We start from the raw sequence: 115,343 nt of genomic DNA on the forward strand, positions 1-115,343 counted from the left end.
TAACTTGAGCTAACCATAGCACTGGCTGTTAGCATCGTTGGTTCGGTAACCGTTACAGAAGTATTCGCTGTACATCCATTGGCATCTGTGACAACTACATTATATGTACCTGAAAAAAGTCCCGCCATATCTTCTGTTGTTGCTGAATTACTCCAAATATAATTATAAGGTGCTATTCCTCCGCTTACCGTTAAATCTATTGATCCATCAGAACCTCCATTACATAATACATTAGATTGTACTATTGCACTTAGTGTAATGTTACAATTAATCACAATATCATGATTTGCACCTAATGAACCAGGCGTACCTGTTACAGGTAATGAAAGAACAGCATCATTATTTTCTATATCTTTTATAGAAGCACCATTTAAATTTAAAGCAAAATTTGAAGCGTAGTCTAAATCTGTAGTACTATCACCATTCTGAACATTATATCTAAATGTTAATTGATTAGTTCCTGTACCAGAAATATAACTAGCACTTTGGTCAATAATTCCTGTTTCTAATAATAATTCTGGTAAACCACCCGATGTATTTACATTAACTACTTCATTAAAAGTTACTATTACATCTACAACATCTCCTAAAGTATATGTACCATCAGTATTAGTACTGGTAACATTAGTTATTACTGGATCTGAATTTGTTTCCATTAGATAAACAATATCTGAAAAATCAAAAGAACCAACATAACCTGGAATATCGTAATAAAAAATTCCATCAGTAGTTGAAGCTGGATTATGATGAGTAGTACCTACACCACCAATATCTGTCTCAATCAAAAAAGTATAGGTTTGACCTTCAATAAGAGGAATACTATTTGAGGTCAAATCATTAGAAATAAAATCAGAAAAATTATACCAATCTCCCGTTCCATTAACCTGAAGTCCTGTTAATGTACTTCCAACTTGTGGTCCATTTAATCCCTCTCCTTTAAGTACTCTTATAGAATAATTAATAGTATTAGGATTGAACCATTTAATATCTAAATTAGTTAGTCTTCCTGAACAATTAGCAACAAAAGATTGTCCCGCAATTCCTTCATTTGAAAGGTATTCTGGTATTACATCATTTTCATTATTACATTGGGTAAATGCAATATTGTAACATAATAATAAATAAATAAATAGGTAAATGTGTTTCATAAAATAATAAGATTTAAGGTTTAATAACTCAAACAAAAACACATATTATTTTACATAATTCAAAAAAAATGTTCTGAAATACTATTTTTTTGTTCTGAAATAATAGAAAGCTGTATATTACTATTAGTTAATACTGTAAAAAAAAACCTTGAGACATGGTCTCAAGGTTTTTTAAGTATATTATTAATAGCGTGATTTTACTATTTTATTAATTTTCTTGTAAAACTACCTTTATCCGTTATAATTCTTACCAAGTACATACCAGATACTAAATGACTTGTTGCAATATGAGTACTTGTAGATTTTAAAATTAATTTTCCTGAAATATTGTATATACTTACGTCGTTTAGAACATCAGTATTATTAAGTTTAATTTGTAATTGATCTTTTATTGGATTTGGTCCAACAAATACTTTAGTAGCATCAAATTCTATATCACTTAATGGAGCACTACAGTTTTCTCTATAACTACAAATTGCATCTTTTTGCCAATTAACATAAATACCAGAAACTGAAGTTGCATCTGCTTCATTTGCTACAGTAATACAATCTAAATTTGGAGTATTTAAGGCATTTAAAATATTTAAATTTGTATTTAAACTTACATTTAAATCACTAATTAAAGTGTTATTAACAAATAAGTCAGTTAATGCTATATTATTACTTACGTTTACATTAGTTACCGAAGTAAAAGAAACATCTAAAACAGTTAGTTCTACAAAATCTTCAATACCTGTTAAATCAGCTACACCAGTATTATTTAAATCTACTGAATTTACATGCTTTATATTAGCTGTAGGTACATAATTATCTATTGGTGCTACGTCATAACCTTGATCAATTAAATACTGTTCAAAAACATTATCTGGTACATAAGTAAGACTACAGCTTTCACTATAATTACAAGCTTCATCTTTTTCCCATTGTAAATAAATTCCTGTACCTGCATTTGCTGCTGCTTCATCTGCTACAGTAATACAATATAAGTTATCAGTGCTTGTAGTTTTTAAAGTTGTTAAAACACTATTATTACTAACATCTAAACTACTTATTAATGTATTGTAAATAGATAAATAAGTTAAAGACGTATTATGACTTAAATCTAAACTAATTATTGGAGTATCAGAAACACCTAAAACCTCTAAAGACGTATTATTACTTACATCTAAACTATTAATTTCTGTATTAGTAATAAACAAAGTAGTTAATGCTGTATTTGCACTTACATCTAAACTATTTAAAAGTGTATTATCTGCATATAAATTAATTAATGCAGAATTATTACTAACATCTAAATTACTTATTGAAGTATCATAGATATTTAAAGTAGTTAATGCTGTATTTGCACTTACATCTATATTAAGTACTAAAGTACTAGAAATGTTTAAATTAGTTAACGCTGCAAAATCTTCTATACCTGTTAAGTCTGTAACGTTTTTATCATATAAGTTTACTGTATCTATGTTAGCAATATTAGCTGTTAAAACATAATTATCTAATACGGTATCATAACCTTCATCGATTAAATATTGTTCAAAAACATCATCTGGAAGATATGTTTGTTGAGCATTAGAAAAGTTAAAAAATAATACGCTAAATAAAAACGATAAATAAAATAATTTTAGTTTCATAATTGTAGGTTTTATAAATTAATAAATTTGGAATTTGGTACAATGATATATCAAGTTTTTCTATTTTGTATCAAATTAGTTTTTCATCGATTTTTTAAGCAAAAAAAAACATCAAATCGATAATTTTTGTATTTTATAGCTAGTAAACTACTAGCGTATAGTATGTTAAAGAGATTTAAAATTTTAAAGAATAATTAAATTTTTATTGGATTTTTACTAATTATCTTCTAGAAATTCCTTTTTTAGCAATACTATTTAGTAGCTATAAATCTTACTTTTTATAGCTTGTAGAAATAATGGTATTTGAAGTTATTAGAACTCATTTTCACGAAACATATAAAGTGATTAATTCTGTTAAATTTTAAAGAATAATTTAATTACTAGCATCTAAATTACTTGGATCTATTAATAATGCTACTCATTATATAAGTATATAAAGTTCTATTCTAAACTTAATCTATTAAATACCACTTAAAAACATTATCTAGTATTTAGGTTTGTTAATAGTTATGATAACATATCTTATAACTTGTTAATAAGTGTTCACAAGTCTTTAAAACTAAAATTAGGTTTATTCATTAATTTTTTCAAACAAAAATAGAGATGAGATAACCAAATAAGTTAGTTGTTTTTTTCGCCGAAGTTATTAAACATCATTTGTAGTGAAATGAACAAGATTTTAAAATAAATATATCAGTCATTTCTATTAACATTCGTTATTAACAGTTGTTAATAGCTTTTTAATTTAGCTTAAAAATGAAGCGTTTAGATGTAAACTTAGTGTTAACTAAAATGTTGTAAAATGTAAATTACGATTAATCAAAATAAAACTTCAAAAAGTTATACTAGCTATTAACAGACTATAATAACCATTATTTTATTTTTTAAATTTTAAAAAAAAAATGATAATATGTATATATATGTTGATAACATCGTTTTTTAGCAATAATGACTAATTATTAGAATTAAACATCTAATAGATTTATACTTCTTAGATTTTCTTGTTTTGAAAAATAAATTTCAAACGTTTAAATTATCGCTATTTAAAAGTGTTTACTAAATACGTTAAAAATAAACTTCTGGTTTATATGCAGTAGAAATAGAAACTACCTAAAGAAAAAGGCGATAAAAAGTTGATTATAGACTAGTTTTAATACTATGCTTTTAAAACAAAACTCTGTGAAATTTACAGTGCTTTTCCATTAATTTAACGTTCTATAAACATCATTAAAAAATTAAAACGTAACTTTGTAGCAAACTTAATAACCTCTCTTCGCCTTAATTAAGTTTTAAATTAGAATTCCTATCACTTATAGGAAATGAATATGATTACAAATTAAATGACAAAAAAGAAACACAGGAAATCTTCACATAATAAGATTTCCAACCTTACAAATACAATTCTTAGTATTTTAAAAAAAGAAAGAAACTCAACTTTTAACTATAAACAAATTGCAGCTAAACTAGGCGTTAATGATGCTAGTAGTCGCAACCAAATTATAAAGAAACTTCAACAACTTAAAGCAAAACAAGAGATTGAAGAAGTAGAACGTGGCAAATTTAAAGCCATAGTAAATACAGAATATCATACAGGTATTTTAGATTTAGCAGCTAAAGGAAACGGTTATATTATTTGCGATGATTTTGAAGAAGATATCTTTATTGCTTCAAACAATATTAACAAAGCTTTAAATGGAGATGAAGTAGAATTTTACGCCTACAAAAGAAAGCATAGAGGAAAACAAGAAGGAGAAATTACCAATATTATAAAGCGTGCAAAAACAGAATATGTTGGTACCATTCAAATTCATGATAAAAAGAATTTTGCCTTTGTTGTAGCAGATAGCAATAAAATGTACACCGATATTTTTGTACCTATTAATAAAATAAATAAAGCCGAAGATGGTGATAAAGTCTTAGTATCATTAGAAGATTGGCCAGAAAAAGCAGATTCACCAAACGGTAAAGTAATTGAAGTACTTGGTAAACCAGGTGAACATGGTACTGAGATTAATTCTATTATGGCAGAATATGGTTTACCATTAGAATTCCCTCATGAAGTGGAAGCTTACGCTAACAATATTGATTTAGAAATTAAACCAGAAGAAATTGCCAAACGTCGAGACATGCGTAAAGATTTAACCTTTACCATAGATCCTAAGGACGCTAAAGATTTTGATGATGCCTTATCCTTTAAAGTTTTAGATAATGGCTTATATGAGATAGGAATACATATTGCAGACGTTTCACACTATTTACAACCAGGAACGGTTTTAGATGATGAAGCTTACGAGCGTGCAACCTCTATTTATTTAGTAGATCGCGTAGTGCCTATGTTGCCAGAAGTTTTATCTAATGGCGCTTGTTCATTACGTCCACATGAAGAAAAATATACCTTTTCTGCAGTGTTTCAAATGAATGATAAATGCGAAATTAAAAACGAATGGTTTGGTAGAACCGTAACTTACTCTGATGCACGTTTTGCATACGAAGAGGCACAAGCTATTATTGAAAATAATGCAACAATTAATGAAGTTGATGTATTAAAACACAAAGAAAAAATTGATACAACTATTCCGGCAGAAGTATCGTTAACTGGAGAAGAATACCAAACTTCTGTAGAAGTAGCTCAAGCTACAATTAAAATGAATCAACTGGCACGTAAAATGCGAAATGCACGTATGCGAGATGGTGCTATTTCTTTTGATAAGGTCGAAGTAAAATTCGATTTAGATGAAGAAGCAAATCCAGTAGGAGTATTTTTTAAGACCAGTAAGGATGCTAATAAAATGATTGAAGAGTTCATGTTATTAGCGAACAGAAAGGTGTCAGAATTTGTTGGAAAACAAAAGAAAACCTTTGTGTATCGTGTGCATGATGAGCCAGATGAATCAAAATTAGCTCAGCTTCAAACAGTTGTAGCACGTTTTGGACATAAATTAAATTTTAAAGATAAAGGAAGTATTGCATCATCTTTAAATAACTTACTAAAAGATGTTGTTGGTAAAAAAGAACAAAATTTAGTCGATACACTTACTATAAGAACCATGTCTAAAGCCGAATATACCACACATAACATTGGTCATTACGGTTTGGCATTCGATTATTACAGTCATTTTACATCGCCAATTCGTCGTTATCCAGATGTCATGGCACATCGTTTATTACAACAGTATTTGGATGGCGAAAAATCTGCTAACGAAGAAATTTACGAAGAACGTTGTAAACATTCTAGTAATATGGAATATTTAGCTACAAAAGCAGAACGCGATTCTATAAAATACATGCAAATTCGTTTTATGCAAGATCATGAAAACGAAGAGTTTTTAGGTGTAATTTCTGGGGTAACAGATTGGGGAATTTATATTGAAATTATTTCTAATAAATGTGAAGGTATGGTGAGTGTAAGAGATATGAAAGATGATCACTACCAATTTGACCAAGACCAATATGCTATGATTGGTAATAAATCAAAAACCATGTATCAACTCGGAGATGAAGTAATTGTAAAAGTTAAAAATGCAGATTTAACTAAAAAGCATCTCGATTTTTATATGGTTGGAAAACCTGAAACTAGTGAAGAATAAGGTTATTTCAAGGTATGAAGCAATCTGTAACATTTTTACTAAAAGCAATACTTATAATAAAAACTTTATACTATGATTCTTACAACCACTAATTCCATAGAAAACCATAACATTATAGATTATTTAGGTATAGTTACTGGTATTTCTTTTAATTCTACACATTCCTATAAAGGAAAAAATATGTCTTTTAAGGATATGTTTAGTTCCCAAAAATACTATGAAGCCTATGCTAAAGGATTAGAACATGTTAAGGAAGAAGCATTTCAAAAACTTCAAGATAATGCTAAAGCTTTAGGTGCTAATGCTGTTGTAGGTGTTCAAATTGATATTGAAACACTCGCAACTACAAATACATTAATTGTTTCAATTACAGGAACAGCAGTAAAAGTTGCCATATAATGAAAACATCTACAAAAGCAGGTCTATACGTTTTTTTAATATTTGCCGTTATTTATGTTATTGTAAGATTTAGCATTCAAGCAATTTTTCCAGATATTAATCAAATGGTTTTAGCAGTGGCATCTGCTGTGATTACTGTAATATTAACACCTCAAAGACGGGTGATAAAAAAGCAATCTGGAGACCAGATTCAACTCAAATGGTTATTTAGTAAAAAGATCATTGTCTTAAAATAAAATTAAATATGAAATACATCATCTTATCCATAGCATTGGTATTAACCATGCATAGTAATGCCCAAGAATCTATAGAAAAACAAATAGGAGAATTTTCAACCGTTAAAGTATTTGATTTAATTCATCTTAAAATGATTGAATCTGATGAAAATAAAGTGGTGATTTCTGGTAAAAATAGAAAAGATGTTGAGATTATTAACAATAATGGTAAACTTAAGATAAGAATGAATCTAAGAGAAAGTTACGACGGTAATGATACCGTTGTATTACTTTATTTTACTGAAGTAGATGAAATTGATGCTAATGAAGGTGCAAAAGTCACTGTAAAAGCACCAATTAAGCAATACGAACTCGATTTAAGAGTACAAGAAGGAGCAGAGATTACAGCCGAATTAAAAACTACATATACCAATTTAAGAGCGGTTACAGGTGGAGTTATTAATGTTTCTGGATATTCAAAACATCAAGATATTTCAATTTATACTGGTGGAGTGTTTAATGGCGAAGATTTAATTACCGAAAATACAGAAGTCAGTATTAATGCTGCTGGTGAAGCTTATGTGCATGCTACAGAATTTGTAAATGCTAGAATTAAAGCAGGTGGAAATATATATATTTATGGTAAACCCAAACAAGTTGATGAAAGCACTATACTTGGAGGTCGAATAAAACGTATGTAATATCAGTTGAGTTTCTTACATTTGTGTAAACCGTAAGTTTTACATGTTAGACGATATCTTAACAGCCATTCCCTTCGGAATAATCTTAGCCTTTACCATTGGTCCTGTGTTTTTTGTTTTATTAGAAACCAGTGTTACTAAGGGGTTTAGAAGCGCTATTGTATTTGATCTTGGTGTTATTTTTGCAGATATTGTTTTTATCCTCGTTATTTTTAAAAGTACAGATACCCTTTTAGATAAAATAAAAGACGATCCAAAATTATTGGTTTTTGGAGGAACTTTATTAGTTATTTACGGACTCATTAGTTTTGTAAAAACTTCAAAATCATTCCGATCTATAGTTAGAGAACATCACAAAATTGTACTTCCCAAGAAAGATTATGGTAAGCTCTTTATTAAAGGTTTTCTGCTCAATTTTATTAATATTGGTGTACTGTTAGGTTGGTTAGGTTTTATTGTTATTGGGACATCTATTACAACTTCAGATAATGGAGTTACCATATTTATTGTAACTATGTTAGTGTCTTATTTTTTAGCAGATCTTTTTAAGATTGCAGCTGCAAAACGTTTAAAAAGTAAATTAACACCTAGACGTATTTTTAAGACTAAAAAAATTGTATCTCTAATTATTTTAATTTTTGGTATTATACTTCTAAGTCAAGGCTTATTTCCAGAGCTTTATGAAAAAAGTATGGAACAAATTGAAAAGGTTAATCCTATAGATTAAGCATTTCTATAAATTTTATTGAGGTATAAAATAAGTACTAAAGTTATTTTATAATATTATTAGTAAATTCAACACCATTGTATTTATATTTAAAATAAGTTATAGAATGACATATAGACTACTGCTGGTATTTTTCTTACTTTCCTTTTTTAGTATTAGCGCTCAAACTACTAATAGTACTAGTGAATTAAAAGAATTAGCCTTTTCAGAACTCATTAGTGAATTAACCAACGGTAAAGATTCTATATTTTCTCTTAAAAATGCCATCGTTAAATTTGATAAAGCAAAGAGTGAAAGGTATAGTCTTATTGAATATAGATTTGGAGACAAAAAATATCCAACAGATACCATTCATATTCATAAAACTATCAATTTTGATAATGTTCATTTTGATAAAAATCAAACTGTTTATAATTACGCTTTTATTAATTTTCACTTTTATAAACCTATAAGTTTCAAATCTTGTAACCATTAATCTAAAATTTCTTAAAGTTTGAAAATAAAAAAGCCTCAATGTAAATAGAATATTTTTTGAGATTACTAAAGCGTTAGGATTCGAGCCGTGTAACTATTAATCTAAATTTTCTTAAAATTTGAAAGATAAAAAAGCCTTAACAAAAATAGAAAGCTTTTTGAGGTCATTAAAACGTTAGGATTCGAACCGCATATCTATTAATCTAAATTTTCTTAAAATTTAAAAAATAAAAAAAGCCTCTAAGATAACTTAGAAGCTTTTTGAGGTGTCGAGCGGATTCGAACCGCTGTAGATGGTGTTGCAGACCACTGCCTAGCCACTCGGCCACGACACCCTTTTTTCCTTTGAAAAAGGAATCTCGTCAATTTAAATTTGATTTAACGAGAGCGCAAATATAAAAATTATATATGTTTTAGCCTAAATAGGTTTGCTTTTTTCGCTTTTGACTCATTTTTATGGTAACCATCTCAACGTCACCACCTATCGGAGGATTTATTTTACTAACGGCAATTGTAGCTTTGGTAATTAATGCTTCTTCATTAAAAACACGATTCAAAATACGCTTGGCAACCGTTTCTAAAAGCTTAGATGGTTTAGCCATTTCTTCCCTCACAATTTTATTCAGTAATACATAATCTACAGTATCATTCAATTCATCAGATGCTGCGGAGGTTTGTAAATTAGCCTTTACTTCAATATCTACTCTGTAATCACTACCAATAGCGGTTTCTTCTTTTAAACAGCCATGATTAGCAAATACTCTTATATTTTCAACTTTTATAATTCCCATAAAGCAAAAATAATATAAAAGATAATAGAGCGAAGCAGTCTTTACGCTTTTCTAATTCGTAAACAAATCAAAAATGTTACTCAATGCACCAGTTTTAGCTTTATAGAATTCAGTATACGTGCACTTTTTACAAGTAACAGATGTAAATTTTTTGTTTTGAATATCAAAGATTTTAGAAAACATACCACCAGTAGCTCTCATCTGATCAACTGTACAAGTGTTATTATTGCATTTTGGACATTTATAATTCATTTTAATATTCAATTATTGATTCATAGTATCAGTCTAAAAAAGTAAATAAATGTTACAATTTGTTTAATTTTACCACCTGGAATAATGATGTTGAGAATTGTAGCTGTATAAGGATTTTACCTAACAGCTAATACCTAACAGCTAACACCTAAAATAATGTCAGAAGAAACAAAGTCACTCAATTTTATTGAGCATATTATAGAAGAAGATTTAGCCAACGGTTTGTCAAAAGATAAATTGCGCTTTCGTTTTCCACCAGAGCCAAATGGGTATTTACACATTGGTCATACCAAAGCTATTGGTATTAGTTTTGGGTTAGGAGAGAAGTACAACGCACCTGTAAATTTAAGGTTCGATGATACCAATCCTGCCAAAGAAGAACAAGAATATGTAGATGCTATTAAAAAGGATGTCGCTTGGTTAGGTTATCAATGGGAAAATGAATTGTATTCTTCAGATTATTTTCAACAATTATACGATTGGGCTGTACAATTAATTAAAGATGGAAAGGCCTATGTAGATAGCCAGTCGTCTGAAGCTATGGCAGAACAAAAAGGGACACCAACACAACCTGGTGTAGATGGTCCATACAGAAATCGTTCTGTTGAAGAAAATTTAGACCTTTTTGAACGCATGAAAAATGGTGAGTTTGAAGAAGGTGCACATATCCTACGTGCAAAAATAGACATGCAACATCCTAACATGTTAATGCGTGATCCTATTATGTATCGTGTTTTAAAGAAACATCATCACCGTACAGGTAATGATTGGTGTATTTATCCTATGTACGATTGGACACATGGAGAAAGCGATTATATAGAGCAAGTATCTCACAGTTTGTGTTCTTTAGAATTTAAGCCACATAGAGAACTTTATAACTGGTTTAAAGAGCATATCTATAACTATGCTTCAGATATGCTTCCAATGTTACCTAAACAACGCGAATTTGCACGTCTTAATCTTAGTTATACTATAATGAGTAAGCGTAAATTACTTAAATTAGTAGAAGAAGGTATTGTGTCTGGTTGGGATGATCCGCGAATGCCTACGATTTCAGGTTTACGTCGCAGAGGTTATACACCAAATTCTATTAGAAAATTTATAGAAAAAGTTGGTGTAGCTAAACGCGAAAATGTCATTGATGTCTCGCTTTTAGAATTCTGTATTCGCGAAGATTTAAATAAAACAGCCAATCGTGTAATGGCGGTTTTAGATCCTATAAAAGTAGTGATCACTAATTATCCTGAAGATAAAGAGGAATGGTTAGAAGCTGAAAATAATCAAGAAGATGATTCAGCAGGCTATAGAAAAGTACCATTTTCTAGAGAAGTTTATATAGAACGAGACGATTTTAAAGAAGAAGCCGGAAACAAGTATTTTAGGTTAAAACTTGGAGGAGAAGTCCGATTAAAAAATGCTTATATCATTAAAGCGAATGATGTGGTAAAAGATCAAAATGGAGCTATTCTTGAAGTGCATTGTACCTATGATGAAGATACATCTAAAAAGGTTAAAGGAACCTTACATTGGGTGTCTATAAAGCATGCTATTATAGCCGAAATTAGAGAGTATGATCGTTTGTTTAGTCATGAATCTCCTGATAGTGATAAAGACAAAGATTTTATGGAATTTATAAATCCGAAATCTTTAACCATTAAAACAGGTTATTTAGAACCAAGTTTAGCAACAGTTGAAGTAGGAGAACAGTTTCAGTTTCAGCGTTTAGGTTATTTTAATGTGGATGATGATTCTACACCTGAAAAATTGGTATTCAATAAAACTGTAGGATTAAGAGATAGTTGGGCAAAGCAAAAACCAAAACCTCAGAATAATCAAAATCAGAATAAAGCAAAACCGCAACAACAAAAACGTTCAGCAATTAGTGTTATTCAACAGTTTGGAAAAAAATATACCAATTTATCTGAAGAAAAGCAGTTAAAAGTTAAATCTGAAATACAAGAGCTAGCTAAAGATGTTTCTTACGATGATTTAGAGCCTTTATTTGGCACTGCAGTAAAAAAAGCAGGTACTCGTATAGCAGTTTTAATTGCGTTAAAAGAGTTGCTTAAAAATGGCTTAGAGCGAAATGATGCAATTAACGAGTTTATTGAGAAGGCTAAAGCGGATAAAAATGAGGTGTTAGTTGCTGAAGCTTCTGAAATTTAACAATTTTTTGAGAGATATTTTGTCTTAATGTTCATAAATTTAGGGATATACCATATAATTATGAATATATCACAAAAATTACTTACAGAACTTTCAACAGTTACAAGAGACATTGAAGACAATTATCCTGAACTTCAAAAACATTTAGATGAAACTAGAAGTACATTGCCTCAAGGGGCTAATGGTACAGCAAGTATCAATGAAGAAGATTTGAAAAATTATTTAAATGAATTAAAAGAAATTCGAGATAAATATAAAGAAGAAGGGCATTAGCACTTTATATTATTTTAACTTAATTAGAAACCTCATAAGTCAAACTTATGAGGTTTTTTGTACATTTAAATTCTAACTAACACACTAAAATTCATGGAATTACCAATTAACCCAATCGCTATTCCAATTGCAGCAGTAGCTGCTTTATTTGTAGGTGCTTTATGGTATAACCCAAAATTTGGATTCGGAATCGCTTGGATGCGAGAATCTGGAATGACAGAAGAGCGTATAAAAAGTGGAAATATTGCAATTATTTTTGGCTTAACACTAGTTTTTGCTACTATGTTGAGTTTTTTATTAATGCAATTTACTAATCATCAATGGGGAGCTTTAAGTATGGTAGGAGCAGAGCCAGAATTAGCAAAACCATCTTTTGAAGCGTTTATGGCCGATTATGGAGACACATTTAGAACGTTTAAGCATGGTGCATTACATGGAGCTATGTTTGGAATACTAGGTGCACTTCCAATTATAGGAACTATCGCTTTATTTGAGCGTAAAAGCGCAAAATATATTTTTATAAATTCTGGTTACTGGATTGTAACGTTAGCAGTTATGGGAAGTATTATTTGCGGTATGTAATATGTGAATATAAAAAAACCTCTAAATATAATTTTAGAGGTTTTTTTATGCTATAATATTCTATTTAGAGTTTTTCAACTTTTACATCATCTTCTGGGATGTCTAGTGCTGTTTCAAAATTTGGTAATATATTATCTGCTAAAGCCTTATTTTTAAGTTGCTTTGCTTCAATAAACCACCAATGTTTATCAGCATCATTATAAATTCCTAAAAGATAGCTTTTAGAAGAAATACGTTGTTCAGACATTTTCATCTGATTATAACCTTCAACGACACAACGAAATTGATCTTGTTCTTTTACAATTTCAGAAACACTAATGATATCAGCTTTTTCAAACACAAAACCTTGTGCTTTCATACCATCAAAAGTTGTTTTTAAAACTTGTAAAGCAGCATCTTTTCCTCCCATCATATCTAACACAGAAGGAAGTGTATAATTGAGAAGCGTTTCAAAATCCATCTCTAATGTGGCTTTTGAAGTTGTTTTAGCATCCTTTAGAGCATCTGCTTTTGTTTGTGAAAACACATTTACACTTGTTGCTATTACAACCAATAGCATTAATTTTTTTAATTTATTCATTATCATTTTTTTTGTTTAATTTTTTAGCTTTCATAGCTTCACCAATCTGATTACTTGCGGTAAAACTAGCCACCATATCGTTTAGCATCTGACTTCCTGCTTGTGGTGAATTAGGTAATAATATTAAATTACTATTGGTTTCTTGTCCAATAGCTTGTAATGTATCGTAATGTTGGGTAACAACAATTAGTGCAGAAGCTTCTTGTGAGTTAATACCAACTCTATTTAAAACATCTACAGATTCTTCTAATCCTCGAGCAATTTCACGACGCTGGTCTGCAATACCTTGACCTTGTAATCGCTTGCTTTCAGCTTCTGCTTTTGCTTTTTCTACAATTAAAATACGTTGCGCATCACCTTCATATTGTGCAGCAGTTTTTTCTCTATCGGCAGCATTAATACGATTCATTGCTATTTTTACTTGTGGATCAGGATCAATATCGGTAACTAAAGTTCTAATAATGTCAAACCCATAGTCCATCATTGCATCATTTAATTCTGCTTTTACCGCTAATGCAATATCATCTTTTTTAACAAAGACATCATCTAATTTCATTTTTGGTACTTCAGCACGTACCACATCAAAGACATAACTCGTAATCTGTTCATGTGGATAATCGAGTTTATAAAAAGCATCATAAACACTTTCCGTTACAACTTTGTATTGCACAGAAACTTTTAGTTTTACAAATACATCATCCAAAGTTTTAGTCTCAATAATAACATCTAATTGTTGAATCTTTAAACTTAATTTTCCAGCAATTTTATCTACTAACGGAATTTTAAGTTTTAATCCAGAATGTCTAATACTGTGAAATTTACCAAAACGCTCTATAATGGCTGCTGTTTGTTGTTTCACCACAAAAAATGATGAAACTAAAATGATAAGTCCAAAGAATATAATTGGAACGAAAATAAATTGACCCATAGCACGTTTTTTTAAGGTTAAACAATACGAGACTCTAAAAGTAAATTATTTTACTTAGGTTTGCCTCTATCAGCTTTAAAAATAGCATGAAAAACATACAATCTCTCTTATTAGTACTTATTTGTTTAACATTTGTTACAAATAGTTTTGCTCAGCGCAAAAATTATAAAATTCAAAATGGCATTGGTTTACAAGGTGGAATTACCCAATTTGATATTCAAACTGATAATTTTGAAACTAAAAAAAATTCAGGTTATATAGGTGGAATGTCAGCATCTGTAGATATTCCGCATCGATGGTATAATGTGAGCTATAACATTCAATTATCTGAAAATTATGTAGATATTAAAGCGTCAGCATTAGGAAACTTAACTGAAGAATTTGTTGAGTACAAACTATTTGTTGCTAACATTTCGTTTTTATTTCATATAAAACTTATAAGTAATAATTTAACCTTAGATGTTGGTCCTATGTTACAATACAATAGTGAGTTAGAGCTTAAAGATGAAGCTAAAGAAGGATATTTTATTAAAGGCTATAACAATTTATTAACTGAAGATATAAGAGATATTTCAAACTTTAATGTTAATGGAGCTGTTGGTTTATCTTTAGGAGTAAGACGTTTATTGATTAGAGCGCAGTATATGTATGGTTTTACCAATATGTTAGGTAATTTAAACAAGCAAGATCTTGATATTGGAACGAACAAAAAATTTAAAGGTAACCAGTCGCTATTAGCTTTAACAGCTATGATTACCTTTTAAACTTTTTTAAAATGTGTTATAACAAAACGACGTATCGAAGTTGTTTTTAGATGCTTTTTACCAAAGCTTCAATACGCTTAACCGTTTCAGCTTTACCAATCAGATACATAATATCAAAAACATCTGGTCCTTGTAATGCACCAACAAGAGCAAGTCTTAAGGGCATCATTACTTTACCAAAACCTATGTCGTTGTCTGTAATCCAACCTTTAATGTTCGTTTGAAGGTTTTCAACAGTAAAATCTTCAGTGACATTAACAAGCTCAATAACTTTAGTCATAATGTCAGCGGTTCCTTCTTTAAGTGCTTTTTTAGAGGCTTTCTCGTCGTAAGCTGTTGGAGCGGTAAAAAAGAAGTGACTTAAGTCCCAAAAATCACTAACAAACGTTGCTCGTTCTTTTATTAATCCTACAGTCAATGCAATGTAATTCACATCAATGTCAGCTAATTCAGGTTGTCTAGCTTTAAACGTTTTAGCCAAATCTAAATCGAGCTGTTGTTGCATATACTGATGATTAAACCATTTGGTTTTATCTGGATCAAAACGTGCACCAGCTTTATTTACTCTCGCTAAATCAAAATCAGCAACCAATTGCTCTAGACTAAAAATTTCCTGTTCTGTTCCTGGATTCCATCCTAAAAAGGCTAAGAAATTAATCACAGCTTCTGGAAAATAACCATCTTCTTTGTAACCTCTAGAAACCGTTCCGTCTGTTGCTGTATATTCTAATGGAAATACTGGAAAGCCCATCTTATCACCATCTCGTTTGCTTAATTTTCCTTTTCCTGTTGGTTTTAAAATCAATGGCAAATGTGCAAATTCAGGAGCATCCCAACCAAAGGCATTATATAATAATTGATGTAATGCTAATGAAGGTAACCATTCTTCACCACGAATCACATGCGTAATTTCCATTAAATGGTCATCTACAATATTCGCTAGGTGATAAGTTGGCATACCATCACTTTTAAACAACACTTTATCATCTAAAACATTGGTATCAATTTTCATGTTTCCACGAATAATATCTGTAAGCTGTAAGGTTTCATCTTGAGGCGATTTAAAACGAATCACATAATCATCACCAGCTTCAATTTTCGCTTTAGTTTCTGCTTCCGTTAAGACTAAAGAATTTACTAAGCGTCCTTTTTCACGGTTATGCCAGTTGTAGATAAACGTTTTACCTTCGGCTTCATGACCTTTGCGTTCTGCATCTAATTGTTCTGCGGTGTCAAAAGCATAATAAGCGTTTCCGCTTGCGATTAAATCGTCAGCATATTGTTTGTACAAATGCTTGCGTTCACTTTGTCTGTAAGGACCAAATTTTTCGTTTTTTCCTGGACCTTCGTCAAAAGGCATTCCACACCAATCTAAAGATTTAATGATATAATCTTCAGCGCCTTCAACATAACGGTTTTGGTCTGTATCTTCAATTCTAAGAACAAAATCACCACCATATTTTTTGGCAAATAAATAGTTGAATAAAGCGGTTCTTACACCACCAATATGTAATGGTCCTGTTGGACTTGGTGCAAAACGCACACGTACTTTTTTAGACATAATTGTATATTAAAGCGCAAAGATAGTTTGATAGAATTTTAGAACAAAGAAAATAAGCAGTTGTTAAGTTTTACCGTATTTAAGCGTTAATTCTTCTATATTAACAGAATCTTATCACTTTTCAACTAATTTCGATTAAAATAAATTTGTAGTTTAGTCAGTTAAAGATAGTAATGAGTTTTAAGCCAACAGTTAATAGCTAAAACCCAATAGCCAAAATCTAAATGAGCAATTTCGAAACCATAAAACAAAAACTAGAGCAATTCATTAAAAGGTACTACACCAATGAATTATTAAAAGGCGCTATCTTATTTTTCGCCATTGGTTTGTTATACCTCATAATTACGCTTTTTGTAGAATACGTACTTTGGCTAAATCCAACTGCAAGAACCGTATTATTCTGGACATTCATCGCAGTAGAATTAGCACTCTTCGTAAAATTCATAGCTATTCCGCTGTCACATTTATTTAAGTTAAGACAAGGCATTAATTTTGAAACGGCTTCGAAACTCATAGGAAATCATTTTCCTGAAGTGAATGATAAATTACTAAACGTACTTCAACTTAATCAAAGCCCACAACAATCCGATTTACTATTAGCAAGCATAGAACAGAAGTCTCAAGAGTTACAACCCATTCCTTTTAAATCTGCGATTAACTTTAAATCGAATACAAAATATTTAAAATACGCAGCCATACCTATTGCAATTCTATTATTATCCTTTGTAACAGGAAAAATCAATTGGTTTAGTGATAGTTATGAGCGGGTTGTGAATTACCAAACGGCTTATGAGCCACCAGCACCTTTTCAGTTTTTTGTATTGAACGAATCCTTACAAGCCATTGAAAATAAAGATTTTAAGCTGAATATTTCAACCGTAGGAAATGTAATTCCTGAGAATGCACAAATCCAATTCAACGGTCAATCGTACTTTTTACAGCAAGTTGGAGCTGGCGAATTTCAATACACATTCAATTTACCTAAAGAAGCTGTTGAGTTTACCTTATCAGCAAATGAAGTAACATCAAAGCCTTATAAGCTAAATGTAGTTAAAACACCAAATCTGGTCAATTTTGAAATGGTTTTAGATTATCCTGCACATACTAAAAAACAAGATGAGGTTTTAAAAAGTACAGGTTCTGCTGTAATTCCAGAAGGTACAAATGTGATTTGGAGAGCAAAAACAAAATCAACCACAGGAGTTCAAATTTATGCAGAAGATACTCTGAGTTTTAAACCAAGCGAAAAAGGAAATTTTGAAGCCTCAAAACTCCTTTATAAAAACTATAATTACAGCATCACAACTAGTAACGATGATTTAAAAGATTACGAGAATTTAGCTTATAATATTAATGTTATCAAGGATGTTTATCCAGAGATGAAAATTAAGGTTCAAAAAGACTCAATAGACCAACAAAGTTTGTATTTCTACGGACAAGCAAGCGATGATTACGGTTTAACCAAACTACAATTGGTGTATTATCCTTCTGAGGATGAATCTAAAAAAGTAGTAGAACCAATTAACATTTCAAAATCTAATTATAGTGAATTTGTCAGTGCATTTCCAAACCAATTCAATCTAGAAGATGGTGTAAGTTACCAATTGTATTTTGAAGTCTTTGATAACGATGCTCTTCATAATTATAAACGTACAAAAAGTTCGGTGTTTAGTTATAGAAAATTGACCAAAGACGAAGAAGAAGAGAAACAACTCAATGAGCAAAATGAAACCATAAAAGATATTAGTAAAACCTTTGATAAACTTAAAGAACAAGATAAAAAGCTCGAAGAATTATCTAAAACGCAAAAGGAAAAAGAAAGCCTCAATTTTAATGACAAAAAGAAATTTGAAGAGTTTCTTAAACGTCAGAAAAATCAGGAACAGTTGATGAAAAATTTCAACAAAAAACTACAAGATAATTTAGAAGAATTTCAAAAGGACGAAAAGAAAGACGACCAGTTTAAAGAAGATTTAAAGGAACGTTTAAAAGAGAATGAAGAACAATTAAAGAAAGACGAAGAATTACTTAAAGAGCTTGAAAAATTAAAGGATAAAATTAATAAAGAAGAATTTACACAAAAGCTTGAAGAATTAGCAAAGCAAAACAAAAATAAGAAGCGTAGCATGAAACAGCTATTGGAATTAACCAAGCGTTTTTATGTGATGAAGAAAGCTGAAAAGGTTTCTAGTGCGTTAGAAAAACTATCTGAAAAGCAAGAAAAATTATCTGAAAAGGATAAAGAAAACACAAAAGAAGCTCAAGAAAAATTGAATGAGGAGTTTGATAAACTTCAAAAAGATTTAGAAGATTTAAAGCGTGAAGATAGACAACTTCAAAAACCAATGAAGATTGCTAGAGATGAGTTTTTAGAAGATGAAATTAAATTTGACCAAAAAGAAGCCAAAGAAGCATTAAATAAGAAAGAAGAAAGCGAATCTAAAGCGCAAGAAAAAGAAGCTCAAGAGCAGCAAAACAAAGCTAAAGACAAGCAAAAGAAAGCTGCTAAGAAGATGAAAGAAATGAGCGAAATGCTAAAAATGGCAGCTGCTGGAGGTGGAGGAGGTGGTGATCAAGCGTCTGAAGATGCAGATGCATTACGTCAAATATTAGAGAATCTTTTACTTTATTCGTTTGATCAAGAGGCTCTTATGGAAACTTTTGAGAGTATTGGTATTAATAATAATAACTACGGAAAGTACATTATTGAGCAAAGTAATTTAAGAGAGCATTTTGAACATATAGACGATAGTTTATTTGCTTTATCATTAAGACAGCCTAAAATATCTGAAAAAGTCAATTCACAAATTACTGAGGTTTATTTTAATATTGATAAAGCCTTAGATCAACTTTCAGAAAATAGATTATACTCAGGTGTTGGTGCACAGCAATACGCAGTAACTTCTACCAATGAATTAGCGAGCTTTTTGAGTGATGTTTTAGATGATATGGAAATGGAAATGAATCCGTCAGCTGGACAAGGAGAAGGGGATTCACAATTACCAGATATCATTAAATCTCAGGAAGAGATTAATAAAGAAATGGAAGAAGGCGTAAAGAAAGGTGAAGAAGGTAAAGAGGGAGAGGAAGGAAAAGAAGGAGAAAAACCTGGTAAAGATGGTAAAGAAGGAAAAGAGGGAGAAGGAGAAAAACCAGGGGAACAAGGTAAAGCTGGAAAAGAAGGACAAGATGGAAAGAGTGGAGAGAATGGACAAAGCGGCCAAGAGCAAGGAAAAGGTGGTAAAGGTGGTAAAGCCGGAGAAAATGGTCAGCAAAAAGGAGAAGGTAACCAAAGTGGACAAAAAGAAGGTGGCGAGAATGGTAAAGATGGAAAAGGTGGAAAAGGTGGAAAAAACGGTAAAAATGGAGGTGATGGTACAGATGGTGATGGAGAAGGGGAGAAAAACGACGGTTATGGTGAAGGAGGAAGTGAAGAACAAAATGGCGAACTATTTAAAATTTATCAAAAACAACAGTTATTACGACAGGCTTTAGAAGATAAATTAGCCAAGGAAGGAAAAATTGAATCTGCAGGACAATTAATCAAGCAAATGGAAGATATTGAACTCGATTTATTGAATACAGGGTTTACAAGACAGACGCTTCAAAAAATGATGGATGTACAACACCAATTATTAAAAATGGAGAATGCAACGTTTATGCAAGGTCAAGATACCAAACGTAAATCTGAAACAAATAAAGAAGAATTCAATCAAAATAATCCAAGTCAAATTCCAACGGCAAAACAATATTTTAATACTACTGAAATGTTAAATCGTCAAGCATTACCTTTGCAAAATCATTTTAAGAAAAAAATCAGAGAGTATTTTAAGAAGGATACTGAATAATATGATTTAATGCTTTCCTGTAATTTTCAATACAAAGTAATAATTCTAACATCGTTTAGACATGAAAATATTAATGGCGTTTTTTATTTCGGTTTGTTCTTTTGCTAATCATCCCAGCTATGATCCTGTAAATAAAATTGAAATTGATGAAAAGTATAAAGTAGAAAGTACGTTTTCAGGTAATACAGTTGGTAATGATAGTTTTCATTTAATTATAGCTAAAAATGGAGATACCAAAGACTATGATGTTATTCCTTATCTGTTTAAAGACAATCATATTGTTAAACTAAAAACCTTTTCATTTGATAAACAGCCTGTAATCCTATCTTTTCACAATGCCAAAGATAAATTGTCATTACTCACGCAATCTAAAGTAGGTAGTTCTGAATTTATAAATATTATTGATGTCGATTTAATTTTAGGTAATTATGTTAAATCTGATAATATAGCAACGGAAGATTTTAAAGCATTAATTAGAAAAAAGGATAAAAACTTAATTGTATTTTCTGATAAGAAAAGTGTAAGAATTATAGAGGCTAAAGATGCAAATACATTACAGACTATTACAGTGAGTTCTGACGCTTCTTCTGCTGAATTCTTAGCGTCGCTTTCAGAAAATAGTGTTGAGGCTATAAATAACGATGAATTTGTTTCTAACGGCTCTATAAGTGCTTTTAGAGCTTATAGCGATGGTGATAAAGTTATTATTACTGAAGAAAATATTAAAGAAGCAATAACTAATGCTCTTCAGATTCCCCTTAATCAAGGCAATGAAGTTAGTGCTCAATTTAAAACCTTTGGTGGTAAAACCAAGGATAGTAAAATAAAGAAAAGTACATCTTATATAAATAACGATAAATTATACCAACTTAAAATCGGTAAAGAAGAAGGTCAATTAAATGTTTTTGGTCTTAATGATGTTTATAATTCATCTGTAAATATTTTAGAAGTTAAACCGACAAGACACGGACAAGGATTTAAAGGTATTAAAGACTTTGTTAAAAATGCTTCTAAGAAGTTTAATGAACCTACAGTTACTATAAATAGCACTAAGAATGGTAAATTAAAGGTAAGGTTCGATTTTGTAAATAAAAACCTATACAATTACCACTATAATTGGTGGTGGCATCACCAATGGCACATGCAACAGATGCAGCATTTTCAAATGATTAATCAACAACAAATGCGGAACTCTATTCCTAGTTTTGGACCTTCTGAACCATTGGATTATTTTTTTGTAGCACAAGAGAATTCTTTTTTTGAAATTACTTTAGATCTTGCAGGTAAGATTGTAGAAGATGAAAATGATGAAAGTGTATACCCTAATTTAAACAAAAAGACCTACATCAAACCTTTAAATGATAACAAAAAGTTGAAGCATACTTCTACTGTATTTACACAAGATAATTTTCGATATATCGCTTATGATAAGCGTAACAAATCGTTTAATATAATTAATAAAGCATTATAAATGATTAGTTTTAATTACGAAACCGAGTTTCTCATAAACGATGAAGCCAGTTATTCTAAATGGATTTCAGACACCATTTTAGAAGAAAATTGTAGAGAAGGAGATATTAATTATATTTTTTGTTCTGATGATTATTTGCATAAATTGAATGTAGATTTTCTAAATCACGACACTTTAACTGACGTTATTAGTTTTGATTATTCCGTGGGAAAAGAACTACATGGCGAAATTTATATATCAGTAGACAGAGTCAAGGAAAATGCTTTAGATTTTAAAGTTTCTCTTAAAGAAGAAATGGCTCGTGTTATGATTCATGGCGTTTTGCATTATTGTGGTTATAAGGATAAATCTGAAGCTGATGAAAAGCTTATGCGTTCAAAAGAAGATTACTACTTAGCCAAACGAAAGTAGACTTGTGTTTTCATTGTATATTTGCAGCCGCAAAAAATTTAATAGTATAATGTTCCACGTGGAACAAAAATAGATTTCAATATGTTTAATGAAGAGTATGATGTTATAGTTGTTGGTGCAGGTCACGCAGGAAGTGAAGCTGCAGCAGCTGCTGCAAATATGGGAAGCAAAACATTATTGATTACCATGAACCTTCAAAATATTGCACAGATGTCTTGCAATCCTGCAATGGGAGGTATTGCAAAAGGACAAATTGTAAGAGAAATTGATGCACTTGGAGGTTATAGCGGAATTGTATCAGATACATCTGCAATTCAATTTAAGATGCTTAATAAATCTAAAGGACCTGCAATGTGGAGTCCAAGAGTGCAATCCGATAGAATGCGTTTTGCTGAAGATTGGAGAATGCTCTTAGAGGGAACTGAAAACCTCGATTTTTATCAAGAAATGGTTTCTGGCTTATTAGTAGAAAACCATAAAGTTGTAGGTGTAAAAACATCGCTTGGTGTCGAAGTAAAAGCGAAATCCGTAGTGCTTACTAATGGGACATTTTTAAATGGACTAATTCATATTGGAGATAAAAACTTTGGTGGAGGTAGAGCAGGTGAAAGAGCAGCAACCGGAATTACAGAACAACTCGTTAATTTAGGTTTTGAATCTGGCCGAATGAAAACAGGAACACCTCCAAGAGTCGATGGACGTTCTTTAGATTTTTCTAAAATGATAGAACAACCTGGAGATGAAGATCCGCAAAAGTTTTCATATTTAGATGTTACAAAACCACTAACTCATCAGCGTTCTTGTCATATGTCTTATACCAGTGAATTGGTTCATGATTTATTACGCGAAGGGTTTGATCGCTCACCAATGTTTAATGGACGAATTAAAAGTGTTGGACCAAGATATTGTCCATCTATTGAAGATAAGATTAATCGATTTGCAGATAAAGATAGGCATCAATTATTTGTAGAACCTGAAGGTTGGAATACTTGTGAATATTATATTAATGGTTTCTCAACGTCCTTGCCAGAAGATGTACAATTTAAAGCTTTGCGTTCTGTGGTTGGTTTTGAAAATGTAAAGTTCTTTAGACCAGGTTATGCTATAGAATACGATTATTTTCCACCAACACAATTAAAACATACTTTAGAAACTAAGTTAGTAGAGGGCTTGTATTTTGCTGGACAAATTAATGGTACTACAGGTTATGAAGAAGCAGCGTCTCAAGGTTTGATGGCTGGTATTAATGCAAGTTTAAAAGTACAAGAAAAGGAAGCGTTTACATTGCAACGTGACGAAGCTTATATAGGTGTTTTAATAGATGATTTAATCACTAAAGGTACAGAAGAGCCTTATAGGATGTTTACGTCACGTGCAGAGTATAGAACATTATTAAGGCAAGATAATGCAGATTTTAGATTAACACCTAAAGGTTATGCTTTAGGTTTAGCTTCAGAAAAACGTTTAAAACGTATGGAAGAAAAGCAATCTAAATCTGAAGCCTTTGTTCAGTTTTTTAGAGATACTAGTGTTACTCCAGAAGAGGCAAATCCTGTTTTAGAATCTAAAAATTCAGCAGCTGTTAAACAACAAGATAAGATGTTTAAGTTGTATGCTAGACCAAATATTACTATAGATGATGTTCGTAAATTTGAGTCTGTAGAAAACTATATTCAGAATAATGATTTAGATACAGAGATTATTGAGCAGACTGAAATTCAAGTTAAATATGCGGGCTATATTGAAAAGGAAAAGAATAACGCCGATAAATTAAATAGACTAGAGAACTTAAAAATTCCTGTAGGTTTTGATTATTCAAAACTAAAATCAATGAGCATAGAAGCGCGACAAAAATTAGAGAAAATACAACCTGTAACTATTTCTCAAGCGTCTCGAATTAGTGGAGTAAATCCAAATGATATTTCTGTTTTGTTGGTTTATTTAGGACGTTAATTCGTAAGAAAATTGAAATCTCACAATGAATATTGTAATGTTCCACGTGAAACAATTGTATAAAACGCCCACTTGGTGCTTCGCTCGTTAGTTGCGAAACATGAATTATTTTGTTTCGAGACTAATCTTTGAGGGGTAATTTAAATATTCAAAATTGAACTAACTGAATATAAAAAATGGATTTATGACAAATTGTTTGTTATTAGAAATCCGAAAAATAGTGATAAAACCATTGTTCTCTTGAAGGGGTTTTAAGGGTGTAAAATTAGATAAGGTTAATGGCAGATCTTAATACTGAAAACATTGTTGATATAGAACCCTATAGTTTTACTAATTATTTGGTGAATTCCTTTCTTAGTATTTTTGGTTGGATGTTTGTTGCTTTTGTTCTTTCAATTTTTATTTCAGGTAATGCATCAAATCAAGTAACTATATTGTTGTTTTATATTGGTGTCGTTTTTGTATTACTAGCTTTAAATTTAATAGCTGGTTTTAGGCGACCTTATATTTACATATATAGTATGGTAATTGATAATGACATTGTCACAATAAAATATCTAAGACTTTTTAAAAGGCAATTAATGACTGTTAATATTAATGACCTAGAAGTAAGGTTAGAAAAACAAGGACAGAAAAATTTCGCTTTAATTATAGTTGGTTTAATAGGTGAACATACCTTTCATATCAAACAAACTGAAGTACATCAATGGAAAAAAAAGTTATTAAGTACTACTTTTGAAAAATTATCTGACATAATTACACCAAGAACAATACACTAATTATTATATCATATTCTTAAATTCGTGCCCAAAACAACAAGAACATATCTTACTCTAAAAGACCATTCTGTTTCCCAACAAGAGTTCCAATTATTATATAATAAGGAGCTCGATATGCTAGAAACATATCCACAGCCAGAAGGTGAAAAATTATCCGAATATTATAAAAGTGAAGACTATATTTCGCATACAGATACGAAGCGAAATCTATTAGAATTTGCTTATCATAAAGTGAGAGAAATTTCTTTAAAACGAAAATTGAAATTAATCAATTCGTTTCAATCCGAAACTAAAGTACTTTTAGATATTGGATGCGGAACAGGAGATTTTTTGCAAACGGCTTTAAATAATAATTGGAAGGTTACGGGAATTGAACCCAACGATAGTGCGCGGCAAATTGCAAATTCTAAAACCAACAATTCTGTTTTTAGTACAGAAGAATTATTAAAATTGAAACCTCAGAGTTTTGATGTTATTACACTTTGGCATGTTTTAGAACATTTGCCAAATTTAGAAATGCATACGGCATTGTTAAAATCACTTTTAAAACCAAATGGTACTTTGGTCATTGCTGTTCCTAATTATAAAAGTTACGATGCGGAGTATTATAAAAACTTTTGGGCAGCATATGATGTGCCAAGACACCTTTGGCATTTTTCTAAAAATTCGATTTCAAAATTATTTAGTAAAGAACATATGGAATTGGTGAATCTGTTGCCAATGAAATTTGATGCCTATTATGTATGTCTACTTTCAGAAAAATATAAATCTGGTGTTATGAACCCAATCAAAGCATTTTGGATTGGATGGCAATCAAATCGTAAAGCAAATCGATCAAAAGAGTATTCTTCGCACATTTATGTCTTAAAGAACGCTAATTCTTAATATAAGCAACGCTGTTTTTGTATCGTAGCTATAAATGTGTAATTATATTGTAAAATTTTAAAGTGTGCTTAAAACGCTTTATTTAGCTTCGTTTTTAATTGATTTTTAAAATAACAAGAAGAAATTTCTATAGAAAACATCAATACATAAAAAATAGAGGAAATCACTAACTAACTTTTATACATTTGCAAAAATTAAATTAAAGTAGAAAAATGAAAGTTTGATGCTTTCACAAACAATTAAACAATAAAATAAAATGAAGAAGTTAATTTTAGGCTTAACAGTTTTAGTTGCATTTGCATCTTGTCAAGAACAACAAAAAATTGCATTCATAGATAACGGTAAAGTTATTAATGAATATCAAATGAAAATTGATATTGAAGATAAATTCAAACTTAAAGACGAAGCTTTTAAAGCGAGAATGGATAGTATTGGTAAAGCATTTCAGGCCGAAGCTCAAGCGTTTCAAGCAAAAGAGCAAACCTTATCTGCAAAAGCAAGACAAGAGATGTACCAAAGTCTAACTCAAAAACAACAAGGTTTACAACAACAATTTCAATACGAGCAGCAACAAATGCAACAAATGTTTAGTGTAGAAATGGATTCTGTAATTTCTAAAGTAAATACGTTTGTTAGTGATTATGGTAAAAAGAATGGTTATACATACATTTTAGGTAAAAATGAAGCTGGAAGCGTTATGTACGGAAGTGCGTCTAATGATATTTCTGAAGCGGTAACTACAGCAATTAATGCTGCCTATAATACTAAAGATTCTAAAAAAGAAGCAACAGAAACAGCTGAAGAGGTTAAATAAAAATAAAAAAAGTATTTTTTTTAAAAGCCAAGCCTAAGACGCTTGGCTTTTTTTATGTAGCAAACGTGTTAATTTAATAGATAAATCGGTAAGCACAATTTTAGAGTTTCCGTTACGCTCAATATGGTAAATGGCATCTTGTAATTCGTCTGAAATTTCTAAAATATTTGAATCGTGAACAAAAGGAGCAAAATTTTCAAGTTTAAAGTTGTCTGATTTTGGCTCTAAATACACTAATTCGTTAGCTTTATAATTTAGTAATAAAGCTTGTCTAAAATAGTTTAAGCAAAAGCTTAAAAACTTCTTTTGCGTTTCGCGTCCTGTTTTGGCAATTTCTTCGGACCATGAAATTAAATCGTGAATAGCTGCCTTATTTCCTCTAGCTTTAAAAGCAGAACGTACCCAGAGTACAAACCATTTTTCAAACTGAATATCTTCACTATCTTGATATATTAAATCACAAGCCTTGTTATAGTTACCATTGGCTTGATGTGCAATTTTAGTTGCAACTGACTGTTCAATATGATAGTTTTTAATTAAAGCTTCAGAAATAGCTTCTTCTGCTAAAGGAGGAAAATGTAAAATCTGACAACGCGATCTAATGGTGTTAATGATCTGTTCTTCGTCTTCAGCAATGAGAATAAAGATTGTTTTTTCTGGTGGCTCTTCAATTAATTTTAATAATTTATTAGCACTAGATGTGTGCATTCTTTCAGCCATCCAAATCACCATAACCTTGTATCCACCTTCATAAGACTTTAGTTTTAAGGATTTTACAATCTCTAAAGCTTCGTCAACACCAATTTGTCCTTGTTTATTGTCTACGCCTAAAAGTTTGTACCAATCAAAGAGGTTTCCATAAGGTTGCTGTTCTAAAAGTTGTCTCCATTCTTCGAGATAATATTTAGAAACCGGTTTGCTTTTTACTTTATCACTAGTTGTTACAGGAAAAGCAAAATGTAAATCGGGATGCGAATAATTCTTAAATTTTAAATTACAAGAGTCGTTTCCTCCTGTATTTTCACCGTTCTTGTTACTACATAGTATATACTGTGCATAAGCTAAAGCCATTGGTAACGTGCCAGAACCCTCTGGACCAACAAATAATTGCGCGTGTGCAATCCTACCAGCATCAACACTTGTAGTAAGGTGATTTTTTATGTGTTTTTGACCTAAAACTTCTGAAAATAACATAAAGCAAAACTATATAAAAAAATTATGTTTCTAATCTTTATATTTGTGTTTCAAAATTTATAAAATGAAGACACTAAACGATTTTAATTTTCAAAATAAAAAAGCATTAATCAGAGTAGATTTTAATGTGCCATTAAATGATGATTTCGAAGTAACAGATGCTACTAGAATTGTATCTGCAAAGCCTACAATTATTAAAATTTTAGAAGATGGCGGAAGTTGTGTTTTAATGTCGCATTTAGGGCGTCCAAAAGGTGTTCAAGAAGAGTTTTCTCTAAAGCACATTATTCCAAAAATTGAAGATGTATTAGGGGTTGAAGTAAAATTTGCTAGCAACTGTGTTGGCGCAGAAGCAGAAGAAAAAGCAAAAGCTTTAGAACCAGGTGAAATATTATTACTTGAAAATTTACGTTTTCACGAAGAAGAGAAAGAAGGTAATAGAGATTTTGCAGAACAATTATCTAGATTAGGTGATATTTATGTAAATGATGCGTTTGGTACAGCACACAGAGCACATGCTTCTACAACAATTGTCGCTGAGTTTTTTCCAGAAAATAAATGTTTTGGAAGTCTTTTGGCTCAAGAAATAGAGAGTATTAAAAAAGTTTTAGAAGATGGTGAAAAACCTGTTTTAGCAGTTCTTGGAGGTGCAAAAGTATCTTCAAAAATTACAGTTATAGAGAACATCTTAGATAAAGTAGATCATTTAATCATTGGTGGTGGAATGACGTTTACTTTTATTAAAGCACAAGGTGGAAAAATTGGAGATTCCATTTGTGAAGATGATAAAATGGAATTAGCCTTAGATATTTTAAAGCAAGCCGAAGCTAAAGGTGTAAAAATTCACTTACCAGTAGACGTCGTTGCTGCAGATGCATTTAGTGATACTGCAAACACACAAATTTGTGATGTAAAAGCTATTCCTGATGGATGGCAAGGTTTAGATGCTGGTCCAAAATCTATAGAAAATTTTGATGCCGTTGTAAACCAATGTAAAACGATTCTTTGGAATGGTCCTTTAGGTGTTTTTGAATTACAAAGTTTTGCTAATGGTACAATAGAACTTGGAAACTCCATAGCAAATGCAACTAAAAATGGAGCGTTTTCTTTAGTTGGAGGAGGTGATTCTGTAGCTGCTGTAAAACAGTTTGGTTTCGAAAATAAAGTTAGCTATGTTAGTACAGGTGGAGGAGCAATGCTAGAAAGCCTTGAAGGTAAAACCTTACCTGGAATAGCTGCTATATTAGATTAGTAGTAAAAAAACACTATTTTTAGCAGTTCCAGCGTTTATAATACGCTGAGCTTTTACGAATTAATTTTCAATGTATATTGAAACGAGCTTGTTCAAAATTTTATCAGTTAGAACACAGATAGAATATGAACAGTGTCTAACCATTCAAAAACATAAGATATAAACACATGACATTCAAAACGTTTTTATTAGCTTGTTTATGCTTGTCTGTTTGTAGTGGATATTCCCAAACTAAAACTGATAGTATTTCAAAAAAGTCGTCTGACATTGTTTCAAATAAAGATTCGGTTATAGATGGTAAGCTTTTCGCTTCTAAAAAAAAGATTGACGTAGAAGTTGATACATTAGGAGTTAAAAATCTTAAAGATTTACCTCAGGTTGCAGAACTCGATAAAAAATGGTTAGATGAACTGTATAATAACTCTCTTTTTGATACCATATATAAATCGGTTACAGAGTTAGAGTATGAGCCTGTTTATTATCCTGAACTTTCTACAGATACTTTAAAAGCAAGATTAGAGCGGCTTAATGCGCGAACACCTTTTAATGTAGAATACAATCCATCATTAGAAAGTGTGATTAAAAGTTATCTTAAGCATAGACGTAATTCTTTGGAACGTTTAATGGGTTTAAGTCATTTTTATTTTCCAATGTTTGAGCAAGAATTTGACAATCAAAATATACCTTTAGAGATGAAGTATTTGGCGATTGTAGAATCAGCTTTAAAACCAAGAGCACGTTCACGAGTTGGAGCAACAGGTATTTGGCAGTTTATGTATGGTACCGGAAAGGAGCATGATTTAAATGTAAGCAGTTATGTAGATGATCGTAGTGATCCTATAAAATCTACAAAAGCAGCTGCAGAATATTTAAATAGAGTGTATCGTATTTTTAACGATTGGGATTTGGCTTTAGCCGCATATAATTCGGGACCCGGAAATGTAAATAAAGCCATTAGACGTTCTGGAGGATCTAAAAATTATTGGAATATCCGTCAGAATTTACCAAGAGAAACGGCAGGTTATGTACCAGCGTTTTTAGCAACAATGTATATTTTTGAATATGCAAAAGAACATGGTTTTAAGCCTGAACGTCCTGCATTTCAGTTAATTCAAACCGATACAGTACACGTGAAACAAATGATTTCTTTAAATCATGTTTCTGAAGCTACAGGAATTAAAATTGAAGAATTACAGTTTTTAAACCCAGCTTATAAATTAGATATAATCCCTAAAGTTAAAGGGAAGACATATGCTTTAAGATTGCCTAGAGAAGCAATAGGGACTTTTGTCACTAATGAAGATAAAATCTACGCTTTTGCTAATGCCGAATTTAATCAGCGTGAAAAACCATTACCAAAAATTGTTAGTGATGACACTAAAATTAGATATCGTGTTCAAAATGGAGATTATCTAGGTAAAATTGCAAGAAAATATGGCGTTAGAGTTAGCCAATTAAAACAATGGAATGGTCTAAGAAGTAATAACCTTAAAATAGGGCAACGATTAACTATTTATCCTAGAAATCATGGTGCTTCAAGCAGTTCAAAGCCTGTAAAAAAAGTTGTTAATACAGCAGGAAAACAAACTTACAAAGTAAAGTCTGGAGATTCACTTTGGACCATTGCACAAAAATTTTCAGGAGTTTCTGTTCAAAATATTAAAGATTGGAACGATATTAGTGGTAATAAACTCAAGATAGGAATGACACTCGTTGTGTCTAAATAAAAACCAACAAAAACTTAAGCTTATGAGAGCGTTTTATACCGTGTTCTTTTGTGCGTTGCTATTAGCGTGTGGAGATTCAAAAAAAGATGATAAACAATTGTACTTACCCGCTTCTAATGGGAATTTAAACACAATTTCGGTTGTTGTAGATAATATCTTATGGGAAGATAAAGTAGGGGAAAGCATAAGACATATTTTTGCTGCACCCTTAAATGGTTTGCCTACAGAGGAACCAATGTTTAACATGAAACAAATTCCAACTCAGGTATTTGATGGTTTCGCAGCACGAAGTAGAATTGTACTTAAAATTGAAAAAGGCGATGTTGAAGCAACAACTAAAATTGTGAATAATGCCTATGCTAAATCACAAACTGTTGCTGTTGTTGCAGGTAGAACAGATAATGATATTATTGCGCAATTAAAGGAAAATAAAGCTAAAATAATTGATGCATTTAATAAAGAAGAAGTAAAAGAGAAGCTAAGGAGAATTAACTTGTCATTATTGGAAGATAAAGACATGGAAAATAAGTTTGGAATAACTATAGATATGCCTTCAGCATATAAAATTGGTAAAGCAGACGATGATTTCTTTTGGATTAGAAAAAGTCTTAGTAATACCAAAACTATAGATTTAATGGTTTATGAAGTGCCTATGGAAACGATTTCTAAAGGAGATAGCACAATTATAGATATTATAAAAATGCGTGATAACATTACAAAAACTAAAATACCAGGAGAAGATGGTATTTATATGGCTGTAGAAGATGCTTACGCTCCTTCAATGTTCAAAACTATTATTGATAATAAACCCGCTTACGAAGTAAGAGGTATGTGGGAAATGAAAGGTTTTACAATGGCAGGACCTTTTATTACCTATGCTATTGAAGATAAAATAAACAATCGTTATTTAGTTGCAGATGGCTATGTATATGCACCGTCATTACCAAAACGAGACTATATTTTTGAGCTAGAAGCTATGATTAAATCAATCACTATTAAGTAACAAAAAAGCCAACTTTTTAAAGTTGGCTTTTTTTTATGTTTCTTGTTTTGAGGTCTCTATTCTTTATCGTCAGCAGACTCGTCTTTGTTTGCTTTTTTAAATTCTTTTAAACCACTACCTAAACCTTTCATTAGTTCAGGAATCTTTTTACCACCAAATAGTAATAAAACAACTACAGCAATTAGAATTACTTGAGGCCATCCAATCATTAAAGGTATAATGCTTAAACTCATAACTTATAATTTAGACCGCAAAGTTAGTAATTATAGTTTAATTATAGCGTTGTTCATTCTATTTTAACTTTGAGCTTGTAATAAAGGCAAATGAGTGTTTTATTATTGTTATTATTATGTTATAATAAGCTCAGCTAACTTTAATATTTTATCATGGCGCTATTTAAGTATTTTAACTAATTTTGTTTTAATGGCAAAGAATAAAAAAAAGGAAAAGAAATTCACTAAAAAGTTACTTCACAAGTATCGTTTGGTCATACTAAATGAAGATACTTTTGAGGAGCGTTTTGCTATAAAGCTAACACGTCTCAACGTTTTTATTTTAACATCGCTTTCTGCTATATCACTCGTATTTTTTACGGTTTTATTAATTGCATTCACACCTTTAAGAGAATATATTCCAGGATATTCCTCAGCTAAGCTAAAAAAGAAAGCAACCATGTTAAATTATAAAACCGATTCTTTGGTACAAGAATTAGAGTTAAACAAACGCTATTATGCCTCTATAAGAAAAGTACTCACAGGAGATGTTGCTACTTTAGAATTTAATAGAGATTCAGTTATAGAAGCAGCTAAAAATGATCTTGATATTTTACAAGTACCTACAAATAGGGAAGATTCGTTGTTAAGAGAAAAAGTTGCTAAAGAAGATAAGTATAATTTGTTTGAAGTTTCTGGAGATCAGTCTAATTATGTGTTGTTTCCACCAGTAAACGGTACCATTTCAGAAGGCTATAATTTAGAAGAAAAACATTATGCGGTAGATGTTGTTGTTGCAGTTAATACTCCAGTAAAAGCAACAGCAGATGGTACTGTTATTTTTGCAGAATGGACGGTAGAAACGGGCTATGTGGTCATTATAGAACATAATAGAGAGTTAATCTCTGTTTATAAGCACAACTCAGCAATTACAAAAGCTCAAGGAGATATTGTAAAATCTGGAGAAGTTATTGCCATGTCTGGTAATGCAGGTGAATTAACCACAGGACCACACCTTCATTTTGAACTTTGGAGTAAAGGTTACCCCGTAAACCCAACTAACTTTATTAATTTCGAATAATGGCATCATTAAAAGCTGCGCTTTCAAAACCCTTTGCTAAATACGTCGCAAAGCGAATTAAAAAATGGTCTTCTAAGCCTATTGAAACGCAACAAAACGTTTTTCAAAACTTAATTGCTCAAGCCAAGCAAACGGCTTTTGGAAAAGACCATAATTTTAGTGCTATAGCTACTTATGAAGATTTTCAAGCTAATGTTCCTATTAGAGATTATGAAGAATTAAAGCCTTATGTAGAACGTGTTGTTGGTGGTGAAGAAGATGTTCTGTGGAAGGGTAAACCTATTTACTTTGCTAAAACCTCAGGAACAACCTCTGGAGCTAAATATATTCCAATTACAAAAGATAGTATGCCAACGCATGTTGAAGCCGCTAGAAATGCGATTTTAATGTATATCTATGAAACAGGACATTCTAAATTTGTAGATGGCAAAATGATTTTTCTTCAAGGCAGTCCTATTTTAGAAGAAAAGAATGGTATAAAACTGGGGAGATTATCAGGGATTGTAGCGCATTATGTACCTAAATATCTTCAAAAAAATAGAATGCCAAGTTTAGAAACGAATTGTATTGATGATTGGGAAACTAAAGTTGAAGCTATTGTAGATGAGACCATAAATGAAGATATGAGTATCATTTCGGGAATTCCGTCTTGGGTACAAATGTATTTTGAAAAACTGATTGAAAAGTCAGGTAAAAATGTTGGAGATCTCTTTAAAAACTTTAATCTTTTCATTTTTGGAGGTGTCAATTATGAGCCTTATCGCGCAAAATTTGAAAACTTAATAGGAAGAAAAGTAGATAGTATAGAATTGTATCCCGCAAGTGAAGGTTTTTTCGCTTTTCAAGATAAACAAAATGAACGAGGTATGTTACTTCAGTTAAATTCAGGTATATTTTATGAGTTTGTTGAAGCAGAACATTTTTTTGAAGATAATCCTAAACGGATCACCATTGGAGAAGTAAAGTTAAATGTAAATTATGTAATGATTATTTCTACTACAGCAGGACTTTGGGCATACAATATTGGAGACACTGTAGAGTTTACATCATTAAAACCCTATCGCGTGATTGTAAGTGGACGCATAAAACATTTTATTTCAGCATTTGGAGAGCATGTTATTGGTAAGGAAGTAGAGCAAGCTTTAAAAGAAGCTACAGCAAATACATCAATATCTGTAAATGAGTTTACGGTTGCACCTCAAATAAATCCAGAGGAAGGCTTACCATATCACGAATGGTTAATTGAGTTTGAAAATGAACCAGAAAATTTACAAGATTTTATTATAGCTTTAGAGCAGTCTTTACAACAACAAAACAGTTATTATTTAGATTTAATTGAAGGAAAGGTACTTAGACCCTTAAAAATCACTAAAATTGTGACTAACGGATTTCAGACGTATATGAAATCCATTGGGAAATTAGGAGGGCAAAATAAAATCCCTAGACTTTCTAACGATAGAAAGATAGCAGACATGATGTATCAACTAAATTTAGCGAAATAACGCTATATTTGCAGGTTAAAATAGAGTATGAGTACAACTAAGAAAAAACACGAAAGAACTAGAGCACAAGAAAGTTCTAGCGCTATAGAACGCATGTATATTACAATGCGTCACCTTTTTAATAGAGGATTTTATAAACCTATGGGTGTTTCTGGAGAAACATTACGAGAAGCGTTATTGCTTTTGCGTCCAGAAATATATGGTTCTATTGGAGATGAAAAAGCAGAATTAGAGGGGTTGCTTTATGTTGTAGACCGCTTACCACAAGGTATTGAAGAGTGTACGTTTATCAATCTTACTAGTGATGAAGGTTATGCTAATTCGCATTTTAAAGCTATAATTCCACCTAAAAGAAGGCGTAATTGCTATCGTATAGACAATGAGCAAATGAATATCGAAATCACGAGAGGTCGCTCTGAGATTTATGATATTTTAACGCATCTTACGTTTTTATTTGTAGAGTCTCATAAAATCAGTAAACGCGTTATTATCGATGAAGATGGTTCTACAGTTAGAGACTGGCAAAAACTAGAAAATGCTGTTAACTCTACTAAGAAACTAACCCAAAAAGAACGCGAAATTGCCATTACACATACCGCTAATATATTAGGTAGAACGTTTAATGAATTAACAGAAGCGTATCCAAAATTTGCTACTGAAAATCAACCAGAACGTTTATTACAAATTGTATATTGGTTGGGTAAATTGGCAATAGAAGAAACCATTAATAACAATAAGCGTACAATAACCTTTAGTCCTGTTTTAAGAGAGCGTTTAGGGCACCATATTCATGGAGAAATTTGGGCAGATACGATTAAAGCTACGTTACATAAAAACGGTTTGTTAGAGCGCCCAATTCATATCATTAGTGCTAATATGCACAGTGTAATGAATTCCTTATTTGCTAAAGGAGCACTTAAGGGAGCTGATGCTAAAAAAGACATTTTTCAAACTTATGAAGCTTTAAGTGATTCTAAAAATTCTGCATTACGCAATAAAGTAGAAAAATCTGCGTTGCAGAACGGCATGATCTATATAAAAGACACGTCTGGAACCAACATAGATGTTCAAATTTTTGATACGGATAAAATTGATTTTTCTAAATCAGAATTTAAATACTTAGAAGAGGTAAAGGATAATAAAGCTGTAATATTTGTAATGGATTATGCTTTTGGAGAGCAAGCTTACGAAACTTTAGATGAGTTTTTAAAGCCTATAAAAGTTGATGATAAAAATGTACATTTAGATGTGAAGTCTATTTCTATAATGGGAAAAGCGGGCATTTTAGAAGGAGGTAAAGGTGATGTTATGATTCCTAATGCACATATTTTTGAAGGTACAGCAGATAATTATCCCTTTAAAAATGAGTTGAGTAAGGATGATTTATCAGATTGTGGCGTTTCTGTTTATGAAGGCACAATGGTTACAGTTTTGGGAACTTCACTTCAGAATAAAGAGATTTTAAAATTCTTTAAAAAATCAACATGGAATGTTATTGGTTTAGAGATGGAAGGCGCACATTACCAAAAAGCAATACAAGCAGCTTCTAGAGTAAGAGGAAGCATTAATGAAGATGTAAAGGTAAGATACGCTTATTACGCTAGTGATAATCCATTAGAAACTGGTGGCACTTTAGCCTCTGGAGGGTTAGGAACTTCTGGTGTAAAACCAACTTACGTGATTACAAAAAAAATACTAGAACAAATATTTAATTCATAACCAATGAGTGAAAAATTACCACAACAAAACAATAATGAAGAGATAGATTTAGGGCAATTGTTTAGCGCTATAGGAGGTTTGTTTCAAAAATTATTTAATTTTATTGGTAGCATATTTAAGGGTATTCTTTCTGCTATTATCTATACAATAAAGCCTCTTATAGTACATTTTAAAGTGGTTGTAGTTGTATTGATAATATCGGTAACATTAGGTTACATTTATGAAAAGTCTAATGATCCTATTTATTATTCAGAGATGTTGGTAAAACCATACTTTGAATCTAAATATCAATTATCTAATAATATCAATTATTTTAATGCATTAATTAGTTCTAAAAACGTAAAAGAATTGTCTAGGATTTTTGAAATAGACACTTTAAGCGCTAAAGAATTAATAGGTTTTGATTTAGAAGCTGGTCCTGAGTCACAAAATGATTTATTTATTGAATATGATGAGTATATTAAGTCTATTGATACTTCTCTTGTAGATGAACTTACTTATCAAGATTACATAGATAAAAGAGATTTTATGTCAGGAAGAGTGTTTGCTATAAAAGCAAAATCGAATGATATCTCTATTTTTCCAAGGCTACAAGAAGGGTTTAGAAAGACTTTTGAGAATGAATTTTCAAAGTATCAAAAGCATGTAAGAGACACAATGGCCTATATAGACCGTTTGTCTTTAACAACAGAATTATCACGTTTAGATAGCATTCAAAAAACATATTTGGCAGCGATAAGAGAGGAGTCTAAAAATAGAAATCTAGTTTTTGGAACAAGTAGTATGCTTCCGCTTCAAGAAGAGAAAAGAGCGACTAAAGAATATGAGCTATTTTTAAGAGAGCAAGGGATACGACATAAATTAAATGAATTAAACCGAACAATAGCAGAGGAAAATACATTTTTTGATATCCTAGCACCTTTTGATAAATTAGGAAAAAAAGATAAGAGTTTTGAGTACAGTTATCGTCTTTTATTTCCTGCGATAGCTTTAGTTCTTTTTATCCTATGGTTTTTAGTATTAAAAGCATTCAAATATATTAAAGACTATGAATAAAACAGTTTTAATAACAGGTGGAGCGGGCTTTATAGGATCTAATTTTATAGTCTATTTTTTAGAACGTTATAAAAACATTAAAGTTGTTAATTTAGATAAGCTCACTTATGCAGGTGAGCTTTCTAATTTAGAAAAACTAGAAGGAAATAGTAATTACGAGTTTATTAAAGGAGATATTTGCGATACAACGCTTGTAAACGATCTTTTTATTAAACACCAATTTACTGATGTTATTCATTTTGCAGCAGAATCTCATGTAGATAATTCTATAAAACATCCAGATGCCTTTATTAATACTAATGTTTATGGCACTTTTAATTTATTAAATATAGCCAAAAACCATTGGATGGATGCTCCTTTTTCATTTAAAAAGGCATGCGAAACTAACAGATTTCATCATATTTCTACAGATGAGGTTTATGGTACTTTAGGTGAAACAGGTTTGTTTACAGAGGATACTCCTTATGCGCCTAATAGTCCGTATAGCGCCTCAAAAGCATCGTCTGATTTTATTGTAAGAAGCTATTTTCATACTTATGGAATGAATGTTGTAACCACCAACTGCAGTAATAATTATGGTCCAAAACAACACGATGAAAAGCTTATACCAACTATTATTAGAAAAGCCTTGAATAGCGAACCTATTCCAATCTATGGTGATGGAAAGAATATTAGAGATTGGTTGTATGTAGAAGATCATTGTAAAGGAATAGATATGGCGTTTCAGAATGGTAAAGCTGGAGAAACCTATAATATTGGTGGGAAAAATGAACGTGATAACTTATATATAGCACATAAAATTTGTGATATTTTAGACGATTTAAAACCCAAAAACAAAGCCTATTCGGAACAAATTACCTTTGTAAAGGACAGGCCAGGACATGATTTTAGGTATGCTATTGATGCCTCTAAAATTGAAACAGAATTAGGTTGGCAAGCTGATGAAAATTTTGAAACAGGAATCGTTAAAACCATTGAGTGGTACTTAAATAAATATAAAAACGAATAGAATTAGTACTCAGTTTTTAAACTGAATGGTAATTTTTCAAAAATACACTGAGGATGAAAGGAATAATTTTAGCAGGAGGATCTGGTACAAGATTGCATCCATTAACTTTGGCGGTAAGTAAGCAGTTAATGCCTATTTATGATAAACCCATGATTTATTATCCTATTTCTACTTTGATGTGGTCTGGTATAAAGGATATTTTAATTATTTCTACACCTCAAGATTTACCTTTATTTAAAAAGCTGTTAGGAGATGGAAAGTCCTATGGTTGTAATTTTGAGTATGCCGTTCAAGAGTCACCAAACGGATTAGCAGAAGCCTTTATTATTGGAGAAGAATTTATTGGAGACGATAAGGTGGCATTAATTCTTGGTGATAATATTTTTTATGGTACGGGTTTAGCAGATTTATTGCAACAAAATAATAATCCAGATGGAGGTATTATTTACGCTTATCATGTGCACGATCCCGAACGATACGGAGTTGTAGAGTTTGATGAAAATGACATAGCTGTTTCTATTGAAGAGAAGCCTAAAAAACCAAAATCAAATTATGCGGTTCCAGGTATTTATTTTTATGATAACTCAGTTGTAGATATCGCTAAAAATATAAAGCCTAGTAAACGTGGAGAATTAGAGATAACAGACGTTAATAAAACCTATTTAACCCAAGGAAAATTAAAAGTTAGTGTATTAGATAAAGGTACAGCGTGGCTAGATACAGGTACCTTTAAATCTTTAATGCAAGCATCTCAATTTGTACAAGTTATAGAAGAACGTCAAGGCTTAAAGATAGGGTCGATAGAAGAAGCTGCATATAGCATGGGTTATATTGATAAAAACCAATTTATAAAAGTGGTGAAACCATTAACAAAAAGCGGTTATGGAAAACACTTATTAAGTTTAGTCTCAGAATAAAATGATTGTAAAAGAAACCAAATTAAAAGGGTGTTTTATAATAGAACCTCAAGTGTTTTCCGATAAACGTGGTTATTTTGTTGAAAATTACAACCAAAAAGCCTTTAATAAGGCGCTAGGTTTAGATATTAATTTTGTTCAAGATAATGAGTCAAAATCTTCAAAAGGAGTGCTTAGAGGCCTGCATTATCAATTAGGCGAGTATGCGCAAGCCAAGTTAGTAAGAGTTGTTAAAGGTGCTGTATTAGATATTGCGGTAGATCTCAGAGAAGGTTCTAAAACGTTTGGGGAACATATTTCTATAGAGCTTTCAGAAAACAATAAAACCCAATTATTTGTACCAAGAGGTTTTGGACATGGTTTTATTGTTTTAGAAGATGAAACCATTTTTAGCTACAAATGTGATAATTACTATCATAAAGCATCAGAAGCTGGCATCATATATAATGATAAAGATTTAAACATCAATTGGCAACTGCCGAGTTCAGATTTTATACTTTCAGAAAAAGACCTCATATTACCGACTTTAAAAGACGCTAAATTATGATAGATGTACTTGTGACTGCGAAAGACGGTCAATTAGGACAATGCTTTCAAAGTTTGGCTGTTAAACATCCCAATATTCAATTTGTTTTTAAATCGTCATCTGATTTAGATATTACAAGCACAGCCAATATCGAAGAAGCACTTAAAGACCATACGTTTGACTATTGTATTAATTGTGCCGCTTATACAGCTGTAGATAAGGCCGAAGAAGCAATAGAGTTAGCAGATAAGGTAAATCATATAGGAGCAAAGCTATTAGCAGAATCGTGTAAGAAATTTAATGTCACTTTAATTCATGTCTCTACAGATTTTGTGTTTGATGGTAAAGCAACAGTACCGTATTTAGAAGATGATATTACGAATCCCTTAGGTGTGTATGGTAAAACGAAATTAGCAGGAGAACAAGCCATTTCTAATGTATTGGAAAACTATTTTATAATTAGAACATCGTGGTTGTACTCAGAATATGGTAATAATTTTTTAAAAACCATGTTGAGGTTATCTAAAGAGCGTAATGAAATAGGTGTTGTAGGTGACCAAGTAGGAAGTCCAACTTACGCAAGAGATTTAGCAGATATAATTCTAAGACTTATTGAGTCTAAAAATACAAGCTATGGTGTCTATCATTACAGTAATAAAGGTGTGGTAAGTTGGTATGATTTTGCTAAAGAAATTTTTAAACTAAGTGATAGCTCTATTACACTCAATAAAATTGAAACGAAAGATTACCCAACTCCCGCTGTACGACCTAAGTATAGTGTATTACATACTGAAAGTATAAGTAAACTATTAGATCTTAAAATTCCGAATTGGAAGGAGAGTTTAAAAAAAGCAATTATATACCTAAAGGACAATAAATAATGTTTTTTTAAATCTAAAAACAAAATTTATAGGTTCTCAAAGTAATTTTAACCTTTAAAAAATCGTATAAATATTTTTTTGTTAATATGAATATTAGGTGTAAGTATGGGGTTAAATTTTAATTCTATATTAGAATTTAGGATAAAATCAAATCATAAAATATTATAAGCTTACAAAAGCATTGAACAATTGAAAAACAATCTAATTATATGAGAAAGTTATTTATGAAAATAACTAATAAAATTGATAATTTACTTGATGCGAATTTAAAAGATGTAATTAAGAAGTCGGGAATATCTCTTATTCTTAAAATTTTTGGTGTTGGTTTTTTATTTTTTAATAGTGCTTTTTTAGGGAGATTTCTTGGTCCTGAGGGATTGGGTATAATTAATATTTCTCTTAAGATTATAGCTGTTTTATTAATGCTTTCTTTATTAGGTATTCCACACTTATTAATTAAAGAGATATCGATAGCTAATTATAATAAAAATTGGAATAGAATTAGTGAGTTATCATATACTTCATTTTTACTGAACTTCATAAGTTCTACTGTCATTGCTTTGATAATAATATATTATGCAGCTGATATATCACGTGTTGTATTTAATGAATCAGAGCTTAGTGAGCCTTTACAAATAATGCTTGTAGGAATGTTACCTCAGTCGTTTACAAGGCTTATTTCTTCATTAATTTTAGGTTTTAATAAGGTATGGCAAAGTAATTTGTTAAATGAAACGTTAAGTGCTTTTTTAGTCAGTTTACTATTGATTTTTTCTTATTTGTTAAATATTGAAATTACTTTAATTAAAGTGACTTATATGTATGCAGGATCTTATTTTTTTGTAAGTATTTGCTCTTTTGTGTATTGGAAAAGTATTTTTAAATTCAAAGGGGATAAAGGAAATAAAATTTTAAAACTAATTATTGCAGCTGTACCATTTTTATTAGTGAATGGCTCTGGGATTATTGCTGCTAATACAGATATATTAATGGTTGGTTGGTTAACGGATTCTTACCAAGCAGGTTTGTATTCGGTAGCTACACAGATTGCTTTAGTTACAAGTTTTTTTTTATTGGTTACTAATTCTGCATTATCACCAAAATTAGCTTCAATGTTTGCTAATGGTGAGATTTCAGAAATGAACAAAATGGTTCAAAAAATTACATTAGGACTTTTAGTTATTGGTACTGTATTCTTTCTCTTTTTTGTTATTTTTGGCAAGAGTATATTGTCGATATGGGGAGAGCCTTTTGTAGAAGCTTATCCTCTTCTTGTAGTTTTAAGTATTGGTCAATTTTTTAATATAGGCACAGGTTGTGCTGGGTTTATATTAATTATGTGTGGATATGAAAAAATACATGCTAAATTATCACTGTCATTTGTTTTTATAAATATTATCTTAAACTATGTGTTAATAATTAATTACGGAATTATTGGCGCAGCAGTTGCCACTGCAATAACGGTTGGATCTGAAAATATTATTAAGGTTGTGTTAGCTTACAAAACCACAGGAATTTCTACAATAAAAATTTTAGGAAGAAAAAATGAAAAATAACATATTACCAGAATTTTTAATTGTGGGTGCGGCAAAGTCTGGTACAACAGCCATCGCCAAATACTTGTCAGAACATGAACAAATATTTATTCCAGAACGGAAAGAATGTCGTTTTTTTTCTGAGATGAACGCTGATTTCAAAGGCCCTAAGGATAATCATGTTAATAAGACAATAGTTAAAGACGTAAATCAATATATATCATTATTTAATAAAGCAAAAAAAAATCAGATTAAGGGAGACGCTTCACCTGATTATTTATTTCACTATGACAAAACAATAGCAAACATTAAGAAATATTATGGTGAAGCAGGGCAGAATTATCCAAGGATAATAATAATTCTTAGAAACCCTATTTTGAGAGCTTTTTCTAACTATATGCATTTGTTGAGGGACGATAGAGAAAAAGAAACTTTTCTAAAAGGAATAGCCTTAGAGAAAGAGAGAACCAATGAAAATTGGGAATGGTTTTGGCGTTACAAAGAACAAGGGTTCTATGCCAAACAAATAAAACCGTTTATTGATGCTTTTCCAGATACAAAGGTTATTATATACGATGATTTTAGAAAGGATAATCAGAAAGTTTTAAATGAGTTAACAGATTATTTAGAGGTTGATAGAAAACAATTTGACTTAGCTAAAAAACACAATGAATCAGGTAAACCAAAAAATAGAGTTTTCCATAAAGTTTCTTCAAAATTAGTTATACCACCTTCAGTTAGAAATATTATTCCTGAGAAAAAATTAAATCAACTAAAAGAATTAAAACAGGTCATTGTTAAAAGAAATTTAGAAAAGATTAATATTTCTGAGGATGAAAAAAAATATTTAAAAGAGGTGTACAAGGAAGAGATAATACAGCTGGGAGAATTATTAAATAAAGATCTTTCTCACTGGTTAAAATAAGAAATTGAATACATGAAAAAATATGATTATTTGATTGTAGGATCTGGGCTTTTCGGTTCAGTATTCGCTCATGAAGCAACAAAAAGAGGCAAGACGTGCTTTATTATTGAAAAAAGAGATCACCTTGGTGGTAACTTATACTGTGAAAATATTGATGGTATTAACGTCCATAAATACGGAGCTCATATTTTTCATACTAATGATAAGAAAATATGGGACTATGTCAATTCTTTTGTAGAATTTAATCGTTATACTAATTCTCCAATCGCCAATTATAAAGGAGAACTCTATAATCTTCCATTCAATATGAATACTTTCTATCAATTATGGAAGGTAAAAACACCAGAAGAAGCAAAAGAGAAGATTAAAAGTCAAATAGAAGCTTTAGGCATAAAAAAACCTAAAAACTTAGAAGAGCAAGCCTTATCTCTTGTTGGAACAGATATTTATGAGAAGTTAATAAAGGGCTATACAGAGAAGCAATGGGGACGAAAAGCAACAGAACTTCCTGCGTTTATTATAAAAAGATTGCCAGTAAGATTTACATATGATAATAATTACTTTAACGACAAATATCAAGGTATACCTAACGGAGGTTATAATGTATTAATAAATAAAATGCTTGCAGGTGTTGGTACAGAAGTAAATGTAGATTTCTTCTCTGAAAAAGAAAAATGGATGCAGTTAGCAGATAAAGTTGTTTTTACTGGCAAAATAGATGAGTTCTATGATTATCAATATGGAAAACTAAATTATAGAAGTTTACATTTTGAAAATACGAGATTAGAAAAGGAAAATTACCAAGGAAATGCAGTAATCAATTATACAGAAAAAGATATCCCTTATACAAGAATAATAGAACATAAACATTTTGAGTTTGGAAAACAAGCTCATACAGTGATAACAAAAGAGTATCCTAAAGAGTGGGAAGAAGGCATGGAGCCCTATTATCCTGTAAATGACGATAAAAACGTATCTGTTTACGAGAAATATAAAAAAATGTCAAAAAATGAGAGTAACATTATATTTGGAGGAAGGCTCGCTGAATATAAATATTATGACATGCACCAGGTCATTGGTAGTGCTTTAACATCTATAAAAAAAGAATTTAATGAGTAAAACTTGTGCCGTTGTTGTAACATACAATAGATTACCGCTTTTAAAAGAAACTATAGAAGCATTAATAAATGTAGGTGAGGGATTAGATAAGGTATTTGTTATTAATAATGCAAGTACAGATAATACTCATGAATTTCTATCGAAGCTAACAAAAGAAAATGCTTTAATAGAAGAATACTTAATGGAAGAAAATCTAGGAGGTTCTGGAGGCTTTTATATGGGTATAAAACATGCGTATGATAAAGGATACGATTATATATGGATAATGGATGATGATTCTATTGTTACACCAGATAGTCTTCTTCCATTGAAAACAGCATTTAAAGAGGTCGAAAACGTAGGTTTTTGTTGTAGTAAAGTGGTTTGGACTGATGGTGATGCTCATAAAATGAATATACCAGAAGTGTCTAGAATGAATGACAACAAGATCTCATTTTTTGCAGATCCAGGTTATGTAAATGTAAATTCTTGTTCATTCGTATCTGTGCTAATTCATCGTGATATTGTTAAAGAAGTAGGGTATCCATACAAAGACTTTTTTATATGGTTTGATGATGTAGAGTATACTAAACGTATTATTAAAAAAGGGTATAAAGGGTTATTTTCAGAAAAAAGTATCGTAATACATAAAACCTTAACAAATTATGCTGTGGATTTGTATAATTGCGAAAAAAAGGATTTTTGGAAAATGAAATACGGTATTAGAAATAGAACCTTTATGCTAAAAAAACATAAAGATTATGCTATGCTATTGTTATACACTCTAAGAAGTTTTTATAGAGCTTTAACGAGAAAAAACAATAAATTAGAAGCATTTAGTATTGCTGTTGTTCAGGTCTTCAAAGGCTTAAGGTTTAACCCGAAAAACGAGAGTTAAATACAATCTTTTAATTTAAGGTGACAATTAAAAAGTATGAAAGTTAGTTTAACCAAAATAGTATCCTTCCTCTTCCTAATCACACTATTTTTTATACCATTTGATGGTGTAGGGATGATTTCTTTTGGTGAATTTTCGAAAGAAGCTTATATCGTTTTTTTATTGCTTTTTATTTTTATATATGGTCTTAGTAGGTACGTCAGACCAATAAGTATACCAAAATTTACTGTAGAGCTACAGTTGTTTGTTTTATTTTTTATACTCGTAATATTTAGCTCTATTATAAATTTACCTGAGATATTTTCTAATGAGCATTTTTCACGTACTGGACCTGAAAAACTAATAAGTCAACTTTTTGTTTTATTCTTTTTTTTTCCAATTGTTTTATTTCTCTTTTATGATTTATTAAAGAATAATAGCACAATAATCGCTAAGATAAGAAGGGTGTTTGTGGTAGCTCTTTATATTGTTTTTGTAGTTGGGCTTTTAGAAACAATTTACATCTATTACAGAATACCCCGTGTAGAACAGTTTTTAGATTTTATAGATGAAATACCGCAAGTTAGTATCTTTAAAAATCACTGGGATAAAAGGTTGTCTTCTATAACAAAAGAACCACCTTCTTTAGGTATGTTTTTAATTATGGTATTGCCTTGGATAATTGCATTAAAACCAATTAAAAAGTCTTTTTGGAATTATAGATTTCCTCTAATAATGATTTTATTTTTAGCAATATTCTCAAATTCTCGTTCTGGATTAGTTATTATATTGCTTCAATTTATTGCTTACGGATTTCTAAAATATACCCATAGTCTGAGCTATAGAAAGCTCATGAATATTTTTAAATTATTTATTGGTTTATTTATTTCATTTATAATAGTTTTTATTGCTGTTAAGGATACAGAATTCGTTCAAAAGAAAATAGAAACGTATGATTTTATTGGTAAATACAATAAGAGTCAATCTAATAAAACACGTTTAGGGACTTACATAGCTTCTTTTGAGCAAATTAAAAATCACCCATTTTTTGGAAGTGGGTATGGCCAAGGAGGATTTCATGTATTAGATAAATACCCTGATTGGGCCGTAAAAGATAATGTGGAAATACATAGATACAGAACCGGAGAACGGTTTCCACCATTATTTAATATCTATATAAGGATTTTATTAGAGGTAGGTATCGCAGGACTTATAGTTTTTCTACTTTTCCTATTTATGCTTTTTATGAAAAGTGTAAAACTCTACTACCGAAATAAAAACTATTTTAAAAATTATGCTATAATAATGATTTTATCATTGATTGGGTACGCATTAACATGGATACAATTTGATACATTTAGAGTTTTAGGGTTTTGGTTGTTTTTTAGCTTTTATTTATATACTATAAATACGGAAAGAAAATATGAAATTGAATAAACAAAGCTTATTTAGTATAGCTAACCTAAGAGGATTATTTTCTTTTGTGTTTTTAATTAGCTTCCCTTTTTCTACGGCCATAAATAATATTGCTTTTGGATTATTAATGGCAATATCAACATATTTATTAATCAGGAAGAAAAGTAAACTTCAATTTACAAGCTTGGGCTACATTTCTATTGGTGTCGTCGTTTTTTTGATTTCAGATATTGTGTTTTTTGGAAGTATCTCACAGGATATAGACAATATTTTGAGGTATTTTGTTTTATTGATTTCTCCAATGCTTTTTCTGGGAGACAAAGAATTTGCGGTACAGTTTAAAAAGATTTATCTATTTGTTTACGGCATTTTTTTTTGTATAATCCTATATAATTTATTTCAGCATTATTTAGAGTTTAATCAATTTGTCTTGCATAAAAGCTCTGTAAATGTTGGCAAATCTTTATTTTTTGAGAGACTTTATTTTGGACTATTTGGCACTATTGCAGCAATTATTACTTGTAGTCTCTTTAAGAAGGCGTACATGATCAAGTATATCATTCTTATATCTATTTTGTTGATTGATTTTATGATTGCAACTAGATTGGCTTTTTTTATGTTAATCTTAATTATTGTATCCCAAGTAATTATTGATAGTAAATTTATTTTTTCAAAAAAAATATTATTACCAGCAGTTTTACTGATTATAGTATTCGTTAGTTTAGCATCTGTTAATAATGGTTTTAAAAAGCGTTTTTTCTTTCAGTCAACATCGTTTGATGACTTTGTAGAGAATTTTAAAATTAACGAGCCTCGATATGCGATATGGAAATGTGCAAGACTGATTAGTTTTGAAAATTCCGATTTTGATAAAACTTTGGGATTTTCTGGTAACCCTGAGCTGTTTAGTAATCTATTTCAATGTTATGAAGAGCACGTTTACATAAAAGAAAAAAGAGCATGGTTTCTTAGGGATAAGTTAAATACTCACAACCAATTTATCCATATATTCCTTTTGCATGGACTGATAGGTCTAACTTTAATTATTTTCATGTTTACTACGTTTTTTGTGTATAAAAAGGATTTAATTAGCATTTATTTATTATTAACAATTATCATGTTTGGTATGATTGAGATTTTTATTTTTAGACAGATAGGGATGTATCTAATATTTATTTGCTTTTCTCTTTTATCAAATAATGGAACAAGTATTTTACATCAATCAAATAATAACTTAAAAGAGATTTAAAAGAATGATTAAAATTATTCATATACTACATTCAATAGGCGGAGTAGATACCTCCTTGAGAGTGCTAATAAAATCTATTGACTCTTCAAAATTCGAGAATATTGTAATTCATGGTACAAAAGATAATTCTAACTTTTTAGATGATTCTAATAATTATGTAAAGGAATATAAAATACCTATAGAGCGAGAGATAAACGTATTAAAAGATTTTAAGTCAATTATTAAGGCTTACAAAATAATTAGAAAAGAAAAACCAGATTTAATTCACGCTCATAGTGCCAAAGGCGGACTCGTTGGAAACACCATAGGCTTTTTATTAAACGCTATTAATGTTTTGCACACTCCACAGGCTTATTCTTTTTTAAGTGCCAGTAATAGTCTTAAACGCCGTTTTCTAGTGTTAATAGAAAGGATTCTTAAAAACAAAAAGTCAATTTTGTTGGCTTCATCTCATTCTGAATTAGAAAGAGGTATTAAGGAAATAAAATATAAGAAATCTGAAACGGCACTTTTTAATAATTGTATTTCTCCAATCACGCTAGATCCTGAGTTTAGTGATATATCAAGTTATAATCTTCCTGATGAATATATCTGTACTGTTGGAAGACCATCATATCAAAAAAATATTGAGTTGATGATTGAGGTATTAAGGGAGGTTAAAAAAGAGATTCCTAAGATCCATTTGGTAATTATGGGAATAGGTGTTGTAAGCCCCAATACAGAAAATGTAAAACGTTTAATAAAAGCATACGATTTAGAAGCCAATACTACGTTGATTGAGTGGACAGAACGCGAGCGAATTTTTCATATCGTTTCCAAATCTAAATTATATATTACCACGGCCAGATACGAAGGCTTGCCATATGCGGTTATTGAGAGTCTAGCCTTATCTAAATCAATTATCGCAACAGATTGTGACGGCAATAGAGATTTGGTTTTTGATGGTGAAAATGGATTTTTAGTTGATGCAGATGATATTAGTTTAATGAGCAAGAGAACGATAGAATTATTTCAAAATGAGTCTAAAAGATTAGAATTTCAAAAGAAGTCGCTAGAGATTTTTAATCAAAACTTTAATTTAGAAACTAATATTAAAAATTTAGAAGCACTGTATTCTAAATATTGTATTAAATAACTAAGCGTTTTTATTAATGGTAATAACGTAAACGGACGATGTAAAGAATCAGTTTTTTTTATAAGGAAGTTTTGTTGAGTTATTGATTTGTACATTTTTTTAAGCATTTGAAATATACACTCAAATTTATTTATATTACGTAGATTCAATTATATTTGCCGCATAAATATCAGTTGCTACACAGATTAGAGGATTATTATGAATGATAGATTTTATACACAATTATTAAGACCTGTCCTGTATATTATCGATTTGCTATTTGTATGTTTTTTGTTAGTTACGTTTTTAACATCAGACATTAACATTATAATTATACCTATTCTTTTTTGGATTGTACTTTCTTTGTTTTCACCTTTTAAAAATGGAAACAAAATCTTAAGAATTATCAGAATTATATCTGTAACTTTAATCGTTAGGATTTCTTTGTTCATATTGTTAATTCTTTCATATTTCTATATTATTGAATATAAGATAGATATTGTGACAATAATTAAGTTTTACTTTTTATTGTTTTTTGTTCTTTGTTTTTGGCGAATATTCACGTTTGTTTTAATTAAGCGGTATTTACATTACAAAGGCATTTACTATAATAATGTTGTTATTATTGGTTACAACGATTCAACTAAAAAGTTAGAAGATTTTTTTGAGAATAATAAAGATCATAATTATAAATACAAAGGGTTCTTTACAAATAAAGAGACAAACAAAAAATTAGGAGATATAGCAAAATCGTTTAATTATATAATTGAGAATAATATAGACGAAATATACTGTTCTGTAAAAGAATTGTCTGATGAGCAAATGAGTGAATTGGTCTATTTTGCCGACAATAACTTAAAAACATTAAAACTTATTCCCAACAATAAATACGTTTTTTCAAAAAAGTTAAAGTTTGAAAATCACGACCTTATTCCAATATTCTCATTAAGCAATATACCACTTAAGGACAACTTAAATATAGTTATTAAAAGAACTTTTGATATTGTATTTTCACTCATAGTTATAGTCGGTTTTCTTTCATGGTTTACGCCTCTTATTGCATTAATGATTTTATTAGAATCAAGAGGAGATGTTTTCTTTAGGCAATTGAGATACGGAGCCGATTTTAAACTTTTTGCTTGTTATAAATTTCGTTCAATGAGCGCCAATAGAGAATCTGACAGTCTTCAGGCATCAAAAAATGACATGAGAATAACAAGGGTTGGAAGATTTATAAGAAAAACAAGTATTGATGAGTTGCCTCAATTTTATAATGTATTGTTTGGAAGCATGTCTGTTGTTGGACCAAGACCACTCTTATTAAGTCATACAAACGATTATAAAAATAAAATAAATAAATTCATGGTTAGGCATACTGTTAAACCAGGTATAACAGGCTTAGCTCAAGTTAGTGGCTATAGAGGAAATATTGAAAAGGATTCTGATATGCAAAATAGAGTGAAATACGATATTTTTTACATAGAAAACTGGTCCATGTTTTTAGATATTAAAATTATTATTAAAACGGTTATAAATGTAATTAAAGGTGAAGAAAAAGCCTATTAAATAAGGCACATCATTAACATTGTAGATATACTACCAAGATTAACTTCAATAACAAATCCTAAGAGACTTATTAATACAATGAAAAAATATGGAGTTTAAACGCGGAAGATATTCATGGGTATTGAGGCCAATATTAATAGTATACGACCTTATAATTATAAATACATTTGCTTTTATCTTTTTGGATTTTAATAGTGAAAAATTATACTTTTTCTCTTATGAATTGCTCAATGATAAGAACATACTCTATCTTTTATACTCTGTAGTATTTTGGCTTTTATCTACCTATTTACTTAAATTTTATAAAGTGTATAGGTACACTTCTGTAATAAATATTCTGTCGCTTATTATAAAGCAATTCTTTGCTTATACGCTTCTTGTTTATGCCTTTGAAGGTTTTTTTAGAAGTATTAATATTGAGATAACCTTAACGTTAAAATATTTAGCCTATGCCTTTATTGCAATAAGTTTTGTTAAGCTGTTAAGCTATTATATTTTAAAGTCATTTAGGATATATTTAAAAGGTAATTTAAGAAATATTATCCTAATAGGTAGTGGTGATAATGTACACGAGTTAAAGAAAATATTTAAAGAAAAGAAAGAGTTAGGCTATAACATAAATGCAATTTTTAGCGATTCTGAAGATGATGATACGTCTGGCTCTATTGCAGATAGTTTTGACTATTTAGAAAACAATAATGATCATATAGATGAGATTTATTGCTCAATTTATGATTTATCAGAAAAAGAGATAAACGAATACGTTAGGTATGCAAATTTGAACCATTGTAATATTAAGTTCATACCTAATACCAAAAAATTATTCACCAAACGATTTAAAACAGACTATTATAACTACATACCAGTTTTATCTATTCAAGAAGTAGCACTTAACAATGAAATAAATAAATTTTTAAAACGAACGTTTGATGTTGTGTTTTCGTTGTTAATCATAGTTTTTATACTGTCTTGGCTTTCTGTTATTTTATTTATTTTAATTAAGTTAGAGTCTAAAGGGCCATTATTTTATAAACATAAAAGAACCGGAATAAACTATAAAGCCTTCTACTGTTACAAGTATAGATCGCTTACCGTAACAAAGGAGTCCAGAGGAACTTATGTAAGTCCAGATGATAAGCGCCTAACAGTTATAGGAAAGTTTATTAGGAGAACAAGTATAGACGAATTACCTCAGTTTATAAATGTTTTAAAGGGAGACATGTCTGTTGTAGGACCAAGACCACATATGCTATCATATACCGATGATTATTCAAAGAAGATTAATAAATATAATTTTATTTATAGACACAATGTGAAGCCAGGCGTAACCGGTTTAGCACAAATTAAAGGGTATAGAGGCGAAATTAAACACGATAAGGATATCATAAACAGAGTGAAGTACGATATTTTTTATATAGAAAACTGGTCACTTCTACTAGATTTAAAAATCATTGCCCAAACGATTATTAACGTTATTAAAGGTGATGAAAAAGCGTATTAAATGACGTTTTTAAGCGCCATAAGCTGTTTTTTAAAATCAAATTGAAGTCGAGCTGTTTCTTGAATAGATACGCTTAGCGCATAGTTGAGCTCTTCAGAGGTGATAGAGGCCAATATTTTATTTAAATGACTGTAATCGCCTTCATTTGCAATCCAACCAAGCTTATGTTTTGTAATCACATCCTCTCCTTCACCACCTCCAAAATATAACATTGGCAAGCCTAATTTAGCGTATTCAAAAATCTTAGAGGGTACAGATCCGTAAATTCTATTTAACAACGGAATAATGGTAATATCATATTTTAAAAGGACTTGGTGTAACTCCGCTCGGTTTACTCTACCATGAAAATAAAGAGGTAAGTCTTTATTAGAGTCAATTAAGTTTTTAATAGCTTCCTCTTCTGCACCAGACCCGTAAATATGAAATTCAATAGTCTCATAATTAATTTCTTTACAGAGCTTATGGATACCTTGAGCCACACCTAAAAGGCCTGCATAAACCATTTTTATTTTACCCTTAGATGAGGTGTTTTCTATAAGTTTAGGGTATTCAATTTCTGGGAAATTTCGGTATAGAAATAGCTCTGGCTTTGTGGTTATAGTTTTAATATGGGTTAGTATTTCATTACTTTGTCCTAAGATGAGGTCTGCTTTTTTGTAGTTAAAGGCTTCAAGTTTTTTTAGAAGCCTATATGCAAAACCTTCTTTTAAAGCTCCTAATTCTAATCCTGCGCTTGGCCATAAATCACTTACATTTAAAATTAGTTTTCTTTTCTTAGATCTTAAAAAGAACATACAAGTAAAGGACACTAAAAGCGGTGGAGACTGTACTATAACTTTATTCGGAATCTTATGCCACATAAAAAACCAAATCAAACTAAAGCTATAAGATAACATGGCTATTAAACGCAGAAATTTATTTTTAGAAACTGAAGCATAAATCCATAAACGATTAATTGTAATGCCATTTTCTTCAGTTTTTAAACTGAATTTTCCCTTGTAAGCTGCAAAAATTTTTCCGGTTGGGTAATTAGGTAACGGAGTAACAATATTGACATCATAATCATTTTTTAAGCCTTCTGCCAAATGATAAATACGATTAGAAGCTGCACCAATCTCTGGCGGAAAGTAACTCGTTATAATCATTAATTTTTTCACTAATACTCTATTTTAAATGTGATGTGAATTGTTTTAACTTACCAGACTTTGAGCGCTTTAGTTTTTTAACACGTTCAAAATTAATAGTTATATTAGGCTCTAAATAACGAATCACTTCATTCTTAATCGTTGTTTTTTTAGCTTCAGAAAGTTCAATTTTACTAACGTAACTAATTTTAAAGTTATCTAAAAGCGTCTGCTCTACAACAAATTCTGAAACATTACCATCGTTTTCAATGACGCTTTTGGTAATGTAATAAAACGTGAGACCTGCTGCTTTTTTGCCACTAGGCAAAACAATAATGTCATTGGTTCTTCCAATAAGCTTCTTTAAAATGGGTTTCTTAATGGTACTTTTTTCAGATAACATACCTATATCACCAATATCGTAGCGTATAAAGGGATGTGCTTTGTTGTAAAGCGATGTAATTACAATTCTCCCTTCTTCTCCGTACGGTAAAACAACATCATTCTCATCTAAAATTTCTACATAAAGCGTTTCGCTATTAAGTTGCCATTCATCAGTCGTATTCTGAAATGCAATAAGGTCTAATTCAGAAGCTCCATATTCATTTATAACTGGCAGTCCAAATTGTGTTTCAAGTAGCAATTTATCATCATCAAATAACATTTCGGAAGTTACAATACAAGCTTGTAAAGTGGGACATACAGATTTTAACAGAATGTTTTTACGCTTTAAATACTTTGCAAATTGTACAATTGAGCTCGTATAACCATTAATATAATCGAATTGGGTAGTTTTAAATTTTGCTAAAGTGTTTTCAAATGCAGTATCACTTAAATCAAATACCGAAAACCGAAATCGGTTACTGAAAAAATCCTTTAAACGTTCTTTATAATAGCCTTTCTTATCTAATGGAATCCCATAAAAGCGTGCTTGTTTAGAAGTATTAAAATCAATACCATACCAACCAAACCGATTCATAATTTGTACCCAAGTCATGGCATGGCACCATTTGTCTTTCGCAAAAATAAAAGGGTCACCAGAGCTACCAGACGTTTTATTTATATAGACGTTTTTAGTCGTAAACCCATCACTTAAACGCTGCTCTAAAGGCCGTTGCAAATGCTTCTTTGTAATAATTGGTACAGAATTCCAAACGTTAAGATCAATTGTTTTTCCAAGTGTTTTATAAAAAGAGTTATGTTTTAAATGGTAAGAAGTAATGGCTCTTTTCTGTTCTTCAACATAAGTTTCAAATTCAGAATTAGTTTTAGCCTGAATTTCAGACAAAGTCAATTTTGCCTTGTCAATTTTAAAGCCATTTATTTTTAAAGAAAAATCAAATAATCGCAAGATGTTTTTTTGCATTTAAGGTTTTGAATTCATCAAAGTGAGTTCTTTGGTAAAATAATTGTTTTTTAAACTTAAAACCAATTATTTTTGTCTAAACAATTTTAAGCATGAATATTTTAGTACTTGGCTCTGGAGGAAGAGAACACGCATTTGCATGGAAATTAGCAAAAAGTAATCGTTGTAAGGCGCTTTTTGTAGCACCAGGAAACTCAGGAACCAACGCCATTGCAACAAATTTAAATATTGGTGTTACTGATTTTGAGGCCATTAAAGCAGCCGTTTTAGAACATCAAGTTGATTTAGTTGTAGTCGGACCAGAAGATCCATTAGTACAGGGTATTCATGATTTCTTTTTAGAAGATGAGGCCTTAAAAAATGTAGCAGTTATTGGGCCCCAACAGGCAGCCGCTGAACTAGAAGGAAGTAAAGAGTTTGCTAAAGAATTTATGGTACGTCATAATATTCCAACGGCAGCATATGAAAGTTTTACTAAGGATAATGTTGACGATGGTTACAAATTTTTAGAAACCTTAAAGCCACCTTATGTTTTAAAAGCAGATGGTTTAGCAGCAGGAAAAGGTGTTTTAATCTTAAATGATTTAAAGGAGGCTAAAGACGAACTAAAAAGTATGCTTGTTGATGCTAAATTTGGAGAGGCTAGTACTAAAGTGGTTATCGAAGAATTTTTAGATGGTATTGAGTTGAGTTGTTTTGTCTTAACAGACGGAAAAGATTATAAAATTCTACCAACAGCAAAAGATTACAAACGTATTGGAGAGGGTGATACCGGTTTAAATACAGGAGGTATGGGTGCCGTTTCTCCTGTGCCATTTGCAACGCAAGAATTTTTAGATAAAATAGAAAATCAAGTTGTAAAACCTACAGTTGAAGGGTTAAAGAAAGATAAATTACCTTATGTTGGCTTTATTTTTATTGGTTTAATTAAAGTTGGAGATAATCCTAAAGTAATAGAGTATAACGTTAGAATGGGAGATCCTGAAACTGAAGTAGTCTTACCAAGATTAAAAACAGATTTAGTTGATATTTTTGAAGCTATGGCTAATCAAACCTTATCTAAAGTGAATATTGAAATTGATGAGCGTGCAGCAACAACTGTAATGTTGGTTTCTGGTGGCTATCCTGAAGCTTATGAGAAAGGTAAAGAAATTTCAGGATTAGAAAATGTTACAGATTCTATAGCATTTCATGCAGGAGCAATAGAAAAAGACGGTAAAGTGGTGACTTCAGGAGGTCGTGTTATGGCAATTACATCGTATGGAAATACGTACAATGAAGCCATAAAAAAATCTTATCAAAGTATAGATAAACTACATTTTGATAAGATGAATTATCGTAAAGATATTGGTTTCGATTTATAGATAAGAGTGAGAAGAAATACTTTTATCTTCTTCGTTGTTATCATTGTACTTTTTGAGTTCTAGCATCCAATAAACAAAAGCAACAAAGCCAATAGCTATAAAAATCCATGAGAATATATTAGCAGAAAACCAGCTTTCTAACTCTAATGCTCTTAAGGCATCAAAAGGTGCAAATAACACATTAACAAATAAATCAGCTATTCCGTTAAAGAAATCATTCATAACTTTATAAATTTACACCAATTCTAATTTTGAATTGGTTTCTAAATAACAAAAATACAAAAAGAGTTAATGATTACAAGCATTTTTAGTAAATCTAAGCCGATAAATTTCGTAATAATTGCGCTTTATATCATTTTGCTTTTTGTAATTACAAATTATACCTTTCTGTTTTCAGACTTAAATAGTTCTCTTACAGCATTTTTTAAATTAGGAATTACTCTGTTTTTAGTCTTTTTACTCGATTTTATTGTAGCAAAAAACAACCTAACTCAGGGTAATAGCTATGCTATAATGACTTTTGGTTTGCTTTTTGGAATGTTACCACAAACGATGACAAATTTAGATTTACTATTGTCTAATTTGTTTGTGCTTTTGGCTTTAAGGCGCTTAATAAGTTTGCATTCTAAATTAAGTGTTAAAAAGAAATTGTTTGATGCCGCGTTTTGGATTGCTGTTGCTGCTTTGTTTTACTTTTGGGCAATACTCTTTTTTGCGCTAGTGATTGTCGCTCTGATTTACCATTCTCAAAATGACTTTAAAAATGTAATCATTCCATTTGTTGGTATTGCAACTGTTTTTGTTTTACTCTTGGTGTATAATATTGTAATCTATGATGAATTTATAAGGTCTTCAGACTTTATAAGATATGCAAGTTTAGATTTTACAGCTTATAACAGTAAGGAAAGTATACTTAAATTTACGGTGTTATTTTCCTCTTTTATTTGGACGCTTATTTATTATTTTAGAACCTTACCAGACAAAAATAAAAAGTTAAAACCGTCTTATTTTATCATAGCTTATGCTTCAATAATAGCTGTTTTAGTGGCTATTGTTGCGCCATTAAAAGACGGAAGTGAATATCTGTTTTTGTTTATGCCATTTTCTATCATCATGGCAAAATACATTGAAATTATTACAGAGCGTTGGTTTAAGGAAGTATTTGTGGCGCTTTTAATACTAACTCCAATTATCAGTCTATTGCTGTAGCTTATTGCCAAAAGCTAAATCGCCAGCATCACCCAATCCCGGAATAATATATCCTTTATCATTAAGCTTCTCATCAATAGTTGCAATCCAAAGGTTAACGTTATCATCAAAAGCTTCATTAACAAAATCAATACCTGGTTGTGCACCAATAACACTTACCAAATGAATTTCCTTTGGAGTGCCAAATGGCTTTAAGGCTTCAAAAGTAGCCACCATAGATTGTCCCGTGGCTAGCATAGGATCTGCTAAAATTAAAGTTTTACCTTCCAGACTTGGGCAAGCTAAATACTCAACAACGATCTCAAAACTTTCAGGATGGTGTTTATGTTGTCTATAAGCCGAAATAAAAGCATTCTCAGCAGCATCAAAATAATTGAGTAAGCCATTATGAAGCGGTACACCTGCTCTTAAAATAGAACATAATACAATATCATTGTGATGTAAAACTGTTTCAGAAGTGCCAAGAGGAGTTTCTATAGTGCACGTCTCAAATTGAAGAGATTTGCTTAATTCATAGCCAATAATCTCACCAATACGTTCAATATTTCTTCGGAAACGCATACTGTCTTTCTGGATGGTTTTATCTCTTAATTCAGACATAAACGTGTTTAAAATTGAAGGCGTATCAGAAAGGTTGTGAATTTGCATATTATGAGAATTAGTTCAGTCGTTAAAGTTAATAATTCCTACTATATTTGTAAACATTAAATCAATTTCATTATGTTTTCACAAAAAGCAAACGCTATATTTCAAGAGGTTATTAAAACGTATAAAGTTTTAAATACAGTAGATCAACCTTTTACAAATAAGTACGATAAAAATGACGATCTCATAGCGCATTTATTATATAGAAAATCTTGGATAGATACTGTTCAATGGGCATACGAGGATATTATTAGAGACCCAAATATAGATCCAGTGGCAGCTTTAAAGTTGAAACGAATGATTGATGCTTCTAACCAAGATAGAACAGATACGGTTGAATATATCGATAGTTATTTTCTAGATAAATATAAAGATGTAACTGTAAAACCAAACGCCAAAATTAACTCTGAAAGTCCAGCTTGGGCCATAGATCGTTTGTCTATTTTAGCATTAAAAATTTACCATATGCATCTTGAAACGGTTAGAGATGATGCCAGTGATGCGCATAAAGCAGCCTGCCAAAAGAAACTAGACGTGTTACTAGACCAACGTGTAGATTTAAGCACAGCAATTGATGATTTGCTTAATGATATTTCAAATGGAGACAAATACATGAAAGTGTACAAGCAAATGAAAATGTACAACGACGATGAACTAAACCCTGTTTTGCGAGGACAGAAATAAATCGTACCTAAGACCTTGCAGATTTCTATTTCTAAAATCTTGTAGGTCTATTAGCAATGCCAAAACCAAAACACATACTCGTCCTTAGGTTTTCTGCCATGGGAGACGTAGCCATGACAGTACCTGTGTTGCGAGCTTTGACGGCACAACATCCCGAATTAAAGATAACAGTAGTTACCAGAGCCTTTTTTAAACCGTTTTTTCAAGATTTAGAAAATGTAAGGTTTTATGAAGCGGATTTAAAAGGGAGACACAAAGGGGTTTTGGGACTCCATAAACTGTCTAAAGAATTAAAAAAACTTCATTTTGATGCGGTTGCAGACCTACACAACGTACTGCGCAGTAAAATCTTAAAATTATTTTTCTTCGGAAAAAAAGTAGTCCAATTAAATAAAGGTAGAGCCGAAAAGAAAGCACTGACTTCAGGTGTGTCTTTTAAGCAATTAAAAACCACACATCAACGTTATGCTGATGTTTTTGAAGATCTAGGTTTCACAATAGATTTATCTAATCCAGTATTCCCAAAACCAAAAGTCTTAACGGAACAACTAAGTGCTTTTATTTCAAACAAAAGTTTCAAAACTATTGGTATTGCTCCTTTTGCGGCATACCGCAGTAAAATGTATCCTTTAGAACAAATGGAAAGCACCATTGAGACACTTTCTAAAGACTATAATATAGTTTTATTTGGAGGTGGTGCTAAAGAAATAGCGCTTTTAAATCAGCTTGAGGCTAAATACTCTAACGTAAAATCTGTTGCAGGACAATTGAATTTAGAGGAAGAATTAATGCTTATTTCAAATTTAGACCTCATGCTAGCTATGGATTCTGGTAATGCACATTTAGCGGCAATGTTGGGTAAAAAAGTGATTACAATCTGGGGAGTAACACATCCTTTTGCTGGATTTGCACCATTTAATCAACCTTTAGATTTTGCACTTACTGCAGACAGAACACAGTTTCCATTACTACCAACGTCTATTTACGGTAATAAATTCCCAGAAGGTTATGAAAAGGCGGCAAGTAGTGTTTCTGAAGCGGTAATCATTTCTAAGGTAAAAGAAGTTATTTAAAGTTAAAACTTCTCAATACTATGTCTTTGTACCAAAAAAATCACTCGAAGAGATAAAACGATATAGAACTAAGTTTACGTCAATTCAAGTCAAATTCATTTCTAAAATTTCGTATTAAGAACGTCTTGAAAACCAAAAGACCTTTCGTGTTATTAAAACATGAAAGGTCTGTATATCTAATGATCCAAAAATCTAACGAATCTAATAATCTAGATTAAACATCATCATAATCTACAGCAATAGTAGCAGACGTTGGATGTGCTTGGCAAGTTAATATCAATCCTTCTGCAACTTCGCTATCCGTCAAAATATTATTCTGACGCATTTCTGCTGTACCTTCAGTTACTTTAGCAATACAACTACTGCAAATGCCACCTTGACAAGAATAAGGCGCATCAATATCTTGTTTTAAAGCGGCTTCAAGAATGGTTTGTTTTTGTGACATGTTAAATTCAAATTCCTCTTCATCTACCACAACTTTAATTTTGGTTTCGCCAGATGGTAAATCAGTAGTAGCATCAGAACTAGCTTCAACAGGAGCTGTAAACAATTCAAACTTAATGGCTTTTTCTTTTACACCATTTTCAATTAATACATCTTTTACCGTATGTATCATTTGTTCTGGTCCACAGAGGTAGAAATTTTCAATGGTAACACTTTTGTACTTATTCTTTACGATGAGGTTTACCGTGCTTTTTTCAATACGTCCAAATAAGGCATCGGTTTCTTGAGACTGACTGTATATAAAATGCGCATGAAAACGGTTATCGTATTGTTTTTTTAGTTGCAATAATTCATCAACAAACATCGCGTCAGTTAAGGTTTTATTACCATAAACCAATATAAAATTGCTAAATGGTTCTTCTTCTAAAAGTGTTTTAGCAATACTAAGCACTGGAGTAATTCCACTTCCTGCAGCAAAGGCAGCAATAGTTCTAGTTTTGGCAGCATTAGCTTCAAATATAAAACGACCATTTGGTTCTGAAACCTCTAATACGTCACCTGTTTTTAAGGTGTTGTTGGCATAAACAGAAAATGTTCCGTTTTCAACTGCTTTTACAGCTACAGTAACGTTTCCGCTATTTTGAGACGCACAAATAGAATAATCTCTACGGATGTCTTCGCCATTAATAGTGGTTTTTAAGGTAATGTATTGTCCGGCTTTAAAGCTGAACTTTTCTTTAAGATTTTCCGGGATATCAAAGGTTATAGCAACAGAATGGTCTGTTACTTTATCAACTGATTTTATAGTGAGTGAATGAAAATGTGCCATTAAAAATAATTTTTTGCAAAGATAAACAAACTCTTACAGACCTAGCAGGTCTAAAATTTTAATAAAACATAAAAACATAAAACAGAATGCATAAGTTTCTTATACATAAGAAAATTATGTATATATTTGTACTACGATGAGCAATTCAAAATTATATAAAGGGAGTTTAACCACTATCATTTTAAAGTTATTAAATGAGCACGATAAAATGTATGGTTACGAAATTACCCAAAAGGTAAAGGAATTAACTAAAGGAGAGTTGAAAATCACAGAAGGTGCATTATATCCTGCGTTACACAAATTAGAGGCTGAAGGTTTGTTAGATGTTGAAGTGGCAAAAGTAGACAACCGACTGCGTAAATATTATAAACTCACCGAAACCGGAACCAAAGAAACCGTTAATAAACTAGAAGAATTAGCCGAGTATATTAAAACGATGCAAGCCTTAGTGAATCCAAAGCTAGCTTAAACCTGACCTAGCAGGTTTTAAAAACCTAACGGGTCTTCATTTAAAATGACAATGAAACTAACCAAAGAACAAATACAATTTATAGATACGTATTTAGAGAATTCTGATGTGGTTTTTGCTGACATTAGAATGGAAATGGTAGATCATGTCGCCTCAGATATTGAAGATAGAATGCGGGCGAGTACGACTAACGATTTCTATAATGTGTTTAAAGCGTATATGGTTGAGAACAAGGCACAGCTGTTAAACGACAATAAACAATTTTTAAAAGCTGCCGATAGAAAAATTTGGAAGGCATTTTTAAAAGAATTATTAAATCCATTAACACTATTGATATTTTTGATGTCTTTTGGTGGGTTTTACTTTTTGTATTCAAATTTCAATATAGAAACGTTTAGAATAGTGGTTTCTTATGTTCCGCTGATTGGGTTGTCAGGCTTTATTTTAACCTATGTCGTTTATCATAAAAGGAAAAATCTAAAACGATTTTCAGTGGTTGAACGTTTAGCGATGCCATTTTTGGTGTTTTATCAAATACCCAATATTATTTTTAATTTTAGCTACCAAGCTAAAGATTTAGCGACTGTACTTTGGATTCTCGGAATTGTAAGTATAGTTTTAACTTTAATGTTGGTCTTGGTTCGTGTTAGCATAAAATTATTTAAGAGTTACGAAAAGCAATATAAAACTCTAGCATAACCTAAATAGAAGGAGACCTAGCGGGTTTTTAAAACCTAGCAGGTCTAAAAGTGAATTAACAATGAAACTAACCAAAGAAGAAATACAATTCGTAGACAACTACCTCATTAAAAACGAGGTAAAATACTGGGATGTGCGTTTAGAATTGTTAGATCATATTGTTTCTGCCGTTGAAGATAAAATGACTAACGATGGTATTTCTTTTAATGAAGCTTTACTTGACGTTCATAGAGGTTTTGGAAACCAGTGTATAGAATTTGGAGTTCCTAAGGGTAAAATATTTGAAAGTGGCTTATACCAAAGTAATATTGGGTTTAAGAAGTTTACAAAAAACAAGCAAAAGGAAATCAGTAGAAAAAACAGAAAACGGTATTGGGTGCTTTTAAAACAAACGCTGTTGTCTTATAGCTTTATGTTAGAGTATCTTCTATTTGTTATGATGATATTTGTCACTTATCAATACAAACCAAAAACAGCATTATTGGTGGCATTAATTACGCTGGCAATTCCAGAATTACTAAAATTTAAATATGTGTTTAGAAAAGGGGTTAGGCACTCATTAAACGCTAATATGGTGGGTTTGCTTAATTCTTCTTTTTTGTGCTTTCAAGGTGCTATTCTAAATTTTTATAAAGATGAGTTTACTTATAATGGCATCGTGGATTATAGATATATTATAGGCTTTTATGTCCTTATTTATCCTTTAACTAGAGTCAGTTTTATGCTTTATAAAGAAGTATTAAATACCACCAAAGAACGTTATCAGCTTTTAACATCATGAAACTTACCGAACCTCAAATACAAGACCTCTACGCTTTTACAAGACAACATTTTGTAGAGCACTACGACTTACAAACCGAACTCGTAGATCATTTAGCCAACGATATTGAAGAGCAATGGCAAAATCAACCCAAACTCAGTTTTGAAGATGCTAAAAATAAAGCCTTTAAAAAGTTCGGGATTTTTGGTTTTATGGATGCCATTGAGCAGAAACAAAAGGCTATGAACAAACGCTATAGAGGTTATTTGTGGAACGAACTTAAAAAATGGTTTGAGCTACCGCAAATTATTGGAACTATAGCTTTGTTTTTAATGTTTTATGTCGCTTTTTCTTCAAAATATACAGCCATTCTTACGATGGTTTTTTACGTTATAATTTCAGGTTGGTGTATCTATAAAGGTACACAACTCAATAGGCAGTTTAGACGTAGAAAAGAAATTTCTAACAAAAAATGGTTATTAGAAGAACTAATTTTTAAGCAAGCAAGTGGAACATCTTTAATATTTATTTCACAAATGTATAATGTATTTACAATTCCAGATAAGTTTGAAATAAACACCTTGTTTTTACTGCTCTTTTCTTTAGCTTTTACGGTATTAACTTTAGTTAATTATATCAGCTTAAAAGTGATTCCAAGTAAGGCCGAAAAACTACTAAACGAAACCTACCCAGAATTTAGTTTGTAACAAATTTCTGTTTTTTAATACTTACTACATAAACCAACCCATCATTACACTATGATAAAACATTTTCTCAATCTCGAATGGAAACAATATTTCCGTTCGTCTTATTGGCAGAAAAATATAGCGATTAATATCTTAATGGTATTTTTTGCACTTTATTTTGTTGCCATGTTTTTAGGCTTAGGATTCGGCCTTCTTTTTATCCTTAAAGAAATGTATCCTGAGCAGGACCCATTTGTAGTAGCCAATGGATTTTTGTTTTACTGGATTATTGGCGATTTATTAATGCGTTTCTTTTTGCAAAAACTACCAGTAATGAGTGTAAAACCTTTGCTAACACTTCCTATTAAACGATCTACTGTTGTTAATTATGTGTTAGGAAAATCAGCATTGTCATTTTTTAATTTTTTACCATTATTTGCTATCATACCCTTTAGTATAATGCTAATAGGAGATGGTTATGCTGTTTCTGAAATTATAACCTGGCTGTTTGCGTTAATTATAACAGTGCTCATTATTAATTTCTTGAATTTTATAATCGAAGCGTTTTCGGCAGAATCAGAATTGTCATTTCTACCTATAATCGTTGTAGTAAGTGTTTTATTTGGTTTAAATTATTTTGAAATTGTACCAATGACGTCGTTAATAGGAAGCGGGTTTTTAGCCATTGCGAATCATCCCATTTTTATTCTAATTCCTATTGCAGTTTTAATTGGTTGTTATGTTTTTAACTATAAGACGTTAATAAAGAAACTGTATTTAGATAGCTCATTAAAATCTAAAGTCGCTGAGGTTAATGCTTCAGATTTATCATGGACAGAGCGTTTTGGAGACATTGCACCATTTATGAAACTCGATTTAAAACTGATTTGGAGAAACAAACGCACCAAGTCTATGACATTTTTGTTACTCATTGGTGTGCTTTACGGTTTGTTTTTCTATCCACAACCTATGTATAGAGAAATGACCTTTATGTCAGCATTTATTGGGATTTTCTCAACCGGATTTTTCCTTATCAACTTCGGACAATTTATTCCGGCTTGGGATAGTGGTTATTATAAACTTTTAATGAGCCAGAATATTAAATACGAACAGTATCTACGTTCAAAATTTATCCTTATGGTGATTAGTGTTGTACTTCTTTTTGTGTTGGGTATTCCTTATGTGTATTTCGGATACAAGATTTTAATCGCGCATTTTGCGGCTGCCATTTATAACATTGGTGTTAATACGCACGTCATACTTTGGGGAGGTTCTTTTAATAGAAAAAAGATAGAATTAGATAAAAAAGCAGCCTTTAATTATCAAGGTACAGGTGCTGTACAATGGCTCATAGGTATTCCGCTTATGTTAGTGCCAATGGGATTATTTGGATTAGTGAACTGGCTTGCTGGTTTTGCTGCAGCAATAGCTTTATTAATTGTTCTCGGAGTTTTAGGAATAGTGTTTCATAAAAAATTAATGAAAGGCATTACTAAAAAATATGGCGATTCAAAATACAAAATGATTGACGCTTTTAGTCAAGATAATTAATTAACACTTAAGATTATACATCATGATATATACTAAAGACCTTTCAAAAACATATAACGGAACAACTGTTCTTAATATTGAAGAATTAACCATTCCTAAAGGCCAAAGTTTTGGTTTAGTCGGTAATAATGGAGCTGGAAAAACAACATATTTCAGTTTATTACTCGATTTAATAAAACCAACCACTGGAAACATTACCAGCAATAACGTTGTTGTAGATGAAAGTGAAGATTGGAAACCATTTACGTCATCGTTTATAGATGAAAGTTTTTTAATAGGCTATTTAACACCTGAAGAGTATTTCTATTTTATTGGAGAATTGCGAGGGCAAAACAAAGCAGATGTTGATACTTTAACAGCTAAGTTTGAAGACTTCTTTAACGGAGAGATCATAGGAAAGAAAAAATACCTCAGAGATTTAAGTAAAGGAAATCAAAAGAAAGCCGGTATTGTAGCAGCACTTATTGGTCAGCCTGAAGTTATTATTTTAGATGAACCTTTTGCTAATTTAGATCCTACAACTCAAATTCGTTTAAAGCAAATTATTAAAGATTTAGCCGAAAAACAAGGGGTTACCGTTTTAGTGTCTAGTCACGATTTAACACATGTTACAGACGTTTGTGAGCGTATTGTTGTGTTAGAAAAAGGAAACGTTATTAAGGATCTAGAAACCAATCCTGCGACATTAAAAGAATTGGAAGCGCATTTTGCAGGTAGAGCAGTAGTTTCGCAAGAAGAAGAATAACAATTCATTTTATATAATTTAGAGCTCGTGATTATTAAATTAATGACGGGCTTTTTTTGTGCTTTTACATAGTGTACTACCTCGAAAAACCATGAAATAACATCAAAAATTCAAAAAGATGCTTATTTTTACCACAGAACACACTAAACAGGGTGTTTTTAAGTTATCTATTAACCAAATAGAACCAACGTTTGAAAACCTATTATAAAAATATACTATTACTTTTTTGTGCACTGATGCTTGCTCAAAGCTGTTCGACCAAAAAAGATAAATTCATTAACAGGCAATTTCATGCCTTGGGCACTAAGTACAATGTGCTCTATAATGGTAATATTGCTTTAGAGCGTGGCAAAGACGGAGTAAATAATGAATTTACAGAGAATTTCTGGGAGCTTTTACCTGTAGAGCGTATGAAGGTTGATGAAGATGATATTTTTTTACCAGGGCAAACCAAAAATGCAGACTTTGAGCGTGCTGAAGAAAAAGCCATTAAAGCCATACAAGTACATGGAATGAATTTTAATGGAAAAGAAAAAAATCCTCAGATAGACGAAGCGTATTTGCTTTTAGGGCAAGCGCGATATTTTGATAAACGTTTTGTTCCAGCTATGGCAGCGTTCAACAATATTTTAAATAAATATCCTACAAGCGATAAAATTAACCAAGTTAAAATCTGGCGCGAAAAAACAAGCATGCGTTTAGATAATAACGAAGGTGCTATTGAGAAACTAAAACGTTTACTTAATGAAGAAGAAATAGAGGGGCAAGATTTGGCAGACGCATCAGCAGCTTTAGCTCAGGCTTATCTTAATATAAAATCTAAAGATAGTGCTATTGCGCAACTTACTATTGCTGCAGAAAACACAGAGATAAAAAGAGAAAAAGCACGATACCATTATATTAAAGGGCAACTCTATAATGAGTTTGGAAAAAAGGATAGTGCAAACATGGAATTTGATGCTATAATTGATATGCATCGTAAAATTCCAAGATCTTTCTACATTAATGCACACATTGAAAAATCAAATAATTTTGATATTGCCAATGGAAACGATATTGAATTTCAAGAATATCTTACAGAGCTTGAAGAAAATAGAGAAAATAGACCGTTTCTAGATAAAATCTATTATCGCATTGCAGAATATCATCGTGCTAAGGCTTCAGATAGTCTTTCAGAAGTATATTATAATAAGTCCTTAAGAAAAATAAGTTCAGATCAATACCTAAGATCCTTAAACTATGAAACTTTAGGGAATATGTATTTCGACAAAAACAGTTATAAAACTGCTGGAGCATATTACGATTCAACACTTACAGCTATGGTGAAAAACACCAAGCCGTACAGAATTATAAAAAAGAAGCGCGAAAACCTTGATGATGTAATTTACTATGAAGGTATTGCGCAAACTAACGATAGTATTCTTAGAATAATTGGGCTTTCAAAAGCGGAGCAGTTAGCTATTTATACAAAATTTGCTGAAGACCAACGCTTAAAAGCTTTAGAAGAAAAAGAACTACAAGAAAAAGCCGTGCAGCAGCAGAAAAATCAAACGGTAGCAGCTAATAATTTCGATAAAAGAAATCCAAAAAGCCTAGGTAATCCACCAGGTTTGTCTCGAGATCTTAAAACGCTAAGTGGAAACAAGAATAATAGTAGTTTTTATTTTTACAATACAACAACGGTTGCTTACGGTAAAAACGAATTTCTAAAACTATGGGGAAATCGTAAACTTCAGGATAATTGGAGGCATTCAAGTCAGGGTGCTAATATTGCAAATACAATACAAGGGGATAGTTTGACAGATGCCACTATTGAAGATAAGCTATTTAACCCTGAGACCTATTTAGCATCATTGCCAACAGAACAAGTAGAAATAGATAGCATTGCTAAAGAACGCAATTTTGCGTATTACCAATTGGGAATTATATATAAAGAGAAATTTAAAGAGCTTGAATTGGCAAAATCAAGATTTGAAGATCTTTTAGAAAACAATCCAGAAGACCGATTAATATTGCCTTCAAAATATAATTTATATCGTATTTATTTAGAATTAGGTTTAAATCTAAAGGCCGAAACGATGAAATTGGCAATTATTAATGAATATCCAGATTCTCGTTATGCCGAAATTCTATTAAATCCACAATCAGAATTGTCTAAAGACGAAAACAGTCCAGAGTATATTTATACCAATCTCTATAAGCAATTTGCTAACGAAGAATATGCGGCTGTAATTGCAGAGGCCGAAACCCAAATTAAACGACTAGAAGGTGATGATTTTGTTCCTAAGTTTGAAATTTTAAAAGCATCAGCTAAAGGGAGACTTTATGGTTTTGAAGCTTATAAAGCGGGTATTAATTATATCGCCTTAACTTATGTTAATACAGAAGAAGGTAAAAAAGCCCAAGACATTATTACAAATGCGTTTCCAGTTTTAGCAAAAAAGGAATTTATACCAGATGATAATGCTGAAAAATTTAATGTTATTTTTCAATTCGAAAATAATGCAGGAGAAGATATAGATGCATTTATAAAGATTTTAGATGAGGAAGTGGCTAAAATAGACTACTTTGACCTTAAGACGTCAAAGGATGTTTACGATGAAAACACTACCTTTGTTGTTGTTCATGGATTAAAAAGTATAGGAGGAGCAAAAGGATTTGCCGAATTGCTTAAATCTGAAGAAAAAGATAAAAGAGGTCGCGTGGTGAAACCAAAAATAACACGACCTTATTTTGCTATTTCTTCCCCAAACTATGCAATTATTCAAAGACATAAAAATTTAAATGCTTATTTAGAGTTACAGTAATTTAAAACCAAATCAACATGTTTTCTTCAGATAGAAAAAAACCAAAACACAAATCAATCATGGAAACAAGTACTCAGCAAAACATAATAGCGCAAGGCACTAAAATTGTAGGTGACATTGCAAGTCAAGGACCATTTAGAATTGACGGAACCGTTGAGGGTAATGTAAAAACATCGGGAAAGGTCGTTGTTGGTAAATCAGGCTTTATTAAAGGTACCTTACAAGGTGAAAATGCCGATTTTGAAGGTAAATTTTCAGGAAAACTTATTTTGTCAGGTACGTTGTCATTAAAATCTACGGCACATATAGAAGGCGAAGTTCATATTACCAAATTAGCGGTTGAGCCAGGAGCAACATTTAATGCTACATGTAGTATGAAAGGTACTGTTAAATCAATTTCTAATGAGCCAAGCCGACCGCAGCAAGCCGCAGCAGCCCAAAGCAAATAAAAAAGGACCCAATAAATTTATACGGTTTACATCTGTCGCATTTCAAATGGGAGGCACTATTTTTCTTGGAAATTATTTAGGACAATGGTTAGATGTAACATACGATAAAGATTATTTAGAGACCACAATAACACTTGTCTCTATCTTTATTTCAATGTATTTGGTGATTTCTCAAGTTATAAAAGTATCTAAAGAAGATGATTAAATCACTTATAATATATGTAATATCCTTTGCGGTATTATTTCTAATGGTTCATTTTTCGCAAGAATTTATTCTTAACCAATTACATAGTACTGTTAGATTTAGTCTTTGGGATACTAACTTGTTTTTTGCGGTAGCTTCTTTGCTAATCTGTGTTCATTTTCAATTTTTCTCTCTTATTAAAGGCCTAGAGACCCAACTAGGATTTATCTATTTGCCTACGCTTTTTATAAAAGGCATACTGTTTTATGTCGCGTTTAAGGATACCATTTTCAATATTGAAATTTTAAATACAACCGAACAATTAAACATTCTAATTCCAATACTCTTATTTCTAGGATTGGAGGTGTTTTTTATCGTTAAAATAATATCAAAAATGGGGTTTAAATATTAGATACAAAAAACACATTGTTATTTTAATAAATTGCGTACTTTTGCACGGAATTTGAGAAGAGGTTTTTTTTATTTTATTAGAATGAAGATAGTTAAACAAAGTTTTAAGTTTTTAGTATTAGCAGTTTTGATGTTTTTACCAACATCTATTTTAGCGATTAATGCTGGAGGAGATGGTGGTCAAATTTCTGGTAAACAAGAGGTAGAAGAGTATATAGTTCACCACCTTAAAGACTCTCATGATTTTAATCTGTTTTCGTATACCGATGATGCAGGAGAACGTCAGCATTTTGGTGTAGCATTACCTGTAATACTTTGGTCTTCTGAAGGATTGGTAACTTTTATGTCTTCAGAATTTCACCATGATGATAACGGACAAGTTATTGTAGAAAAAGACGGTCTTAAGTTTACAAAGATTCACTCTAAAATTTACGAATTAGAAAAAGGAGCTACTGCTGTTGAGTTTGATGCAGATCATCATGCGACTAATGCTTCAAAGGTTTTAGATTTTTCAATTACTAAAAGTGTTATCGGTATCTTATTAATAGGACTTTTAATGCTATTCTGGTTCTCTAGATTAGCAAAACAATACAAGAAAAAACAAATTCCTACAGGTTTCGGTCGAATTTTAGAGCCGTTAGTGCTTTACGTAAGAGACGAAATTGCAAGACCAAATATTGGTGAAAAGCACTACCGCAAATTTACAGGGTACCTTTTAACGGTATTCTTCTTTATATGGATTTTAAACTTAGCAGGTTTAACTCCATTAGGTTTTAACGTTACAGGTCAGTTAGCTGTTACAGCATGTTTAGCAATATTTACTTTAATTATTTATACTATAAGTGGTAATAAAGATTACTGGATGCACATATTATGGATGCCAGGTGTACCAATCTTTGTAAAACCAATATTAGCTGTAATTGAATTGGTAGGTGCATTTATTATTAAGCCTTTCTCATTACTAGTACGTTTGTTTGCAAACATTTCTGCAGGACATATTGTATTAATGAGTTTAATTGCAATTATGTTTACACTTAAAGAGTCTTTAGGTGTGGTTGGTGCAACAAGCTTATCGTTTGTATTATCATTTTTCCTTTTATTAATCGAATTATTAGTAGCGTTTTTACAAGCGTATATTTTTACAATGCTTTCCGCTTTATTTATTGGTATGGCTGTAGCAGAACACAATCATGAACATGATCACGAAGTTTCTTCTGACGTAGAGGACGTGAGAGGAGATTTCATTTAAGACGAATTTTTTTAATTTAATTTTATATATCAATTTTTATGGAACCAGTAACTTACAATTTAATTGGAGCAGGATTAATCGTAATCGGAGCAGGTATTGGACTTGGTCAAATCGGTGGAAAAGCAATGGAAGGTATTGCTCGTCAACCAGAAGCAGCAGGTAAGATCCAAACAGCAATGATTATTGTTGCCGCACTTTTAGAAGGTTTAGCATTTGGTGCTTTATTCTTAGGAAAATAAGAACCAAATCAAATGTACAAGAACACAAAGCCTGCAACGGTTGGTTGCAGGATGTGTTTTTAAATTAAAAAAAGACAAAACATTTAATTATTTAATAGTATGGAAACATTATTAAACGATTTTTCACCAGGATTATTTGTAGTATCAACAATATTAATGTTGGCACTAATAGCCCTTATGGTGAAGTTTGCGTGGAAACCAATTCTTAGTTCTTTAAATGAGAGAGAAGAAGGAATTCAAAGCGCTTTAGATGCTGCAGAAAAGGCAAAGCGTGAGATGGCAAACCTTCAGGCAGATAACGAAAGGTTATTGCAAGAAGCACGTTTAGAAAGAGAAACGATGCTTAAAGAAGCACGTGAGCTTAAAACTAAAATGATTGCTGACGCAGAAGAAGAGGCGAAAACGCAAGCCAATAAAATGATAACACAAGCGCAAGAAGCAATTGTAAGTGAAAAGAAAGCAGCTATGGCAGAATTAAAAAGTCATGTTGCCGGATTATCATTAGATATCGCAGAAAAAGTAGTGCGTAATGAATTATCTAACAAAGACAAGCAACTAGAATTAGTAGAGTCTATGTTAGGTGAAGCAACTTTAAACTAGTAAGAGATGTCAGGATCAAGAGCGGCAATACGATATGCTAAAGCGGTTTTAAGCTTAGCTACAGATCAAAAATCTACTGAGGTAGTAAATAGTGATATGAAATCAATTACTAATGCTATCGCTGGGAATGAAGATTTAAATCAGATGCTTCAAAGTCCTGTTGTAAGGTCTTCAGATAAAAAAGCGGTTTTATTAGCTATCTTTAAAGATGCTAATGTAGCAACCACTAATTTAATTGATATCTTAATTGCTAATAAGAGATTACCTTTATTAAATGATGTAGCTTCAAGTTATGTTCATTTATATGATCAATTAAAAGGTCGCCAAATAGCATCTGTTACAACAGCAATTCCTTTAACAGAAGAGTTAAAAACGAAAGTATTAACTAAGGTTAAGGAACTTACAGGAAAAGACGCAGAAGTAAAAAGTATTATAGATGAAAGCATCATAGGTGGTTTCATATTACGAGTAGGTGATATTCAGTACAATGCTAGTATTGCTAATAAGCTCGATAAATTAAAAAGAGAATTTACATTAAATTAATATAGTTTTAGGTTAGTTCTAAAAAAACTAAAAGCTAAAAGCTAAAGACTAAAAGAGATGGCAGAAGTAAAACCAGCTGAAATATCAGCAATCTTAAAACAACAACTTTCAGGTTTTGAAGCAGGTGCTTCATTAGACGAAGTAGGAACGGTATTAACTGTAGGTGATGGTATTGTACGTGCTTACGGATTAGCTAATACACAATATGGTGAATTAGTTGAATTTGAAGGTGGTGCAGAAGGTATCGTACTTAACCTTGAAGAAGATAATGTAGGTATAGTACTTTTAGGAACTTCAATAGGAATTAAAGAAGGTTCTACAGTAAAACGTACAGGACGTATCGCATCTGTAAAAGTAGGTGAAGGTATTGTTGGACGTGTTGTAGATACTTTAGGTAACCCAATTGATGGTAAAGGACCAATTGTTGGTGATACTTATGAAATGCCTCTAGAGCGTAAAGCACCAGGTGTTATTTACAGAGAGCCAGTAACTGAGCCATTACAAACAGGTATTAAGGCTATTGATGCTATGATCCCTGTAGGTAGAGGTCAACGTGAGTTGGTTATTGGTGACCGTCAAACTGGTAAAACTGCCGTTTGTATTGATGCTATCTTAAATCAAAAAGAATTTTACGATGCAGGTGAGCCTGTATATTGTATATATGTTGCTGTAGGTCAAAAGGCTTCAACAGTAGCTTTAATCGCTAAAACTTTAGAAGAAAAAGGAGCTTTAGCATACACCACTATAGTAGCTGCAAATGCATCAGATCCTGCTGCAATGCAAGTATGGGCACCTATGACAGGAGCATCTATTGGTGAATATTTTAGAGATACTGGTCGTCCAGCTTTAATTGTATTTGATGATTTATCAAAACAAGCTGTTGCTTACCGTGAAGTATCTTTATTATTAAGACGTCCTCCAGGACGTGAGGCATATCCTGGTGATGTATTTTATTTACACTCAAGATTATTAGAGCGTTCTGCTAAGATTATCAATAACGATGAGATTGCTAAAGAAATGAATGACCTTCCAGATGTTTTAAAACCAATGGTAAAAGGTGGTGGTTCATTAACAGCATTACCAATTATTGAAACGCAAGCAGGTGACGTTTCTGCTTATATCCCAACCAACGTAATTTCTATTACAGATGGTCAGATTTTCTTAGATGGTGATTTATTTAACTCTGGTGTTCGTCCAGCAATTAACGTAGGTATTTCTGTATCTCGTGTGGGTGGTAATGCACAGATTAAGTCTATGAAAAAAGTATCTGGTACATTAAAATTAGATCAAGCTCAGTACCGTGAATTAGAAGCGTTTGCTAAGTTTGGTTCAGATTTAGATGCTGTGACTTTAAATGTGATTAATAAAGGAAAGCGTAACGTTGAGATTTTAAAACAAGCGCAAAATGATCCTTTTAAAGTAGAAGATCAGGTAGCAATTATTTATGCAGGTTCTAAGAACTTATTAAAAGATGTTCCTGTAGAGAAAGTAAAAGAGTTTGAAAGAGATTATATCGAATTCTTAAATGCAAAGCATAGAGATACTTTAGATTTACTAAAAGCAGGTAAATTAACTGATGAGGTTATTGATACGCTAACAAGTGTAGCAAAAGACCTTTCAGGAAAGTACAGATCATAAAGTTATAAGTTTAGAGTTATGAGACAACCAACTCATAACTCTAAATTTTAAGTATTAAACTAATGTCACTCTGAGCTTAGGCAAAGAGTCTTTATCATATAAAGAATGGCGAATTTAAAGGAAATTAGAAACAGAATATCATCGGTGTCATCAACGATGCAGATTACCAGTGCCATGAAAATGGTATCTGCTGCTAAGTTAAAGAAAGCCCAAGATGCTATTACAGCGATGCGTCCTTATTCTAATAAGTTAACGGAATTGCTTCAGAGTTTAAGTGCAACTTTAGATGCAGATTCTGGAAGTAAGTATGCAGAACAACGTGAGATAAAAAACGTACTTATTGTAGCTGTTACATCTAACAGAGGGCTATGTGGTGCCTTTAATTCTAATATTATTAAGCAAACTAATATTTTGATTAATGATGTTTATGCAACTAAAAATGTTTCAGTATTAGCTATTGGTAAAAAAGCTAATGATGCATTTGCAAAACAAAATAGAGTTATTGGAAATAAAAGTGAAATTTTTGACGATTTAACCTTTGATAATGTTTCTGTTATAGCAGAAATGCTGATGGATAAATTTGTATCAGGTGAGTTTGATAAAATTGAAGTTGTTTACAACCACTTTAAGAACGCTGCAACACAAATTATAATGACAGAGCAGTTCTTACCTATAGTGCCTGTAGAAAGTGACGATAACATTAATTTAGACTACGTATTTGAACCATCTAAATTAGAAATTGTTGAAGAGTTAATTCCTAAGTCCTTAAAAACGCAATTATACAAAGGTATTAGAGATTCTTTTGCCTCAGAACATGGTGCACGTATGACAGCAATGCATAAGGCAACAGATAATGCTACAGAATTAAGAGATCAGCTTAAATTAACATATAATAAAGCACGTCAGGCAGCAATTACTAACGAAATCTTAGAGATTGTTGGTGGAGCAGAAGCTTTGAATAATTAATACATGTGTCATTAAATAGTAATTAGTAGCTATAAATTATATAAACCTAACTTTAACGAGTTAGGTTTTTTTATGGAAATACATTTCCAAAATCTTATATTTATAATATGAAAATATTCAGAAGCATATTGGTTTTAAGTCTAGTACTGACTTGCGTTGTTACTTTAGTTCAATGTTCAAGTATACCAAAAATCGAAAAAAACATGCCCTTAACTTTTGAAACAGTTTATTATCAAAAATGGAATGCTGGAACACAAGAAGGTGGCTCTGGAATTAACGTTTATTTACAGTCAAAAAAATCATCCGTACAGTTAGATAGCATTTATTTTCGTGGTCATAAAACTAAATTACTGCCCGATGCGAATAACAGTTTGTTATATGTTGGACGATTCAAATCTAATGATAACACATCTAATTTGCCATTTAAATTAGAGGACGACGAGTGTGTTGTTAGTTATGTAAAAGCTAATAAAATGCGTTATTTTAAAATTTCAAATCTAAATGAGCGTAAGTTCTTAAATTATCCTAGTGCATCTCCAAAGCCTTTCCCTTAAGATCATATAGTGTTAAAATTATCTTTTGTTTCTGACTAAAAAATACCGTTTATCGAATAAATAGCACACTTTATAGTTGAAATTGGTTTTTTATCGTATATTGCGATTCCAAATCTTAACCTACAATAAAATGAAACTATTAAAGAAGGTAACTTATACCATTGTTTTAGCTGTTCTTTTTTCTTTGACTTTTCAATGTGCAGGATTAAAAGTAAATACGGCATCAGAGGCCACTACATCTTTTAAAGTTAAAACAATAGCTTATCAAGAGTGGCATGCTGGTGGTGATGAAGGAGGTACAGGAATTAATCTTTATGTACCAATCGTAAATAAAGATGATAACATATTAATAGATAGCATCTATTTTAGAAGTTCTAAGGGCCAGCTGGTTCGAAACTATAGTAGATATACTTCAGTTATAAAAAATAATTCACCAGAATACACTTTTGAAAATTCAGATAAATCTAATGACTATCCATTTTCTTTGGCTAATAATGAATGTGCTATTAGGTATGTAGAAAAAGGTGAAGTGAAATACATAAAAGTAACTGATGTTGTTAAAAGAGAAAAAATTTATTATGAAGAAGGTCCACCTTTAACTTATCAAAGGAGACGAGAAGCAATGATAATATCTGAAGAAAGTCCAAGTATAAAACCTATACCAACGTTTCAAATACCTTCTACGTTTAAAGTTAAAACCATAGCTTTTCAAGAATGGTATGCAGGTATAAAAGTTGGTGGTACTGGTATGAATGTTTTTGTACCGATAGTAAATAAAGATGATGATATCAAAATAGATAGTGTTTATTTTAGAAATCTTAAAGGTAAACTTGTCGAAAATTATGGTAGATATCAAGCCGTTCTAAAAAATAAATCTCCTTACTACACCTTTAAAAAGGCTGAAAAAGATAAAGATTTTCCGTTTACTTTAGCTGACAACGAATGTGCTATTAGTTATGTTGAAAATGGTGAAATTAAATATCTAAAAGTGACGGACATTAGTGAAAAAGCAGGTGTATATTATGAAAATGGCCCACCTTCAATTTATGAAAATAGCGCAACAACTTTAGTCGCATCTAATGATGAAGAAACATAATAGGGCTTTGTTTTAATTTTGGTGTAGTGTGTAGTTAGTCGATAAAATAGGTTTTTTACGGAGGTAATTGAATTTTTTATTTATATTGGCTTTTCCAAATCTTAACCTACACTACAATGAAACTACTAAAAAAGGCAACTTTAGCCATAGTTTTTGCTTTCATTTACGCCTTTTCTTTTCAGTGCGTAGCCCAAGAAGGCAAATTTAGACCCGTTTTCGAAGAGCAATTACCATTTAAAGTCAAACCAGCTGCTTTCCAAGAATGGTATGCGGGAATTAAAGTTGGAGGAACAGGAATAAATATATTCATTCCTATTACCGACTTGGATGAAAACATTAAAATAGATCGTATTTATTTCAGAAATCTTACATCAGAGTTAAGTAAGAAAGATGATAAATATTTTGCTGTACTTGAGAACAAATCTCGTGATTACACATTTAAGAAGCCTGAAGCAGATAAGGATTACCCATTTAAACTAAAGGATAGTGAATGTGTTGTTAGTTATATTGAAAATGGTACAACTAAGTATTTAAAAATAGGAACGGTGAATGAATTCGCTGGCGTTTATTATGAAAACGGTCATCCTTCAATTTACACAAATGAGTCGGCTACTGCTATTGCTACAGTAGATGACGATGATGAGTAAAGTTTTTAATTGAAAAATTTAGAAGAACCTTGTTTATTAACAAGGTTTTTTGCTTTGAATTTATTTTGACTTGTACTGTTTTGTGAAATATGAGTAAATGCTAGCCGTTTCTAAGGAAATAGAAAAAGTTAAGAAGAGTTCTTTATAATTAATTGTTTTAACTAGTTAAGTATGGCAAGTATTAATTTAATACTTTTGAAGTTTACTGTAAACAATACTTTTGAGCGGATTTAAATCACTTTTTAAACAAACATTCATTTATGGTTTAGCAACTGTATTACCAAGAATGTTGAGTTTTATTTTGGTACCACTTTACACAGACCCATCAGTACTCTCTATTGAAGAATATGGTCGTGTGTCCTTTATATTTGCTTACTTTGTGCTTTTTAATGTTGTTTTGGCTTACGGAATGGAAACCGCATTTTTTAGGTTTTTTAACAAAGAAGAAAATCAAGAAAAAGTAACAAGTACATCTGCAATCTCATTAATCATAAGTTCTTTTGCATTATTGGGCATTGCTTTTCTCTTTAGACATCAGATTTCAAATCTTATAAATATAGAGCTTAAGTATCTCAATTTAGTCTTTGTCATTTTGTTATTAGATGCCTTGGTCATTATACCATTTGCTTGGCTAAGAGCCACGGCAAAGCCTATGCGCTACGCGGTTATTAAAATATGTAATGTAGCCATTAACTTAGGACTCAATGTTTTCTTATTACTGTATTTAAAAGATTTGGCTCAAGGGAATTCGCTTTTTGAGAGCATTTATAAACCCGATTTTGAAATCAGTTATATTTTTATTTCTAACGTAATAGCAAGCGGACTAACATTGCTGCTGTTAATTCCTTTTTACACTAAAATCAGGTTTAAATTCGATACCGTTTTATGGAAAAAAATGATGCGTTATGCTATGCCAGTTCTTGTTGCAGGAATTGCGTATTCCGTTAATGAAACTTTTGACCGCATTTTATTAGAATATTTGTTGCCACCAGATGTTGCAGACGAAAAAATAGGGATGTATTCAGCCTGCTACAAACTCGCTTTATTTATGACTCTATTTGCAACAGCCTTTCGTTTAGGTATAGAACCTTACTTTTTTAGCCATTCTAAAGCAGATAATCCGCAAAAAAATTATGCTAAAATTTTAGAATATTTTGTGGCTTTTGGATCTGTGATTTTATTAAGTGTTGTGGTTTTTGCAGATGTTTTAAAGCCTTTTATTATACGAAGTGAAGCCTACTATGAAGCCATGTGGATTGTGCCATTTATTCTGTTAGCTAATTTTTGTTTAGGTATTTATCACAACCTTTCTGTTTGGTATAAAATAACAGATCGCACTAGGTTTGGAGCCTATATTTCAATATTTGGAGCTGTGGTTACTTTGGTCTTAAATTATGTTTTAATTCCTGTTATAGGTTTTAAAGGCTCAGCAATAGCAACTCTTTCAGCATATACTCTTATGATGCTATTGTCGTTTTATTTTGGAAAAAAATACTATCCAATTCCTTATAATTTGAAGAAAATAAGTTTATATCTTGTGGTATCAATCCTGTTTTCATTTATATTTTTCTATAACTATCGTGAGAATTATATTATTGGAATTGCAATGTTAATTGTATTTTTGGGACTGGTTATTCTACTTGAAAAGAAGGAATTAAAACAACTTTTAAAACAAAATTAATGTGTCATTCAGAGCCGTAGCAAAGCATCACATTAGATAAAATTTAACATGAAAATTAAAATAATAAATAAATCAAATCATCAATTACCACATTACGAAACTATTGCTTCCGCAGGTATGGATTTGCGTGCTAACTTATCGGAGTCTAGAATTTTAAAGCCTTTAGAGCGCAGTATTGTTGGTACAGGTTTATATATAGAATTGCCTGTTGGTATTGAAGCACAAGTAAGACCAAGAAGCGGATTGGCTGCAAAAAAAGGGATTACAGTATTAAATGCACCTGGAACTATAGATGCAGATTATAGAGGAGAAATAGGTGTCATTTTAGTAAATCTTTCTAATGAGGATTTTGAAATTCAGAATGGTGAACGTATCGCACAACTAGTCATAGCAAAACACGAACGTGCCGAATGGGTAGACTCCATAGAATTGTCTGAAACCGATAGAGGTGAAGGTGGTTTTGGGAGTACTGGAACAAAATAGACAAAGCATATCCTGCAAGGTTTCAAAAACCTTGTAGGTATTATTCGATTTTAGATGAGGTCATTTAATCGTAACCAAAAACGTAAATAAAGTTTAACAGTAAAAGATTTCCACTATTGTGGAAACGAAAAATAAATTTTCCGATGAAAATAATAGTACCAATGGCAGGCCGAGGATCTCGCCTAAGACCACATAGTTTAACCGTACCAAAACCATTAATACCTGTTGCAGGTCAGCCGATAGTACATCGCTTGGTTAAAGATATTGCTAAAGTTTTAAAGCAACCTATTGAAGAAATAGCTTTTGTTCTTGGTGACCCAGCATTTTTTGGTGAAGAGGTCGTAGAAAGTTTAAAAGAATTGGCAGAAGGTTTGGGAGCAAAAGCATCTATTTACAGACAAGATCAGCCGTTAGGAACAGGTCATGCTATTATGAGTGCAAAACCTTCACTTTCTGGTCCTGCTGTAATAGCTTATGCAGATACATTAATTAGAGCAGAATTTGATTTAGATCCTACAGCAGATAGTGTTATCTGGACAAAATGCGTTGCAAATCCTGAAGCTTATGGTGTTGTAAAGCTTAATGATGATAAAAATATCGTTGAATTAGTTGAAAAGCCAGAAACTTTTGTAAGTGACCAAGCCGTTATAGGTATCTATTACTTTAAAGATGTGGCTGTTTTAAAGGAGAAGTTACAAGAGATTTTAGATGAAAACATAATGAATGGAGGAGAATACCAAATTAATGATGGTATTAAACGCATGATGGCAGATGGAAGAATCTTCAAAACAGGAACTGTTGATGAGTGGATGGATTGTGGAAACAAAGCTGTTACTTTAGAGACCAACGCTAAAATGTTAGGCTTCTTAACGTCTGACAATGAAGAGCAATTAATCGATGATGCTGTTGTTTTAGAAAATTCAAAAGTGATAGAGCCTTGTTACATTGGAAAAGGAACGGTTTTAAAAAATACAACTGTAGGACCTTATGTTTCTATTGGTAAAGATTGTATCATAGAAAATTCAACCGTTAAAAATAGCTTAATACAAAACCAAACGACTATTAAAAACGCTAATTTAGACGAAGCAATGATTGGTAACCACGTTAAATATAATGGTGAGTTTACAAAGATTAGTATTGGTGATTATACCATTATGGAATAATTATTGAAATAGAATAATCGTGCTATTTAAATTTAGCAACTATGTATATCGTATTGTACACAATTAAAATAAAACCTAATCAAGAAGATAAATTCATTGAATCTTGGAAAGGATTAACAACGTTGATTTACAAATACGAAGGAAGTTTGGGCTCTCGATTACATAAAAAAGATGCACTAAACTTTTTTGCATATGCACAGTGGCCAGATAAAAATACATTTGATAACGCTGGAGGAAACTTGCCAGAAGAAGCCAATTATTTTAGAAATACAATGAAGGCATCTTGTGAAAAATTTGAAGTGTTAGAAAAATTTGAAATGATTGAAGACTTGCTAAAGCAACAACAAAGTGAATAGGACATTTATCTTAATATTCGTTTTTCTTTTCGGAATGGTAATCGTTCCGCAGACGACTTATGCTCAAGTTGATTTTAACAAGCGTCCAGATGACGATTTAGGAAATGTTGAAGACGAATTTCAAGAACACTTTTTTGAAGCTTTAAAGCAAAAAGGTATTGAGAATTATGATAGAGCCGTAGACGCACTTCATAAATGCTTAAATCTTAATAGTAAACTTCCTGTAATCTATTTTGAGCTTGGTAAAAACTACAATAAGCTAAAAAACTTTGGAGCTGCAGAAGAGAATCTAAAGAAAGCCATTAGTATGCAGCCAGACAATGTTTGGTTTTTAGATGAGCTTTACGATGTGTATTTTCAGAAAGATGATATTAAAAATGCTTTAAAAACCATTAGGCAATTGGTAAAATATCATCCAGATTATAAAGAGGATTTGGCGGCACTTTACGTTAGAGAAGAAAAGTATAAACAAGCATTAGATTTATTAGATGAATTAGATGCCGAATATGGTTTAAGCGATTCTAGAGACGCCATGCGTAACGATATTTATAGCATTACAGGCAATGCAGACGATCGTATTGAAAATTTAGAACAACGTATTGCAAATAATCCTAATAACGAAGATAACCACTTAAAACTCATCTACAGGTATAGTCAAACAGGCGATCAGAAAAACGCTTACAAGGCTGCCAAAAATTTACTAGAAGTAAAGCCAGATTCAAAATTTGCGCATTTGGCATTGTATAAGTTTTATCTTCAATATAATAAGATAGATGAAGCCATCAACTCTGTAAGAACTGTTTTAACAAGTCCAGAGATAAATGCAGATGCCAAAGCTAAAGTGCTTAAAGATTTTGTGGCTTTTGTGGCTAGAAATCCCGACTACGAATCAGATTTAATAGATATAACAGCACTTATAGACGATGACAAAGACGCACAAACCCATAGCGATTTAGGACATTATTACTTAAAAGCAGGCGATAAGGTTAAAGCGCTTACAAATTTTAAAGAAGCTTTAAAACAGAGCCCTAACGACTTTAAATTAATAAAAGACGTATTACTACTTCAATTAGATATTAAGGACTATAATGCGGTTAAAATAGATAGTGAGCGTGCTCTAGAATTATATCCTGCACAACCAATTTTGTATTTGGTAAACGGTGTCGCAAATAATAATTTGGGAGCATATAAAAAAGCTATCGATAATTTAGAAATGGGACTAGACTTCTTAATCGATAATCCAAGTATGGAAGCCGATTTTTATTCGGAATTAAGTTTAGCCTACAAAGCCTTAAATAATATTAGTAAATCTGAAACGTTTGCTAAAAAGGCAAAAGCCTTAAAAGCCCAATAATTAATGAAGTTACCTCAAGTATATAATAATTTGAAACTTATACTAAGTGTCATTTTAATAGCATTTGCATTCAGCTGTGGTTCCACCAAAAGCGTTATAGCTTCTGGAGTAGCTAGTGATAAACTCTCGGCTAAGCAAGTGATAAAACAGCACAAAAAGAACGATGCTGATTTTAAAACAATGAATGCTAGAGTTAAGATTGAATTAATCCAAGGAGATAGCGAGCAAGGATTTACCTTTAGCTTTAGAATGGAAAAGGATAAAGTGATTTGGTTAAGTGCGCCAATTGGTATGGCGCGTATGATGATTACTCCAGATAAAGTAAAGTTTTATAACAAGTTAGATAACGAATATTTTGATGGTGATTATAAACTATTAAGTGATGTTGTAGGTATAGATCTCGATTTTATGAAAGTACAAAACATCCTTTTAGGTCAGACGATCTATGACCTTAATGATGAGCCTCACCAGGTTTTTGTTAATAATAATTCTTATGCTTTAAGTCCAAAAGACCAGCATGCATTGATAGAGTTATTTTATCTTATAAATCCATCACATTTTAAAATGGATAGCTTGCAGTTACAGCAACAGTTTGAAAAAAGAATGCTTCAGGTAGATTATTCATCTTATCAAGAAGTGAAAAAACAAATACTACCACAGCATATAAGAATAGTAGCAGTTGACGATTCTGACCAAGTTACTATTACCATGGAATTTAAATCGGTATCTTTGAATGAAGAGGTTCGTTTTCCTTTTAATATTCCTTCAGGCTATAAAGAAATTGAAATTAAATAATGACTAAATATCGTTTCTATACTACACTAATAATAGGACTTTTACTGTCCTGTTCGTCGTTATTCGCGCAAAGCGATAAGCAAAAAAAATTAGAGCTTCAACGTCAACAAGTTTTAAGAGAAATGAAGCAAATAAATGCTTTATTATTTACTAAAAAGAAGGAAGAAAAATCAGCAATTACACTTATTGAGGATATTAACTACAAAGTAAACGTTAGAAAAAATTTAATTAGAATTACTAACGAGCAAGCCAATCTACTTACTAGAGAAATTAACACCAATCAAAAAGAAATTACAAGTCTTAGAACGCAGTTGCAAGAGTTAAAAGACGATTATGCTGCTATGGTTGTAAAATCATATAAAAGCAAATCAGAACAAAGTAAAGTGATGTTTTTATTGTCGTCAAGCAATTTTCAACAAGCTTATAAACGACTTCAATATATAAGACAGTATAGAGATTATCAGAAAGAGCAAGGAGAAGCTATAAAAATAAAAACAAAGGAACTTCAAGATTTAAATATTCAATTATCTAAACAAAAAGAAGATAAGAAAAAACTTATTGAAGAAAACCGAATTGCTAAACGCGAATTAGAAAGCGAATTAAAACAACGTGAAACCTTGATGGCTTCTATTAAATCTGACATGAGCAAATTTGCTGCTCAGATAAAAGCTAAAAAACAAGAAGCAGATCGTTTAGATAAAGAAATAGATCGTTTAATTGCTGAGGCTATTGCTGCAGCCAATAAAGAAACGGGTAAAAAATCGTCTACCGGAAAGTTTATTTTAACACCTGAAGCTAAAAAATTAGCAGCAAATTTTGCTTCTAATAAAGGTAAATTAGGTTGGCCAGTAGCAAGAGGTGTTGTTAAAGCTAAGTTTGGAAAAGGACGATCATTAACAGACAGTTCAGTTGAGGTAAACCATTCGGGAATTAAGATTGCCACGGAGGTAAATGCCGATGTTAAAGCAATTTTTAATGGTGTAGTATCTTCTATCCATGTTATGAAAAGAGGAAACCCAACCATTTTAATTAGACATGGTGATTATCTAACAATCTACCATAACCTTTCTAAACTCTATGTAAAAAAAGGGGATCAGATTACAACAGGACAAGTTATAGGTAAGGTTTTTAGCAATAAGATTACAGGAGAAACGCTTCTCGATTTTAGAATTTATAAAAATAACCTGAAGTTAAATCCAGAATCTTGGTTAGCTAGACGATAAATAAAAGAGGTTACTGTTATTACTCAAAAAGCGCCTTTAACTCAGTCGCTTCAGAAGGTTTCATTTTGCCAGCCAAAACTAAACTCAATTGTTTACGACGTAACGCAGCATCAAAACGCTGTTTTTCTAATTTGGTTTCTGGGACCAGCTCAGGCACTTTTACAGGTCGTCCTGTTTCATCTACAGCAACAAACGTATAAATAGCTTCATTAGCCTTTACGCATTCGCCAGACTCTCTGTCTTCAATCCAAACGTCCATATACACTTCCATAGAAGAGGTAAACGCTCGTGACACTTTAGCTTCTATCATCACAACGCTACCTAAAGGTATAGATCTGTTAAAGGCAACATGATTAACCGAAGCTGTCACGACAATACGTCTAGAGTGTCGTCTAGCAGCAATACTAGCTGCTCTATCCATACGAGCCAACAATTCGCCACCAAAAAGATTATTGATAGGGTTTGTTTCGCTTGGTAATACCAAATCGGTAACAATAGTTTTAGACTGAAATGCTGTTCTAGATGGCATAGATTTTTAAAATTTGTGCAAAGATAGAACGAATTTAGGATGAAGGTGGCATTATTATAACTAAAAAGTAATATTACTGAAGACTAATTGATAATCTCCGTGTAAATATGTTTTACCTAAAGTTAAAAAGTAGAGTAGTAAAATGGGCCTTAAAAATCTATTTAAGCTTCTTTATTAATAACCAAGCATCTCGGTTATGTTCATGACGAATCTTATATAGTTCGCGTTGTGCTTCCTCTCTAGTTTCAAAACTACCATAAACTACCTCGTGTAATCCATAACGATTGGCACCAATTTGACGCGCTTTAAACCCTTGTGCTCTTAGTTGATTTACTTTCTTTTCAGAATTAGCTTCTACTCTAAAAGCGCCAGCAACAATATGGTAATTACCACTCTGCTTTTCTACAGATAATGTTGCGGCAGGTAATGGGTTGCTGATAACAAAAGTAGCTTCTTGCACTTTCGCATCGAGTTGTTCGTTGGCTTGTTCTTGTGCTAATTGGTTGTGATCTTCAATTGTACTATTGTAGTAAGTTGCGGCACCAAAGCCACCTAAGCCTAAAAATAGGACAGCTGCAGCAGCATATTTTAACCAGTTACGATTAGAACGTTTTTCAGGAGTTAACGCAATAGGTGCAGTTTCTTCAACAGCCTCTGCCGTTTCTCTATAAACTTCACGATTTACATCTGTAGATGTAAAGTGAGATAAACCAAAAGCATCTGTAAGATAATTGATGTGATCAGATGGATTAAACTCAATTTTACCATCAGCATTCAACTTTAACTCACCAATATTTTTAAATTGAATCGTTTCTCCTTCATTTAAAAAGGATTTAATAGACTTTATATGCTTAGAAATTTTATTTAAAGCTGTTGTGTAAGGTATCTTTTCAACCTCAGCGATATAGTTTGCTAATAAACCATCATTTTGTTGTAGCTGCTCATTAAAAGACAAAGCTTTTTTTGGAGGATAAAACGTATGAGTGGTTTCGTGAATTTTTGCCGAAACACGTTGCGTTAAGAATGCTCCAAACTCAGGAATGGTAACACAATCGTAACGGTATAATAGGTCGCTAATGTAAGTCTCTAACTGCATATAGACGCAAAGTTAAAAATTTTTATTTCTGAATGAAATTAAGTGCAGCATAGTTATTAACATCAAAATAAATAGTTGCCTATGTGATTGATTTTCTTGGAATTTACAATGACTTTTTTTTTTGAAATAATTCTGTTTTTTTTAATTGGGATTATCCAAATGGTTTTCATTAAGCTTTCTGTTTAGGAAGATTTCAAATCCATTCAGAATTAAATAATTATATTCGTGTAAAGACGGTTAATTTTCTTAAGTATTTAGTTTTCAATGACAGACCAACAATTAATTTATGCTTTAGCTTTACAACATGTACCCAAAATTGGAGCTACAACGGCTAAGAAATTGATTAATCATTGCGGATCTGCTGAAGCGGTTTTAAAAGAAAAGAAAACAAAGCTTTTAAAGATTGATGGTATTGGTAGCATTACTATTCAAGGCCTTTTTGATAAGATTCATTTGGAAGAAGCTGAGGAAGAATTAAAGTTTATAAAAGACAATAAAATTATTGCACATTATTTTACTCAGGACACTTATCCAGAACGTTTAAAGCATTGTATCGATGGTCCGATTTTACTATTTCAATCAGGTAATATTAATTTAAAAGAACAACGTATTATTAGTATTGTTGGTGCCCGAAAAATTACCACTAGCGGTATCGCTTTCTGTGAAAAATTAGTAGAAGCGTTATCGCCATTTAACCCCATAATTGTTTCTGGATTTGCTTATGGCACAGACATTACAGCTCATAAGGCAGCTGTAAAACAGAATTTACAAACCATAGGGTGTTTAGCACATGGCCTCAATCAAATTTATCCAAAAGCACATAAAAAGTATGTGGCAGATGTTGAAAAATACGGAGGGTTTTATACCGATTTTTGGAGTTCAGATGTCTTTGATAGAAATAACTTTTTAAAACGAAACCGAATTATAGCAGGACTTAGTGAAGCTACAATAGTTATAGAATCTGCCGAAAAAGGAGGTAGCTTAGTCACAGCAGATATAGCTAATTCTTATAACAGAGAAGTCTTTGCTGTACCAGGAAGAACTACTGATAGTCAAAGTGTGGGTTGTAATAACTTAATAAAATTTCAGAAAGCCCATTTATTATCTCATCCTTTAGATGTACCATATATGCTAAATTGGGAATTAGAACCTAATAAGAAGCAACCTGTACAGCAACAACTATTTGTAGAACTAGAACCCGATGAAAAAATCATTTACAACTTTCTAAAAGAAAATAACAAAGAGTTGTTGGATGTTATTGCCATTAAATGTGAAATGCCAACCTATAAAATAGCTGGTCTTTTATTGAATATGGAGTTGAAAGGTGTTGTAAGACCTTTACCAGGAAAATTGTTTGAGGTTATTTAACAATACAACGATAAAAACCACTTTTGATACAGAAAAAGCTTACAAGCGAATGTCGTTTTTATACTTTTGTGAGCTTATGCTAGTGTTTGGGTTTATGAAGTATTTTTATGTTATCTGTTTTTTCTTATTTCAGTTTAATTTAGTTGCACAAAATCAAGAATTATCAGTTTTTACTTGTGGTGAGTTAGAGGATGTTAGTCAGACGGCTCAATCAAGAAGCTCTTTTCTTACAGCGGAGAATCCAGATAATATTTTTGTAGATCGTTTTGGTAATGAAAAACAAAAAAGGATAAACCCTAATATTGCTGGTCAACAAAGAGCATTACCTTTAGCACCAGATTATATTAGTCCAGAAGGTTTGTTTGCCATTTATTTAACAGACCTTGTTGCCGACAATAGCATTCAAGATTTTAATAGTAATTCCGGTTATAGAAATGTCATTGCACAGATTTTTGCAGATTTAGAGCAATTAATTATAGAAAACCCTTCAACAGGTGTTGCAGAGCCTGTAAAGATAGAGCTGCAATCCATGTCTGTTAATAGTGGTGTGTTGGCATCAGCATCTTCATATTATGATTACTCAGGTGTTGCAGCAGGTACTATTGTAGAAGGTGAAGTATGGAAAGCTATTAATTCGGGGTCTAATGATCCTGATAACTGGGATGGTTTAATACGAGTTAACTTTTTTCATTCTTGGTACAGTGATTTCAATAATCCTACTGGAATTACTGGAACAAATGCATTTGATATGTATGCCGTGTTATTGCACGAAGTTATGCATGCATTGGGTTTTGCTTCAGGTATAGACGAATTAGGAAACCCCAAAAATGGAAGGGCTTTTTTAAAATATGACAACCTTTTACACACTGATACAAATGATGATTTAATTGTATCTACAGGATTAGACTGGAGTTTTAATAGTGCAGTCCCTATTAACGCCATAACAAATGGCTGTCCAAGTACCTCTCAAATAAGACTAGGAGATAATAATTTACCAGTGCATTCACCACAGGTTTTTTCTAACGGATCTAGCTTAAGTCATATCGATTTAAATAATGACTGTAACTATCCCGTTAACGATTTTATAATGGCTTATGCTATTGCTAGAGAAACGGCAAGAAGACCGCTCTCTCAAGAATTTGATATATTATGTAGTTTAAATTATAACCTATCTACTCAATTTGGAAACAATAATATTATCGAGTTTGCTAATCCTGCAATTATTACTTCTGTAAGCAATAACACCAGTAATATTATAGCTTATTCTGGTTGTCAGCCACCTGTTTTTGGAATTGATGATTTTAAAGACCCAATTGCGCAACCAACAATTGAAAACTGTCCAAGTAATACTTTAAATATATTAGAACAAGATTTATTGAATAATGATATATCTAATCTTGGCTTGGCATTAGAGGTTGCCAATTTAAGTTTAAACGGTGATTTAATTACAACTTTTACAGGCGTTGCACCAAATAGAACTTTTGTTATTACACCAAATTTTGTTGGAGATCTTCAACTTCTGTACCAACCAAAAGATACTAGTGGTAATTTAGGAAACAACACTTTTGCAAACATTAAAGTGACGATGTGTCCAAATTTTGGCTGTGTAAACACAAGCTATTGTAATTTAATTTGTAATCCAGAAATTGATTTTATTGCTAATACTAATACAAATTGTTTTGTTGAAGGCAACATAGCTGCTAATGGTGTAAATACAATTCCAGGATGGCGCTTTAAATTTTCTACTCCAGATTGGTTCGATGATGATAACAGTACGTGTAGTCCTACAAATCGAAGTGCTTATTCAAACAGTGTTTCTTTACCAAATACAGGCGCATCTAGTGGAAGATTCCATTTTTTCTCTACTCAAAACTATCAAACCTCTTATTCTAGAAATGATTTTTCAAGTGAGGCAATAATGACAAATGTAGCGTTAAAGCCAAATACAAAGTATATTTTGTCCTATCATAAAAGCGATGGGTTAGATCCAAGTTACGTTGGTACAATGCCTGTAGGTAATGGTTCGTCTATTGTTCAACCAAATATAGGTTTAGATGTTAGTTTAAGTACCATAAATTCTACTACGAGTTTGTTATATTATAAACATGAGTTTGGGCCAACACTTGTTAGTTCCCCTTATGCCCATTCTACTAACTTTTTAAATAATAGTTTATTAATTTTTAATGACAATAATATAGGTTTTGATTGGTCTCAAACCGTCACAGTATTTAACTCGCCTTCAGTAATTGATAATTCGAATGCTGTCTTAGTTTTTAGTCATGCCATAGGTAATAGTTTTGTTAACTCAGGAAGACCATATAGTACGACTTTCGAATCGTATTTTTTAGCATTAGATAGAATAGAACTAATTGAAGATCGTTTGCAAGATACACCTGATAGTTATACTATAAATTGTGGGGCAACCCAAGTAATTGGAATAGACTTATGTTCAGTCGCTAATTTGCAATACGAATGGTGGGATATTACTAACGGAATACAGTTAACGGACTTAGATAATACCACTACGACTTATACTGATGGTATAATTACAACGCTTCCTTTATCAGTGAATTATACAATTAATTCAATCAATGATAATGGCTCTACTATTACACTAAGTAATGTTGAGAATTCAATAGAATTAGAGCTGCGACGTAATTTTCCAACAACCTTTATTAATAATAGCGTTACACCTTCAACTACAGCTGCAAATAATATTCATATTACCGATAATACTGCTACAGTTAGTATAACCGTTTTAAACGAAGCTCCAACGGATGCTACATTTAGTTTTTCACGTTTAAATTGTTTTGAATATACTTTTCAAGCTACTGAAACTTACGAAACTCATGAATGGGATTTTGACAATGATGGTGTACCTGAGGTTTCAGGTTCTGGTACTGATTTAGCAAACACCAACCCAAGCTATATCTTTCCTGGATCAGGTACTTATGTCGTAACACATATGGTATCTAATGAGTGTGGTAGTTTATCTTATCAAGAAAATATTATACTCGCTTGTGGTTGTTCTAGTACTACCACTTGGAACGGCACAACATGGAGCAATGGTAATCCAGATATTAATACAGAAGCCATAATTAATGGCAATTATGATACTCTACTTAACGGAAGTTTTAGTGCCTGTGAATTAGTTGTAAATGCAGGTGCGACACTTTTTATACAAAATGCAACCTATGTAGAGGTACAAAGCATAGCCTCTATCAGTGGAAATCTTTGGGTAGAAACTCATGGAGCATTTGTTCAGAATTTAGATTTAGAAAATGCATTTATTCTTAATCCTGGAGGTAATGCGCTTGTAAATAAACAGACCACTGTTGTTAATAATTGGTATGATTATACCTATTGGAGTTCTCCAATTGTGGATGAAACTATTGGTGATGCCTTAGATATTGCACCTGCAAACCGACGTTTTTGGTACAATGCACAAAACTATTTAGATCAATACTTAGATAGTTCTAATAACACACTTCTTGGTAGCGATGATATTGATGATGATGGTAATGACTGGCAAATTGCAACAGCAGGATCGATTATGGCTCCAGGCGTAGGCTATGCAGCAACGGTTTCTCCTATTGGTGTTTTTCCAGGTGCTTATCTAGCCACTTTTGAAGGTGTATTTAATAATGGTATTGTAGAAACACCCATTTATGTTAATGGCTTAGCCACTGACAATGATTGGAATTTAATTGGTAATCCCTATCCTAGTGCTATAGATTTTAATGATCTATATGCATTAAACTCTGGTCTTATTGGTGGATCTGCGTATTTATGGTCTCATGCTAGTCCTCCAGATATCGTCAATGATGGTAATGAAGGTTTAAACTTTAATGCAAACGATTATGCCATTATTACGGTTGGAAGTGGAAATATTGCTGGTAACGGTACTTTAACAGATAATAATATTCCTAACAGTGATAACACAATTCCTTCTGGTCAAGGATTTTTTGTAAAAGGCTTATCTAACGGAACATTAAGGTTTAATAATGTTATGCGTAAAGCGGATTTAATAAGTAATAATCAGTTTTTTAGAAATTCTAATACAACAAATACTAATAGATTGTGGTTAAACCTTACTACTGAAAGCGGTATTTTTAACCAAATACTTATCGCTTACGTCAATGGTGCTAGTGATGGGTTTGATGGGTTTTCTTTTGATGCCACTCGAAGTCTGCATGGTGGAAACACCTCAATTTTATTTACTGAAATTGAAAATGATACCAGAAGATTTGCGATTCAAGGGAAAAATCCAAATGACTTAAATCTTAATGAAATTATACCGTTTGCGTATTATTCGGGAGTAGATGATACTACCGTTTACACTATTTCTATTCCACAATTAGAAGGAGATTTCTTAACAAATAATACCATTTATCTACGTGATAAATTATTAAATGTAGTCCATAACTTAAATGCTGAACACTACAGTTTTTATTCAGAAATGGGAGAATTTAAAGATAGGTTTGAAATCGTTTTCAATTCAGAGAATTTATCGATTAAGGATAAGGAAATTGAAGCTTTAGAGGTATATCCAAACCCAACAACAGGTATTATTCATGTAAAGTCTGAAACAACCGTAAAATCATTACAGTTGTTTAATAATTTAGGGCAGTTAATTTTATCTAAATCTGAGGCCAACCAGTTAAATCTTTCTAGGATTAGTGAAGGTATATACTTTTTAAAAGTGATGGACTTATATGGAAATATTAAAAATGTATCTATTATAAAAAAATAGGTGCGAAGTTTTGTTACTGTATATTGCCAACAAATAATAGTTACTAGATTATTTTATAATATGAGATTGAAAGGAGTTATTAGACTTTTGCTAGGTAAGCTTTTTGAGGTTATTTAATAAATTCCTATGCAGGTAGAAATCTTATTAATTGGAATAATATTGATTTCAATTAATAAGATTCTCTATACATCATAATAAGGCTTACAATTGCAACAACAATTACTGCAATAGCTAAATAACCTAGCCAATCCATAGATTTTTCGCTTATTAATTGTGAAATTAATAACAGTAACATTGCGAAAATAGTAAGGATTGGGCTAAGAGCTTGCTTTTTGAAATTCATTTTTTTAATATCCTACTTTCTCTCTAACACGTTTCAAAACGTCATCTGCAACTAATTTTGCTTTAGCGGCACCTTTTGCTAATGCTGAATCAACTTCATCAAGATTATTCATATAATAATTATAACGTTCTCTTTGTTTAGAAAAACGCTCTAAGATTAATTCGTACAAGGCTTGTTTAGCGTGGCCATAACCGTAATTTCCTCCTTCGTAATTAGCCTTCATTTCTGCAATTTGAGCTTCAGAAGCTAATAAACTATAAATAGCAAAACAGTTACATGTTGTCCAGTCTTTTGGTTCTTCAAGAGGTGTGCTATCGGTTTCAATAGACATTATTTTTTTACGTAATTGTTTTTCAGGTAAAAAGATATTAATAAAATTACCGCGACTTTTACTCATTTTTTCGCCATCTGTACCAGGAATAAGCATGCCGTTTTCTTGTATTTTTCCTTCAGGCAAAACAAAAGCTTCTCCCATTTTAGCATGAAAACGAGAAGCGACGTCACGTGTCATTTCAATATGTTGTAATTGGTCTTTTCCAACCGGAATGATTTCTGCATCATACAACAGAATATCCGCAGCCATAAGCATTGGATAGGTGAATAAACCAGAGTTAACGTCTTCTAAACGATCGGCTTTATCTTTAAATCCATGTGCTAATGTTAAACGTTGGTAAGGAAAGAAACAACTTAAATACCAAGAGAGTTCCGTTACTTGCGGAATATCACTTTGTCTATAAAATACGGTTTTTTCAATATCTAACCCAAACGCTAGCCAAGTTGCAGCAACAGAATAAGTGTGATTTCTTAATTCTTCAGCATCTTTAATTTGTGTTAGCGTATGCAAATTTGCGATAAATAAAAATGAATCGTTTTTAGCATCATTAGCCATTTCTATTGCTGGTAAAATAGCACCTAATATATTTCCTAAATGTGGTGTGCCTGTGCTTTGTACTCCTGTTAGTATTCTTGCCATAACATTACCTGCGCATGCAGATATCTCTTTAAATTAAACTTAAATAATAAACAAAGGTAAATTTTTTAGTAGAACTATAAGAAGTCATTTAATTTAATTAATTAGTTTTGATGCTATGGCATTTTTGAAATATCCATTTTGGCTTTTATATCGCATTTGGTTCTACATTTTGGTAACTATCCCAATTATTGTATTGTTCCCTTTATTAATTATCTCTATCTCTAGAGAGGAATGGTATCGGTATTTTTTTAAACTAGCACGCATTTGGTCTAAGTTTATTTTAATAGGTATGGGTTTTGGGTATAAAATCATAAGAGAAGAAATGCCTGATTCTAATAAAAGTTACATGTTTGTAGCTAATCATACTTCTATGGCAGATATTATGCTAATGCTGGTGGCTGTTAAGAACCCTTTTGTCTTTGTAGGAAAACAAGAACTCGCAAAAATTCCATTGTTTGGATTCTTTTATAAACGTACCTGTATTTTAGTAGATAGAAGTAGTGCTCAAAGCAGACAAGCTGTTTTTTTAAGAGCACAACGACGCTTAAAACAGGGAGTAAGTATTTGTATTTTTCCTGAAGGTGGTGTACCAGAAGAGCATATTTTATTAGATGAATTTAAAGATGGAGCGTTTCGCTTGGCAATTAACCATCAAATACCTGTAGTACCAATAACTTTCTATGATAATAAAAAGCGATTTTCATATACTTTTTTTAGTGGAGGTCCTGGTAAAATGCGAGCCAAAATTCATCATTTTTTGCCAACAAATGGTTTAAAGGCTGCAGATACTAAAGCATTAAATGAAAAAACACGGACTTTAATTTGGGATGAATTAAGTCGTCATCAAATAACAAAAAAAAGCTACTCTAACCAAGAGTAGCTTTTGTTATCATTGCATTTATCATAGCTTACTTGCTGCAATAACCTAAATTAAATTAACCTAAAACCTAAAACCTAAAACTTAATCCTGTATACACACCGATAAAAAACGGTTTAAAATCTCCCGTTGTATTATTAAATGTGTTTATTTGATACTTTAATGTGGGTTCAAGATTTATAAGCCATTGTTTAGACAGATTGTAATTCATTCCTAAACCAAAATTGGCACTAAAACTGGTAGTATTAATATTGTTGGCTTCTCCAATTAAGGTCGAATTTCCATTGATATCTGCGTAGATTTCATTTTCATTTAAAATAAACGTGCTAAATCCACCAATAACATTAATTCCGAATTTTTTATCTAATAAGCTATACTCTAACTCTAAAGGCACTTCAATAAAACCAAATTTTTGATCAATTTTACCTGCAATTTTAGTGTTGAATAGTTCTGGAGTAGAAGCTTTATTCATCATTGTAGAGCTTATAAGTGATACGTGTTGCTCCCCTCCTTTAAAGGAAATATTACTAAACTCAGCATCTACACCTCTAGCAGCTGTTTCAGCTCCTGTATAAGCATAAACATCTGAGGTCGTTTGACTAAGGTTTACACGATGGACACCTGCTCTAATTTTTAATTTCTTAGAAATAGCATAGCTACCAGCAATACCATAGCTCATGGTAATATCAGAACTTTTGGAGTTTTCATTAAATTGCTGATCTAAAGGAGACCCAGCTCCTAAAGAACTAAAATAAACAGGCGCAACATTTGGGGCAATGCTCCACCTGTTTTGGTCATCTTCTTTTTCTTCTTCTTCAATAGTCGTGTTCTGTTCTGCAATAGCATCTTCAATAGACGCTTTTTCTGGAATTTCAATAAGTGAATTCTCGGCTTCTGGCTTATTTGTTTTGCTTAAATCTGTATGAGGTGTTTCTGATTTTGTGTTTTCAGATGATTTATTTGCAGCAATACCTGTGTTACTGTTTTCTATGGCCTCTTTAATGGCAGATTTTATTTCTGTTTCAGATGCTAATTGAGTGTTATCGTTTTTCTTTAAATTAGAATTTGATGTTTTAGTTTGGTTAGCAATCTTGGTGCTTTTGTCTTTATTTGATGATAAGCGATGTTGCTTTTGAGACAATTTAGGTCGTTTTACAACTTTAGAGTTATTAGCAACCGAATTTAACTTTTGATTATAATTATTAGGGGTTGTTAATTGTTTTGAAGTAGACGTTTTTTGAGATGTATCATCTTTAGAATCGTTTAAATTTGATTCTTGTTCAGAGTCTATATTTGAATTAACTATTTGGGTTTTATTATTAGATCCAACTGTATTTAGCTCGTTTGGACTTTCATGAGTTGGTGTATTTGTGTTGTTGTTTAGGTCATTGGTGCTATTTTCTGTATTAACAATAGGAAATTTCTGATTATTATCATCAGTATTAAATACAGAAACTCCAACAGTTAGTAATAAAGTAACCATGGCTGCAACACCACCAATTTGCCACCACAGGGCAATAACTCTACGTTTTTTCTTTTTCTTAGGAAGACTTTCGCTTATGCGTTCCCAAACGGCATCGTTAGGCGCAACTTCAAAATCTTTGAACTTTTCCTGAAAAAGTCTATCTATGTTTTTTTTATCGTTCATTATTTATAAGCTTCGCGAATTTGAGGTTGCGTTATAAGCTTCAATTTTATCTTTTAAAATCATCCTTGCTCTTGCTAGGTTAGATTTTGAGGTGCCTACTGAAATATTAATCAATTCGCTAATTTCAACATGAGAATAGCCATCTAAAACATATAAGTTGAATACCAACCTATATCTATCTGGTAATTCTTGGATAATTTGTAGTAAATAATTAATACTTACGTCGTTTTCATTAAGATCTACTGAAACGTCTTTAATATTATCTTCATTCACAATATCGTAAACGCCTACATCTTCTCTATAGCGTTGCAAAGATGTGTTTATGGCAATTCTTTTAAGCCAACCTTCAAAAGACCCTTTGTTATTATACTGTTCTATTTTATTAAAAATAGTTATAAATGCGTCGTGCAGATTATCCTCTGCTTCTGCATAGTTTTTTGAGTACTTAAGACAAAGCGAAAATAATTTACTTGCAAATTGCTTGTATAATTGGCTTTGAGCTTGAGCATCTTTGTTAATACAATTTTTTATGAGTTGGTCTAAACTCACATTTGTTATAGAGTTAGTTAATAATTAAAGTTTTAAATGTCCGCATGTTTTAATCGTCAGATAACACAACAGGAACTTCTACAATATAGTATTGGTCAACAGTTACTCCGTTTGTTTCAACTTCTCCTTGGAAAAACTTAAATACATAGGTTTCGCTTCCAGTGGCATGAAAATTAAAATGAACGGTTACTTCTTCAGGGGCATCAATACATGTTGTGTTGTTTATAGTATATACTGTATTTACAACTGCAACGGTTCTTTGTTGTCCATCTATTTCATAAAAAAAATCATTAAAATAGTAACATGAACTTGGCTGTGTATACGTTATATCTATTTGGTAAACTTCGCCTTTTACAAAATATTCAGGCATTACTACGCTATCAATAGGTACAATTTCTAAATAAAAATCATGGTTACTGACATCGTCAACATTACATGAAGTTAATATTGAGGCAAGTAAAAAGGCGATTAGGACAAATTTCTTCATACATTAATTAATCAATTTCTATAATATAGATGTAAAAAGTGCAAAATGGTTGCGTCTAAAATTAAAAAAATCCTGATTTTGTGTCAGGATTTTTTTAATTCAATTTATTTAGATTCATTAATGAGCGCTCTCACTTTTTCCTCTAATTCATCCATCAGGTCTGGATTATCCTGTATTAAAAGTTTAACAGCATCACGACCTTGACCTAGCTTGGTGTCTCCATAGCTAAACCAAGAACCACTCTTTTTAACAATTTCGTGTTCTACGGCTAAATCTAAAACTTCTCCTACCTTAGAGATACCTGCACCATACATAATATCAAATTCTGCCAATCTAAATGGTGGAGCAACTTTGTTTTTAACTACCTTAACTCGCGTTTTATTACCCATTACATTACTGTCGCTATCTTTAATCTGTGTAGAACGTCTAATGTCTAAACGCACAGAAGCGTAGAATTTTAAGGCATTACCACCTGTTGTAGTTTCAGGGTTACCAAACATGACACCAATTTTTTCACGTAATTGGTTAATAAAAATTACGGTACAATTGGTCTTGCTAATAGAAGCTGTTAATTTTCTTAAAGCCTGAGACATTAAACGCGCATGTAAGCCCATTTTAGAATCTCCCATTTCACCTTCAATTTCACTCTTAGGTGTTAAGGCAGCCACAGAGTCAATTACAACAATATCAATAGCACCAGACCTAATTAAGTTATCAGCAATTTCTAAAGCTTGTTCTCCATTATCTGGTTGAGAAATAATTAAATTGTCAATGTCTACGTTTAATTTTTCGGCATAGAAACGATCAAAAGCATGCTCTGCATCAATAAATGCAGCAATGCCTCCCGCTTTTTGCGCTTCAGCAATGGCGTGAAGTGTTAGTGTTGTTTTACCAGAAGATTCTGGGCCGTATATTTCAATAACACGTCCTCTAGGATATCCACCAACGCCTAAGGCAATATCTAAACCTAAAGAACCAGAGGAAATAGCATCTACATCTACAACCGCCTGATCGCTCATTTTCATCACAGTCCCTTTACCATAAGCTTTATCTAATTTATCTAACGTTAGTTTTAAAGCTTTTAATTTTGCATCTTTTTCGCTACTCATTTGTTCTTTTTCTTAAAATTAATTGTCTTCAAAAATACCACTTATTTTATTTATTTCATTTTTTGTTTTAAAATAACTGTAAAAGAAAATAACGTTTTTTCACTTTTATTACGCAACCCTTTTGCACTTTTTACATCTACTAAATGAAAAAGGAATTAATTGCTATGAAAAAGTTTTAGAAAGCAGAGGTAAATCTTTTGATTTCTCTGTTTTATAAACAACACAATTAGTAAAGCATTAGGTGTTTCAGTTACTGTTTAACTCTCAGTAATTGTAAAGCCGGTGTAGATTAACTTTTTAAGTTGTTTTAAGTTGGTAAGTTAATCTGTAAAAGCACTTTGAAATATTCAGAGTGCTTTTTTTTGTGCTTATTTTGAAGCTTTTGTACTAAAAATAATACCTTTGTCGCTTATTATTTTATTCTTTAACCTTAAAAATTAGTATAGCATGCAACTGTACAATAACTTAAGTGCCAAAGAAAGAGCAGAACTTATTGCACAAGCGGGAAAAGAACGCTTAACCATCTCTTTCTACAAGTACGCTAAAATTAACAATACCGAAATTTTTAGAAACCACATGTTTCTCGCTTGGGATGAATTAGAAGTCTTAGGAAGAATCTACGTGGCCACTGAAGGAATTAATGCGCAACTTTCTGTACCTGCAGAAAACTTTGAAGCTTTTAAGAAACATCTGGATACCATTTCGTTTTTAGAAAATGTAAGATTAAATATTGCTATAGAGCACGATAATTTTGCCTTTTTAAAACTAAAAGTTAAAGTGCGTAAAAAAATTGTAGCAGACGGATTAAACGATGCGTCTTTTGATGTGACTAATAAAGGTGTTCATGTTAATGCTAAAAAATTCAACGAGCTTATTGAAGACCCAAATACGGTTCTGGTAGATATGCGAAACCATTACGAAAGTGAAATTGGTCATTTTAAAAATGCCGTAACACCAGATGTAGATACTTTTAGAGAGTCTTTAGATTTAATTGAAGAAGATTTAAGAGCACACAAAGAAGACAAGAAGCTAGTGATGTATTGCACTGGAGGTATTAGATGTGAAAAAGCAAGTGCATATTATAAGCATAAGGGCTTTAAAAACGTATTTCAGCTTGAAGGAGGTATCATTAACTATGTTAGACAGATTGAGGCTGAAGGCTTAGAAAATAAATTCTTAGGTAAAAACTTTGTCTTTGACGAAAGACGATCAGAACGTATCAGTGATGATGTTATTGCCAATTGTCACCAATGTGGAAAACCAGCAGATATGCACACAAATTGTGCTAATGAAGCTTGTCATTTATTATTTATTCAATGTGATGAATGTAAGGAAAAAATGGAAAATTGTTGTTCTTCAAACTGTATGGAAATAAATAGATTACCATACGAAGAGCAAAAAGCATTACGCAAAGGGCAGGGCAATAGCAATGATATTTTTAAAAAAGGACGTGCAGATCATTTGCCATATAAAAAGGACTTGCGTAATATTTTTGATACCTTAGGCAAAACAATTTAAATGAATATTTACAAGCTATTACAACTTAACAGAAAAATTAAGAGCCATAGGATTAAGTTCTTTGGGCTTTTTCTGTTGCATAAACTTAATAAGCGGTATTTAGCCGTTAATTTAGATCCTGTAATGGCTTGTAATTTGCGTTGTAAAATGTGTTATTTTACGGATGAAGATTATGTAAAAACACTAAAAGGACAATTTAAAGATGAAGAATTAAATTTAGTAGCAAAAACTATTTTTAAACGTGCCTTAAAGCTTCAAATAGGTTGCGGTACTGAGCCTACATTGTATAAAAATCTTGTAAAAATTGTAGAATTAGGCAAGCAGTATAAAGTACCCTATATTTCTATAACGACAAATGCTAATTTATTAACTGAAGAAAAGATTGAAGCACTTTTAAAAGCAGGTTTAAATGAGTTTACAATTTCACTTCATGGCGTTACAAAAGAAAGCTACGAAGGCTTTATGAAAAAAGCTAATTATGAGAAATTTCATAATGCGTTTAATGTTTTTAAGAAGCTTAAAGAAACTTATGATTTTAAAGTTAGAATAAACTATACCTTCAACAAGGATAATTTTTACGAGCTTAGTGAGTTTTTTAACCATTTTGATGCCAAAAGCTTTGATATATTGCAAATTCGTCCAATTCAGAAAATTGGAAATACAGAATATAACGATTTTGATATCTCATCGTTAGCTAATGATTACCCTGACCTTATACAAACAATAAGAGCAACTTGCGCAAGTAATAATATAACGCTTATGGCTCCTAATACAATTTCTAAATTAGATTCAGAAAACCAATCGAGTTTTATTTTTGATTATACATTTTGCTATGTATCACCAAACAAATTTTGGAAAGAAGGCTTTAATTGGAAAGAGGAAAGCTTTAATAAATACTCAAAACGAATTGGCTGGAGCAATACATTGTTTTCTAATATCTTTAAGTCTAAAACACAGTTAAAATCGCTGTCTAATAAATTGAATTACGAAATAGAATTCACCTAGATGTCACACTTAATAATTGAAAATATTAATAATATGAACACTGAACTTTTTAGTGTCATATAAGAATGACGTGCAGCAATAACAATTTGACTTTAGATAACTAGAGAAATAATCTTATCTTTACTCATTAATTATTTACGAATCCTATATCTAGATTTTTTTATTTCTAGATTTAATATATAAAATTTTTATGGCTTGTAACAGTTGCTCAACTGGTAAAGATGGCCAACCAAAAGGATGCAAAAACAATGGGACTTGTGGTACAGATAGCTGCAATAAACTTACTGTTTTTGATTGGTTAGCTAATATGTCGCTTCCAAACGGACAAGACCCATTTATTGGTGTTGAAGTGCGTTTTAAAAACGGCAGAAAACACTATTATAAAAATACAGAAAACCTCACATTAAGCATTGGAGATATAGTGGCAACACAGGCAAAGTCTGGCCACGATATAGGTATGGTTACACTTACAGGAGAATTGGTAAGGGTACAAATGAAACGCAAAAAAGTAAGACTTAATGACACTGAAAATGTTTTAAAAATATACCGAAAAGCGTCACAAAAAGACATCGATATTTGGTCTGCAGCTAGAGACAGAGAGGAACCAATGAAGGTTAAAGCACGTCAATTTGCTATAGATTTAAAGCTGAAAATGAAAATTTCAGATATAGAATTTCAAGGAGATGGCAGCAAAGCAACCTTTTATTATACCGCAGAAGAGCGCGTAGATTTTAGAGAATTAATTAAGGTTTTTGCACGTGAGTTTAGGACACGTATTGAGATGAAGCAAGTTGGCTTTAGACAAGAGGCTGCACGATTAGGTGGTATTGGATCCTGTGGTAGAGAATTGTGCTGTTCTACATGGTTAACAGATTTTAGATCTGTTAGTACATCTGCAGCACGTTATCAACAATTATCTTTAAACCCTTTAAAGCTTGCCGGACAATGTGGAAAATTAAAATGTTGTCTTAATTATGAGTTAGATGCCTACTTAGATGCTTTAAAAGCTTTTCCTAAATCAGACACTAAATTATATACAGAAAAAGGAAATGCAGTTTGCCAAAAAACAGACATTTTTAAAGGATTAATGTGGTATGCCTATGAAGGCGAATGGATGAATTGGCATATTATTACCACAGATCAAGCCAACGAAATTATTGAAAAAAACAAAAGAAAAGAAAAAGTCGCAAGCCTTGAAGAATATGCGGTAGAGCACATTCAAGACACTAAAAATGAGTTTGAGAACGTTGTAGGTCAAGATAGTTTAACGCGTTTTGATAGTCCAAAACCGAATAAGAAACGTAAAAATAACAGGAACAACAGAAATAACAAGAATAGAAAGAGCAACAATAAGAGTAATAACAGTAAAAATAAAACTCAAAATCGAAGCCGTAATCAAAAACCAAAAGCCAAAACAAATACAAATGCGAAGAAAGACTAATGGATTATTTTTGGTTATAATCAGTTGTTTTTTATTGGCGAGTTGTGACTCAGAAGCTGTGTTTGACCAATATAAATCAGTTCCAAATCAATGGCATAAGGATTCTGTTGCTAGTTTTAATTTTAAAGCACCTGATACTTTAAAAAATTACAATTTGTTTGTTAATTTAAGAAATACAGATGCTTATAAATTTAGTAACTTATTTCTTATAGTAGAATTAAATTATCCAAACGGAAAAGCAGTAAAAGACACTTTAGAATATAAAATGGCTGCTCCAAATGGAGAATTGTTAGGAACAGGTTTTTCAGACTTAAAAGAGAATAAATTGTGGTTTAGAGGTTATAAAGAACCTTTTAGGTTTAATGAAGAAGGAGATTACACCGTAAATATTCAACATGCCATGAGACATAATGGCGATGTTAATGGTGTTAAAAATTTAGAAGGTATAACAGATATTGGTTTTAGAGTAGAACAGGCTCAAAAGTAGTAATTATGGCAAAAAAGAAAACAACGAAATCTAAACCAGAAACTTTAGATTTTTCAAAATATGTACGTTGGTTTTGGATGGTATTTTTAGGAGGTGTTTTAGCCTTTGTATTATTATTTCTATTCGCTTCTTGGGGATTTTTAGGTGAAATGCCAGATCACACCAAGTTAGAAAATCCTGAAACTAATTTAGCTTCGGAAATCATTTCTTCAGATGATAAAACATTAGGTAAATTCTATTTTAACGATAATAGAACGCCTGTAGATTTTAAAGAATTACCTCAAAATATTGTAGATGCTTTAATTGCGACTGAAGATGTGCGTCATTACGAACATTCAGGTATTGACGGCAGAGGTACACTTAGGGCTATTTATAAATTAGGAAGCGGAGGAGGAGCTAGTACAATCTCTCAACAATTAGCTAAGAATTTATTTACAAAACAAGTGTCTAGTAATATTATTGAACGTCTTTCTCAGAAAGTAAGAGAATGGATTATTGCTATTCGTTTAGAACGTCAATACACAAAAGAAGAAATTATAGCCCAATATCTTAACATTGTTGATTTCAATAACAATGCAGATGGTATACGTAGTGCCGCTAGAATATATTTTGGTAAAGAACCTAAAGATTTAGATATCAAGGAATCGGCTATGATTGTAGGAATGTTGAAAAATCCAACCTTATATAATCCTAGACCACATAGAAACCCTGTTGGGACTAGAAATAGACGTAATGTTGTTTTAGCTCAAATGAACAAATATGGATTTATTACTGAAGAGGTAAAAGATTCACTTCAAAAAACAGAGTTAGATTTAAATTATTCTCCAGAATCACATCGTGAAGGGATTGCTACTTATTTTAGAGAATACCTTAGAGGTTTCATGAAAGAATGGACAAGTGATAAAAAGAATAGAAAGCCAGATGGTAGTAAATACGACTTATACACAGATGGTTTAAAAATCTATACAACAATAGATTCTCGAATGCAACAATATGCAGAAGATGCTATTGAGCAACACATGCCAAGATTACAAGCAGAATTTAACAATCAAAATACTCCAAAACGTAATAAAACAACACCGTTTTTAGGTTTAACTACTTCAGAGGTTAATAAATTACTAAACGATCATATGAAACGCGGTGAGCGTTGGAGGGTGCTTAAAAGTCAAGGGAAATCTGAAAAAGAGATTAGAGCTTCGTTTCAAAAACCTACCGAAATGAGGGTTTTCAAATGGGTAAATGGAAAAGCAAGCGAAGTAGATACGGTTATGAAACCTATAGATTCTATGCGTTATTATAAATCGTTTTTCCATCCAGGTATGATGTCTATGGACCCGCTTACAGGTCATGTAAAAGCTTGGGTAGGAGGTATGAATTATAAACACTTCCAATACGATATGGTAAAACAAGGAACAAGGCAAGTAGGTTCTACGTTTAAACCTTTTGTTTATGCCACAGCGATAGATCAATTACAATTTTCTCCTTGCGATTCATTTCCAAGAACTCCAATAACTATTGAAGCTAATAAATTTGGAAATCCAGAACCTTGGACGACTAAGAATTCTGATGGAAATTATTCAGGGAAACAAACCCTTAAAGATGCTTTGGCAAGTTCTACCAATACAGTAACAGCGCGTTTAATTAACGAAATTGGACCGCAACCCGTTGTAGAAATGGCAAAAAAATTAGGGGTTACTTCAGATATTTTACCTGTACCAGCAATTGCATTAGGTACGACAGAGATTAGTGTTTACGAGATGGTTGCTGCCTATTCTACATTTGCAAACAAAGGAGTATATAATAAACCTGTAATGGTAACACGCATTGAGGATAAAAACGGAACAGTACTTTATCAGTTTACGCCAGAAAGTAAGGATGTTCTAAGTGAAGAGGTTGCTTATGTAACTGTAAACTTAATGGAAGGAGTTACTCAAGCAGGATCTTCTGGAGGTCGTCTAAGGTCTAAAGGTGTAGATAAATACAATACAATGTATAGAGAGATAATGACGGGTTATCCTTATGAATTAGACAATCCAATTGCAGGTAAAACAGGAACAACTCAAAATCAAAGTGATGGTTGGTTTATGGGTATGGTGCCAAATTTAGTTACCGGAGTTTGGGTTGGAGCTGAAGATAGATCTGTACATTTTAGATCTATTACCTATGGTCAAGGTGCGTCTATGGCATTACCAATATGGGGTTTATATATGAAGGCTTGTTATGAAGATGAAACTTTAGATATTTCAAAAGATGAATTTGAAAAACCTTCAAACTTAACCATTAATATTGATTGTGATGTTAAAGGAGAAGGGGATCTTGGTGGCAACGAAGACCCAGAAGGGGTTATTGACTTCGATTTCTAATAATCTGTAATAGTCACACCCTTATTTTATGACTATATATTATAAAGTAAGAGCATAGTTTTGTATTTTTCAGAAGCAAAATTTCTTTATATATGATTAATAAAAAAGTGGACAATATTACAGAGGCGCTAAAAGGTGTTAGTGATAATATGACCTTTATGTTTGGCGGTTTTGGATTATCTGGAATTCCAGAAAATGCCATTGCAGAACTTGTAAAACGCAAAGTAAAAGGTTTAACCTGTATTTCTAATAATGCAGGAGTCGATGATTTTGGTTTAGGTTTATTACTACATCAAAAACAAATCAAAAAAATGATTTCCTCTTATGTAGGCGAAAATGATGAGTTTGAACGTCAAATGCTTTCAGGTGAGTTAGATGTTGAGTTAATACCTCAAGGAACATTAGCTGAGCGCGCTAGAGCAGCACAGGCAGGTTTTCCTGCGTTTTATACTCCAGCGGGTTACGGAACAGAAGTTGCAGAAGGTAAAGAAACAAGAGAGTTTGATGGTAAAATGTATGTGTTAGAGCATGCGTTTAAAGCCGATTTTGCTTTTATAAAAGCATGGAAAGGCGATGCTGCCGGAAACTTAATCTTTAAAGGAACAGCAAGAAATTTTAATCCAAACATGTGTGGAGCAGCTAAAATTACTGTTGTTGAGGTTGAAGAATTAGTTCCAGTAGGTGATTTAGATCCTAATCAAATACATATTCCTGGCATTTTTGTTCAACGTATTTTTCAAGGTGAGACATATGAAAAAAGAATAGAACAATTAACAGTTAGACAAAGAGCATAGTTATGTTAGATAAAAACGGAATAGCAAAACGCATTGCAAAAGAAGTAAAAGACGGTTACTATGTTAATTTAGGAATTGGGATTCCAACATTAGTAGCAAATTTTGTAAGAGATGATATTGATGTCGAATTTCAAAGTGAAAATGGTGTTTTAGGAATGGGACCTTTCCCTTTTGAAGGTGATGAAGATGCCGATATTATTAATGCAGGAAAACAGACCATAACGACTTTGCCTGGAGCTTCATTTTTTGATTCAGCAACAAGTTTTGCGATGATTAGAGGACAACATGTTGATTTAACGATACTTGGTTCTATGGAAGTGTCAGAAAAAGGCGATATAGCTAATTGGAAAATTCCAGGTAAAATGGTTAAAGGTATGGGAGGTGCTATGGATTTAGTTGCTAGCGCAGAAAACATTATCGTTGCCATGATGCATACGAATAGAGCGGGTGAATCTAAGTTACTGAAAGAGTGTTCTTTACCATTAACTGGAGTTGCCTGTGTAAAGAAAATAGTAACAAACTTGGCGGTTATAGAAGTAACACCAAAAGGATTTAAACTTTTAGAACGCGCACCAGGTGTTTCTGTAGAAGAGATTAAAAAAGCAACAGAAGGCGAATTGATTATTGAAGGTGATATTCCCGAAATGGAATTATAAAAATAGCTTACATAATAAATTTAAAACCGCTAATGTATAGCGGTTTTTTTGTACGAAAAATAACAATAAAATATGTTAAATGTTAAAATTAAGTGTATTTCAACGATTAATTATGTGTTTTAGCTGATTAAATAAAAATAAATTACATATTGCAGTCCCAAACAAAATGAATTAAATTAACCTGATTTACCATAAACTTAATTTACCTTTTTGCCCCAAATCTACCATGAATTACTGCTTATGAAATCAAAACCAAATCTACCAGAACCTACTTTAAATGAAAACGATGAGTTTTCAGTATTAGAAAACACTTTTGAGTTAGTGTCAAATGTTTTTAAATTAGCAAAAAAAGTATTCATGCTATAATCCTTTTGGAATAGCATGAATTAACTTTTTTGTGTAAGCTTTTTTTGGTGAAGCGTAAATTATATCTGCATCTCCAATTTCTTCAATTTTTCCTTTATTCATTACTAATAGTTGATCAGACATATATTTTACAACCGCCAAATCGTGCGAAATAAATATATAAGTAAATCCAAATTGCGCTTTTAAATCATTCAGCAAGTTTAAAACTTGTGCTTGTACAGAAATGTCTAAAGCAGAAACAGACTCGTCACAAACTATAAGCTGAGGTTCTAATGCAATAGTTCTAGCAATACCTATACGTTGGCGTTGTCCACCAGAAAACTCATGAGGATAGCGATCAAAAGCAGTAGCATCTAATCCTACTTTGTTTAAAATGTCAATTACCTTTTTTTTACGTGCTTCATGAGAAATTCCAATATTATGAACCGTCATAGGTTCTAAAATAGCGTTACCAACAGTTAAACGAGGGTTTAAAGAGGCAAAGGGATCCTGAAATATAATCTGAATATCTTTTCGCAAGGCTCGCATTTCTGAAGTACTCAAATTAGTGATATCCTTGCCTTTGTATAAAATTCTTCCAGCTGTGGCTTTGTCTAATTGTAGTATGGCATTTCCTAAAGTAGATTTTCCGCAACCAGATTCTCCAACTAAGCCTAAGGTTTCACCTGTATATACCTTAAAGCTTACTCCATCAACAGCGTTAAACGGTTGATTTTTAGAAAACCATCCTGTTTTTGAGAGGTACGTTTTTTCTACGTCAATGACTTCCAATAGCGGTTGTTGTGCATATAGCTTTTCATGATTTTTTATGCGATCTGCTTCAGAAATAATAGTAGTATTCACATTACCTGTCATAAAATCAGAAATGGTAGGTAGTTGTTTTAACCTAAAATCTGTTGAAGGTCTTGCTGCAATTAATGCTTTTGTATAAGTGTGCTTTGGTAAATGAAAAATGTCTTTAGTCGCTCCTTGTTCTACAATTTGGCCTTGATACATCACTAAAACACGATCTGCTAATTCAGAAACCAAGGATAAATCATGCGAAATAAATAAGACACTCATTTCTGTTTCTGTTTGGATGTCTTTTAATAGCTCTAAAATCTCTTTTTGAACGGTTACATCTAATGCTGTTGTTGGTTCGTCTGCAATGAGTAATTTAGGTTTACAGGCAATAGCAATAGCAATCATGACGCGTTGTTTTTGTCCACCAGAAATTTCATGTGGATAAGCCTTTAAAATTCGCTCTGGATTGGGAAGTTTTACTTTTTCAAAGAGGTTTATAACTTCAGATGTTAGTTCTGTAGCTGATAATTTAAAGTGTTGTTTTAAGATTTCTTCAACTTGTTTCCCGCAACGCATCGATGGATTTAAAGAACTCATAGGTTCTTGAAAAATCATCGCAATGTCTTTTCCTCTTAGGGCTTGAAATTCTTTTTCAGGCAAACTAACGAGATCTTTATCCTTAAATAAGATAGAGCCAGAGGTAATTTGGGAAATCTGCTTGGGTAATAAACCCATTAGAGCTAATGACGAAATGGACTTGCCAGAACCAGATTCTCCAACAACAGCTACAATTTCATTTGCTTTTATATCAAATGAAATGTTTTTTATAATTTGTTTTTCAACCTTGTCTTTATAAAAAGAGATATGTAGTTGTTTAACGCTAATTAAATTTGCCATAAATAAAGTTTCAATCTAATGCGCTAAATTACACATGTTTTATTTCATTATCGTGAAGTAATTCGTCTCCTCGCAATCTTAAGAAAATTTGAGCTACTGCAATGGTGTCTTTTTCACAATAAATGATAATACGATCTATTTCTTTCTCTTTATAATAGACACGGTATACTTCACTACCATCTATGTCATCTTTTGGTGAAGGAATGCCTAAAACGTTGGTTAATAGTTTTAAAGAGGTGTAGGTTTTATAATCTCCAAATTTCCATAATTCTAACGTATCGAGATGTGGTACTTCCCATGGTTTTTTACCGAAAAGATTCAATTTGTATGGTAATTCTATGTTGTGGATAATCATACGTCTTGCAATGTATGGAAAGTCAAATTCCTTACCGTTATGGGCACAAAGTAAATGCTTATTAGAACTGAAATGTGAAATCAGTAAATTTTTAAAATCCTTTAAAATCTTGACTTCATCACCGTAAAACGATGTGACTCTAAAGCTTCGAGATTCGCCTTGCATTTTAAAATAGCCGACCGAAATACACACAATTTTACCAAATTCGGCCCAAATACCAGCTCTGTCATAGAATTCTTCCGCCGTAAACTCGTCTTTACGTTGGTAACGCGATTTAGCATCCCAAAGGTCTTGTTTTGTTTTGTCTAAATCAGTAAAGTTTTCTGTTTCAGGAACGGTTTCTATGTCTAAAAATAGAATGTGTTCTAAGTTGAGTTTTGAAATCATAGCTGTTAATTTTCTAAATCTCAAAAGATTTAAAAAGCTTTAGAGATTTTAATTCTAAAAATCTATTTCTTCATCATCGCATAAGCTTCATCAATATAAACATAAAAATCCGAAGGAAAAAAATTAACTTTTTCGGGACTCCTATGGTGTCCTAGTCTGATAATGATGACGTTATCTTCAGGAATTGTAATTACATATTGCCCTAAAATACCAATCATTGCAAAGGTGTGTTTGTTATTATAATCACTAACCCAAAAGCCATAACCATAAGGTTGGCCTTCAAATCTAGATTGCGTTGATGTGGCTACAAAAGTAGAATCTAGTAGTTGTTTGCCATTCCATTTGCCATGGTCTTTGTAAAGTTTGCCAAATCGACCAAAATCTCTAGCATTACTAGAGATACAGCAAAAGGCTTTTGCTAGTTGATTGTCATCATCATCTAATTGCCACAACGCATCATTTTCGGCACCTAAGGGTTGCCAGAAACTTTCAGAAAGATAGTTAGCTAATTGTTTTCCTGTGGCTTTTTTAATAACCATACCTAATAATTGTGTGCTGCCACTTAAATATTCGAATTCTTTACCTGGTGTTTTTGTAACTTTCTGATTTAAAATGGTTTCGGCTAAATCGTCATCATAATTCGCTCTTGCAGTAATAGAAAATGGACTTGTATAAGATTCTACCCAGTCTAAGCCAGAGGACATTGACGATAAGTCGCCAACAGTAGTTTTTGTATCTTTAAATTGCGGATAAAAATCACTAATGGGTTGATCTAAATTTTTTATATAACCCTCCATAATAGCCTTACCAAGTAAAGCTGAGGTGATACTTTTAGCCATTGAAAAAGAATTGGTTTTAGAATCTTTGCTATAATTCTCAGCATACTGTTCGTAAAAAATGCTGTCATTTTTTATAATTAAATAAGCAATTGTGCCATATTCATCATTTATAGATTTTAGCTCATCTGTGGCACTTACGGAATTGTAATTTTTGTGTAAGGGCCATTCATCTGTTCTTGTACCTTTTTTAATGGTGTCATTTTCAAAATAAGGATAGTCATCAATAAAAGCAGTAGAATGCCCTGTAAAATACACAACACGTACACCTTTTAAGATATAGTCGTAATCAAAAATATAGGATGCTATAATGAGCATGCCAATAATTCCGACAAGCCATTTTAATAGTTTTTTAATAAATTTCATTGCGCTAGATTTTAATTATTTGCTTTGCGATTTTTTAGTTTTTCTTTGTAAAAGGCTTTGTTGGCGATATAAATGGTCTTTTTTAAAGTAGCAATTATATGTTGTTTGTCGTCAACTAAATTCATGGTTTTAACAATGTCAATTTCACGAGATTCAATAACCGATTGTTTTATAGTGTCAATCTCTTCTTTTGTAAATATAAATTCACCATAAATTGTAGTTTTACCTGGTTTTTTATAGCGTGCTTCAACAGATTTATCCCAAACTACAAAATCATTACCCAGTATTTGAATGAGTTGAATCATGTAAATAGGATCTGTTGCAGATAACATGCTGCCACCAAAAATAGAGCCTGCATAATTGCGGTTTTTCCAACTTGGTTTTAATCTAATTTTTACAAAAAGCAAATCGTCACTAACCTCTATAAGTTTGGCAGTAGATCTACGATACATTGGTGACCAATTGAAACCATATTTGTATATCGTTGAGGTTTTAAAAAAACGTTTTAAAAATTCAGTTGCTATTTTATACATTAAAATAAGGATTGTTGTTTGTATTCACTTTCATGATTGAGCAACCATTGTTTTCTGTGTAAGCCACCAGCATAACCTATGAGACTTCCGTCGCTACCTATGACTCTGTGACATGGTACAATAATCCAAAGTGGATTTTTACCATTGGCACTTGCAGCCGCTCGTATGGCTTTTACATCTCCTAATTGCTTGGATAATTCTAAGTACGAAATGGATTTTCCAAAAGGAATAGCCTCCAATTGTTTCCATACCTTTTTCTGAAAGGTTGTGCCTTTGGGATTCAGTTTTAAGTCGAATGTTTTTCGTTTTTCGTAGAAGTATTCCCTAAGCTGAATCACACAATCTAGTAGAGATTCTGGAATAGTACGAGATAATTCTTCTTGAAAATCTATGATTGAAACGGAAACAATACCATTCTCATTTCCGCTAATTTTGGCATGTCCAAGTGGTGTTTCAATATAGCAGATTTGTTGAGGTAACTGTTCCAAAAGTTAGCTTAGTTTTCAGGATTGTCATTATCAATGATACCTAAACGTTTTGCTCTAGATTCCCAGCTTCGTCTTGCTAAAAGTTGTAAGTCGGATACATTATCGCTTTCATCCATAATTTCTAAGCCAAGTAATGTTTCAATAACATCTTCCATAGTTACTAAACCACTTACTGAACCGTATTCATCTACAACTAAGGCTAGGTGGTTTCTACTTTCTACCAACTGTTCAAATAAAGTTGGAATAGGTAAACTACGATTTACAATAATAATACTTCGTTTAATATCAGATAATAATTTTGAACCATTACCTAATGCCATTTCTTTAAAAACTTCAGCTTTTAAAACCAAACCTGTAATATTATCTGCATCATTAGTAAATACAGGAATTCTTGAAAATCTAACATTAGAGTTTGCATTAAAAAAGGCTTCAATAGTCATGCTTTCGTCTTCCGTTTTCATTACTGTACGAGGTGTCATAACATCTTTAGCTTGTACCTCTTTAAAGCTCAATAAGTTTTTAATGACTTTACTTTCGTTTTCTTCAAAAACACCTTCTTCTTGTGCAATCTCTGCCATAGCAGCAAAACTCTCTCTGCTTAAAACACTACCATGACCTTTACCGCCAATTAATTTTGTAGTGAGTTGAAGTACCCATAAAATACCAGTGTATTTTAATGGAAATATTAAAATGTTTAAAGCTTTTGATGTAAAGTTTGCTAATTGTCTCCAAAATGTGGCTCCAATGGTTTTAGGAATAATTTCAGAAGCGACTAAAATAAGAATAGTCATTATTGTAGAAACAACAGCAACCATAATGTCCTCAGTGAATTCGAATCCTAAAATGCTTCGTTTAGTAGAGCCATAAAGCTCTACATAAGCCACTTTTGCTTGCACACCAACTAAAATTGCGCCAACAGTATGGGCAATGGTATTTAGTGTAAGTATAGCGATGAGTGGACGATCGACATCTTTTTTTAATTCTTCTAATTCTGTAGCATAAGTTTTTCCTTCTTTCTTTTTTATATTAATAAAAGTAGGAGTAATGCTTAAAAGTACAGCCTCTAAAATAGAGCATAAAAATGAAAAAAAGATAGAGATGACAGCGTAAAAAATGAGTAAGCCCATTAATGTTTTGTAGTTTTTATAAATACAAAGTTACGAAATGAATACTAATTACAACCTGGCTATTTTTTTAGTTATTACTAAGTTATGATTTGTAATGAAAAAGTAACTGTTAAAAACATGTTGTATAATTTCAATTATAAGAAATATATTTTTAATACGCATTTTGCTAGACACTTATTGTTTATCTGCACAAATAAAAGGGAAGATAATATATCGTCTCGAAACCATTAAGGATAGTATTGGGCCATTCTTTTGCTGATAATTAAAATATTAGACGGAAAAATGAGTATATCACTAACTTTCTAATATAATTCTTGTGTTAGGTACACCATATTGTGAAATACGTTCTAGCATCGTAACTAACTCTTTATTGTTTTTAAAATAAGCTAGTATGCATAAACTGTCTTCACCAGAAATTCGGTCACAACGCTGCACTTCCTTAAAAGTTTTAATTTGATTATAAGCCGTTCTCAAAGTACTAGATTGGTGAATTTTTAGATTGATATAAGCTTTAACATTAACTCCAAGTTTTTCATGATTAACCCGAAGGGAATAGCCTAAGATAACTCCTTTTTCTTCCAATTGTTTGACGCGTTTTCCAACAGCAGGAGCAGATAAATCTACAGATTTACCAATAGTCGCAAAGGACTCACGTGCGTTTGCCCTAAGCATTTTTATAATTTTATCGTCAATAGCGTCCATTTTTAGTTTCGAAACTAATTTATTGGTTATTCAATTGATTCGAAACTAAAAATAGTAAAATTAATTTGATTAGTGTTTAATATTTATTAATCGTTAAGTAGTTTAACCACATCTTTAGCGAAATAGGAAGCAATAATATCAGCACCAGCACGCTTAAAAGCCATTGTGGTTTCTAGCATCACTTGGTCGTGATTAAGCCAACCTTTTTCTGCTGCTGCTTTTATCATGGCGTATTCGCCTGAGACTTGGTAAACTGCCACAGGCACATCGACTTCATTTTTAATATCTCTTAAAATATCAAGATAAGAAAGGCCTGGTTTAACCATAACAATATCGGCACCTTCCTCAATATCTATTAGAGTTTCTCTAACCGCTTCTATTCGGTTACCAAAATCCATTTGGTAGGTTTTTTTGTCTTTAGGGACATCCACTAAATCCACAGGTGCAGAATCAAGAGCGTCGCGAAAAGGACCATAAAACGAAGACGCGTATTTTGCAGTATAAGCCATAATACCAGTGTTTTTATAGCCTTCTTGTTCTAATAATTGGCGAATTTGTAACGTTCTTCCATCGTTCATATCGCTAGGTGCTACAAAATCAGAACCCGCTTGAGCGTGTGTTAAGGCCATTTTTGCCAGCACTTCGGCCGATTCGTCATTAATAATCATCCCGTTTTGTACAATACCATCATGACCAACAGAAGAATAAGGGTCTAGGGCAACATCTGTCATCACTATCATATCCGGACAAGCATTTTTTACCGTTTTAATAGCACGTTGCATCAATCCATCTGGGTTTAATGCCTCTGTACCTTTATTATCTTTTAAATTATCCGGAACTTTTACAAAGAGTAACACCGCTTTTAAACCTAAGTTCCATAATTCTTTGACTTCACCTTCAAGTAAATCTAAACTGTACCTAAAATAATTGGGCATAGACGGAATTTCATCTTTTACGCCCTTGCCTTCAACCACAAAAAGTGGCACTAAAAAATCATTTGGTGTAATGTAGTTTTCTCTAACTAAACTTCTAATAGCCGCGTTAGTTCTTAGTCTTCTATTTCTTCGTAATGGAAACATGATTTTATATTTTGCAGACCGGTTAGGTTTTTAAAACCTGGCAGGTCTTTGTGTGTGAGATTATGATTACTTTTATCAAATACAAAGTTAACGATTTAAACCCATTTTTAAGTGCTCAAATCCTTAGATGATTTAGAATTTATTTTTCCATGGAGAAGCTATCAAGCAGAACTTTTAAAGCATTTTAATAGTCATATTGCAGACAATCATTTTCATGTTATCGCACCTCCTGGTTCAGGGAAAACCATCTTAGGATTAGAAATCGTTAGAAAATTAGGAAAGAAAACACTTGTCCTTGCTCCAACATTAACCATAAGAAACCAATGGGAAGACCGCTTACAAAACTTTTTTACCGAGAATTGTGATTTTGAAGCTTATTCATTCGATATTAAAGCGCCAAGCGATATCACGTTTTCTACCTATCAATCACTTCATGCGTTTTATAAAACTTTTGAAGATAAAAACGACTATTATCAATTCTTCAAAAGCCATAATATTGAAACTTTAGTTTTAGACGAAGCCCATCATTTAAAAAATGCGTGGTGGAATTGCTTAATGGATTTAAAACGGCATTCTGAGTTTTATATCGTGGCACTTACAGCAACACCACCTTACGATAGTAGTAGAGCAGAGGTGTCTAAATATTTTACACTTTGTGGTGAGGTTGATGATGAAATTGCGGTTCCTGATTTGGTACGCGAAGGCGATTTAAGTCCGCATCAAGATTTTGTCTACTTCTCAAAACCCGAAGATTTAGAGATTAATTTTATCGTCGATTACAGACGAGATATAGCCGATTTTAAAGATGAATTATTAAAGGATGAGATCTTTATTAACTTTCTAATTGAACATCGTTTTTATAAAAATCCGAATTGGCATTTGGATGAACTCTATTCAAATACCGAATATTTTTCTGCGATTCTCATCTTTTTATATGCCTGTGGCTTTGAAATAGATCATCAAAAACTAGAAGTTTTAGGTTTTGAAAAACAAGAAATGATTCAGTTTCCTAAACTCGATTTACATTGGTTGGGTATTTTAT

The 115,343-nt window shown here is 31.7% G+C and carries 109 protein-coding genes and 1 tRNA gene (1 of these 110 running past the window's edge); 79 read left to right on the forward strand and 31 right to left on the reverse strand.

What is annotated here, in order from left to right; all coding sequences use genetic code 11:
- Together KO504_RS09660 and KO504_RS09665 are read right to left on the reverse strand one after the other, a co-directional pair.
- A partial coding sequence (locus tag KO504_RS09660; RefSeq protein ID WP_215926352.1) for a SprB repeat-containing protein occupies window positions 1-1,148 on the reverse strand: 1,148 nt, incomplete at its 3' end.
- A 200-nt stretch (window positions 1,149-1,348) separates the two neighbouring features.
- Entirely contained in the window at window positions 1,349-2,779 is a 1,431-nt protein-coding gene (locus KO504_RS09665) for a T9SS type A sorting domain-containing protein (RefSeq protein WP_215926354.1), read from the reverse strand.
- Between the two features lie 1,340 nt (window positions 2,780-4,119).
- Between KO504_RS09665 and rnr the strand changes: the two genes are divergently transcribed.
- From rnr to KO504_RS09695, 6 genes are all read left to right on the forward strand, one after another.
- Complete coding sequence (gene rnr / locus KO504_RS09670; protein ID WP_215926356.1) at window positions 4,120-6,366, forward strand: ribonuclease R; 2,247 nt, start codon at window positions 4,120-4,122, stop codon at window positions 6,364-6,366.
- A gap of 72 nt (window positions 6,367-6,438) precedes the next feature.
- Window positions 6,439-6,765, forward strand: coding sequence for a YbjQ family protein (locus KO504_RS09675; RefSeq protein WP_215926358.1), 327 nt, complete (start codon window positions 6,439-6,441; stop codon window positions 6,763-6,765).
- Entirely contained in the window at window positions 6,765-7,001 is a 237-nt protein-coding gene (locus KO504_RS09680) for a hypothetical protein (protein ID WP_215926360.1), read from the forward strand. The genes KO504_RS09675 and KO504_RS09680 overlap by 1 nt, the downstream gene beginning before the upstream one ends.
- 8 nt (window positions 7,002-7,009) lie before the next feature.
- Window positions 7,010-7,681 (forward strand): head GIN domain-containing protein, encoded by a 672-nt coding sequence (locus KO504_RS09685; protein ID WP_215926362.1) that lies wholly within the window; start codon window positions 7,010-7,012, stop codon window positions 7,679-7,681.
- Between the two features lie 43 nt (window positions 7,682-7,724).
- On the forward strand, window positions 7,725-8,408 hold the full coding sequence (locus tag KO504_RS09690; RefSeq protein WP_215926363.1) for a LysE family translocator: 684 nt from the start codon (window positions 7,725-7,727) through the stop codon (window positions 8,406-8,408).
- Between the two features lie 106 nt (window positions 8,409-8,514).
- The gene (locus KO504_RS09695) at window positions 8,515-8,883 is read left to right on the forward strand and encodes a hypothetical protein (protein WP_215926364.1); all 369 of its coding nucleotides are present in this window, start codon (window positions 8,515-8,517) and stop codon (window positions 8,881-8,883) included.
- Window positions 8,884-9,146: 263 nt separating this feature from the next.
- Here KO504_RS09695 and KO504_RS09700 read toward each other — a convergent pair.
- The 3 genes from KO504_RS09700 to KO504_RS09710 all read right to left on the reverse strand — a co-directional run bounded on the left by KO504_RS09700 (window position 9,147) and on the right by KO504_RS09710 (window position 9,925).
- Window positions 9,147-9,217 (reverse strand) — tRNA-Cys (locus KO504_RS09700).
- 78 nt (window positions 9,218-9,295) lie between these two features.
- Window positions 9,296-9,673, reverse strand: coding sequence for a dihydroneopterin aldolase (gene folB / locus KO504_RS09705; RefSeq protein WP_215926366.1), 378 nt, complete (start codon window positions 9,671-9,673; stop codon window positions 9,296-9,298).
- Window positions 9,674-9,724: 51 nt separating this feature from the next.
- A complete protein-coding gene (locus KO504_RS09710; protein ID WP_215926368.1) occupies window positions 9,725-9,925 on the reverse strand; it encodes a zinc ribbon domain-containing protein in 201 nt (66 codons plus the stop codon).
- Window positions 9,926-10,081: 156 nt separating this feature from the next.
- Here KO504_RS09710 and KO504_RS09715 point away from each other — a divergent pair, with 156 nt between their 5' ends.
- The 3 genes from KO504_RS09715 (at window position 10,082) to KO504_RS09725 (ending at window position 12,946) form a co-directional block, all read left to right on the forward strand.
- Window positions 10,082-12,091 (forward strand): glutamine--tRNA ligase/YqeY domain fusion protein, encoded by a 2,010-nt coding sequence (locus tag KO504_RS09715; RefSeq protein ID WP_215926370.1) that lies wholly within the window; start codon window positions 10,082-10,084, stop codon window positions 12,089-12,091.
- 60 nt (window positions 12,092-12,151) lie between these two features.
- Window positions 12,152-12,364 carry a hypothetical protein gene (locus KO504_RS09720; protein WP_252723660.1) on the forward strand — a complete coding sequence of 71 codons (213 nt, stop codon included), beginning with the start codon at window positions 12,152-12,154 and terminating at the stop codon, window positions 12,362-12,364.
- Between the two features lie 93 nt (window positions 12,365-12,457).
- Window positions 12,458-12,946: a DUF1761 domain-containing protein gene (locus tag KO504_RS09725; protein WP_215926372.1), complete on the forward strand. Its 489-nt coding sequence runs from the start codon at window positions 12,458-12,460 to the stop codon at window positions 12,944-12,946.
- A 64-nt stretch (window positions 12,947-13,010) separates the two neighbouring features.
- On the opposite strand, the gene KO504_RS09730 is transcribed toward KO504_RS09725, so the two are convergent.
- Window positions 13,011-13,526 carry a hypothetical protein gene (locus KO504_RS09730; RefSeq protein WP_215926374.1) on the reverse strand — a complete coding sequence of 172 codons (516 nt, stop codon included), beginning with the start codon at window positions 13,524-13,526 and terminating at the stop codon, window positions 13,011-13,013.
- Window positions 13,519-14,454, reverse strand: coding sequence for an SPFH domain-containing protein (locus KO504_RS09735; RefSeq protein ID WP_215926376.1), 936 nt, complete (start codon window positions 14,452-14,454; stop codon window positions 13,519-13,521). Before KO504_RS09735 ends, KO504_RS09730 begins: the two co-directional genes overlap by 8 nt.
- An 86-nt stretch (window positions 14,455-14,540) precedes the next feature.
- Here KO504_RS09735 and KO504_RS09740 point away from each other — a divergent pair, with 86 nt between their 5' ends.
- Window positions 14,541-15,218 (forward strand): hypothetical protein, encoded by a 678-nt coding sequence (locus KO504_RS09740; protein WP_215926378.1) that lies wholly within the window; start codon window positions 14,541-14,543, stop codon window positions 15,216-15,218.
- A 46-nt stretch (window positions 15,219-15,264) separates the two neighbouring features.
- Here the strand turns inward: KO504_RS09740 and gltX are convergent, their stop codons facing one another.
- The gene (gene gltX, locus KO504_RS09745) at window positions 15,265-16,779 is read right to left on the reverse strand and encodes a glutamate--tRNA ligase (protein WP_215926380.1); all 1,515 of its coding nucleotides are present in this window, start codon (window positions 16,777-16,779) and stop codon (window positions 15,265-15,267) included.
- 224 nt (window positions 16,780-17,003) lie between these two features.
- Between gltX and KO504_RS09750 the strand changes: the two genes are divergently transcribed.
- The 7 genes from KO504_RS09750 to KO504_RS09780 all read left to right on the forward strand — a co-directional run bounded on the left by KO504_RS09750 (window position 17,004) and on the right by KO504_RS09780 (window position 26,940).
- Window positions 17,004-20,627, forward strand: coding sequence for a DUF4175 family protein (locus KO504_RS09750; protein ID WP_215926382.1), 3,624 nt, complete (start codon window positions 17,004-17,006; stop codon window positions 20,625-20,627).
- A gap of 61 nt (window positions 20,628-20,688) precedes the next feature.
- On the forward strand, window positions 20,689-22,098 hold the full coding sequence (locus KO504_RS09755) for a hypothetical protein (protein ID WP_215926384.1): 1,410 nt from the start codon (window positions 20,689-20,691) through the stop codon (window positions 22,096-22,098).
- Window positions 22,099-22,509: an rRNA maturation RNase YbeY gene (gene ybeY / locus KO504_RS09760; protein WP_215926386.1), complete on the forward strand. Its 411-nt coding sequence runs from the start codon at window positions 22,099-22,101 to the stop codon at window positions 22,507-22,509.
- An 81-nt stretch (window positions 22,510-22,590) separates the two neighbouring features.
- On the forward strand, window positions 22,591-24,462 hold the full coding sequence (gene mnmG / locus KO504_RS09765; RefSeq protein WP_215926388.1) for a tRNA uridine-5-carboxymethylaminomethyl(34) synthesis enzyme MnmG: 1,872 nt from the start codon (window positions 22,591-22,593) through the stop codon (window positions 24,460-24,462).
- Window positions 24,463-24,740: 278 nt separating this feature from the next.
- Complete coding sequence (locus KO504_RS09770) at window positions 24,741-25,241, forward strand: hypothetical protein (RefSeq protein WP_215926390.1); 501 nt, start codon at window positions 24,741-24,743, stop codon at window positions 25,239-25,241.
- A 24-nt stretch (window positions 25,242-25,265) separates the two neighbouring features.
- Window positions 25,266-26,126 carry a class I SAM-dependent methyltransferase gene (locus KO504_RS09775; RefSeq protein ID WP_215926392.1) on the forward strand — a complete coding sequence of 287 codons (861 nt, stop codon included), beginning with the start codon at window positions 25,266-25,268 and terminating at the stop codon, window positions 26,124-26,126.
- A gap of 256 nt (window positions 26,127-26,382) precedes the next feature.
- Entirely contained in the window at window positions 26,383-26,940 is a 558-nt protein-coding gene (locus KO504_RS09780; RefSeq protein WP_215926394.1) for an OmpH family outer membrane protein, read from the forward strand.
- A 33-nt stretch (window positions 26,941-26,973) separates the two neighbouring features.
- On the opposite strand, the gene KO504_RS09785 is transcribed toward KO504_RS09780, so the two are convergent.
- Complete coding sequence (locus KO504_RS09785; protein ID WP_215926396.1) at window positions 26,974-28,134, reverse strand: ATP-binding protein; 1,161 nt, start codon at window positions 28,132-28,134, stop codon at window positions 26,974-26,976.
- Window positions 28,135-28,198: 64 nt separating this feature from the next.
- Between KO504_RS09785 and KO504_RS09790 the strand changes: the two genes are divergently transcribed.
- The 3 genes from KO504_RS09790 to KO504_RS09800 all read left to right on the forward strand — a co-directional run bounded on the left by KO504_RS09790 (window position 28,199) and on the right by KO504_RS09800 (window position 32,116).
- Window positions 28,199-29,386 carry a phosphoglycerate kinase gene (locus tag KO504_RS09790; protein WP_215926398.1) on the forward strand — a complete coding sequence of 396 codons (1,188 nt, stop codon included), beginning with the start codon at window positions 28,199-28,201 and terminating at the stop codon, window positions 29,384-29,386.
- A gap of 167 nt (window positions 29,387-29,553) precedes the next feature.
- Window positions 29,554-31,113: a LysM peptidoglycan-binding domain-containing protein gene (locus KO504_RS09795; protein WP_215926400.1), complete on the forward strand. Its 1,560-nt coding sequence runs from the start codon at window positions 29,554-29,556 to the stop codon at window positions 31,111-31,113.
- A 22-nt stretch (window positions 31,114-31,135) separates the two neighbouring features.
- Window positions 31,136-32,116 carry a DUF4837 family protein gene (locus tag KO504_RS09800; protein ID WP_215926402.1) on the forward strand — a complete coding sequence of 327 codons (981 nt, stop codon included), beginning with the start codon at window positions 31,136-31,138 and terminating at the stop codon, window positions 32,114-32,116.
- A 56-nt stretch (window positions 32,117-32,172) separates the two neighbouring features.
- On the opposite strand, the gene KO504_RS09805 is transcribed toward KO504_RS09800, so the two are convergent.
- Window positions 32,173-32,349, reverse strand: a complete 177-nt coding sequence (locus KO504_RS09805; RefSeq protein WP_215926404.1) for a twin-arginine translocase TatA/TatE family subunit — start codon at window positions 32,347-32,349, stop codon at window positions 32,173-32,175.
- A 190-nt stretch (window positions 32,350-32,539) separates the two neighbouring features.
- On the opposite strand from KO504_RS09805, the gene KO504_RS09810 reads away from it, so the two are divergent.
- From KO504_RS09810 to KO504_RS09890, 17 genes are all read left to right on the forward strand, one after another.
- Window positions 32,540-33,409 carry a M23 family metallopeptidase gene (locus tag KO504_RS09810; protein ID WP_215926406.1) on the forward strand — a complete coding sequence of 290 codons (870 nt, stop codon included), beginning with the start codon at window positions 32,540-32,542 and terminating at the stop codon, window positions 33,407-33,409.
- Window positions 33,409-34,911 (forward strand): GH3 auxin-responsive promoter family protein, encoded by a 1,503-nt coding sequence (locus KO504_RS09815; protein WP_215926408.1) that lies wholly within the window; start codon window positions 33,409-33,411, stop codon window positions 34,909-34,911. The genes KO504_RS09810 and KO504_RS09815 overlap by 1 nt, the downstream gene beginning before the upstream one ends.
- 27 nt (window positions 34,912-34,938) lie before the next feature.
- Window positions 34,939-36,630, forward strand: coding sequence for a DUF6909 family protein (locus tag KO504_RS09820; RefSeq protein WP_215926410.1), 1,692 nt, complete (start codon window positions 34,939-34,941; stop codon window positions 36,628-36,630).
- 3 nt (window positions 36,631-36,633) lie between these two features.
- A complete protein-coding gene (locus KO504_RS09825) occupies window positions 36,634-37,686 on the forward strand; it encodes a hypothetical protein (RefSeq protein ID WP_215926412.1) in 1,053 nt (350 codons plus the stop codon).
- Window positions 37,679-38,695, forward strand: coding sequence for a dTDP-glucose 4,6-dehydratase (gene rfbB / locus KO504_RS09830; RefSeq protein WP_215926414.1), 1,017 nt, complete (start codon window positions 37,679-37,681; stop codon window positions 38,693-38,695). Before KO504_RS09825 ends, rfbB begins: the two co-directional genes overlap by 8 nt.
- 53 nt (window positions 38,696-38,748) lie before the next feature.
- Window positions 38,749-39,612 (forward strand): glucose-1-phosphate thymidylyltransferase RfbA, encoded by an 864-nt coding sequence (gene rfbA, locus KO504_RS09835; protein ID WP_215926416.1) that lies wholly within the window; start codon window positions 38,749-38,751, stop codon window positions 39,610-39,612.
- 1 nt (window position 39,613) lies between these two features.
- The gene (gene rfbC / locus KO504_RS09840; RefSeq protein ID WP_215926418.1) at window positions 39,614-40,159 is read left to right on the forward strand and encodes a dTDP-4-dehydrorhamnose 3,5-epimerase; all 546 of its coding nucleotides are present in this window, start codon (window positions 39,614-39,616) and stop codon (window positions 40,157-40,159) included.
- Window positions 40,156-41,019 carry a dTDP-4-dehydrorhamnose reductase gene (gene rfbD, locus KO504_RS09845; RefSeq protein WP_215926420.1) on the forward strand — a complete coding sequence of 288 codons (864 nt, stop codon included), beginning with the start codon at window positions 40,156-40,158 and terminating at the stop codon, window positions 41,017-41,019. Before rfbC ends, rfbD begins: the two co-directional genes overlap by 4 nt.
- 209 nt (window positions 41,020-41,228) lie before the next feature.
- Entirely contained in the window at window positions 41,229-42,575 is a 1,347-nt protein-coding gene (locus KO504_RS09850; RefSeq protein WP_215926422.1) for a flippase, read from the forward strand.
- Complete coding sequence (locus KO504_RS09855; RefSeq protein WP_215926424.1) at window positions 42,565-43,479, forward strand: sulfotransferase family protein; 915 nt, start codon at window positions 42,565-42,567, stop codon at window positions 43,477-43,479. The genes KO504_RS09850 and KO504_RS09855 overlap by 11 nt, the downstream gene beginning before the upstream one ends.
- Window positions 43,480-43,491: 12 nt before the next feature.
- Window positions 43,492-44,598 carry a UDP-galactopyranose mutase gene (gene glf, locus KO504_RS09860; protein WP_215926426.1) on the forward strand — a complete coding sequence of 369 codons (1,107 nt, stop codon included), beginning with the start codon at window positions 43,492-43,494 and terminating at the stop codon, window positions 44,596-44,598.
- Window positions 44,591-45,475 (forward strand): glycosyltransferase family 2 protein, encoded by an 885-nt coding sequence (locus KO504_RS09865; protein ID WP_215926428.1) that lies wholly within the window; start codon window positions 44,591-44,593, stop codon window positions 45,473-45,475. Before glf ends, KO504_RS09865 begins: the two co-directional genes overlap by 8 nt.
- A gap of 36 nt (window positions 45,476-45,511) precedes the next feature.
- On the forward strand, window positions 45,512-46,891 hold the full coding sequence (locus KO504_RS09870; protein WP_215926430.1) for an O-antigen ligase family protein: 1,380 nt from the start codon (window positions 45,512-45,514) through the stop codon (window positions 46,889-46,891).
- Window positions 46,878-48,119 (forward strand): hypothetical protein, encoded by a 1,242-nt coding sequence (locus KO504_RS09875; protein ID WP_215926432.1) that lies wholly within the window; start codon window positions 46,878-46,880, stop codon window positions 48,117-48,119. Before KO504_RS09870 ends, KO504_RS09875 begins: the two co-directional genes overlap by 14 nt.
- 4 nt (window positions 48,120-48,123) lie before the next feature.
- Window positions 48,124-49,254: a glycosyltransferase gene (locus KO504_RS09880; protein WP_215926434.1), complete on the forward strand. Its 1,131-nt coding sequence runs from the start codon at window positions 48,124-48,126 to the stop codon at window positions 49,252-49,254.
- Window positions 49,255-49,452: 198 nt separating this feature from the next.
- Window positions 49,453-50,799, forward strand: a complete 1,347-nt coding sequence (locus KO504_RS09885; protein ID WP_215926436.1) for an exopolysaccharide biosynthesis polyprenyl glycosylphosphotransferase — start codon at window positions 49,453-49,455, stop codon at window positions 50,797-50,799.
- Between the two features lie 88 nt (window positions 50,800-50,887).
- Window positions 50,888-52,300 (forward strand): exopolysaccharide biosynthesis polyprenyl glycosylphosphotransferase, encoded by a 1,413-nt coding sequence (locus KO504_RS09890; protein ID WP_215926443.1) that lies wholly within the window; start codon window positions 50,888-50,890, stop codon window positions 52,298-52,300.
- On the opposite strand, the gene KO504_RS09895 is transcribed toward KO504_RS09890, so the two are convergent.
- Both KO504_RS09895 and KO504_RS09900 read right to left on the reverse strand, forming a co-directional pair.
- Window positions 52,297-53,457 (reverse strand): glycosyltransferase family 4 protein, encoded by a 1,161-nt coding sequence (locus KO504_RS09895; protein ID WP_215926445.1) that lies wholly within the window; start codon window positions 53,455-53,457, stop codon window positions 52,297-52,299. The two genes, KO504_RS09890 and KO504_RS09895, sit on opposite strands and share 4 nt — an antisense overlap.
- A gap of 7 nt (window positions 53,458-53,464) precedes the next feature.
- On the reverse strand, window positions 53,465-54,790 hold the full coding sequence (locus KO504_RS09900) for a phenylacetate--CoA ligase family protein (RefSeq protein ID WP_252723661.1): 1,326 nt from the start codon (window positions 54,788-54,790) through the stop codon (window positions 53,465-53,467).
- A gap of 92 nt (window positions 54,791-54,882) precedes the next feature.
- On the opposite strand from KO504_RS09900, the gene purD reads away from it, so the two are divergent.
- Window positions 54,883-56,154 carry a phosphoribosylamine--glycine ligase gene (gene purD, locus KO504_RS09905; RefSeq protein ID WP_215926447.1) on the forward strand — a complete coding sequence of 424 codons (1,272 nt, stop codon included), beginning with the start codon at window positions 54,883-54,885 and terminating at the stop codon, window positions 56,152-56,154.
- Here the strand turns inward: purD and KO504_RS09910 are convergent.
- On the reverse strand, window positions 56,149-56,376 hold the full coding sequence (locus KO504_RS09910) for a DUF6341 family protein (RefSeq protein ID WP_215926449.1): 228 nt from the start codon (window positions 56,374-56,376) through the stop codon (window positions 56,149-56,151). The two genes, purD and KO504_RS09910, sit on opposite strands and share 6 nt — an antisense overlap.
- 69 nt (window positions 56,377-56,445) lie before the next feature.
- On the opposite strand from KO504_RS09910, the gene KO504_RS09915 reads away from it, so the two are divergent.
- Complete coding sequence (locus KO504_RS09915; protein WP_215926451.1) at window positions 56,446-57,363, forward strand: DUF6427 family protein; 918 nt, start codon at window positions 56,446-56,448, stop codon at window positions 57,361-57,363.
- On the opposite strand, the gene upp is transcribed toward KO504_RS09915, so the two are convergent.
- On the reverse strand, window positions 57,352-58,011 hold the full coding sequence (gene upp, locus KO504_RS09920; RefSeq protein WP_215926453.1) for a uracil phosphoribosyltransferase: 660 nt from the start codon (window positions 58,009-58,011) through the stop codon (window positions 57,352-57,354). The two genes, KO504_RS09915 and upp, sit on opposite strands and share 12 nt — an antisense overlap.
- Window positions 58,012-58,083: 72 nt before the next feature.
- On the opposite strand from upp, the gene KO504_RS09925 reads away from it, so the two are divergent.
- On the forward strand, window positions 58,084-58,692 hold the full coding sequence (locus KO504_RS09925; protein ID WP_215926455.1) for a DUF4254 domain-containing protein: 609 nt from the start codon (window positions 58,084-58,086) through the stop codon (window positions 58,690-58,692).
- Between the two features lie 56 nt (window positions 58,693-58,748).
- Window positions 58,749-59,765 carry a glycosyltransferase family 9 protein gene (locus tag KO504_RS09930; protein WP_252723662.1) on the forward strand — a complete coding sequence of 339 codons (1,017 nt, stop codon included), beginning with the start codon at window positions 58,749-58,751 and terminating at the stop codon, window positions 59,763-59,765.
- Between the two features lie 214 nt (window positions 59,766-59,979).
- Here KO504_RS09930 and KO504_RS09935 read toward each other — a convergent pair whose 3' ends face one another.
- Complete coding sequence (locus KO504_RS09935) at window positions 59,980-61,038, reverse strand: ferredoxin--NADP reductase (protein ID WP_215926457.1); 1,059 nt, start codon at window positions 61,036-61,038, stop codon at window positions 59,980-59,982.
- A gap of 136 nt (window positions 61,039-61,174) precedes the next feature.
- Here KO504_RS09935 and KO504_RS09940 point away from each other — a divergent pair, with 136 nt between their 5' ends.
- The 26 genes from KO504_RS09940 (at window position 61,175) to KO504_RS10060 (ending at window position 84,386) form a co-directional block, all read left to right on the forward strand.
- Entirely contained in the window at window positions 61,175-61,507 is a 333-nt protein-coding gene (locus KO504_RS09940) for a PadR family transcriptional regulator (protein ID WP_092445958.1), read from the forward strand.
- 51 nt (window positions 61,508-61,558) lie between these two features.
- Window positions 61,559-62,206 (forward strand): hypothetical protein, encoded by a 648-nt coding sequence (locus tag KO504_RS09945; RefSeq protein ID WP_215926459.1) that lies wholly within the window; start codon window positions 61,559-61,561, stop codon window positions 62,204-62,206.
- A 61-nt stretch (window positions 62,207-62,267) separates the two neighbouring features.
- Window positions 62,268-62,987, forward strand: a complete 720-nt coding sequence (locus KO504_RS09950) for a hypothetical protein (RefSeq protein ID WP_215926462.1) — start codon at window positions 62,268-62,270, stop codon at window positions 62,985-62,987.
- Window positions 62,984-63,673 carry a hypothetical protein gene (locus KO504_RS09955; protein ID WP_215926464.1) on the forward strand — a complete coding sequence of 230 codons (690 nt, stop codon included), beginning with the start codon at window positions 62,984-62,986 and terminating at the stop codon, window positions 63,671-63,673. The genes KO504_RS09950 and KO504_RS09955 overlap by 4 nt, the downstream gene beginning before the upstream one ends.
- Window positions 63,674-63,724: 51 nt before the next feature.
- Window positions 63,725-65,203 carry a DUF5687 family protein gene (locus KO504_RS09960; RefSeq protein WP_215926466.1) on the forward strand — a complete coding sequence of 493 codons (1,479 nt, stop codon included), beginning with the start codon at window positions 63,725-63,727 and terminating at the stop codon, window positions 65,201-65,203.
- Between the two features lie 22 nt (window positions 65,204-65,225).
- Window positions 65,226-65,948, forward strand: a complete 723-nt coding sequence (locus KO504_RS09965; RefSeq protein WP_215926468.1) for an ABC transporter ATP-binding protein — start codon at window positions 65,226-65,228, stop codon at window positions 65,946-65,948.
- 296 nt (window positions 65,949-66,244) lie between these two features.
- Window positions 66,245-68,755, forward strand: a complete 2,511-nt coding sequence (locus KO504_RS09970; RefSeq protein ID WP_354667392.1) for a tetratricopeptide repeat protein — start codon at window positions 66,245-66,247, stop codon at window positions 68,753-68,755.
- Window positions 68,756-68,772: 17 nt separating this feature from the next.
- Complete coding sequence (locus KO504_RS09975) at window positions 68,773-69,204, forward strand: bactofilin family protein (protein WP_215926470.1); 432 nt, start codon at window positions 68,773-68,775, stop codon at window positions 69,202-69,204.
- The gene (locus tag KO504_RS09980; protein ID WP_215926471.1) at window positions 69,158-69,409 is read left to right on the forward strand and encodes an AtpZ/AtpI family protein; all 252 of its coding nucleotides are present in this window, start codon (window positions 69,158-69,160) and stop codon (window positions 69,407-69,409) included. Before KO504_RS09975 ends, KO504_RS09980 begins: the two co-directional genes overlap by 47 nt.
- Before the next feature lie 43 nt (window positions 69,410-69,452).
- Window positions 69,453-69,800, forward strand: coding sequence for a DUF6168 family protein (locus KO504_RS17440; RefSeq protein ID WP_354667396.1), 348 nt, complete (start codon window positions 69,453-69,455; stop codon window positions 69,798-69,800).
- Window positions 69,801-69,881: 81 nt separating this feature from the next.
- Entirely contained in the window at window positions 69,882-71,048 is a 1,167-nt protein-coding gene (atpB, locus tag KO504_RS09985) for a F0F1 ATP synthase subunit A (protein WP_215926473.1), read from the forward strand.
- 38 nt (window positions 71,049-71,086) lie between these two features.
- Window positions 71,087-71,287, forward strand: coding sequence for an ATP synthase F0 subunit C (gene atpE, locus KO504_RS09990; protein ID WP_020896353.1), 201 nt, complete (start codon window positions 71,087-71,089; stop codon window positions 71,285-71,287).
- Between the two features lie 99 nt (window positions 71,288-71,386).
- The gene (locus KO504_RS09995; RefSeq protein ID WP_215926475.1) at window positions 71,387-71,887 is read left to right on the forward strand and encodes a F0F1 ATP synthase subunit B; all 501 of its coding nucleotides are present in this window, start codon (window positions 71,387-71,389) and stop codon (window positions 71,885-71,887) included.
- Between the two features lie 6 nt (window positions 71,888-71,893).
- Entirely contained in the window at window positions 71,894-72,430 is a 537-nt protein-coding gene (atpH, locus tag KO504_RS10000) for an ATP synthase F1 subunit delta (RefSeq protein WP_215926477.1), read from the forward strand.
- 57 nt (window positions 72,431-72,487) lie between these two features.
- Window positions 72,488-74,068: a F0F1 ATP synthase subunit alpha gene (gene atpA, locus KO504_RS10005; protein WP_215926479.1), complete on the forward strand. Its 1,581-nt coding sequence runs from the start codon at window positions 72,488-72,490 to the stop codon at window positions 74,066-74,068.
- 105 nt (window positions 74,069-74,173) lie between these two features.
- A complete protein-coding gene (gene atpG, locus KO504_RS10010; protein ID WP_215926480.1) occupies window positions 74,174-75,034 on the forward strand; it encodes an ATP synthase F1 subunit gamma in 861 nt (286 codons plus the stop codon).
- 203 nt (window positions 75,035-75,237) lie between these two features.
- The gene (locus KO504_RS10015) at window positions 75,238-75,588 is read left to right on the forward strand and encodes a hypothetical protein (RefSeq protein WP_215926482.1); all 351 of its coding nucleotides are present in this window, start codon (window positions 75,238-75,240) and stop codon (window positions 75,586-75,588) included.
- A 130-nt stretch (window positions 75,589-75,718) separates the two neighbouring features.
- Complete coding sequence (locus KO504_RS10020) at window positions 75,719-76,684, forward strand: hypothetical protein (RefSeq protein ID WP_215926484.1); 966 nt, start codon at window positions 75,719-75,721, stop codon at window positions 76,682-76,684.
- Between the two features lie 116 nt (window positions 76,685-76,800).
- Window positions 76,801-77,331, forward strand: a complete 531-nt coding sequence (locus tag KO504_RS10025) for a hypothetical protein (RefSeq protein WP_215926486.1) — start codon at window positions 76,801-76,803, stop codon at window positions 77,329-77,331.
- Window positions 77,332-77,551: 220 nt separating this feature from the next.
- Complete coding sequence (locus KO504_RS10030; protein WP_215926488.1) at window positions 77,552-79,012, forward strand: oligosaccharide flippase family protein; 1,461 nt, start codon at window positions 77,552-77,554, stop codon at window positions 79,010-79,012.
- A 48-nt stretch (window positions 79,013-79,060) separates the two neighbouring features.
- Window positions 79,061-79,495 carry a dUTP diphosphatase gene (gene dut, locus KO504_RS10035; protein WP_215926490.1) on the forward strand — a complete coding sequence of 145 codons (435 nt, stop codon included), beginning with the start codon at window positions 79,061-79,063 and terminating at the stop codon, window positions 79,493-79,495.
- A gap of 143 nt (window positions 79,496-79,638) precedes the next feature.
- Window positions 79,639-80,658, forward strand: a complete 1,020-nt coding sequence (locus KO504_RS10040) for a sugar phosphate nucleotidyltransferase (protein WP_215926492.1) — start codon at window positions 79,639-79,641, stop codon at window positions 80,656-80,658.
- Between the two features lie 41 nt (window positions 80,659-80,699).
- A complete protein-coding gene (locus tag KO504_RS10045) occupies window positions 80,700-81,014 on the forward strand; it encodes an antibiotic biosynthesis monooxygenase family protein (protein WP_215926494.1) in 315 nt (104 codons plus the stop codon).
- Entirely contained in the window at window positions 81,007-82,368 is a 1,362-nt protein-coding gene (locus KO504_RS10050) for a tetratricopeptide repeat protein (RefSeq protein ID WP_354667393.1), read from the forward strand. The genes KO504_RS10045 and KO504_RS10050 overlap by 8 nt, the downstream gene beginning before the upstream one ends.
- A 3-nt stretch (window positions 82,369-82,371) precedes the next feature.
- Complete coding sequence (locus KO504_RS10055; RefSeq protein ID WP_215926496.1) at window positions 82,372-83,163, forward strand: DUF4292 domain-containing protein; 792 nt, start codon at window positions 82,372-82,374, stop codon at window positions 83,161-83,163.
- The gene (locus KO504_RS10060) at window positions 83,163-84,386 is read left to right on the forward strand and encodes a murein hydrolase activator EnvC family protein (RefSeq protein WP_215926498.1); all 1,224 of its coding nucleotides are present in this window, start codon (window positions 83,163-83,165) and stop codon (window positions 84,384-84,386) included. Before KO504_RS10055 ends, KO504_RS10060 begins: the two co-directional genes overlap by 1 nt.
- Window positions 84,387-84,405: 19 nt before the next feature.
- Here the strand turns inward: KO504_RS10060 and KO504_RS10065 are convergent, their stop codons facing one another.
- Together KO504_RS10065 and KO504_RS10070 are read right to left on the reverse strand one after the other, a co-directional pair.
- Window positions 84,406-84,915, reverse strand: coding sequence for an acyl-CoA thioesterase (locus KO504_RS10065; protein WP_215926500.1), 510 nt, complete (start codon window positions 84,913-84,915; stop codon window positions 84,406-84,408).
- Between the two features lie 157 nt (window positions 84,916-85,072).
- Window positions 85,073-86,011 (reverse strand): SPOR domain-containing protein, encoded by a 939-nt coding sequence (locus KO504_RS10070; protein WP_215926502.1) that lies wholly within the window; start codon window positions 86,009-86,011, stop codon window positions 85,073-85,075.
- A 264-nt stretch (window positions 86,012-86,275) separates the two neighbouring features.
- Between KO504_RS10070 and dprA the strand changes: the two genes are divergently transcribed.
- Complete coding sequence (gene dprA, locus KO504_RS10075) at window positions 86,276-87,379, forward strand: DNA-processing protein DprA (RefSeq protein ID WP_215926504.1); 1,104 nt, start codon at window positions 86,276-86,278, stop codon at window positions 87,377-87,379.
- The gene (locus KO504_RS10080) at window positions 87,366-92,132 is read left to right on the forward strand and encodes a T9SS type A sorting domain-containing protein (RefSeq protein WP_215926506.1); all 4,767 of its coding nucleotides are present in this window, start codon (window positions 87,366-87,368) and stop codon (window positions 92,130-92,132) included. The genes dprA and KO504_RS10080 overlap by 14 nt, the downstream gene beginning before the upstream one ends.
- A gap of 169 nt (window positions 92,133-92,301) precedes the next feature.
- Here the strand turns inward: KO504_RS10080 and KO504_RS10085 are convergent, their stop codons facing one another.
- Entirely contained in the window at window positions 92,302-92,475 is a 174-nt protein-coding gene (locus KO504_RS10085; protein WP_215926508.1) for a hypothetical protein, read from the reverse strand.
- Window positions 92,476-92,479: 4 nt separating this feature from the next.
- A complete protein-coding gene (trpS, locus tag KO504_RS10090) occupies window positions 92,480-93,448 on the reverse strand; it encodes a tryptophan--tRNA ligase (protein WP_215926510.1) in 969 nt (322 codons plus the stop codon).
- 115 nt (window positions 93,449-93,563) lie between these two features.
- On the opposite strand from trpS, the gene KO504_RS10095 reads away from it, so the two are divergent.
- Window positions 93,564-94,328, forward strand: a complete 765-nt coding sequence (locus KO504_RS10095; RefSeq protein ID WP_215926512.1) for a lysophospholipid acyltransferase family protein — start codon at window positions 93,564-93,566, stop codon at window positions 94,326-94,328.
- A 67-nt stretch (window positions 94,329-94,395) separates the two neighbouring features.
- Here the strand turns inward: KO504_RS10095 and KO504_RS10100 are convergent, their stop codons facing one another.
- The 4 genes from KO504_RS10100 to recA all read right to left on the reverse strand — a co-directional run bounded on the left by KO504_RS10100 (window position 94,396) and on the right by recA (window position 98,118).
- On the reverse strand, window positions 94,396-95,973 hold the full coding sequence (locus KO504_RS10100; protein WP_215926514.1) for a porin family protein: 1,578 nt from the start codon (window positions 95,971-95,973) through the stop codon (window positions 94,396-94,398).
- A gap of 3 nt (window positions 95,974-95,976) precedes the next feature.
- Complete coding sequence (locus KO504_RS10105) at window positions 95,977-96,522, reverse strand: RNA polymerase sigma factor (protein WP_215926516.1); 546 nt, start codon at window positions 96,520-96,522, stop codon at window positions 95,977-95,979.
- Window positions 96,523-96,571: 49 nt separating this feature from the next.
- Window positions 96,572-97,009: a hypothetical protein gene (locus KO504_RS10110; protein WP_215926518.1), complete on the reverse strand. Its 438-nt coding sequence runs from the start codon at window positions 97,007-97,009 to the stop codon at window positions 96,572-96,574.
- A 104-nt stretch (window positions 97,010-97,113) separates the two neighbouring features.
- Window positions 97,114-98,118 (reverse strand): recombinase RecA, encoded by a 1,005-nt coding sequence (gene recA, locus KO504_RS10115; RefSeq protein WP_215926520.1) that lies wholly within the window; start codon window positions 98,116-98,118, stop codon window positions 97,114-97,116.
- 447 nt (window positions 98,119-98,565) lie between these two features.
- Here recA and trhO point away from each other — a divergent pair, with 447 nt between their 5' ends.
- The 8 genes from trhO (at window position 98,566) to KO504_RS17400 (ending at window position 106,748) form a co-directional block, all read left to right on the forward strand.
- Window positions 98,566-99,636, forward strand: a complete 1,071-nt coding sequence (gene trhO, locus KO504_RS10120; protein WP_215926523.1) for an oxygen-dependent tRNA uridine(34) hydroxylase TrhO — start codon at window positions 98,566-98,568, stop codon at window positions 99,634-99,636.
- Entirely contained in the window at window positions 99,637-100,641 is a 1,005-nt protein-coding gene (locus KO504_RS10125; protein ID WP_215926525.1) for a radical SAM protein, read from the forward strand. It abuts the gene before it with no gap.
- Between the two features lie 190 nt (window positions 100,642-100,831).
- A complete protein-coding gene (locus KO504_RS10130) occupies window positions 100,832-102,082 on the forward strand; it encodes a PSP1 domain-containing protein (protein ID WP_215926527.1) in 1,251 nt (416 codons plus the stop codon).
- Entirely contained in the window at window positions 102,066-102,569 is a 504-nt protein-coding gene (locus tag KO504_RS10135) for a gliding motility lipoprotein GldH (protein ID WP_215926529.1), read from the forward strand. Before KO504_RS10130 ends, KO504_RS10135 begins: the two co-directional genes overlap by 17 nt.
- Before the next feature lie 5 nt (window positions 102,570-102,574).
- A complete protein-coding gene (locus KO504_RS10140) occupies window positions 102,575-104,932 on the forward strand; it encodes a penicillin-binding protein 1A (protein ID WP_215926531.1) in 2,358 nt (785 codons plus the stop codon).
- A 92-nt stretch (window positions 104,933-105,024) separates the two neighbouring features.
- The gene (locus tag KO504_RS10145) at window positions 105,025-105,726 is read left to right on the forward strand and encodes a CoA transferase subunit A (RefSeq protein ID WP_215926534.1); all 702 of its coding nucleotides are present in this window, start codon (window positions 105,025-105,027) and stop codon (window positions 105,724-105,726) included.
- 2 nt (window positions 105,727-105,728) lie between these two features.
- The gene (locus tag KO504_RS10150; RefSeq protein WP_215926536.1) at window positions 105,729-106,382 is read left to right on the forward strand and encodes a CoA transferase subunit B; all 654 of its coding nucleotides are present in this window, start codon (window positions 105,729-105,731) and stop codon (window positions 106,380-106,382) included.
- Window positions 106,383-106,622: 240 nt separating this feature from the next.
- Window positions 106,623-106,748: a hypothetical protein gene (locus tag KO504_RS17400; RefSeq protein ID WP_289846248.1), complete on the forward strand. Its 126-nt coding sequence runs from the start codon at window positions 106,623-106,625 to the stop codon at window positions 106,746-106,748.
- Here the strand turns inward: KO504_RS17400 and KO504_RS10155 are convergent.
- The 8 genes from KO504_RS10155 to hemB form a co-directional block, all read right to left on the reverse strand.
- Window positions 106,743-108,428 (reverse strand): ABC transporter ATP-binding protein, encoded by a 1,686-nt coding sequence (locus KO504_RS10155; protein ID WP_215926538.1) that lies wholly within the window; start codon window positions 108,426-108,428, stop codon window positions 106,743-106,745. The two genes, KO504_RS17400 and KO504_RS10155, sit on opposite strands and share 6 nt — an antisense overlap.
- A 28-nt stretch (window positions 108,429-108,456) precedes the next feature.
- The gene (locus KO504_RS10160) at window positions 108,457-109,170 is read right to left on the reverse strand and encodes a 3'-5' exonuclease (protein ID WP_215926540.1); all 714 of its coding nucleotides are present in this window, start codon (window positions 109,168-109,170) and stop codon (window positions 108,457-108,459) included.
- A 62-nt stretch (window positions 109,171-109,232) separates the two neighbouring features.
- Window positions 109,233-110,372 carry a serine hydrolase domain-containing protein gene (locus tag KO504_RS10165; protein WP_215926542.1) on the reverse strand — a complete coding sequence of 380 codons (1,140 nt, stop codon included), beginning with the start codon at window positions 110,370-110,372 and terminating at the stop codon, window positions 109,233-109,235.
- A gap of 11 nt (window positions 110,373-110,383) precedes the next feature.
- Complete coding sequence (locus KO504_RS10170) at window positions 110,384-110,905, reverse strand: DUF4442 domain-containing protein (RefSeq protein ID WP_215926544.1); 522 nt, start codon at window positions 110,903-110,905, stop codon at window positions 110,384-110,386.
- Window positions 110,905-111,393: a methylated-DNA--[protein]-cysteine S-methyltransferase gene (locus KO504_RS10175; RefSeq protein WP_215926546.1), complete on the reverse strand. Its 489-nt coding sequence runs from the start codon at window positions 111,391-111,393 to the stop codon at window positions 110,905-110,907. The genes KO504_RS10170 and KO504_RS10175 overlap by 1 nt, the downstream gene beginning before the upstream one ends.
- An 8-nt stretch (window positions 111,394-111,401) precedes the next feature.
- Entirely contained in the window at window positions 111,402-112,520 is a 1,119-nt protein-coding gene (locus KO504_RS10180) for a CNNM domain-containing protein (protein WP_215926548.1), read from the reverse strand.
- Window positions 112,521-112,814: 294 nt separating this feature from the next.
- Entirely contained in the window at window positions 112,815-113,222 is a 408-nt protein-coding gene (locus KO504_RS10185) for an Lrp/AsnC family transcriptional regulator (RefSeq protein WP_215926550.1), read from the reverse strand.
- An 86-nt stretch (window positions 113,223-113,308) separates the two neighbouring features.
- Window positions 113,309-114,301, reverse strand: coding sequence for a porphobilinogen synthase (hemB, locus tag KO504_RS10190; RefSeq protein ID WP_215926552.1), 993 nt, complete (start codon window positions 114,299-114,301; stop codon window positions 113,309-113,311).
- A gap of 111 nt (window positions 114,302-114,412) precedes the next feature.
- Here hemB and KO504_RS10195 point away from each other — a divergent pair, with 111 nt between their 5' ends.
- Window positions 114,413-115,343: the start of a DEAD/DEAH box helicase family protein gene (locus KO504_RS10195; protein WP_215926554.1), read on the forward strand. The gene runs 1,706 nt beyond the window's last position; 931 of the gene's 2,637 nt are visible here — the first part of the coding sequence; it begins with the start codon at window positions 114,413-114,415; the stop codon falls past the right edge of the window.

Origin of the sequence: Winogradskyella psychrotolerans, assembly GCF_018860565.1 — a bacterium.
Lineage (GTDB): Bacteria > Bacteroidota > Bacteroidia > Flavobacteriales > Flavobacteriaceae > Winogradskyella > Winogradskyella damuponensis.

What these genes read in the sequence shown, in the direction of transcription:
- KO504_RS09865 (WP_215926428.1), top strand. Translation starts at nt 44,591, where the DNA reads ATGAGTAAAACTTGTGCCGTTGTTGTAACATACAATAGATTACCGCTT.
- KO504_RS09780 (WP_215926394.1), top strand. Translation starts at nt 26,383, where the DNA reads ATGAAGAAGTTAATTTTAGGCTTAACAGTTTTAGTTGCATTTGCATCT.
- atpA (WP_215926479.1), top strand. Translation starts at nt 72,488, where the DNA reads ATGGCAGAAGTAAAACCAGCTGAAATATCAGCAATCTTAAAACAACAA.
- KO504_RS10125 (WP_215926525.1), top strand. Translation starts at nt 99,637, where the DNA reads ATGAATATTTACAAGCTATTACAACTTAACAGAAAAATTAAGAGCCAT.
- atpH (WP_215926477.1), top strand. Translation starts at nt 71,894, where the DNA reads ATGTCAGGATCAAGAGCGGCAATACGATATGCTAAAGCGGTTTTAAGC.
- KO504_RS10045 (WP_215926494.1), top strand. Translation starts at nt 80,700, where the DNA reads ATGTATATCGTATTGTACACAATTAAAATAAAACCTAATCAAGAAGAT.
- KO504_RS09665 (WP_215926354.1), bottom strand. Translation starts at nt 2,779, where the DNA reads ATGAAACTAAAATTATTTTATTTATCGTTTTTATTTAGCGTATTATTT.
- KO504_RS10065 (WP_215926500.1), bottom strand. Translation starts at nt 84,915, where the DNA reads ATGCCATCTAGAACAGCATTTCAGTCTAAAACTATTGTTACCGATTTG.
- KO504_RS10025 (WP_215926486.1), top strand. Translation starts at nt 76,801, where the DNA reads ATGAAACTACTAAAAAAGGCAACTTTAGCCATAGTTTTTGCTTTCATT.
- KO504_RS09800 (WP_215926402.1), top strand. Translation starts at nt 31,136, where the DNA reads ATGAGAGCGTTTTATACCGTGTTCTTTTGTGCGTTGCTATTAGCGTGT.
- rfbD (WP_215926420.1), top strand. Translation starts at nt 40,156, where the DNA reads ATGATAGATGTACTTGTGACTGCGAAAGACGGTCAATTAGGACAATGC.
- KO504_RS09995 (WP_215926475.1), top strand. Translation starts at nt 71,387, where the DNA reads ATGGAAACATTATTAAACGATTTTTCACCAGGATTATTTGTAGTATCA.
- KO504_RS10040 (WP_215926492.1), top strand. Translation starts at nt 79,639, where the DNA reads ATGAAAATAATAGTACCAATGGCAGGCCGAGGATCTCGCCTAAGACCA.
- KO504_RS09815 (WP_215926408.1), top strand. Translation starts at nt 33,409, where the DNA reads ATGGCATCATTAAAAGCTGCGCTTTCAAAACCCTTTGCTAAATACGTC.
- dprA (WP_215926504.1), top strand. Translation starts at nt 86,276, where the DNA reads ATGACAGACCAACAATTAATTTATGCTTTAGCTTTACAACATGTACCC.
- KO504_RS09880 (WP_215926434.1), top strand. Translation starts at nt 48,124, where the DNA reads ATGATTAAAATTATTCATATACTACATTCAATAGGCGGAGTAGATACC.
- KO504_RS10140 (WP_215926531.1), top strand. Translation starts at nt 102,575, where the DNA reads ATGGCAAAAAAGAAAACAACGAAATCTAAACCAGAAACTTTAGATTTT.
- KO504_RS09980 (WP_215926471.1), top strand. Translation starts at nt 69,158, where the DNA reads ATGAGCCAAGCCGACCGCAGCAAGCCGCAGCAGCCCAAAGCAAATAAA.
- gltX (WP_215926380.1), bottom strand. Translation starts at nt 16,779, where the DNA reads ATGTCTAAAAAAGTACGTGTGCGTTTTGCACCAAGTCCAACAGGACCA.
- KO504_RS09885 (WP_215926436.1), top strand. Translation starts at nt 49,453, where the DNA reads ATGAATGATAGATTTTATACACAATTATTAAGACCTGTCCTGTATATT.
- KO504_RS09710 (WP_215926368.1), bottom strand. Translation starts at nt 9,925, where the DNA reads ATGAATTATAAATGTCCAAAATGCAATAATAACACTTGTACAGTTGAT.
- KO504_RS09940 (WP_092445958.1), top strand. Translation starts at nt 61,175, where the DNA reads ATGAGCAATTCAAAATTATATAAAGGGAGTTTAACCACTATCATTTTA.
- KO504_RS10100 (WP_215926514.1), bottom strand. Translation starts at nt 95,973, where the DNA reads ATGAACGATAAAAAAAACATAGATAGACTTTTTCAGGAAAAGTTCAAA.
- KO504_RS10085 (WP_215926508.1), bottom strand. Translation starts at nt 92,475, where the DNA reads ATGAATTTCAAAAAGCAAGCTCTTAGCCCAATCCTTACTATTTTCGCA.
- rfbA (WP_215926416.1), top strand. Translation starts at nt 38,749, where the DNA reads ATGAAAGGAATAATTTTAGCAGGAGGATCTGGTACAAGATTGCATCCA.
- dut (WP_215926490.1), top strand. Translation starts at nt 79,061, where the DNA reads ATGAAAATTAAAATAATAAATAAATCAAATCATCAATTACCACATTAC.
- KO504_RS09910 (WP_215926449.1), bottom strand. Translation starts at nt 56,376, where the DNA reads ATGAATGATTTCTTTAACGGAATAGCTGATTTATTTGTTAATGTGTTA.
- KO504_RS09875 (WP_215926432.1), top strand. Translation starts at nt 46,878, where the DNA reads ATGAAATTGAATAAACAAAGCTTATTTAGTATAGCTAACCTAAGAGGA.
- folB (WP_215926366.1), bottom strand. Translation starts at nt 9,673, where the DNA reads ATGGGAATTATAAAAGTTGAAAATATAAGAGTATTTGCTAATCATGGC.
- KO504_RS10070 (WP_215926502.1), bottom strand. Translation starts at nt 86,011, where the DNA reads ATGCAGTTAGAGACTTACATTAGCGACCTATTATACCGTTACGATTGT.
- KO504_RS09855 (WP_215926424.1), top strand. Translation starts at nt 42,565, where the DNA reads ATGAAAAATAACATATTACCAGAATTTTTAATTGTGGGTGCGGCAAAG.
- KO504_RS10135 (WP_215926529.1), top strand. Translation starts at nt 102,066, where the DNA reads ATGCGAAGAAAGACTAATGGATTATTTTTGGTTATAATCAGTTGTTTT.
- trpS (WP_215926510.1), bottom strand. Translation starts at nt 93,448, where the DNA reads ATGGCAAGAATACTAACAGGAGTACAAAGCACAGGCACACCACATTTA.
- ybeY (WP_215926386.1), top strand. Translation starts at nt 22,099, where the DNA reads ATGATTAGTTTTAATTACGAAACCGAGTTTCTCATAAACGATGAAGCC.
- KO504_RS09750 (WP_215926382.1), top strand. Translation starts at nt 17,004, where the DNA reads ATGAGCAATTTCGAAACCATAAAACAAAAACTAGAGCAATTCATTAAA.
- KO504_RS10055 (WP_215926496.1), top strand. Translation starts at nt 82,372, where the DNA reads ATGAAGTTACCTCAAGTATATAATAATTTGAAACTTATACTAAGTGTC.
- glf (WP_215926426.1), top strand. Translation starts at nt 43,492, where the DNA reads ATGAAAAAATATGATTATTTGATTGTAGGATCTGGGCTTTTCGGTTCA.
- KO504_RS09965 (WP_215926468.1), top strand. Translation starts at nt 65,226, where the DNA reads ATGATATATACTAAAGACCTTTCAAAAACATATAACGGAACAACTGTT.
- KO504_RS10170 (WP_215926544.1), bottom strand. Translation starts at nt 110,905, where the DNA reads ATGTATAAAATAGCAACTGAATTTTTAAAACGTTTTTTTAAAACCTCA.
- KO504_RS17440 (WP_354667396.1), top strand. Translation starts at nt 69,453, where the DNA reads ATGGTTCATTTTTCGCAAGAATTTATTCTTAACCAATTACATAGTACT.
- KO504_RS09690 (WP_215926363.1), top strand. Translation starts at nt 7,725, where the DNA reads ATGTTAGACGATATCTTAACAGCCATTCCCTTCGGAATAATCTTAGCC.
- KO504_RS09715 (WP_215926370.1), top strand. Translation starts at nt 10,082, where the DNA reads ATGTCAGAAGAAACAAAGTCACTCAATTTTATTGAGCATATTATAGAA.
- KO504_RS10130 (WP_215926527.1), top strand. Translation starts at nt 100,832, where the DNA reads ATGGCTTGTAACAGTTGCTCAACTGGTAAAGATGGCCAACCAAAAGGA.
- KO504_RS09755 (WP_215926384.1), top strand. Translation starts at nt 20,689, where the DNA reads ATGAAAATATTAATGGCGTTTTTTATTTCGGTTTGTTCTTTTGCTAAT.
- KO504_RS09685 (WP_215926362.1), top strand. Translation starts at nt 7,010, where the DNA reads ATGAAATACATCATCTTATCCATAGCATTGGTATTAACCATGCATAGT.
- KO504_RS09975 (WP_215926470.1), top strand. Translation starts at nt 68,773, where the DNA reads ATGTTTTCTTCAGATAGAAAAAAACCAAAACACAAATCAATCATGGAA.
- rfbB (WP_215926414.1), top strand. Translation starts at nt 37,679, where the DNA reads ATGAATAAAACAGTTTTAATAACAGGTGGAGCGGGCTTTATAGGATCT.
- rfbC (WP_215926418.1), top strand. Translation starts at nt 39,614, where the DNA reads ATGATTGTAAAAGAAACCAAATTAAAAGGGTGTTTTATAATAGAACCT.
- KO504_RS09925 (WP_215926455.1), top strand. Translation starts at nt 58,084, where the DNA reads ATGTTTTCACAAAAAGCAAACGCTATATTTCAAGAGGTTATTAAAACG.
- KO504_RS09890 (WP_215926443.1), top strand. Translation starts at nt 50,888, where the DNA reads ATGGAGTTTAAACGCGGAAGATATTCATGGGTATTGAGGCCAATATTA.
- KO504_RS10020 (WP_215926484.1), top strand. Translation starts at nt 75,719, where the DNA reads ATGAAACTATTAAAGAAGGTAACTTATACCATTGTTTTAGCTGTTCTT.
- KO504_RS10095 (WP_215926512.1), top strand. Translation starts at nt 93,564, where the DNA reads ATGGCATTTTTGAAATATCCATTTTGGCTTTTATATCGCATTTGGTTC.
- KO504_RS10160 (WP_215926540.1), bottom strand. Translation starts at nt 109,170, where the DNA reads ATGATTTCAAAACTCAACTTAGAACACATTCTATTTTTAGACATAGAA.
- KO504_RS09770 (WP_215926390.1), top strand. Translation starts at nt 24,741, where the DNA reads ATGGCAGATCTTAATACTGAAAACATTGTTGATATAGAACCCTATAGT.
- KO504_RS09740 (WP_215926378.1), top strand. Translation starts at nt 14,541, where the DNA reads ATGAAAAACATACAATCTCTCTTATTAGTACTTATTTGTTTAACATTT.
- KO504_RS09930 (WP_252723662.1), top strand. Translation starts at nt 58,749, where the DNA reads ATGCCAAAACCAAAACACATACTCGTCCTTAGGTTTTCTGCCATGGGA.
- KO504_RS10060 (WP_215926498.1), top strand. Translation starts at nt 83,163, where the DNA reads ATGACTAAATATCGTTTCTATACTACACTAATAATAGGACTTTTACTG.
- rnr (WP_215926356.1), top strand. Translation starts at nt 4,120, where the DNA reads ATGACAAAAAAGAAACACAGGAAATCTTCACATAATAAGATTTCCAAC.
- KO504_RS10155 (WP_215926538.1), bottom strand. Translation starts at nt 108,428, where the DNA reads ATGGCAAATTTAATTAGCGTTAAACAACTACATATCTCTTTTTATAAA.
- atpE (WP_020896353.1), top strand. Translation starts at nt 71,087, where the DNA reads ATGGAACCAGTAACTTACAATTTAATTGGAGCAGGATTAATCGTAATC.
- KO504_RS09805 (WP_215926404.1), bottom strand. Translation starts at nt 32,349, where the DNA reads ATGAGTTTAAGCATTATACCTTTAATGATTGGATGGCCTCAAGTAATT.
- KO504_RS09950 (WP_215926462.1), top strand. Translation starts at nt 62,268, where the DNA reads ATGAAACTAACCAAAGAAGAAATACAATTCGTAGACAACTACCTCATT.
- KO504_RS09680 (WP_215926360.1), top strand. Translation starts at nt 6,765, where the DNA reads ATGAAAACATCTACAAAAGCAGGTCTATACGTTTTTTTAATATTTGCC.
- KO504_RS09785 (WP_215926396.1), bottom strand. Translation starts at nt 28,134, where the DNA reads ATGTTATTTTCAGAAGTTTTAGGTCAAAAACACATAAAAAATCACCTT.
- mnmG (WP_215926388.1), top strand. Translation starts at nt 22,591, where the DNA reads ATGTTTAATGAAGAGTATGATGTTATAGTTGTTGGTGCAGGTCACGCA.
- KO504_RS09820 (WP_215926410.1), top strand. Translation starts at nt 34,939, where the DNA reads ATGAGTACAACTAAGAAAAAACACGAAAGAACTAGAGCACAAGAAAGT.
- KO504_RS09675 (WP_215926358.1), top strand. Translation starts at nt 6,439, where the DNA reads ATGATTCTTACAACCACTAATTCCATAGAAAACCATAACATTATAGAT.
- trhO (WP_215926523.1), top strand. Translation starts at nt 98,566, where the DNA reads ATGCAACTGTACAATAACTTAAGTGCCAAAGAAAGAGCAGAACTTATT.
- atpB (WP_215926473.1), top strand. Translation starts at nt 69,882, where the DNA reads ATGAAGATAGTTAAACAAAGTTTTAAGTTTTTAGTATTAGCAGTTTTG.
- KO504_RS09945 (WP_215926459.1), top strand. Translation starts at nt 61,559, where the DNA reads ATGAAACTAACCAAAGAACAAATACAATTTATAGATACGTATTTAGAG.
- KO504_RS09790 (WP_215926398.1), top strand. Translation starts at nt 28,199, where the DNA reads ATGAAGACACTAAACGATTTTAATTTTCAAAATAAAAAAGCATTAATC.
- KO504_RS10145 (WP_215926534.1), top strand. Translation starts at nt 105,025, where the DNA reads ATGATTAATAAAAAAGTGGACAATATTACAGAGGCGCTAAAAGGTGTT.
- KO504_RS09795 (WP_215926400.1), top strand. Translation starts at nt 29,554, where the DNA reads ATGACATTCAAAACGTTTTTATTAGCTTGTTTATGCTTGTCTGTTTGT.
- KO504_RS09695 (WP_215926364.1), top strand. Translation starts at nt 8,515, where the DNA reads ATGACATATAGACTACTGCTGGTATTTTTCTTACTTTCCTTTTTTAGT.
- KO504_RS17400 (WP_289846248.1), top strand. Translation starts at nt 106,623, where the DNA reads ATGAAATCAAAACCAAATCTACCAGAACCTACTTTAAATGAAAACGAT.
- KO504_RS09720 (WP_252723660.1), top strand. Translation starts at nt 12,152, where the DNA reads ATGAATATATCACAAAAATTACTTACAGAACTTTCAACAGTTACAAGA.
- KO504_RS09850 (WP_215926422.1), top strand. Translation starts at nt 41,229, where the DNA reads ATGAGAAAGTTATTTATGAAAATAACTAATAAAATTGATAATTTACTT.
- KO504_RS09935 (WP_215926457.1), bottom strand. Translation starts at nt 61,038, where the DNA reads ATGGCACATTTTCATTCACTCACTATAAAATCAGTTGATAAAGTAACA.
- KO504_RS09915 (WP_215926451.1), top strand. Translation starts at nt 56,446, where the DNA reads ATGATTACAAGCATTTTTAGTAAATCTAAGCCGATAAATTTCGTAATA.
- KO504_RS10150 (WP_215926536.1), top strand. Translation starts at nt 105,729, where the DNA reads ATGTTAGATAAAAACGGAATAGCAAAACGCATTGCAAAAGAAGTAAAA.
- KO504_RS10165 (WP_215926542.1), bottom strand. Translation starts at nt 110,372, where the DNA reads ATGAAATTTATTAAAAAACTATTAAAATGGCTTGTCGGAATTATTGGC.
- KO504_RS10110 (WP_215926518.1), bottom strand. Translation starts at nt 97,009, where the DNA reads ATGAAGAAATTTGTCCTAATCGCCTTTTTACTTGCCTCAATATTAACT.
- atpG (WP_215926480.1), top strand. Translation starts at nt 74,174, where the DNA reads ATGGCGAATTTAAAGGAAATTAGAAACAGAATATCATCGGTGTCATCA.
- KO504_RS09870 (WP_215926430.1), top strand. Translation starts at nt 45,512, where the DNA reads ATGAAAGTTAGTTTAACCAAAATAGTATCCTTCCTCTTCCTAATCACA.
- KO504_RS10180 (WP_215926548.1), bottom strand. Translation starts at nt 112,520, where the DNA reads ATGGGCTTACTCATTTTTTACGCTGTCATCTCTATCTTTTTTTCATTT.
- KO504_RS09960 (WP_215926466.1), top strand. Translation starts at nt 63,725, where the DNA reads ATGATAAAACATTTTCTCAATCTCGAATGGAAACAATATTTCCGTTCG.
- KO504_RS09725 (WP_215926372.1), top strand. Translation starts at nt 12,458, where the DNA reads ATGGAATTACCAATTAACCCAATCGCTATTCCAATTGCAGCAGTAGCT.
- recA (WP_215926520.1), bottom strand. Translation starts at nt 98,118, where the DNA reads ATGAGTAGCGAAAAAGATGCAAAATTAAAAGCTTTAAAACTAACGTTA.
- KO504_RS09825 (WP_215926412.1), top strand. Translation starts at nt 36,634, where the DNA reads ATGAGTGAAAAATTACCACAACAAAACAATAATGAAGAGATAGATTTA.
- KO504_RS09900 (WP_252723661.1), bottom strand. Translation starts at nt 54,790, where the DNA reads ATGCAAAAAAACATCTTGCGATTATTTGATTTTTCTTTAAAAATAAAT.
- KO504_RS09735 (WP_215926376.1), bottom strand. Translation starts at nt 14,454, where the DNA reads ATGGGTCAATTTATTTTCGTTCCAATTATATTCTTTGGACTTATCATT.
- KO504_RS10015 (WP_215926482.1), top strand. Translation starts at nt 75,238, where the DNA reads ATGCCCTTAACTTTTGAAACAGTTTATTATCAAAAATGGAATGCTGGA.
- purD (WP_215926447.1), top strand. Translation starts at nt 54,883, where the DNA reads ATGAATATTTTAGTACTTGGCTCTGGAGGAAGAGAACACGCATTTGCA.
- KO504_RS09810 (WP_215926406.1), top strand. Translation starts at nt 32,540, where the DNA reads ATGGCAAAGAATAAAAAAAAGGAAAAGAAATTCACTAAAAAGTTACTT.
- hemB (WP_215926552.1), bottom strand. Translation starts at nt 114,301, where the DNA reads ATGTTTCCATTACGAAGAAATAGAAGACTAAGAACTAACGCGGCTATT.
- KO504_RS10185 (WP_215926550.1), bottom strand. Translation starts at nt 113,222, where the DNA reads ATGGACGCTATTGACGATAAAATTATAAAAATGCTTAGGGCAAACGCA.
- KO504_RS09955 (WP_215926464.1), top strand. Translation starts at nt 62,984, where the DNA reads ATGAAACTTACCGAACCTCAAATACAAGACCTCTACGCTTTTACAAGA.
- upp (WP_215926453.1), bottom strand. Translation starts at nt 58,011, where the DNA reads ATGCAAATTCACAACCTTTCTGATACGCCTTCAATTTTAAACACGTTT.
- KO504_RS09730 (WP_215926374.1), bottom strand. Translation starts at nt 13,526, where the DNA reads ATGAATAAATTAAAAAAATTAATGCTATTGGTTGTAATAGCAACAAGT.